The organism is Pseudomonas sp. S2_F07, assembly GCF_054668325.1.
The window spans coordinates 3,664,627-3,777,555 of sequence record NZ_CP162758.1; the positions used below are offsets into that span (position 1 = coordinate 3,664,627).

The following is a 112,929-nucleotide window of genomic DNA, read 5'->3' on the forward strand; positions in this document are numbered from 1 at the left end:
TCGACGCAAACCATGGTCACGCCGATCACCAGATACTGAATCAGCAGCGGAGCATGGGGGTCGATGAACTGCGGCAGCACCGCCAGCATGAACACCAGCGCCTTCGGGTTGCTGATGTTCACCAGAAACCCACGGAACACCAGGGCCATCGGCTTGCCGATCTGGCGCAGCGCCGCGTCATCGCTCATATCGCTGGGCAGCGCACGCCATTGCTTGATCGCGAGGTAAACCAGATACGCCACGCCAAACCACTTGATGGCGTAGAAGGCCGTGGCCGAAGCCGTGAGAATGGCGCCGACACCGGCACCGACGATGGCGATCTGCAAAGCCAGGCCCAGTTGCAGGCCCAGGGCGTTCCAGTAGCCGCGCCAGAAACCGTATTGCAGGCCGCTGGACATCGACGCAATGGCGCCGGCACCGGGAGACAGGCTGATGACCCAGCAGGCGGCAAAAAACGCCAGCCATGTTTGAAGCTCCATTGCACACCTCGACTCAGATTCGTGACAGACGTCTAAGCTAATGCGGCTTTGGGCCAATGACTACCGATTTTTTGTAGGACATGGCGACTGCCGACTTGCTCGCGATCGCGGTGTATCAGGCAGCAGAAGCCTTACTTCTCAAACCCGCTGGAAGGAAACACATCCGTCCCGCGCCAGCGCCGTACCGAACGTTGGAAGAACAAACTGTTGGGCACCTGCACCATCGCGCTGCCGGTGCCGAGCTCTTCGGCCTCGACCAGCGTGGTGTAAAGAAGATTGATCGCCACCACCCGGCCTTTGACGCCGGGCTTGTCGGTGGTGTCCACCAACTCGACCACGTCACCGATGCGAAACGGGCCGACGGTGAAGATCAGGATCGCGCACAGCAGGTTCGACAACACGCTCCACATGGCGAAAAACGCCACCGCCGCGACCGCGACGAAACCAGACAACGCGGTCCAGAGCACCGTAGCCGAGACACCGAGTCGCTCCAGGACGAAAATCAGCGCACTACCCATGATCAGCCAGCGTAGACCACCGCGCAGCGGCATCAGCAACTGCGGCGGAAACGGATAGCGCTCACCGAGACGGGTCAGGCATTTGGCGACGAAACGCTGGGCGATGTAGCCGGCCAGAAGGATCAGCAGGATTTGCACCCCAAGCCAGATCGGCTCGGCCCACACCGCCGGTAGCGGCATCTTGAAGGCGTCCATCAGGACAGTGCCTCCAGCTCCGCCTGCATGCTTTCCAGCAATTCCAGGGCTTCCATCCACGCTTCTTCCAGCTCTGCCTCACGCACCTTCAGCCTGGCCTGTTCGGCCAGCAGGTCACGCAATTCGTTCTTGCGCGCCGGCTCGTAGATGTCACTGTCGCCGAGGCTGGCATCGATCTTCGCCAGCTTTTCGTGGAGCTTGCCGAGTTCGGCTTCGAGCTTGTCAGCCTCGCGCTTGTGCGGCGCCAGTTGCTGACGCAACGCAGCAGCGGCCTGACGCTGGGCTTTCTTGTCGGTCTTGTCCGGGTTGACCGGCGTGTTGCTGACCGGGGCGTTGCGCTGGCGATACTCCACCAGCCAGCGGGTGTAGTCCTCCAGGTCGCCGTCGAACTCCTCGACCTTGCCGTCCGCCACCAGATAGAAATTGTCGGTGGTGCTTTTGAGCAAGTGGCGATCGTGAGAAACCACCAATACCGCACCACTGAACTCTTGCAGGGCCATGGTCAGCGCCAGGCGCATTTCCAGGTCCAGATGGTTGGTCGGTTCGTCGAGCAGCAACAGGTTCGGTCGGTCCCAGGCAATCAAGGCCAACGCCAGGCGGGCTTTCTCGCCACCGGAAAAATTCAGTACCGGCTCGTCGATTCGCGCGCCACGGAAGTCGAAACCACCGAGGAAGTCGCGCAGGGTCTGTTCGCGCTCGGTTGGTGCCAGGCGCTGCAGGTGCAGCAACGGGCTGGCCTTGGAGTCCAGAGAATCGAGTTGATGCTGGGCGAAGTAACCGACCACGGTGTTCTCGCCACGGGTCAAGCGGCCGGCCAGAGGCGAAAGCTCACCGGCAAGGTTCTTGATCAGGGTCGACTTACCGGCACCGTTCGGGCCGAGCAGACCGATTCGCGCACCCGGGGTCAGTTGCAGCTTGACCTTCTCCAGCACGGCTTTGTCGCCGTAACCCAAGCGGGCATCGGACAGGTCGATCAGCGGGCTGGAAATCTTCTGCGATTCACGAAAGACAAAGTCGAACGGCGAATCGACATGGGCAGCGGTCAGCTCTTCCATCCGCTCCAGTGCCTTGATCCGGCTCTGGGCCTGACGGGCCTTGGTGGCCTGGGCCTTGAAGCGGGCGATGTAGCTTTCCATGTGCGCACGTTGCACCTGCTGCTTCTCGTACGCCTGCTGTTGCTGGGCCAGGCGTTCGGCACGGGCGCGCTCGAAGGCGCTGTAGCCACCGCGGTACAGGGTGATCTTGCGCTGATCGACGTGGGCTATGTGGTCGACCACGGCATCGAGGAAATCCCGGTCGTGGGAAATCAGCATCAAGGTGCCGGGATAACTCTTGAGCCACTCTTCGAGCCAGATGATGGCGTCGAGGTCGAGGTGGTTGGTCGGTTCGTCGAGCAGCAGCAGGTCCGACGGGCACATCAAGGCCTGCGCCAGGTTCAGGCGCATCCGCCAGCCACCGGAGAAATCCCCGACCTGGCGATCCATCTGCTCGTTGGTGAACCCGAGGCCGGCCAGCAACTTGCGCGCCCGGGCGTCGGCGGTGTAACCGTCGGCGCTGTCGAGCTCCGAGTGCAGGCGGGCCTGTGCGGCACCGTCATGGGCCGCTTCGGCTGCCGCCAGGTCGCGTTGCACCTGGCGCAGGCGCAGGTCGCCATCGAGCACGTAGTCGACCGCCAGGCGCTCGAGGGTGTCGACCTCCTGGCGCATGTGGGCGATACGCCAGTCGGCCGGCAGGAAGCAATCACCCGAGTCCGGGTGCAGTTCGCCCCGAAGCAAGGCGAACAGGCTCGATTTGCCGGCGCCGTTGGCACCGATGAGGCCGGCTTTCTGGCCGGCGTGCAGGGTCAGCTCGGCGTCTTCTAGCAGACGTTGCGGGCCACGCTGTAAAGTCAGGTTCTGAAGTCGAATCATAATGGCGGCGGAGTCTACCAGCTTCGCTCGCAACTGGCGCGAGTAGCACTATGTCCTCTGACCTGTGGAGCTTTTCCCTGAACACTTACGCTCGACCGGGTATTGAGCAGGCATGCCTGCAATTGCAGTCGGCGGGTATCAACGTGTGTCTGTTGCTGTGTGCTGCCTGGTTGGGACAGCGAGGCGTGGCCTGCGATGAGCAGCGCTTGCAACAACTGCGAAGTGTGGCCGCTCCTTGGGACGCCGATGTCGTGCGGCCGTTACGCGCCTTGCGCACCCACTGGAAGGCCGCTGCCACGGCAGACGCCGATTTGCACAACCTGCGTGAACAAGTGAAGGCACTGGAGCTGGAAGCCGAGCGGCATCTGTTGTTGCGGCTCGAGAGAGCAGCGCAGAGTTGGCCGCAAGATGCCGAGACCGATCTATCGGCCTGGCTGGAAGGTGCGGCGGCGGGTGCCGCCCACCTGCACCGCGACGCGCTGCATCAGCTGCGCGTCGCGGTAACCGGCACTTAGGAAGCGCTGGTTGGGGTGGTTGCTGCGATCGATGCGGCAGCCGGCGTTGGCGCTGGCGTGGCTGTCGAGGTGGCTGCTGCTAAAGCAGACGTTGCTGCCGGAGCCGGGTTGGCTGGCTTGGCAACCGGTGCGGTGGCTGGCTTGGCGGCAACCGGCTTTTTCACTGCAGGTTTGGCCGCTGGTTTTGCAGCGGGTTTTGCCGAAGCAGGTTTGGCGGCAACTGGCTTGGCAGCGGCCGGCTTGGCGGCGACTGCTGGTTTCGCTGCAGCTGGTTTTGCGGCTGGTTTGGCAGCCGCTTTTACAGCAGGTTTGGCAGCGGGCTTGGCTGCTGGTTTTGCAGCGACGGGTTTGGCCGCCGGCTTGGCAGCAGGTTTCGCCGCAGCGGTCCGGGCAGCTGGTTTAGCGGCCGGTTTTGCAGCTGCTTTGGCTACTGGTTTTGCAGCCGGTTTAGCTGCTGGTTTTGCAGCGGCGGTTTTAGCTACGGCTGGTTTACCAGCAGCGGTTCTTGCAGCGGCAGGTCGTGCGGCGGCTGGTTTGGCAGCCGTGGTTTTAGCCGCAGGTTTTGCAGCGCTGGCAGCAGCCGGTTTTCTCGCAGCCGGTTTGGCAGCAGGTTTGGCCGCGGCAGTTTTAGCGACTGGCTTGGCAGCTGCAGGTTTTGCAGCAGCAGGCTTGGCCGGTGCTTTTGCAGCAGCCGGTTTGGCAGCGGCTTTCTTCGCTGGTGCCGCAGCAGGCTTGGCCGCACGCAGGGACAACACCTTGCCGACAGCCTCTTGTACACGACCGACGCCCTGGGCCAGTTTCAGGCTTTCCTGAGCATCGCGCTTGAGTTGCAGAATGTAGCCGCGGGTTTCCGATTGACGATCCTTGAGGGCATCGAGCAGTTCCTCAAGATCGGCCACTGCGCCCTTGGCCTTGGCTTGCGCCTTGGCTTTTCCGGCTGCCGCAGCGTCCTGCAATTTAGTACGGGACTTGTGCAGTTTTTCTTGCGCTTTTCCGCGCTGCTTTTCCAGTTTGGCGAGCAACTTTTCAGCATCAGCCAAGGCTTCGGAACAAGCGGTTTCCAGATGCTCGAGCAGGCTGCTCGAGAGTTGTTGGAGCAAGTGCAACGGAGTGTTTACTGGCTTCTTGGTGGCCGACATGGTTTACCTCCTGGCTGAAGTGAGTGCGGCTCATACTAGACCTCTGCAGCAACCGCCGCTAGGGCATGTTGACACTATCGAAAGCGCTGTGTTGCAAAGGTTTGAAAAACTTCTGCCTCGGCGCAAAAGCAGTTCACCGTTGCGCATATTCTCGCTGGCATAATCGCCCGCAATTCAGGTCGGAGAGAGCTCATGTCGCGCTACCTTTTTTTATCGCTGTGTGTGTTTTTTTCGGTGGCCCAGGCCGCCGAAAAAACGCAGGGAAATGAAGCCCACGATCTCGCTTACAGCCTGGGCGCAAGCCTTGGCGAACGCTTGCGCCAGGAGGCTCCCGACCTGCAGCTCCAGGCACTGGTCGAAGGATTGCAGCAGGCCTATCAGGGCAAGCCGCTAGCGCTGAAGGACGAGCAGATCCAGCAGATACTGAACGAGCATGAAGCCCGGATCGCCATGCAGTCAGACGAGCCGCAAAGCGAAATGGCACTGGAAAAAGAACAGCGATTTCTCGCCACGGAAAAAGCCAGACCCGGCGTGCGCGAACTGGCCGATGGCGTGTTGCTGACCGAGTTGACGCCAGGCACTGGCGCCAAGCCCGGACCGAACGGCAAGGTGCAGGTGCTGTACATCGGTCGCTTGCCCGACGGTACGGTGTTCGATCAGAGCAGTCAGCCACAATGGTTCAGTCTCGACAGCGTGATCGCCGGATGGCGTAGCGCGCTGCAGAACATGCCGGTTGGGGCGAAATGGCGACTGGTGATTCCATCGGCTCAAGCCTATGGCGCCGACGGTGCCGGCGACGTGATTGCTCCGTTCACTCCACTGGTGTTCGAAGTTGAATTGCGCGGAGCCACCAGCTGACAACGCAAACAGAAAACGGCGTGCCTTGGCACGCCGTTTCGGGATCTTGCAGAGAAGTGTTTCAGGCCTGAACCGAATCAGTTTCCTTGTGGGCGGTATGCAGCACCTCGATCAGGCAGTCTTCCAGTTCAAAGCGCTCATGCAACAGTCCGCCGAGTGTCTTGAACTCTTCGGCAACACACTTTCCTGCATCACACAGGTCATTGAAGGCGAGCAGCTTTTCGGTGATGACGTCGATACGCGGATAGATCGTCTCGGCGAGCTCCAGGCCACGCTGGTCGTTGAAGGCCTTGGCCTCCCCCGTCAGCTGCTCGTAGATCTCGAAATGCCCGGCCGATACATAATCGACAAGCACGCCGCAGAATTCCTGCAAGGGCTTGCGGTTCTCACCCAGCGCCTCAGGCTTTGCGCCGAGAGCGTCATAGGCCCCGATCAGTTCGTGTCGTTCCTGCAACCAGCGATCAATCAGCAGGTGCACTCCGCCCCAGCGTTCCTGAGCATTCTGACAACTTTCGAGCATGGTGATCTCTCTTCCCTTGTGGGTCAGCTGCTCTATGCCCGCTCGCCTCTTGTAACATCGGTGGGCGGTCAGGCAGAGCGTCATCGAGCAACATAATTCCAATGACACGTGCGGGCCAGATTATGCCCGCGCGACACTGGCTTCAAGGTACGCAGGCGATAAAGTTCATACAAGTGTTTAATCGCCCGCAAAGGCCCGGTGCGACGACTCGCCGCTGAGTGGTCGCTGATAGCCGCTCCAGACCAGTCGCAGCGACTGGTAAATGGCCAGAATCATCATCGCGACGAAGAACAGCAGGCTCCACTCAGTGAGACTCAGATCGAACAGCGTCCAGGAAATTTCCACACAATCGGCAGCGCCCTTGAACATTTGCTGTACGACCGATAGCCACGGCGAGTTGGACAACAGGTCCGCCAGATGCGTCGAGCACGCTGCGACCTGTTCCGCCGGCAGGGTTTGCAGCAGGACTTGTCGCCATGCCGTGACAGTGCCGGCCAGGCTGCAACAAAGACTGAGCAACCAATACAGAACGTTTCCGATGCGACCGGGGCCATGGACCGAAGCCATCAGGCAGACGCCGGTAAGGAGCGCCAGGCAAAACCGCTGCACAAGACACAAGCCACAAGGTCGCAGGCCGACTGCATATTCCAGGTAGTAGGAAACGCCCATCGCCAGGGCACCCGCAATGAAAGCCATGAAAAACAAGGAGCGTGAGCAGGCCAAAGACATGGCTTTTCCGTAAAAGTAGTGACAGACCATTACGGTAGAGGAAAGCGCGACAGCCTTTCAAGGCAAGTGCCCACAGAGACTTCAGCACAGGAGTAGGGAAATCCCGACGCAGGCGAGAGGATAAAATGTAGCCCGCTGTAGGACTTTTCCTGCGACGAAATTTGGCGACTGAATTTCAACTGATCATCGTACTGCGGCGAGGGCGATTGCTCCCTCGCCACAGGTCATCGCTCAGGCGCCGGAGCCCGGCGCCAACGAATGGCTCAAGCGCGGACCGGCGCTGGCAGAGGGGCCGCGAGCAAGCGCTCATCCAACAACCCCAGGCCTTCCTGAAACAGCTGGTTGCTGCGCTCGGCATCGCCCATTTGCGCCAGCAAGCGTGCCAGCTCGGCACAGGCTTCCGGATTGCGTTGTACACGCAGGCTGCTTTCCAGATAGTCCCGGGCCTTGCCCCACAAACTGTTTTGCAGGCATAGACGCCCAAGAGTCAGCAGCAGGCCCGGATCAGCCGGATGGTCCTTGAGCCAGCCTTCGGCGGCCTGCAACTGGCGGACCGGATCATTGCCGCGAACCAGTCCGTAGAGTCGTGCCAGATGACTGTCGTAGCTGCGCTTGAGCGCAGTGCGCAGCACTTCTTCGGCCTCGACCTGAGCCCCCAGTTGCCGCAGCTGTTCGGCATACGCGAGCACCAATTGCGGCTCCTGACGCTGTGCCGAAGTCAGTTGCTGCCAGGCACGTTCCAGCGATTGCTTCCCCACCGTTCCGTCTGCTTCCCGTTGCGCCGCCAGGGACAGGTTCGCCCCCCAGGCCCGACGCTCCAGCTCGGCGAGTTCGGCAGCCGGCAGGATTTTGTCCTTGCGCAGTTCCGGCAACAGGCGAATCACTGCCGACCAGTCACCACGCTGCGCAAGCAGGCGCTGCAACTGACGCAGGGTCTGTGCGTTATGAGGATGGCGTTCACGCATGGCTTGCAGGGTGGCGAGGGCGCCTTCGGTATCACCGCGGTCGGTCTGCAACTGGGCGTGGCTCAAGGCAATCGCCAACTCGGCCTGAGGCTGACGCTCCAGGGCGCGCTCCAGCAAGTTGTCGCTTTCTTCGTAATTACCCAGTTCGTTCGCGGCACGGGCAGCGCCGAGGTAGTAAAGCAGCGGCTGGCGCTCGGCTTCGGCAGCCCGATACAAGTGCCGTTGCGCGTTGGCCCAGCGTCCCTCGGCCAGGTCCAGCTGACCGTGTTCGATCGCCACCTGCACCCGACGGCTGCGGTTGCGCCGCGACCACGGATTGACCACGCCACTGGAAGCCATCACCAGTTCGACCAGCGACTTGATGCCCCAGATCACCAGCCAGAGCACAGCCACCAGCGCCAAGGTAGCCCACAGGCTCGACTCGTAACGGAAGGTCTTGTAGGCAATCAGCACATAGCCGGAGTGTTCGGCAATCGCCAACCCGAGCGCAGCGGTAGCAGCGATCACGAAGAACACGATCACATAGAGGCGTCTCATGGCGTGGCCTCCGGCGCGGCGTTCGCGGCAGGCCTGGCCAGTGGCTTGACCGAATCTTCAGCGTTGACGTTGCGCCGCTCCAGATACCCCTGCACCGCGCTCAGGGTGCCGGTCATGTCCGGAGTGACGACGGTGACAGGTTGCTTGCTCAACTCGGCGACCTGCTCAAGCATGACTTTGCTTTGCGCGTTGTCCGGGTTGAAGTTGCCCTTGAGGATGTCCCGCGCCTCGTCCAGCACCTGGGAGTAAACCGCCGCCTGGCCATTGAGTGCGGCCCACTGCGCCTGCTCCAGCGCCAGGCTCAGGGCCAGGCGTACCTGACTCAGGCTCTGGCCGGCCAACAATGGGCGAACGTTTTTGTCAGCATTGAAATCGATGCGGATGTAGCGCGAAATCTGATCCCACCATTGCGCCCAGCGACTGGCACCGTCGCCATCGGCAGTCAGGCCCAGCAACGAATCACCTCGGTCCTTGTACTCCGGTGCCAGCTCGGTGAGGCTGGCCACTTGATCACGCAGCGCGCCAAGACGCAGGAACAGCCCGGTGCGATCCGGTTGTTCGGTGCTGCGCAAGGCGATCAGGGTCTTGGCCACCTGCTCGCGAGCGGCAAAGGAGCCCGGGTCGTTTTGCTCGCGCAGTATCTCGTCGGCACCCTGGACCAGTGCCTGGGCACTGCTGATGTCCTGCAACGCGGACAGTCGCAGGCTGGCCAGACGTAGCAGGTGCTCGGCCTCGGCCAGACGCCAGTCCTTGCGGCTGGCGCCGAGAACGGTTTCCAGCCGTTGGTTCAACCGCTGCTGATCACCTTGCAGCTGAATCACCAGGCGACTGCGTGCTTCCAGCTCATCGGCGGGAGGCAATTGCGCCAGGCGTGCGCTCAGGCGCTCCTCATTGAGCTTGAGGCTTTGCGCCTGGTCATTCAGCGCCTGCACCTGGCTCAGTTGCTGCTGATTATTGGCCTGCAGGTGACGCACCTGCCAGACACCCCAACCGCCCACGGCTACACCGGCTGCGCCCAACAGCAGCGCGATGATTGCCAGACCATTGCCTCGACGCTGCTCGGCAGCAGGTGGCGGCGGCGACACTTCATCAACAGGAGCATCAACAGGTGCATCAAGCACCGGTCGCGAGTCATCTTTAGGCAAGGCTGTTTCGCTCACGTATCCATCCTTTGCATCAGAAAACGGGTACGGGATGCTCCCGCAACGCCGTCAGCAAGGCCGCGGCACTGGCGCCGCGACAATCCACAACTGTTTTGGCCCCGGCGGCACGCGCCATCTCGGCAACCCTGGGGCTCGGTACAAACAACGGCAACCGCGCCAACTGCGGCCAGGCATCGCCGGCCAATTGGTGCAGGTGCTCAAAACCTTGTCCACTGCTGACCACCAACCCGTTCAGGCGTTCCGCCTGGATCCGTTGCGGCAGCAGTGTCGGCGGATAAATCGGCAACCCCCGGCGGTACAACTCCAGATACTCGACACTAGCACCAAGCTCACGCAAACGCTCAGCCAGCAACTCGCGCCCGCCCTCCCCGCGCAGGATCAGCACTCGCGCATCGGGTTGTGCGATAGCCTCGCGCAGACGGGAAAGTTCGAGCAAGGCTTCACTGTCATCGCCTTCTGCCGGGAAGCTCACGTCCAGCCCGTGATCCTCGAGGATCCGCGCAGTCGCCGCGCCGACGCTGAACCACTTCACACCGGGCGGTGTTGGCCAATACCGCTCGAGCAGTTCGACGCCGATCCGGGCTGCCGGCTTGCTGACCACGATGACGGCGCAGAACTGATCCAGCGCCTGAATCACCTGGCGCATTGTGTCAGTGGTCGCAATGGGCATGATGTCCAAAAGCGGCAGGCTGTTACTGAATATCCCCTGCTCGGCCAAAAGGCTGCTCAGCGCCGCCGCTTCTTCGGCGGGACGCGTCAGCAGCAAGCGCCAGCCGATCACTCGTGACCAGCCTCGCCATAGACCGCCTTGAGGATGGCGCCGGCACCCTGGCTGAGCAGGTCTTCGGCGACTCGCACACCCAGCGCCTCGGCATCGTCGCGAGGAGCCCGGGCCTGTGCGCTGAGCAGCAGGCCACCGGCCGGATCGCCCACCAGCCCGCGCAACCAGACTTGCTCGCCCTCCAGCACGGCGTAGCAGGCGATCGGCACCTGGCAGCCACCATTGAGGTGCTTGTTGAGGGCTCGTTCAGCGGTCACGCGAGTGGCGGTATCCTGGTGATGCAGGGGTGTCAGCAACGCATGGATTTCACTGTCGCCGCTGCGGCATTCGATACCCACCGCGCCCTGGCCACCGGCCGGAAGGCTGTCGTCGACGCTGATGGCCGAGCTGATGCGATCTTCGAATCCCAGGCGGATCAGGCCGGCGGCGGCGAGGATGATGGCGTCGTATTCGCCGGCATCGAGCTTGGCCAGGCGAGTGTTGACGTTGCCGCGCAGGAAACGGATTTCCAGGTCCGGGCGGCGGGTCAGCAATTGAGCCTGGCGACGCAAGCTGGAGGTGCCGACGATGCTGCCCCGGGGCAACTCATCCAGGCGGGTGTAGGTGTTGGAAACGAAGGCATCGCGCGGGTCTTCCCGCTCGCAGATGCAGAACAGGCCGAGGCCTTCGGGGAAGTCCATCGGCACGTCCTTCATCGAGTGCACGGCGATGTCGGCTTCATTTTCCAGCAGCGCGGTTTCGAGCTCCTTGACGAACAGGCCTTTGCCGCCGATTTTCGACAGCGGTGAGTCAAGCAGCTTGTCACCACGGCTGACCATGGGGACGAGGGTCACCAGCAGGCCCGGATGAGCCGCTTCAAGACGGGCTTTGACGTATTCGGCCTGCCAAAGGGCGAGAGCGCTTTTGCGGGTGGCGATGCGGATCTGGCGAGAGGACATGGATCAATCCGTACTGAATAGATACGGCGGATAATAACAGCTCAGCCAAATCCACTTTGACTTGTATCAGATACTACTCGGCCTCCCTGGCCCCGGATGTCCGGCAATCGGGTGTAAAATTGGCCTGCGAACAGCTGTTTAAAGCTGTTGCATCATTTTGCGTACCCCAGCCACATGACGACGGCTGACGATCAGCGCATCACCGTTGAGGCCTTTCAGGAATAGCTGAAAATGTCCCAAGGGTGTGCGTTGCAATCGCTCGATACGCTCACGGGCGACCAGTGCATTGCGATGGATACGCACGAAACGGTCACCGAATTCATCTTCGAGGGCCTTGAGCGGCTCATCGAGCAGCACTTCGCCGCTTTCGTGGCGCAAGGTCACGTATTTGTGGTCGGCAATGAAATACACCACCTGATCCAGCGGAATCAGCTCGATCCCCTTACGGGTTCGGGCGCTGATATGGCTGCGCGGGCCGTTGCCGCTTTCGGCGGCAGGGCGGGTCAGGGCGGCGAGCTGGGCACGATTGGGGCGCTCGGCTCTCTTTAATGCGTCATGTAATTGTTCAGTTCTCACAGGTTTCACCAGATAGCCTACGGCGCTGGCCTGTAAGGCTTCCACGGCAAATTCATCGGGCCCGGCGCAGAACACCACGGCGGGCGGAGTTTCGCGTTCGCATAACCGAGCAGCCACTTGCAGGCCATCCAGGCCGGGCATGCGGATATCGAGCAGCACGATATCCGGCTTGTGGCTGTCGATCAGTGCCAACGCCTCTTCGCCATTCGTGGCACTAGGCTCCAGGACACTGTATCCCTCGAGTTCGCCAACCATGCGGCTCAGGCGCTCTCGGGCCAAGGGTTCGTCATCAACGATCAGGACATTCATATTGCGCTGGATTCCTGCGTGAGTCTCGCACAAGGATAGCGTAGACAGGTGAAGTGACATCCGTCACCGCGATCCACGCTAAGACTAGCGCGAGCGCCAAAAAGTGCCGTTGGTCCGGCGGCTAAATTTTCATCTGCCGGGCGATTGGCGGCCCAGGCCCGCGTTGGCGATGCATCGCCACAGGGTTTGCTGATACGCAATATGAACACCCCACTCTTCTTATAGCCAGCGGCTGCACCGAGAAGTGCGCTGATCCTACTGTCCAACTGTAGACGGTTGCCGGGACGATATTGCTCAATTGGAAAATATCGTTCTGCAAAAATGCGCGGATATTGCCCGGGCCCGGGCTCTCGCCCCCAAAAAAACGTATCGACCAGTGTCAGCGACAGGATTGGCAACCCTGTTATTATCCGCGCCAGCGTTCCACGCCTTCTTACTTCAAGCCGATACGAGCGAATTCATGAGCACTGACAAGACCAATCAGTCCTGGGGCGGCCGCTTCAGTGAACCCGTCGACGCCTTCGTCGCCCGCTTCACCGCCTCCGTCACCTTCGACCAGCGCCTGTATCGCCACGACATCATGGGCTCGATCGCCCACGCCACCATGCTGGCCAAGGTCGGCGTGCTGACCGATGCCGAGCGCGACAGCATCATCGATGGCCTGAACACCATCCAGGGTGAAATCGAGGCCGGTCAGTTCGACTGGCGCATCGACCTCGAAGACGTTCACATGAACATCGAGGCACGCCTGACCGACCGCATCGGCGTGACCGGTAAAAAGTTGCACACCGGCCGCAGCCGTAACGATCAGGTCGCCACCGACATCCGTCTGTGGCTGCGTGACGAGATCGACCTGATCCTGGCCGAAATCACCCGCCTGCAAAAAGGCCTGCTGGAGCAGGCCGAGCGCGAAGCCGCCAGCATCATGCCGGGGTTCACCCACCTGCAGACCGCACAGCCGGTGACGTTCGGGCACCACATGCTGGCCTGGTTCGAAATGCTCAGCCGCGACTATGAACGCCTGGTCGACTGCCGCAAACGCACCAACCGCATGCCATTGGGCAGCGCGGCGCTGGCCGGCACCACCTATCCGATCGATCGTGAATACACCGCCCAACTCCTGGGTTTCGACGCGGTTGGCGGCAATTCGCTGGACAACGTCTCCGATCGTGATTTCGCCATCGAATTCTGCTCGGCGGCCAGTATCGCGATGATGCACCTGTCGCGCTTCTCCGAAGAGCTGGTGCTGTGGACCAGCGCGCAGTTCCAGTTTATCGATCTGCCCGACCGTTTCTGCACCGGCAGCTCGATCATGCCGCAAAAGAAAAACCCGGACGTACCGGAGCTCGTGCGTGGCAAGACCGGTCGCGTGTTCGGCGCACTGATGGGCCTGCTGACCCTGATGAAAGGCCAGCCCCTGGCCTACAACAAGGACAACCAGGAAGACAAGGAACCGCTGTTCGACGCCGCTGACACCCTGCGCGACTCGCTGCGGGCCTTTGCCGACATGGTGCCGGCGATCAAGCCCAAGCACGCGATGATGCGCGAAGCAGCCCTGCGCGGTTTCTCCACCGCCACCGACCTGGCCGACTACCTGGTGCGTCGCGGCCTGCCATTCCGTGATTGCCACGAAATCGTTGGCCATGCCGTGAAGTACGGCGTGGACAGCGGCAAGGACCTGGCGGAAATGAGCCTGGAAGAACTACGCAAGTTCAGCGACCAGATCGATCAGGACGTGTTCGCCGTGCTGACCCTGGAAGGCTCGGTCAATGCCCGCAACCACATCGGCGGCACCGCGCCGGCGCAGGTGAAGGCTGCCGTGGCTCGTGGTCAGGCGCTGCTCGCCAGCCGCTAAATCGCCAAAAACTTCGCGAGCAGGCTCGCTCCCACACTGGATAGTGTTCGCACATCCAATCCTGTGGGAGCGAGCCGGCTCCGGGCGGCGTTCCGACGATGCCTGACTTCAAAACCCCACAGAATTACTTCTTGGCAGCGATCATCGCCATGAACGCCGGCATCGCCGCCTCTCTGTCCGCCGCAATTCGCTGAACGTTGGGGTTCTGTCCCAGACGTTCCAGCAACGCCCTGGCCGCCGGCATTTCTGCCAGCAGATCAATCCCGAACACCTTCTGCCCGACCGCACTGGCCAATGACACGCTGTACTGGAAGTACAGATCGGCAATGCTCAAGCTTTCTCCAGCCACATAAGGGGCGAATTTGCCGTGCCTGGCCAGGGAGGCAAACCCCAGTAGCAACTCAGCCTTGCTCTTTTCCTTGATCGCCTCCGACACCGTCATGCCAAAAAATGCTTCCGGGAAGCAGGCACGCGCCGGCAGTTCGATGTACAGCTCGATTTCCTTGGCTAACGCCAGCACCTGCGCGCGCTCGAACGGCTCATTCGGCAGCAGTGGCTTGCCCTTTTGGGCTTGTTCGATGTACTCGAGAATCACGCTGGTTTCGTTGATGTAGCCCTGCTCGACACCCAGCACCGGGACCTTGCCCCGCGGGCTGATCGCCAATGACTCCGGGGTCTGGGTCGGGACGAACATGACCTCCTCGAATGGCAGGCCTTTTTCCAGCAACGCCAGTTTGACCATGTTGTAGTAGTTGCTGACACAAAATCCATAAAGTTTAAACATCACATAGCCTCCAGGCCGTGCGGGGTGGGCAGTGCCTGTTTATAGAACGCTGCCGGGATTCTTGCCAGCAGCATCACGCCGCTGAATGCGGGTAAACTGGCCGCCTTTCCCTTAGGAGCCTGCCATGAGCGAGCCAACCGATATCGACAACGACGAAGAAGAGTTCGCCGAAAGCACCCTGATCCAGGCCATCGAAAACCAGATCGAAAGCGACAACCCGCCGGCTGCCAAGGCGACGTTCAACAAGCTGACACTGGTGGGTTACGAACGCGAAGAAATTCTCAACCTGATGGCTCACGTTTTGGCGGTAGAAATCGACGCGATCCTCGAAGAAGACCGCGCGTTCAACACCGAATGGTACGAAGCTGCCCTGCGCGCCTTGCCTGAGTTGCCGCCGGAAAAGCAGTAAGCATCGAAATCGATTCTTGTGGCGAGGGAGCTTGCTTCCGCTGGGTCGCGAAGCGGCCCCAAAAGCTTTGCGACTGCTTCGCAGCCGAGCGGGACGGTGCGGCGATCCGACAAGCTCCCTCGCCACAGGAAAGCAAGCTACACACATTTTGTTGCCAATCCTGCCTGCCGTCTCCCGACACCTGACTACACTGGAAACACCCCGCTGCCCCACCATCCGCCGGGGGAAGGCTACCCGAGGCAAAAAACCCTGTCGCGAGCACTGGACATGCCGCGCAAGTGGGATCACCTTAGGGGCGCTGTCGTCCAATTCCTAGAAAGTCTGGAGTCCTTATGTCGCTTACCCCTGAGTTGGTTGCCGAACTGGAAGTCCTCGCACTCTTCAACCTGGACAGTTCCCAGGAAGGTCTGAAAATTCATCAGACCGCTGCCCCGAAACACATTGCCGCCGCCAAACGCCTCTTTGAAAAAGAACTGACCGACCAACCTGACGGCGGTTACCTGACCAGCCTGGGTCGTGACGCCGCGCAAAATGTGCAATCCGTGCTGACCATTCTTAACGCCGAAGTAACAGCCTGAATTCTGCCGCATCGCCCACGGAGACCCCGACCCAGGGATTTCCGCGGGCACATTCCCCTGATGCCTGCCCCCAATCGTTAGAAATCTGACGCCAGAAAAACAAAATCAGCTTAAAAGTCCTCGCCCCAAGGCGCTAAACTGCCCCACATCCGAAGAGCCCCACGTCCGAGCCCTGCGAGCCGGTTTGAGCTGACATGACGCGCACCCACGAAATCCGCCCTGATCTGGACGAGGGAATCGATCGCAAGGTTCTCAGCCAGCTGCGCGCACGCTTTCTGAAACTCAACGAAGGACGCATGGCTCGCGCCATGGAAGGGTTGTCGACCCGCCAGCAAGGGGTTCTGACCTTGCTGCCGCTGTTTTTCCACGTTAACCATCCGCTGTTGCCCGGCTATGTTTCGGGCGGTACGCCGGCCGGGATGTCGAATTTCGAACCGGATGCCAATGTCCTCGCTGAAGCCCAGCGCCTGACCCGCTCGTTTTCCTATAAGCCGCGCCACGGCAGCAACCAGCCAAGACCAATTCATGGTCTGTTCCTGATGGGCAGCCTCGGCACCCTGGCGCAGGCTGACCAGAGCGACATGGATGTGTGGGTCTGCCATGGGCCGGACCTGAGCGAAAACGAACTCGTCGAGCTGCGCAAGAAATGCCAGTTGCTGGAAGCCTGGGCCGCCAGCCAGGGCGCCGAAGCGCATTTTTTCTTGATCGATCCGAGCCGTTTCGTCCGCGGTGAGCGTGATACCCAACTGAGCTCGGAGGATTGCGGCACTACCCAGCACTACCTGTTGCTGGACGAGTTTTACCGCACCGCGATCTGGCTCGCCGGGCGCACACCGATCTGGTGGCTGGTGCCGGTCTACGAAGAGTCGAGCTACGACCGCTACACCCATGCCTTGATCTCCAAACGCTTCATCCGTGCCGATGAAACCCTCGACCTCGGCAACCTGGCCTACATCCCTCCCGGCGAATTTATCGGTGCCGGGCTCTGGCAGCTGTTCAAGGGCATCGAGTCGCCCTACAAGTCGGTTCTCAAGCTGCTGCTGACTGAGGTTTATGCCAGTGAACACCCCGGGGTCCATTGCCTGAGCCTGCGCTTCAAGCAGGCGGTGTTCGCCAACCGGCTCGACCTCGACGAGCTGGATCCATACGTCGTGGTGTACCGGCGCATCGAGGAATACCTGATTGCCCGCAACGAACCGGAACGCCTGGAACTGGTGCGTCGCGCGTTGTACCTGAAGGTCAATCGCAAACTCACCGGCAACAGCCGCACCCAGAGCTGGCAGCGCTCTTTGCTCGAGCGCCTGGCCCATGAATGGCACTGGGACCAGCGGCAACTGACCCTGCTCGACAGCCGCAGCCAGTGGAAAGTCCGCCAGGTCGGCTCCGAACGGCGGGCACTGGTCAACGAGCTGAACTACAGCTACCGCTTCCTCACCCAGTTTGCCCGTCACGAACAAACGGTCAGCCGTATCAACAAACGCGACCTGAGCGTCCTCGGCCGTCGCCTGTATGCCGCTTTCGAGCGCAAGGCCGGCAAAGTCGAATTCATCAACCCTGGCATCGCCCCGGATCTGGCTGAAGACACCCTGACGCTGGTGCACGCACCGAACAAGAAAGAACCGGGGCAAAGCCAGTGGGGCTTGTACAACGGCAGCCTGACGGCACTGGAGTGGGAACATTTCGCGCCGATCAAACGCAGCCGTCACCTGCTCGAACTGCTGACCTGGTGCCACCGCAATGGCGTGATCGACAGCAGCACCCGCCTGGCCTTGCACCCCGGCACCAGCAACTTGAGTGAATTCGAACTGTTCAATCTGCTTGGCAGCCTGCAACAGACCATCGCCCTGCCCTTGCCCACCGTCGCCGAGGAACCTCTGTTGCGCGCAAGCGTACCGAGTGAAGTGCTGATCCTGGTGAATGTCGGCATCGATCCGCTCAAGCACCATCGCGACCTGAACATCCTCATGACCACCGAACGCACCGACTCCCTGAGCTACGCCGGTGTCCGGGAAAATCTGGTGCTGACCCTGGACCAGGTCACGCTCAATAGCTGGAACGAAGTCCTGGTCGGTCGCTACGACGGTCCCCACGCCCTGCTCGACTGCATCCGCGACTACCTCAACAACCTGCCAACCGGATCACAACAGCCGAAGCTGAGGGTGCGCTGCTTCTGCCATAACCGCGCGCAGTTCATTGCCCAACGGGTCGAGGAAATCCTCGATACCGCGCAGAACCTGCTGCTGAGCCGGCTCAATCATCGCTACCTGATCCAGGTCCAGCAGCACTACCACGTGCTGGAGTTGGTGCCGGGCCAGGTCCAGCACATAGCACTGGCCACTCTGCCGGCACTGATCGATTACCTGGGCAAGGAAATGACGAGCTACAGTCCGTTGCACCTCGATCCGAAGGCACTGGAAGACCACGACCTCGCGCTGTTCCTGCCAACGGGCCAGCCGGACTGCATTCAAGTGTTCTACCGGGTCAATGAAGATCAGGCTGATCTGTACGTGCTCGATGAGTTCAACGCCCTGTGGCAGCAACGCCTGCCCTGGCACGATGAGCAAAGCCTGCTGGTGCCGCTGCAGCGTTTCCTGCAATCGATCCAGTACCGTCGCGATGCCCTGTTGCCGATGGACGCGGCCCACCCCTTGAACCTCGACACCCTGTATTGCCAGCTGCTGCCGTCAGGCCCTGGCCGGGCGCGCCGCATCGAAGCCCGGCCGGCACCGCAGACGCCGGTGAACAAGCCGTTCTACGACGTGCAGGCGATCGTCGGCAAAGCCGCACCGGGTCAGGTGCAGGTGACGTTGTATTGCAATCAACGGGAGTTTTCCGAGCTGGAACATGGCGACCAGTTGTTCCGCGTGGTCGCCCGGGAAATCGTCGGGCAGCGCCGGGAAACCGAACGCTACCGCTGCTACATCACCGATCTCGACCTGTCAGGCCTGCTGGGCGAAGGGCAGAGTTCCACCCATCTGTACCTGCGCTACAAGGCAGACCTGGAGCACGCGTTGAACGAGGCGCTTGATCAGGCCTGAGGGGGTCTCACTCCGGGAACGCGCCGCCATTGGCCGGCTGCGATTCGACTTCCAGCAACGTCAGCTTCAGGGTCTTGCCGCCCGGAGCCGGCCAATCGATGTGCTGGCCAACCTTCAGGCCCAGCAACGCGCTGCCCACGGGCGCCAGGATCGAGACCTTGCCTTCGTCGGCATTTGCATCCTTGGGGTACACCAGGGTCAGGTGGTAGTCCTTGCCACTGCCTTCTTCGCGGCAATGCACTCGGGAATTCATGGTCACGACATCCGCCGGCACTTCATCGTGGCCGACCAGGGTATCGGCGCGATCCAGTTCGGTTTGCAGCGCAATAACGCCCGGCAGCGTGTCGTCCAGGCTGTCGATCAGACGCTCCAGACGCTGTACGTCCAGACGGGTAAGGGTGATGGAAGGTGCGGTCATGATCTGGGCAGACTCCTTTCTTCTGCACGAAAAAAGCAAAACCCCGCCAGAAAAAGGCGGGGTTTTCATCAGCCTCGATGGGTTGAGGCGTTTCTGGACACTATCACAGCTCAAAAAATATACAAGCCGCCACACGGCGGCGTAGGAGCTGCCGCAGGCTGCGATCTCTTGATCTTGTTCTTCGGCAATCTTCAGAGCTGCCAAAAGATCGCAGCCTTCGGCAGCTCCTACAGAGCGCCAGCCTTGCGATTCGAAGCCTGCACGCAAATCACCCGCCGACGTTCGTCATCGGCCGAACGCCATTCGCGGATGTCTTCGACGTGACGGAAGCAGCCCAGGCAGACTTTCTGCTCGTCCAGCCGGCACACACCGCTGCAGGGCGATGGCACCGCCGGACTGACGTTACTGTAGAGCGGCTTGGGAGCACGAACAGGCGCAGGCTGGGTCACGATCTCACAGGCCTTCGAAATCGAGCTCGACACCGGCCTGCTGCTGGACGATACGCTCAAGCATTTCACCCAACTGCTCTTCGCTCTTGTCGCACATCCAGCGCTCGCTTTCTTCGTCGTAGTCGAAGTGAAAACCACCGGAAACCGCCGCCAGCCACAGCTGACGCAGCGGCTCCTGGCGACTGAAGATCAACTGGCTGCCGTTCTCGAACTTGACGGTCAGCACACCGGCCGAGCTTTCGAGGTCGATATCCAGGTCGCTCTCGTCAAAGATGTCCTCCAGGGTTTGCTGGGTGGCATCGACAAGGTCATGGAAACGCGCTTCGGACAAACTCATTACGGCAACCTCAAAAAGTGTCTGATCAGGCTCAAGCGCCGCAAGATACGACCGAGCCCCGTCGATTGCAAAGGATAACGACCAGTTGCCCTACCCGTGGGTTCGATGTGCTTGCGGCCAAGCCCCGCCGGACGGGCGGTCCGTTGCATAGGCAAGCTGCCGGGTGGCCGGTATACTCCGGCGCAATTAATGCATTTTCAAGGATTTCGCCATGAAGCGCCTGATCTCTTCCCTTGCTGCGCTCCTCGCGGTTGCCTGCCTTGTGTCGGCCTGCGGTCAAAAAGGCCCGCTGTACCTGCCCGATGAAGACCAGGACCCTGTCGAGCAAGCCAAGTCGTCGCAGCAGCAGCAGCCTGCCTCCAAAGCACACAAGCACGACGTCTACCAATAATAAGGGAACCTCATGGACGCTTTTAACTACCGTGACGGTGAACTGTTCGCGGAAGGTGTTGCCCTGTCTGCCATCGCCGAACGCTTTGGTACACCGACCTACGTTTACTCGCGCGCGCACATCGAAGCCCAATACCTGGCTTACGCCGATGCACTGGCCGGCATGCCGCACCTGGTGTGCTTTGCTGTAAAGGCCAACTCCAACCTGGGCGTACTGAATGTCCTGGCGCGCCTGGGCGCCGGTTTCGACATCGTCTCCCGTGGCGAACTGGAACGTGTACTGGCCGCTGGCGGCAGCGCCGACAAGATCGTGTTCTCCGGCGTCGGCAAGACCCGTGACGACATGCGTCGCGCCCTGGAAGTCGGCGTGCACTGCTTCAACGTCGAATCCACCGACGAGCTGGAACGCCTGCAAGTGGTCGCCGCCGAACTGGGCGTTCGCGCGCCGGTTTCGCTGCGCGTGAACCCGGACGTCGATGCCGGTACCCACCCGTACATCTCCACCGGACTCAAAGAGAACAAGTTCGGCATCGCCATCGCCGACGCCGAAGATGTGTACGTGCGTGCCGCGCAGCTGCCGAACCTGGAAGTGGTCGGCGTCGATTGCCACATCGGCTCGCAACTGACCACCCTGCCACCGTTCATCGACGCTCTCGACCGCCTGCTGGGCCTGGTCGACCGCCTTGGCGATTGCGGCATCTACCTGCGCCACATCGATCTCGGTGGCGGCCTGGGCGTGCGATACAAGGACGAGGAGCCGCCACTGGCTGCCGACTACATCAAGGCCGTGCGCGAGCGCCTCGACGGCCGTGACCTGGCACTGGTGTTCGAACCGGGCCGCTTCATCGTCGCCAACGCCGGTGTATTGCTGACCCAGGTCGAATACCTCAAGCACACCGAGCACAAAGACTTCGCCATCGTCGACGCGGCCATGAACGACCTGATCCGCCCGGCGCTGTACCAAGCCTGGATGGACGTCACTGCCGTGCGCCCGCGCACCTCCGCTGCCCGCGCCTACGACATCGTCGGCCCGATCTGCGAGACCGGCGACTTCCTGGCCAAGGACCGTCAGCTGGCGCTGGAAGAAGGTGACCTGCTGGCCGTGCATTCGGCCGGTGCCTACGGGTTTGTCATGAGCTCCAACTACAACACCCGCGGCCGTACCGCAGAAGTGTTGGTGGACGGTGATCAGGCATTTGAAGTGCGTCGCCGTGAAACGGTAGCCGAGTTGTTTGCTGGCGAAAGCCTGCTGCCGGAGTAAAACCATGCTGCTGCGTTTTACCAAGATGCACGGCCTGGGCAATGATTTCATGGTCCTCGACCTGGTCAGCCAGCACGCGCACATCCTGCCCAAGCATGCCAAGCAATGGGGCGACCGGCACACCGGCATCGGTTTCGACCAATTGCTGATCGTCGAGGCGCCGAGCAACCCGGACGTGGATTTCCGCTATCGGATCTTCAACTCCGACGGTTCCGAAGTGGAACAATGCGGCAACGGTGCGCGCTGTTTCGCCCGCTTCGTGCTCGACAAGCGCCTGACCGCAAAGCGGCTGATTCGCGTCGAGACCAAAAGCGGCGTCATCGAGCTCGACGTGCGTAACGATGGCCAGATCAGCGTCAACATGGGCGCCCCGCGCCTGGTGCCGGCGGATATTCCGTTCCAGGCACCGGAGCAGGCCACGAGTTATCAGGTCGACGTCGACGGCACCCCGGTCGATCTGGCTGCCGTGTCCATGGGCAACCCCCATGCCGTGCTGCGGGTCAGCGATATCAACAACGCGCCGGTGCATGAACTGGGGCCGAAAATCGAACATCACCCGCGCTTCCCGGCACGGGTCAATGTCGGTTTTCTCCAGGTCATCGACCGGAGCCGCGCGCAGTTGCGAGTCTGGGAGCGTGGAGCCGGGGAAACCCAGGCTTGCGGAACCGGCGCCTGCGCCGCCGCAGTGGCCGCGATCAGCCAGGGGTGGATGGATTCGCCGCTATTGATCGACCTGCCTGGCGGGCGCTTGTCCATAGAGTGGGCAGGCCCTGGCCAACCGGTGATGATGACCGGCCCGGCAGTGCGCGTATATGAAGGACAAGTGCGTCTTTGAGTGAGCGAAACCTATGACCGACAAGCCTCAGGTACCCGCGCGACAAGCTGACGAATCACCGTCCGAAAGCCTGGAGGCGGCGGCTATTGCCGCGTACCTGGAGGCTCATCCGGACTTCTTCGTCGAGCACGAAGAGCTGCTCCCGTCCCTGCGTATTCCCCATCGTCGCGGTGATACCGTGTCGCTGGTGGAGCGTCAGATGACCATCCTGCGCGACCGCAACATTGAACTGCGTCATCGCCTGTCGCATTTGATGGACGTGGCCCGGGACAACGACCGATTGTTCGAAAAGACCCGTCGCCTGATCCTGGCGCTGATGGACGCAGCCAGCCTGGAAGATGTAGTGATGTGCGTCGAAGACAGCCTGCGCCAGGAATTCCAGGTGCCCTTCGTCAGCCTCATCCTGCTCGGCGACAACGCCATGCCGGTGGGCCGCTGGGTCACTCACGCGGAAGCCCAGGTGGCCATCGGCGGTTTGCTCTCGGAAGACAAAAGTGTCAGTGGCAGCCTGCGCGAGCATGAGCTGGACTTCCTGTTCGGCGAAGAACAGCGCAAGCAGATCGGCTCCACCGCGGTCGTTGCCATCAGCCATCAAGGCATCCACGGCATCCTGGCCATCGCCAGCCGTGATCCGCAACACTACAAAAGCTCGGTGGGCACCTTGTTCCTGAGCTACATCGCTGAAGTCATGGGTCGCGTGCTGCCACGGGTCAACAACTCCCTGCGCTCGGTACGCTGAACATGGAACGACAACTGGACGCTTACTGCGAACACCTGCGCAGTGAGCGGCAGGTGTCGCCACACACGCTGTCGGCCTACCGCCGCGACCTCGATAAAGTGCTGGGCTGGTGCATCAAACAGAACATCGGCAGCTGGACGGCGCTGGACATCCAGCGCCTGCGCAGCCTGGTTGCCCGCCTGCATGCCCAAGGCCAATCGTCCCGTAGCCTGGCGCGATTGCTGTCAGCCGTTCGCGGGCTCTATCACTACCTGAACCGTGAAGGCCTGTGCGACCACGATCCAGCCAATGGCCTCGCACCGCCCAAAGGCGAACGCCGCCTGCCGAAAACCCTCGATACCGACCGCGCCCTGCAACTGCTGGAAGGTGGTGTGGAGGACGACTTTCTCGCACGCCGGGACCAGGCGATTCTGGAACTGTTCTACTCCTCGGGGCTGCGCCTGTCGGAGCTGACCGGACTCAATCTCGATCAGCTCGACCTGGCCGACGGCATGGTCCAGGTGCTCGGCAAGGGCAGCAAGACCCGACTGTTGCCGGTGGGTAAAAAGGCTCGCGAAGCACTGGAACAATGGTTGCCGCTGCGGGCGATGGCCAACCCGGCAGACGATGCGGTGTTTGTCAGCCAGCAAGGCCGCCGCCTCGGCCCCCGGGCGATCCAGGTGCGGGTCAAGGCTGCCGGCGAGCGCGAACTGGGGCAGAACCTGCACCCGCACATGTTGCGGCACTCCTTCGCCAGCCATTTGCTGGAATCCTCCCAGGACCTGCGCGCAGTACAGGAACTGCTCGGCCACTCGGACATCAAGACTACGCAGATCTACACCCACCTGGACTTCCAGCACCTGGCCACGGTCTACGACAACGCCCACCCAAGGGCCAAACGCATTAAGGGCGACGATTCATGAGCATTCAGTTGATCACCTTCGACCTCGACGACACCTTGTGGGACACCGCCCCCGTCATCGTCAGCGCCGAAGCCGTTTTGCGTGAATGGCTGACCGAGTACGCACCCAACCTTGGGGCGGTGCCGGTGGAGCATCTGTGGACCATTCGTGAGCGCGTGTTGAGCAACGAGCCTGGCCTCAAGCACCGCATCAGCGCATTGCGTCGGCGGGTGCTGTTCCATGCACTCGAAGAGTCTGGCTACACCCATGCAGAAGCCTCGGATCTGGCGGACAAGAGCTTTGAAGTGTTCCTGCATGCCCGGCATCAGATCGAAGTGTTTCCAGAGGTCGAACCGACCCTGGAAATTCTCGCCAACCATTACGCTCTCGGCGTGATCACCAATGGCAACGCCGATGTGCGTCGGCTGGGCCTGGCGGATTACTTCAAGTTTGCGTTGTGCGCCGAAGACATCGGCATCGCCAAACCCGATGCGCGACTGTTTCAGGAGGCCTTGCAGCGTGGTGGCGCGACCGCTGAAACGGCGGTGCACATTGGCGATCATCCGGGCGATGACATTGCCGGTGCGCAGCAGGCGGGAATGCGGGCAATCTGGTTCAACCCGGCGGGCAAGGTCTGGGAAGCCGAACGGTTGCCGGATGCGGAGATTCGCAGCCTGACCGATTTGCCGGCGCTGTTGGCGCGGTGGAACAAGGCCTCAGCCTGACACAGAACCAATGTGGGATCGCCGCACCGCCGCTCCCACAGGGATCACCACAGGTTTCATATTTTTGTTTCAGGCATGAAAAAGCCCGCAGCGACGGCGGGCTTTTTCAGCAAGCGGGTAGCAGGCTCAGATAGGCCGGCTGCCGTACTTGTTGTCCGGTTTCTTGGGCGGATCGGCGACCACATTGGCCTCCACTTCCTGCACCTTGCCACCCTTGGCCAAAAACTCCTCCATGGCCCGCGCGAGAGCATCGCGTTCCTTGTTCTTGGCTTCGACGCTTGGCAATTCATCGACCGATACCGCTGCCTTGGCCTTGCCTTTGGCAGCCGGAACCGGCGCATCACCGCCGTCGTCTTCAGCGACGTCTTCCGCCGCTGCTTCCAGACCTTCTTCGGTTTCGTCGTCGTCGCCTACTTCGAGGTCGTCGTTTTCCAGATCATCGTCGCTCATGTTCTACCTCATGACTTGCGAAAAGCAGATTAGTTATAGCCCAGCTTTGCCCTCTGTCGAAGGCAGCAGGAAAAAATTCAACAGCCGCTGCTGACCAGCGGCTATGCCTCTTCACCGTGTACGGTGGCGAGGACTTTACGGGCACCGCCATGATCACGGTGCTCGCCCAGATAAACGCCTTGCCAGGTCCCCAACGCCAGCTGGCCTGCCGAAATCGGCAAACTGAGCTGACAGCCAAGCACGCTGGCCTTGAAGTGCGCCGGGAGGTCGTCCAGGCCTTCGTCGTTATGCTCATAGCCGTCTGTTCCTTGTGGGATCAGACGATTGAAAAATCGTTCGAAGTCGCGACGTACCGCCGGATCGGCGTTCTCGTTGATGGTCAACGACGCCGAGGTATGCTGCAGCAACAAATGCAACAGACCGACCCGACACGCCTTGAGTTCAGGCAGGCCGGCGAGTAACTCGTCCGTTACCAGATGAAAGCCCCGGGGCCTCGCCCGCAAGGTAATCAGAGTCTGTTGCCACATACAGTTCTCCGCACGTTCGGGGCGCATTCTAGCGCGCTCTGGGAAAAAACAAAGGCCCTAATATTCCTTCAATCCTGTAAGCCTTTGGCTGCACAAAAACACCCGACGTAAACATCGTAAAACCTGTAGGAAAAAACCTTTCAGCCCAGCCTTCAACAACAAATTCCAGACAAAAAAATGCCCGGCAAGCCGGGCAGTTTTTTTAGCGCTTGCTTACAAGTTGTAGCCGCGTTCGTTGTGAAGCGCCAGATCGATGCCGACCGCCTCTTCTTCTTCGTTGATACGCAAGCCCATGACCGCATCCAGCACCTTGAGGATGATGTATGTAGCGATCGCGGTGTAGATCACCGTGAAGCCCACGCCTTTGCACTGAATCCACACTTGCGCGGCGATGTCGGTCACGGTGCCGAAGCCACCCAGGGACGGAGCAGCGAACACACCGGTCAGGATTGCGCCGAGGATACCGCCGATACCGTGCACACCGAAGGCGTCCAGGGAGTCGTCATAGCCGAGCTTGCGCTTGAGGGTGGTGGCGCAGAAGAAGCACACCACGCCAGCCGCCAGACCGATTACCAGCGCGCCCATCGGGCCGACAGTGCCGGCAGCCGGGGTGATTGCCACCAGACCGGCAACCACGCCCGAAGCGATGCCCAGTGCGCTAGGCTTGCCGTGGGTGAGCCACTCGGCAAACATCCAGCCCAGTGCGGCAGCGGCGGTAGCAATCTGAGTTACCAGCATCGCCATGCCGGCGGTGCCATTGGCCGCAGCGGCGGAACCGGCGTTGAAACCGAACCAGCCAACCCACAGCATGGCCGCGCCCATCAGGGTGTAACCGAGGTTGTGCGGAGCCATCGGCGTGGTCGGGAAGCCCTTGCGCTTGCCCAGCACCAGGCAGGCAACCAGACCAGCCACACCGGCGTTGATGTGCACCACTGTGCCACCGGCGAAATCGAGCACGCCCCAGTCCCACATCAGGCCGCCGTTGCCGGACCAGACCATGTGTGCGATCGGCGCATACACCAGGGTGAACCAGATGCCCATGAACACCAGCATCGCGGAGAACTTCATCCGCTCGGCGAACGCACCGACGATCAGCGCCGGGGTGATGATCGCGAAGGTCATCTGGAAGGTGACGAATACCGCCTCAGGGAACAGCGCCGCAGGGCCGGTCAGGCTGGCTGGCGTGATGCCGGCGAGGAATGCCTTGCCCATGCCGCCGAAGAACGAGTTGAAGTTGACGACGCCTTGCTCCATGCCCGTGGTGTCGAACGCGATGCTGTAGCCATAAATGACCCACAGGACGCTGATCAGACCGGTAATGGCGAAGCACTGCATCATCACGGAAAGAATGTTTTTCGACCGAACCATGCCGCCGTAGAACAGCGCGAGGCCGGGAATGGTCATAAACAGCACCAAGGCCGTCGAGGTCATCATCCAGGCGGTGTCGCCGGAGTTGAGGACTGGGGCCGCCACTTCGTCTGCCGCCAGAGCAAGGCTGGGCATTACGATGGACAACAGGGCTCCTAGCCCTGCGAATTTACGCAGAGTCATATTGTTTTCTCCTGGGGCGTTGGGTTTGTGGCGGCTTAGATTGCGTCGGTATCGGTTTCGCCGGTACGGATGCGAATCGCCTGTTCCAGATTGACCACGAAGATCTTGCCGTCACCGATCTTGCCGGTGTTGGCAGCCTTGGTGATGGCCTCGATTACCCGGTCCAGATCCTTGTCGTCGATGGCGACGTCGATCTTCACCTTGGGCAGGAAATCGACCACGTATTCCGCGCCGCGATACAGCTCGGTGTGACCCTTCTGCCGACCAAAGCCTTTGACTTCAGTGACGGTAATGCCCTGCACGCCGATCTCGGACAGCGACTCGCGTACGTCGTCCAGCTTGAACGGCTTGATGATGGCAGTGACTAGCTTCATGAAAACTCTCTCCCGAATTGGTGGACTTGCCCCAGGAAAACAAACCCGACTCAAGTCTAAGCGCAGTGCCTGGCTTTGTAACGCATCGTCGGCCCTGACCTGCCCGTCCGACGCTCCTCACGAAACACTCCCCCGCTTCGCTTGGCGCACTGCGTTCGTCACAGTGACTGCATCAGTGCATGGGTCACCAGCATCTAAGCAGAAACCTTGCCATCTCCACAAAACCCATAGTTTTCAATCTTTTGCCGGCAGATGTCCGCCATATCGCAACAACACTCGCCGGGTTACGCACAACAACGGTGCGGCACCGTCCGTCCCAATGCGCGAAAAGTGTGCATCCCTTGCCCGCGCAAATGACTATAGACACTGCGTGATACACTGCCCGTCATTGTTTCCAGGACATTGCCCATGCTCGCGCCAAAAGACTTCCTCGACGCCCTCACCGGCACCGCCTCCCGCCTCTTCAGCGGCGATACGCCTCTGCCGAAAACTGAAATCGAAAGCCAGTTCAAAATGCTGCTGCAGAGCGGCTTCAGCAAACTGGATCTGGTGAGCCGGGAAGAATTCGATAGCCAGATGGTCGTGCTGGCACGCACGCGGGCTCGGCTGGAGAGCCTTGAGGCGAAGGTGGCGGAGCTGGAAGCGAAGCTGAATCCGCCGACTGAATAAATTCTGATGTGAAATGCAGTCCCCCTGTGGGAGCGAGCCTGCTCGCGATTGAAGGTCGGCACGACCTTGCACTTCACCTGTAGGAGCTGCCGCAGGCTGTGATCTTTTGATCGCAAGCCCCGCAACAATCCCGGCAACGTCCTACAAACATCACACCGCCGTCCGATTGCGCCGCAGATCTCCGGTTCCTAAGCTCACCCTCAGCTGAATGTTCAGCACTGGGTTTGGCGACCCGGAAGCTAAAGGAGCATGACGACCATCGACGCAAGTCATGGCGGTTGTGCGTGGGAGATCTCCGGGTCTGCCGGGTTCCTTTTGCTCCGGTTCGCCAACCCGCGTACAACTGCCACCCAATTGTTTGGCGACAATTGCCGGCAGCCCTTAAGCAAAAGGAGCTGTATCAATGAATCGAGATGATGCTTACCTGATTCCGCAAGTCTTCACCCGCCACAAACTCCACCTCCACGCCCTCCTGATACAAAACCAACCCTGGTTCAGCGCCCGCGACCTAGGGCGACTGCTACGCATCTACCTCAACGACCGCCAAGTCCGAAAACTCGACCCCGACCAATACCAAACAGCCAAAACCCTCATCCACGGACATATCGAAAACACCCTGCTGGTCAGCGAATCCGGCGTCTACGCATTACTGGTCTACCACTACTGCCCCGAGTACCGAGCTCTGCGTGAATGGCTCACCCACGAAGTTGTTCCCGCCCTGCGAGATGCCCAATACCCCACCACAACCGAACGCCCGCAACTGAGCCTGCTCAACTGGCCGGAAATGTCGTTGAGCCTGCTGCACTGGAACAACCAGCCGTGGATTCGGTTGCAGGATGTGCCGCAGATGATGACAGAGCAGGAGCAGGCAAGACGCCCGGTAAAACCGTGGTGGAAGCGGGCTTCACTCGTCTTGCAGTCGCTTTGAATATTTAACGTTCAACCACGCTCGATCTGGGCCGAGCGCAACTCGTAGGTCGATTGCAGATTCAGCCAGAACTCGGGCGTGGTGTTCAGGTTGATGGATAGCTTTTGCGCCAGACCAACACTGACACCGCTCCGCTGATTCACAACATCGCTTATTTCCGCCTCCGGGTCGTTCAACGAGCGAGCCAGAGCATCGGTTGTAACGCCCAGTGGCTTCAAAAACTCCTCACTGAGAATTTCGCCAGGATGAATCGGGCGCATCCCATTCCTGTTCATTCACGCCTCCTAAGGCTGCATTCAGCGAGATCATAAGCAGCAACCTTCATCCGGCAAGACCATCCACGCTCTTTCACCGACGTCCTTCATCTTTCTCGGCAGGGTCCTACAAAAAGCGGCGCTCCGGCCTGATTTATCAGTCCTCACCCTTTTCTTTACGCTTTTCGCCTTGTTACTCGATAGACGCCAGCAATGAGAAGAAAAGGAAAAGGCACCGAACTTCGAAACCAGACTTACAAATCAGATGCACGAAAGCTCGCATATAAAATGTTCGTCAAGGACTGTAAATCTCGGGCCAGGAAACTCAACACCGAGGCGGTTAGGTTCGACCCAATAACTCCAGCTGCGATTACTGCCTGCCTCCCGTGGTTGGAAGCTGCACTCTTCCCATGGGAAAGCGTGTCGAACTGGAAGTGCAAAGATGCCAAGGGACTGGATTTGGCCATCTGGTACGAACAGAAACTATGTGGTCTGTGTTATGCCACTCCGCGTAAAAGCGCTATTTGCATAAAGATCATTCTTTTGCAGGGTCACCCAGACAGGTCTCATCCTCTTCGTGGCTTGATCGCTCCGATGGCACTGCTGGCTACAGATACCTATGCACGAATGCTGGGGTGCAAAGAAATAGAGATTCAGGATCCTGGCCCAAATGTCGTCCCCTACTACCAGAACCTCGGATTCAGCTTCGACCAGAACAATCGACTTGTCATTTACCTGGACGATTAATAGTATCGATCTCACTCCAAGGCACAGGAGGTGTCCATGATTCAAAGAAAGCGAAAAGCCAAGCTTTTACTCATTATTCAATATCATGCTGAAGCACTTCGGCTAGGCGGCAAGATTTCAGCCAATCAACAACGATTTCTTGATGTCGCTGCGGCTCACGGCAAAGACCTTGAACCTCCGGGCTTACTTGCCGGTAAAAGAGTCTGAAACTGTTTACCAAAGAACCGCTTGAATGGCGGTTTTTTGCTGCCCGCCCGTCCGGCGATAGCTCGCAACATCCTGCGAAAATTCACCTTCCCTGACACCACGCGAAATGCTCATCTCCTGACTACCCTTGAAAAACCGCAGGAAGCGGCTCCCCGTAATTTCAAGGAACGACCATGTCCCTCTCCATCGTCCACAGCCGCGCCCAGGTGGGCGTGGAAGCGCCTGCCGTTACCGTAGAAGTTCATCTGGCCAACGGCTTGCCGTCGTTGACGATGGTCGGTCTACCTGAAGCCGCAGTGAAGGAAAGCAAAGACCGGGTGCGCAGTGCGATCATCAATTCGGGGCTGCAGTTTCCTGCGCGTCGGATCACGCTGAATCTGGCGCCCGCTGATTTGCCCAAGGATGGCGGGCGATTCGATCTGGCGATTGCCCTGGGGATTCTCTCGGCCAGCGTGCAGGTGCCGACGCTGACGCTGGATGACGTGGAGTGCCTGGGGGAGCTGGCGCTTTCCGGTGCAGTGCGGCCGGTCCGTGGAGTGCTGCCGGCGGCATTGGCGGCGCGCAAGGCCGGGCGCTGGTTGATGGTGCCGCAGGCGAATGCCGAAGAGGCCTGCCTGGCGTCAGGGTTGAAGGTCATCGCAGTGGACCATCTGCTGCAGGCAGTGGCACATTTCAATGGGCACACGCCCATCGAGCCTTACGCCTCCAATGGTTTGCTCTACGCCAGCAAACCCTATCCCGACTTGAATGAAGTCCAGGGGCAAATGGCAGCCAAACGCGCACTGCTGATTGCGGCAGCGGGTGCGCACAACCTGCTATTCAGCGGGCCACCGGGTACAGGCAAGACGCTATTGGCGAGCCGATTGCCAGGGCTGCTGCCACCCTTGGCCGAGAGCGAAGCACTGGAGGTCGCAGCGATTCAATCCGTCGCCAGTTGTGTACCACTGAGCCACTGGCCACAGCGCCCCTTCCGACAGCCACACCACTCCGCCTCAGGACCGGCACTGGTGGGCGGTGGCTCAAAACCGCAACCGGGAGAAATCACCCTCGCTCACCATGGCGTGCTGTTCCTCGATGAACTCCCGGAATTTGATCGCAAGGTATTGGAGGTGTTGAGAGAGCCACTCGAATCCGGCCACATCGTGATTTCCCGCGCCAAGGACCGCGTACGCTTCCCGGCTCGCTTTCAACTGGTCGCCGCGATGAATCCCTGCCCCTGTGGATATCTTGGCGAACCGAGTGGCCGTTGTTCCTGTACGCCGGACATGGTTCAGCGCTATCGCAACAAACTGTCGGGGCCACTGCTGGATCGTATTGATCTGCACCTGACGGTTGCTCGCGAAGCCACGGCATTGAATCCTGCGTTAAAACCCGGCGACGACACTGCCACCGCCGCCGGGTTGGTTGCCGATGCACGCGAACGGCAACAAAAGCGCCAAGGCTGTGCCAATGCCTTTCTCGACTTGCCGGGCCTGCGCAGACACTGCAAGTTATCCACAACAGACGAAACCTGGCTGGAGACGGCGTGTGAACGACTGACCTTGTCACTGCGAGCGGCCCATCGACTGCTCAAAGTAGCGCGCACTCTTGCGGACCTTGAACAAGTCGATGAAATCAGACGCGAGCACTTGGCCGAAGCACTGCAATATCGGCCAACAAGCCAGTAGCTCAAATTTGTAAGCGTTTTTTCGGCCAATAAGCGGCTTTTCGCAAAGACGGCGAAAATCAACCCTTGGTAAGGTCAACCAACGGCGTCTGCCGCACCTCAGTATCCCGCCCACCTTGAATCTCGCTGACCTGCTTCAACGCCTTATCCACAGCGATCTTATCCGCCAGCAAGCCGTAGCTGATGCGGAACTGCTTCTGCTCCTTCGGCCCAATGATTGGCACCAGGTTCAGAGGCCGCTGATACCGGCGGTTGTAGGAAAAACTCGTGCCTGGCTCCAGTCCCGTGACATAGCCCTGCCCTTGGGTATCGGTGTTTTTCCACAGGGAGAACACGGGCAGTGTTTGAGTGTTGAAACCAACCGAGACGCCCAGGCTGCCGGCCTTGTTATGCAGGACGGTCAATGTATCGCCCTTGGCATCGGCGTAGGGCACTACGTTGTAAACCGTTTCGTCGTAGTCCTTGGTCGGTCCGCGATAGGTTTGCCAGTCCGGCAAATCGCTTTTGGCTTTATCGTTGAACGGCGACACCTGTTTCACCGGCGCAGCGAAGCGGGCGCCCTGCTCCAGGAATGGGGTGCTGAAGTTACTGTGATACAGCGCCTGGTATTCCTTCGGATAGTCGCCGTTGTTGGTCAGGGTGTCGTTGAGGGCGAACGCTACGCTGCCGGGCTCGGTGACGAGTTCGGTCGCGACCGAGAAGTCGACTTTCTTGAAAGCCTGCTCTTTCAGCTCGCCGCGCAGGCTGATGGCGTACGGCGGTTTTTCATCAATGTGCAAGGTGACTTTGTTGGCCGGGATATTGGCAGCGCGACCGTGCAGGGTCAGCAGTTCGCCGTTGTCGATGCCGGGGTGGCCGACCCACTCGTAACCGCAGCGGGTGACCAGCTCATTGAAGCCTTCCAGCCAGCCCAGGCCACCACGGCCGTTGAGCTCGATGAAGGACGGATTGACCACTTCCTTGACTGGTGAATCCCAACCCATGCGCACGTTACCGACCGAGGCCTGCAGGACGTTCATGCCACGAGTTGGAACTACCGAAAGTTTCATCGTGCCGTTATCGATGTCGACGATGCTGACGCCTTCCTGCCGACCGCCGTGCAAGGTGCGCAGGGTCACGCTGAAAGGTTTGTCGGTTTTTATGCCGAGTTGCTGGCTGGTGACTTGCCAGTTCTGGGCGGCTTTGTCGGTGTCGAGCAGAACGTAATCCCAGGCTAGTGCTTGGGAGGCAGCGGACAGTGCGCTAAGGGCAACGACGAGTTTGAGTGGGGTCATGGCAATCGCCTTTGTTGGAGTTGTGCCATTTTTATAAACTTGATGAAACGTTTCAGCAAGAACATAAGTCGAGAAAATGCCAAGAAAGACAATTGATACGTAGATGGGGGGGCAAACGGAATTGAGTCGATGCCATCGGTTCAGCCAAGGCGTTCGACATCCGGTAACTCCATGGCCCGGACCTCGCCTTGCAGGAAATCGCTGAGGCGACGCAAACGCTCGCCGCCGGGGCGGGTTTTCGGCCAGACCAGGTAATAATTCTCACCACTGGCGACGGCGGTCGGCCAAGGCAAACTCAAGCGTCCCTGGGCTACATCTTCCGCCACCATCAGCAGATCGCCCATGGACACGCCATAGCCCCGCGCGGCGGCGATCATGCCCAGCTCCAGGGTATCGAACACCTGTCCGCCCTTGAGCGACACCTGATCGGCCAGCCCCATGCGCTCCAGCCAGTTGCGCCAGTCGCGGCGGTCCGGGGTCGGATGCAGCAGCTCAGTACTGGCCAGACGCGCAACGTCCCACGGTTGATCCTTCAGAAGATTCGGCGCGCCCACAGGAATCAACTCCTCGGGGAACAGGAAAGTCGCTTCCCAGTCCGGTGGAAAATGCCCGTTGCTGAGGATGACGGCGCAGTCGAAAGGTTCATGGTTGAAATCCACCGAATCGACGTCCATCCACGCACTGGTCAATTGCACTTCGTTGCCCGGCTGCAGATGACGGAAGCGACTGAGGCGCGCCAGCAACCAGCGCATGGTCAAGGTCGAGGGAGCTTTCATGCGCAGGATGTCGTCTTCGGCGCGCAAGGTATTGCAAGCCCGCTCAAGCGCGGTGAAGCCTTCGCGAATACCCGGCAACAACAAACGGGCCGACTCGGTCAGTTGCAGGTTGCGGCCACTGCGGTGAAACAAGCGGCAGGCAAAATGCTCTTCGAGCGTACGAATATGCCGGCTGACCGCACTTTGGGTAATCGACAGTTCTTCGGCCGCACGGGTAAACGAGCTGTGTCGCGCCGCCGCTTCGAATGCGCGCAGGGCATACAAGGGAGGAAGACGACGGGACATTGGGAAAGCTCCTACTGCGGGGTTCGCCCACCCTAGCAGAAACTCTCCAGCATGAGTTTGAATCATGCCATCCATCCTTTTTATCCCTTTGTGCAAACCCCGCAAAGCGCCGAGAATCGGTTCTTTCCTGTTCCCTTTGATAATCGAGCGTGATGACCATGCAGCATCCAGCACGTACTGAACTCTGGGCCATCCTGCGGCTGGCGGGGCCGCTGATTGCCTCACAGTTGGCACACATGCTGATGGTCCTCACCGACACCCTGATGATGGCGCGCCTGAGTCCCGAGGCATTGGCCGGTGGTGGGCTCGGTGCGGCAACCTATTCGTTCGTGTCGATTTTCTGCATCGGCGTGATTGCAGCAGTCGGCACTCTGGTGGCGATCCGTCAGGGTGCTGGCGATATTGTCGGGGCTACCCGGCTGACCCAGGCCGGGCTGTGGCTGGCGTGGTTGATGGCGCTGGTTGCCGGTTTGCTGCTGTGGAACCTCAAACCGGTCTTGCTGCTGTTCGGGCAGACCGAAACCAACGTCAACGCGGCCGGTCAATTTTTGATCTTCCTGCCGTTCGCCCTGCCCGGCTATCTGAGCTTCATGGCCCTGCGCGGGTTCACCAGCGCCATCGGCCGCGCAACACCGGTAATGGTGATCAGCGTGGGCGGGACGGTTGCCAACTTTTTGCTCAACTATGCGTTGATCACCGGCATGTTCGGCCTGCCGAAACCGGGGCTGATGGGTATCGGGCTCGTGACTGCGATTGTCGCCAATCTCATGGCGCTGGCGCTGGCCTGGCACATTCGTCGGCATCCGGCCTACAACGCCTATCCGCTACGCCAGGGTCTGTCGCGGCTGAACCGCCCGTACCTGAAGGAACTGTGGCGCCTGGGCCTACCGATTGGCGGCACCTACGCGGTGGAAGTCGGGCTGTTTGCCTTCGCCGCGCTGTGCATGGGCACCATGGGCAGCACGCAGTTGGGGGCGCATCAGATTGCCCTGCAAATCGTCTCGGTGGCGTTCATGGTCCCGGCGGGGATTTCTTATGCGATCACCATGCGCATCGGCCAGCACTACGGTGCCGGACAATTGCTGGATGCACGGCTGGCCGGGCGGGTCGGCATTGCGTTCGGGGCGGCGGCGATGCTGTGTTTCGCCATGGTCTTCTGGCTACTGCCAAATCAGTTGGTCGGCCTGTTTCTCGACCACAACGACCCGGCGTTTCGCGATGTCATCAACCTTGCCGTGAGCCTGCTGGCGGTGGCGGCATGGTTCGAGCTGTTCGACGGCGTGCAAACCATTGCCATGGGCTGCATTCGTGGGCTCAAGGATGCCAAGACCACCTTCCTCGTCGGCCTGGGCTGCTATTGGCTGATTGGCGCACCGGCGGCGTGGTGGATGGCGTTCCACCTGGACTGGGGGCCAACGGGCGTCTGGTGGGGCCTTGCGCTGGGGCTGGCGTGTGCGGCGGTGAGCCTGACGCTGGGGTTTGAGTGGAAGATGAAGCGGATGATTCGGCGCGAGTCGACGTCACAGAATGGCTTCACAGTCGCTCAGCCAGATTGAGATCCCCCTGTGGGAAATCCTCTGTGGGAGCGAGCTTGCTCGCGATGAGGCCAGGTCAGTCAACATCCATTTCGACTGATACACCGCCATCGCGAGCAAGCTCGCTCCCACAGGTTTTGGACCAACTGAAAGGTCGCGGTCAGCTCACGACTTCCAGCATCGGCTGCTGACTGGAGCCAAACGTCAGGTACTCCACCAACTCGGCCAGCGGCAATGGTTTGCTGATCAAATACCCCTGCACCTGATCGCATTCAAACCCGCGCAGCAGATCCAGTTGCTCCGGCGTTTCCACGCCTTCTGCGACCACCTCGAGGTTGAGGTTGTGCGCCAGGTTGATCATCGCGTGGACCAGTTTGCGGTTTTCCTCACGCTGCTCCATACCGCCGACAAAGCTCTTGTCGATCTTCAGCAAAGTGATCGGCAGGCTGTTGAGGTGCACAAACGACGAGAACCCGGTACCGAAGTCGTCGAGGGAGAAGCGCACGCCGAGGCGCCCTAGGGCGTCCATGGTCTGCTTGACCAGATCGCTGCGGCGCATCACGGCGGTCTCGGTCAGCTCGAACTCCAGCCACTGCGCCTCGACACCGCGCTCGGCAATCAGGCGACTCAGGGTCGACAGCAACTGGCTGTCCTGGAACTGCCGGAACGACAGGTTGATTGCCATGTGCAACGGCGGCATTCCAAGTTCAAGCAACGCCTGCATGTCGCGCAGGGCCCGGGAAATCACCCAGTAGCCCAGCGGCACAATCAGACCACTTTGCTCGGCCAGCGGCACGAATTCGCTCGGTGGCAGCAAGCCGCGCTCGGCATGCCGCCAGCGCACCAAAGCTTCGAGGCCGACGATTTGCCCGTCTTCGAGGTTCAGCCGTGGCTGGTAATGCAGCTCCAGCTCATCGCGACGCAGCGCCCGGCGCAGCTCGGTTTCCAGGTCGGCGATGCTGCGGGCATTGCGGTTGATACGCTCGTTGAAAATGTGAAAGGTGCAGCCCTGGGTGCTTTTGGCCTGCTGCATTGCGATGTGCGCATGCCACATCAGCGGATCCGCGCCGGTCTGGGCCCGGGCGTAGGCGATGCCCAGGCTGGAGCCGATCAGCAGGCTTTCACCATCGACCCAATAAGGCTCGGCCAGCGCTTCGCTGATGCGCTCGGCCATCCACTCCGCACGCTGGGGAGCGCGACGGGTGTCGATCAGCAGAGCGAATTCATCACTGCCCAGGCGCGCCAGTTGATCGCCGACCTCAAGCTGGCTCTTGAGCCGCGCCACCACTTGCAGGATCAGGCGGTCACCGGCCTGATGGCCGAGGGCGTCGTTGGCATAACGAAAGTTGTCGAGGTCGAGATGACCGAGGGCCAGGCCACGACCGTCGTTTTCCGCCAGGCGTGCCGTCAACAGGGTCTGGAAGCCCTGACGGTTGGCGATGCCGGTCAGCGGATCTTGCTCGGCCAGGCGTTGCAGCGTGTTTTCCAGGACGCCGCGTTCGCGCACATGACGCAGGCAACGGCGCAACATGCCGGGATCGAGCAGGTCGCGCACCAGCCAGTCACTCACGCCGTCGGGCGGGGTCAGCGGCTCATGGTCGAGCAACAACACCGTCGGCAGGCTGCAACGGCCCGGCGCCGGTTGAAGTTGCGGGATGGTCAATAACACCGCGCTGTGGTTGTCATCGAACAGGCTGCTGACCGACTCCCAACTCGGCGCGCTGATGAGCACGGCCGAGCTCCCCATAGGAGCCAGACACTCGCGCAACAACGCTGCCCACGCTGGCTCTTCGGCCAGTAGCAGCAAACGCAAGGGTTCGACAGGCGTAGACAAGCTAGCTCCCTAGACTCTGCAAAGATGTAGGCGACGGGCATTATGCCGTTCCGATGACCAATGACAATGACATCAGTGAGCAAAACGAACCCTTTGTATCCGCAATTACGAACATTAGCCGCAAATTCGTTGCGCATCCTGCGTGAAAGTAACAAAACCGGCAATTACAGATAGCGCGCTACGTCACAAGTCGGACAGAGCAGCACAATTCGCTGAGCCTGTTAAAATGCCGGCCCATTTCGTGACTGACTCCTGAATTTACCTATGTCCCGACTCAATCCCCGGCAGCAAGAAGCCGTGAACTACGTCGGCGGCCCTCTATTGGTGCTCGCCGGCGCAGGCTCCGGCAAGACCAGCGTGATCACGCGCAAAATCGCGCACCTGATCCAGAACTGCGGCATTCGCGCCCAGTACATCGTCGCCATGACCTTTACCAACAAGGCCGCCCGCGAAATGAAGGAACGGGTCGGCACCCTGCTGCGTGCCGGTGAAGGGCGCGGGCTGACGGTCTGCACGTTCCACAACCTGGGCCTGAACATCATCCGCAAGGAACACGTGCGGCTGGGCTACAAACCGGGTTTCTCGATCTTCGACGAGACCGACGTCAAGGCCCTGATGACCGACATCATGCAGAAGGAATACTCGGGCGACGACGGCGTCGACGAGATCAAGAACATGATCGGCGCCTGGAAAAACGACCTGATCCTGCCGGCCCAGGCCCTGGAAAACGCGCGCAACCCCAAGGAACAGACCGCCGCCATCGTCTACACCCACTACCAGCGCACGCTCAAGGCGTTCAACGCGGTGGACTTCGACGACCTGATCCTGCTACCGGTGAAGCTGTTCGAAGAGCACGCCGACATCCTGGAAAAGTGGCAGAACAAGGTGCGCTACCTGCTGGTCGACGAATACCAGGACACCAACGCCAGCCAATACCTGCTGGTGAAAATGCTCATCGGCAAACGCAACCAGTTCACCGTGGTAGGCGACGACGACCAGTCGATCTACGCCTGGCGCGGTGCTCGCCCGGAAAACCTGATGCTGCTCAAGGACGACTACCCGTCCTTGAAAGTGGTGATGCTGGAGCAGAACTACCGCTCCACCAGCCGCATCCTGCGTTGCGCCAACGTACTGATCTCGAACAATCCCCACGAGTTCGAAAAGCAGCTGTGGAGTGAAATGGGTCACGGCGACGAGATCCGCGTGATCCGTTGCCGCAACGAAGACGCCGAGGCCGAGCGCGTGGCCATGGAAATCCTCAGCCTGCACTTGCGCACCGACCGCCCGTACAGCGATTTCGCGATCCTGTATCGCGGCAACTACCAGGCCAAGTTGATCGAGCTGAAGTTGCAGCATCACCAGGTGCCGTATCGCCTCTCCGGCGGCAACAGCTTCTTCGGACGTCAGGAAGTGAAAGATCTGATGGCTTACTTCCGTCTGATCGTGAACCCGGACGACGACAACGCGTTCCTGCGGGTGATCAACGTGCCGCGCCGCGAGATCGGCTCGACCACGCTGGAGAAGCTGGGCAACTACGCCACCGAGCGCAAGATCTCGATGTACGCCGCCACCGACGAGATGGGTTTGGGCGAGCATCTGGACAGCCGCTTCACCGATCGCCTGTCGCGCTTCAAGCGTTTCATGGACCGGGTGCGCGAGCAGTGCGCCGGCGAAGACCCGATCTCGGCCCTGCGCAGCATGGTCATGGACATCGACTACGAGAACTGGCTGCGCACCAACAGCTCCAGCGACAAGGCCGCCGACTACCGCATGGGTAACGTCTGGTTCCTGATCGAGGCGCTGAAGAACACCCTGGAAAAAGACGAAGAAGGCGAAATGACCGTCGAGGACGCCATCGGCAAACTCGTCCTGCGCGACATGCTCGAGCGTCAGCAGGAAGAGGAAGATGGCGCCGAAGGCGTGCAGATGATGACCTTGCACGCCTCCAAGGGCCTGGAATTCCCCTACGTGTTCATCATGGGCATGGAAGAGGAAATCCTCCCGCACCGTTCCAGCATCGAAGCCGACACCATCGAAGAAGAACGTCGCCTGGCCTACGTGGGCATTACCCGCGCGCGCCAGACCCTGGCCTTCACCTTCGCCGCCAAGCGCAAGCAGTACGGCGAGATCATCGACTGCGCACCAAGCCGCTTCCTCGATGAACTGCCGCCGGACGATCTGGCCTGGGAAGGCAACGACGACACACCGACCGAAGTCAAAGCCGTGCGTGGCAACAATGCATTGGCGGATATACGCGCGATGTTAAAGCGCTAGAATTGACCACTTTTTAATTGAACATCGGCATAGCCAGGCGCTGTGAAAACGTAGCGAGCGAAGGTAAGACAAGGCAAAAACAGGCGAGGAAGCGGAGTTTACTGGCTGTAAATGAGCATTCCGAGCCTGTTTTTAACGCAGGATTACCGAGCGCAGTAGTTTTCACAGTGTCTGGAGCCAACTGAGGACAGCTTCATGGAAGCATTGCACAAGAAAATTCGCGAAGAAGGCATCGTGCTTTCCGATCAGGTCCTGAAAGTCGACGCCTTTCTGAACCACCAGATCGACCCGGCCCTGATGAAGCTGATCGGCGACGAATTCGCCACGCTGTTCAAGGATTCGGGCATCACCAAGATTGTCACCATCGAAGCCTCGGGCATCGCCCCGGCGATCATGACCGGTCTGAACCTGGGTGTGCCGGTGATTTTCGCCCGCAAGCACCAGTCCCTGACCCTGACCGAAAACCTGCTGTCGGCGACCGTGTACTCGTTCACCAAACAGACCGAAAGCACCGTGGCCATTTCCCCGCGCCACCTGACCAGTAGCGACCGCGTGCTGATCATCGATGACTTCCTGGCCAACGGTAAGGCGTCCCAGGCACTGATTTCGATCATCAAGCAGGCTGGCGCCACCGTGGCGGGCCTGGGCATCGTGATCGAGAAGTCGTTCCAGGGCGGCCGTGCGGAACTGGACTCGCAGGGTTATCGCGTAGAGTCCCTGGCCCGAGTGAAGTCGCTGGCCGACGGTGTTGTGACCTTTATCGAATAAAGCCACCACAACGCACATCCCCCTGTGGGAGCGAGCTTGCTCGCGATTGCATAGTGTCAGTCGACATCTTCGTTGACTGATACACCGCTATCGCGAGCAAGCTCGCTCCCACTGATGTTTTCGGTGACCAGTTACTGCCCAGTCGCCTTGAGGCCTGTGAGCAGCAGGCGCTGATACAAATCCTCCTTCATCCCCTCCGGACTGGCCAGTTGCATGCGTTGCAGATGCTCCTGGAACAACGCAGGCTCCGGCGCGTCCAGCGCTGCCTTGCCCAACTCCAGCACCTCACTCAGCTTGAACTTGCTCTTGAGCCAGTTCAGCGCCCGCAACAGATCCTGCTCGACCTCGGTGAAATCACAGCCCAGCGGATACTCCGGAAACAGCTGCGGATGCCGCGCCTGAATCGCCAACAAACGCTGCGGATTGTTATCGGTGAAGCGCGGATCGAGACAGAAGTCCTTGGGCAGTTTGCCGACTTTCTGCGCCTGCTCGATCAATCCCGGCTGAAAACGCGAGTCGCTGATATTGAGCAAGGCCTCGATCACTGCCGCATCGGTCTTGCCACGAAGATCGGCGATGCCGTATTCGGTGACCACGATGTCCCGCAAGTGCCGGGGAATCGTGCAGTGACCATACTCCCAGACGATGTTCGAGCTGACGTCGCCGCCGGACTCACGCCAGCTGCGCAGTAGCAACACCGAGCGCGCACCTGCCAGCGCATGCCCCTGCACCACGAAGTTGTACTGCCCGCCTACGCCACTGAGCACACGTCCGTCTTCGAGCTGATCCGCCACCGCGGCACCGAGCAAGGTCACGGTGAACGCGGTGTTGATGAACCGCGCATCCAGGCGCTGCAAGCGCTTGAGTTCTTCCTGGCCGTAGAGCTCGTTGATGTAGCTGATGCGGGTCATGTTGAATTCGAGCCGCTTGCTTTGCGGCAATTCGCGCAAGCGCTCGTAGTAGCTACGCGGACCGAGAAAGAAACCACCGTGCACCGAGATGCCATCGGTTTGTGCAGCCTCGTCGAGGGTGCCGGCATTCGCCTGCTGCTGGGTCGCCACATCCGGATAGACCTTGCGTTGCACGATCCCGGCATCGGCCAGCACCAGCAAGCCGTTGACGAACATTTCGCTACAGCCATACAGGCCTTTGGCGAAGGGGTCGATGCCGCCTTCGCGCTCGATCAGTTGCGCCCAGTGGCTGAGGTTTACGTCTGCCAGTAAAGCCCTGTATCCGTCGTTGTCGGCTTGCCGCGCCAGCAGCGCCGCTGTCAGCGCATCGCCCATGGAGCCGATGCCGATCTGCAAGGTACCGCCATCACGCACCAGGGTGCTGGCGTGCAGACCGATGAAATGGTCCTGACACCCCACCGGCATGTTCGGCGTGGAAAACAGCGTGGTGTTGTCCTTCTCATCGATCAGCAGGTCAAAGGTGTCGATGCCGACTTCCGCATCGCCGGGCATGTAAGGCAGGTCGTTGTGCACCTGGCCGACCATCAGGATGGTTTCTCCGGCGGCGCGGCGCCTGGCGATCATCGGCAACAGGTCGAGGGTGATGTCCGGGTTGCAGCTCAGGCTCAAACGGTCAGGATGCTCGGCGTGGCTGGCCACCAGCTGCGCCACCAGATTCAACCCGGCGGCATTGATGTCCCGCGCCGCATGGCTGTAATTGCTGCTGACGTAATCCTGTTGCGCCGCGGCACTGTTGAGCAGGCTGCCGGGCTGCATGAAGAACTGCTGGATGTGGATGTTGTCCGGCAGACTATCGCGGCGCAGGTCGGCGAGAAATTCCAGCTCCGGATAGTCGCCGAAGACCCGTTCGACAAAGGGTTCGAGAAAGCGCTTTTGCAAACCATCGCCCAAGGGCGGGCGCCCCAGGCACAACGCGGTGTAGATCGTCAGCCGTCGTTCGGGCGACTGTGCGATCCGCCGATACAGCGCGTTGACGAAGTGATTAGGTTTGCCCAACCCCAGAGGCAGGCCCATGTGGATATGCGCCGGCAACCGTGTCAAGACGTCATCGACTGCCTGTTCGATAGAGCACAACTGAACCATCGGATCCTCCCTCACGTTCCATGACTTGGGCCTGGACCGAGCTTGCCGGGTCTTTGCTGCAATGAACAGCCATCCGGGTTAAATCACAGGCACAAAAAAGCCGCTCGAAAGCGGCTTTTCCAGCAGCAAGACTCAGGCTTATTTCAAGCCGGACATCTTCTGGATGGCGCCTTTGAGCTCGGCGTCGGAGCAATCGGCGCAGGTACCTTTAGGCGGCATCGAGTTGATACCGGTAATGGCTTTGGCCAGGATGCCGTCAAGGCCGCCCTGGTGATCGGCACGCTCTTTCCAGGCAGCGGCATCACCGATTTTCGGTGCGCCCAGCAGGCCTGAACCGTGGCAAGCGTTGCAATGTTTTGCAATCACTTCATCCGGAGTTTTCGCACCACCACCGCCGCCAGCGGAAGCGGCCACTTCCATGCCCTTGCACTCTTTACCCTGAACACAAACCTGGCCGACTGGCTCAAGGCGTTTGGCGATATCGTCATTGGTCGCAGCTTGAGCGCTGACACTGACAGCCCATAGGGCCAATACGGTTGCTGGTGCAGCCAGCATTTTCATAATTAGGTTCACGCGTTCACCCTCAATGGTGGCTAGTCACGCCTACGGCCACGGTTCGCAGGCGGGCGCAAGTATAGCGGTAAGCCCGTCGCACTGAAACAACCCCAAAGTCGAAGGGGTCTTAGGCCGCGACGGAAAAACAGCCCGGGCGCCTCTGCGATGCTGGCAGGACGCCTCTTTTCTTAGAAATTCGCCGGTGTGGCTGCGCTGATTAGTCGCGCCGGCACATCGAACGGATTACGAAAACGGTGTGGCTTGGTACTTTCAAAGTAGTAGCTATCGCCGGCTTCAAGGACAAAAGTTTCGAGACCGACCACCAGTTCCAGTTTTCCTTCGACCAGGATGCCGGTTTCCTCGCCCTCATGGGTGAGCATCTCGTCACCGGTGTCGGCGCCTGGCGGATAGATTTCATTGAGGAATGCGATGGCCCGGCTCGGGTGCGCCCGACCGACCAGCTTCATGGTCACCGCGCCATCGGAAATATCGATCAGCTCGTTGGCCTTGTAGACAATCTGGGTCGGTTTTTCCTGCAGGATTTCTTCGGAAAAGAACTCGACCATGGACATGGGAATCCCGCCCAGCACTTTGCGCAGCGAACTGATCGAGGGACTGACGCTGTTCTTCTCGATCATCGAAATCGTGCTGTTGGTGACCCCCGCCCGTTTGGCGAGCTCACGCTGGGAAAGGCCTTTGAGCCTACGGATGGATTGCAGTCGTTCACCGACGTCCAAAGCTTGCGCCTCCAGGATTCAGATTGTTGGAATAGTGAGCGTTATCATGGCGACAGCGTTCAGTATTTACAACACCTTGACCTGAATCCTGCTCAGCGAGGCGACTTCCGGTCTGGAGCCCTGCGCACTAAGCCCCGGAATAGAGCAGTGGCACCCGGCGCAGGTTGCAAAAGATCTGGTAAGGAATCGTGCCGGCAGCCATGGCCACATCACTGGCGAGGATGTTTTTGCCCCACAACTCGACGGTCGAACCGAGGCCGGCCTGCGGGACATCGGTCAGGTCGATGCAGAGCATGTCCATCGATACCCGGCCGATCAACTGGCTGCGCTGCCCGGCAACCAGCACTGGCGTGCCGGTCGGTGCCAAACGCGGGTAGCCATCGGCGTAACCCATGGCCACGACACCAATGCGCATCGGTTTAGGGGTGATGAATTTGGCGCCGTAACCGACGGGCTCGCCAGCCGGCAACTCGCGCACACTGATCACTTTCGATTCCAGGGTCATGACCGGTTGCAGCCGCGATGCTGCTTCGTTGGCCTCTTCGAAGGGCGTCGCGCCATAAAGCATGATGCCTGGGCGCACCCAATCGCTCGGAATCTGCGGCCAACCGAGCACCGCCGGCGAGTTGCGCAGGCTGACCTCGGCGGACAAGCCCTTGCGCGCGGCTTCAAATACCGCCACCTGATCGGCACTGGCTTGCTCGTGCAGTTCATCGGCACGCGCAAAGTGGCTCATCAGCACCACTTTCGCGACCTTGCCGCTGGCCAACAGTCGCTGGTAGGCCGCCTGATAATCCGCCGGGTGCAGCCCCACGCGGTGCATGCCCGAATCGAGCTTCAGCCACACGGTGATCGGTTTGCTCAACGCCGCTTTCTCGATGGCTTCGAGTTGCCACAACGAATGCACCACGCACCAGAAATCATGCTCGACAATCAGCGCCAGCTCATCGGCTTCGAAAAAACCTTCCAGCAGCAGGATCGGCGCGCGAATGCCCGCCGCCCGCAGCTCCAACGCCTCTTCGATGCAGGCTACTGCAAACCCGTCCGCCTCGGCTTCCAGCGCCTGGGCGCAACGCACCGCGCCATGGCCATAGGCATCGGCCTTGATCACAGCGAGGGCCTTGGCCCCCGTGAGTTCACGGGCGATTCGGTAGTTGTTGCGCAAGGCTTGAAGGTCGATCAGGGCACGGGCAGGACGCATGGCGGCAGACTTCTGGTCGGGTTTTCGGGAAGAAAAACCGGCGCTGGCTGGTAGCGTGAACCGCCAACAGCACCGGGAGAGGGATCTTTCTGACAAGCTTTATGGCAGAGCGGCTACAACCGACAGCTCGACCAGGATTTCCGGTTCGCACAATTTCGATTCAACGGTGGCACGGGCCGGGGCGACGCCTTTTGGCAGCCACTGATCCCATACCGCGTTCATGCCTTCGAAATGCGCGTCGATGTCTTTCAGGTAAATCGTCACCGACAGCAGATGATGCTTGTCGGTACCGGCCAGGTCGAGCAAACGCTCGATGTTGGCCAGTGTTTCGCGGGTCTGCTGTTCAATCCCGGCATTCATGTCATCGCCGACCTGTCCGGCCAGGTAAACCGTACCGTTATGGGTGACGATCTGACTCATGCGCTCATTGGTGAGCTGGCGCTGGACTGACATGCTTTGCAGACTCCTGGGTTTTTTTGCCATAACGGGAAATATCGAGGCCTTCGGCGCTGATCTGCGGCTTTTTCTTCGCCATCAGGTCTGCCAGCAAGCGACCGGAGCCACAGGCCATGGTCCAGCCGAGCGTGCCGTGACCGGTGTTCAGGAACAGGTTCTTGAATGGTGTGGCACCGACGATCGGGGTACCGTCCGGGGTGGTCGGACGCAGGCCGGTCCAGAAACTGGCCTGGGCCAGATCGCCGCCCTGAGGATAAAGGTCGTTGACGATCATCTCCAGGGTTTCCCGGCGACGCGGGTTCAGCGACAGGTCAAAACCGGCGATTTCAGCCATGCCGCCAACGCGGATGCGGTTGTCGAAACGGGTGATCGCGACTTTGTAGGTCTCGTCGAGAATGGTCGAAGTCGGGGCCATCGCCGGGTTGGTGATCGGCACGGTCAGAGAGTAGCCCTTGAGCGGGTACACCGGCGCCTTGATCCCCAGTGGCTTGAGCAGTTGCGGCGAGTAGCTGCCGAGGGCCAGCACGTAGCGGTCGGCGGTTTCCAGCTTGCCGTCGATCCATACACCGTTGATGCGATCACCGGCGAAGTCGAGGCGCTGGATGTCCTGGCCGAAACGGAACTGCACACCGAGGCTCGCGGCCATCTCGGCGAGCTTGGTGGTGAACATCTGGCAGTCGCCAGTCTGGTCGTTCGGCAGGCGCAGGGCACCGGCGAGGATGTCGGTGACACTGGCCAGCGCTGGCTCAACGCGGGCAATGCCGTCGCGGTCGAGCAGTTCGAACGGCACGCCGGACTCTTTCAGCACGGCGATGTCTTTCGCGGCGCCGTCGAGTTGAGCCTGGGTGCGGAACAGTTGGGTGGTGCCCAAGCTGCGGCCTTCGTAGGCGATGCCGGTTTCGGCCCGCAGTTCATCGAGGCAGTCGCGGCTGTACTCGGACAGACGGACCATGCGCTCCTTGTTCACCGCATAACGGCTGGCGGTGCAGTTGCGCAGCATCTGTGCCATCCACAGGTACTGGTCGATGTCGGCAGTGGCCTTGATCGCCAGGGGGGCGTGGCGCTGCAACAGCCACTTGATGGCCTTGAGCGGCACACCCGGCGCGGCCCACGGCGAGGCATAACCCGGCGAAACCTGCCCGGCGTTGGCGAAACTGGTCTCCATGGCAGCAGCTGGCTGCCGGTCCACAACCACCACTTCAAACCCGGCACGGGCCAGATAATAAGCACTGGTGGTACCGATGACGCCGCTACCCAAGACCATGACGCGCATTTTCATATCCCTCATCGCGGCTAACCGCTGACGTTTGTTATTCAGAGCTTTAGATGCGCGCAGTGTAAAAAAGATTTGCCAGTGCTTTTCACTATATAAGCGCCTATATTTGGCGACAATTCTCGGCAAAAACCCTTTTCACGGAGGCGCATCCCCTATGCGTACCAACACTCAGACCAAACGTGAGCTGGACAAGATCGACCGCAACATCCTGCGGATCCTGCAAGCGGACGGGCGGATTTCCTTTACGGAGCTTGGAGAAAAGGTCGGGCTCTCGACCACGCCCTGTACTGAGCGGGTCCGGCGTCTGGAGCGCGAAGGGATCATCATGGGCTACAACGCCAGGCTCAATCCGCAGCACCTGAAGGGTAGTCTGCTGGTGTTCGTCGAAATCAGCCTGGACTACAAATCCGGCGATACTTTTGAAGAGTTCCGACGCGCGGTGCTGAAATTGCCCCATGTGCTGGAGTGTCATCTGGTGTCAGGGGATTTCGACTACCTGGTGAAAGCGCGGATTTCCGAGATGGCCTCGTACCGCAAGTTGCTGGGCGACATCCTGCTCAAACTTCCTCATGTACGGGAATCCAAGAGCTATATCGTGATGGAAGAGGTGAAGGAGAGCCTGACTTTGCCGATTCCGGATTGAAGATCAAAATATCGCAGCCTGCGGCAGCTCCTACAGGTGTACACACGCTTTTTGTAGGAGCTGCCGCAGGCTGCGATCTCTTAAACCAACACCTGCCGAGTGCTGGCCATGTACTCGAACACCTGCTTCTCCACCCGCGGATGAATCAGCTCCACCGGCCCGCGTCCATTTGGACACGGCAAGGTCTTGGTGGTGCCGAACAACCGGCAGATCAGCGGCCGCTCGTCATACACCGTGCAACCATTCGGCCCCAGATGCACACAGTTGAGCTCTTCCATGGCGGCATCCTGCTCGGCGCGGGACTTGCGCGGCAGGCGCGACATTTCTTCCGGCGAGGTGGTCACCGGCCCGCAGCAGTCATGGCAGCCGGGAACGCACTCGAACGAGGGAATCTGCTGTCGCAATGTGCGGATTGTCTGGCTGTTGCAGCTCATTGAAGCGGTGACCAATAGCGGAATAGAGCGCGATTCTGACGCAAAAGCACCGATCCAGACAGCACCAGCCGACCAATGTTGCCCGCCCGGGAAGGTCCGGCTTATGCTCCGTCAGGTTTTCCAAACGCAAGAACCAGGAACACGCACATGAATGCCCGTGCTCAACAGCCTGCCCTGAACCACACCGCGTCCTACTACGCCGCCAGCAGCCTGCCGCAGCCCGAACTTGCGGCGCTCAAAGGCGAAGTGCTGGCCGATGTCTGTGTGGTTGGCGGCGGGTTTTCGGGGTTGAACACGGCGCTTGAGCTGGCCGAACGCGGCCTCAGCGTGGTGCTGCTTGAGGCCCACAAAATAGGCTGGGGTGCCAGTGGACGCAATGGCGGGCAGCTGATTCGTGGCGTCGGCCACGGCCTCGATCAGTTCACCAGCGTCATCGGTGCCGAAGGCGTTCGTCAAATGAAACTCATGGGCCTGGAAGCCGTGGAAATCGTCCGGCAACGGGTCGAGCGCTTCCAGATCCCCTGCGACCTGACCTGGGGTTACTGCGACCTCGCCAACAAGCCCCGTGACCTTGAAGGCTTCGCCGAGGATGTCGAAGAACTGCGCAGCCTCGGCTATCGCTACGAAACCCGTTTGCTGCAAGCCAACGAGATGCACACCGTGATCGGCTCCACGCGTTACGTCGGCGGCCTGATCGACATGGGCTCGGGGCACCTGCATCCACTGAACCTGGCCTTGGGCGAAGCCGCAGCGGCACAACGACTGGGGGTCCGGCTGTTCGAGCACTCGGCCGTGACCCGCATCGACTATGGCCCAGAGGTCAAGGTCCATACCACCGAGGGCTCGGTGCGCGCCAAAACCCTGGTACTGGGTTGCAATGCCTACCTCAATAACCTCAACCCGGAACTCAGTGGCAAAGTCCTGCCCGCCGGCAGCTACATCATCGCCACCGAACCACTGAGCGAAGAACAGGCCCACGCCCTGCTGCCGCAGAACATGGCGGTCTGTGACCAGCGAGTGGCGTTGGACTACTACCGGCTCTCGGCGGACCGGCGCCTGCTGTTTGGCGGCGCCTGCCATTACTCGGGCCGCGATCCGAAAGACATCGCCGCGTACATGCGTCCGAAAATGCTGGAAGTCTTTCCGCAACTGTCTGGTGTGAAGATCGACTATCAATGGGGCGGCATGATCGGCATCGGCGCCAATCGCCTGCCGCAGATCGGACGACTCAAGGACCAGCCGAACGTGTATTACGCCCAGGCCTATTCCGGTCATGGCGTGAATGCCACGCATCTGGCCGGCAAGCTGCTGGCCGAAGCCATCAGCGGGCAGCACAGTGGGGGTTTTGATTTGTTCGCCAGGGTGCCGCACATCACTTTCCCCGGCGGCAAGCATTTGCGCTCACCGTTGCTGGCGTTGGGGATGTTGTGGCATCGGCTTAAAGAGTTGGTCTGAAAGATTCCCTGCGTCTTTGCCGACGCTATCGCGAGCAAGCTCGCTCCCACAGTGTTTGACGGCATTCACAAGATTTGCGTTCACCACCGCTCCTTGTGGGAGCGAGCTTGCTCGCGATGAGGCCCTGAAGAACACTGCAAAACTCAGATCCGCCAGAAAGGCTTCAGCCCCTCCTCCCGCGCCTGCTCCCGTGTCAGCCCGATATCCTTGAGCTGGTCAGCCGTCAGGGCCAGCAAGGCCTTGCGCGTGTGCAGGCGACGCCAGAACCGGTCCCAGCGACTCAGGTCGGACGACGCATTGCCCATGCCCGCCTCCCGCGTGCCGTTGTTCTGCCCGGTCGCCAGTTCCTGACTGTGTAACGTCAGCCGCACATCGCTCAAACCGTTCATCTTGGATGCTCCTGTTTACTTGGGTAGCCAGAGGTTCCATGATGCGTGTGCGCGCAAAAGCATTACAGATTCAAAGCAACTGTATTAACCCAATACAGTTCTGCCGATTCCGCCACTGAATCCCGATTTTTTGCCCGATCTGTACTGGTTAACCGAGTCACCCCTATCGAGGCTGCACCATGACCCTTTACGTCAACCTCGCCGAATTGCTCGGCACACGTATCGAACAGGGCTTCTATCGCCCCGGTGACCGGCTGCCTTCGGTACGGGCGCTGAGCGTCGAGCACGGCGTCAGCCTGAGCACAGTGCAACAGGCCTATCGGGTGCTGGAAGACAGCGGGCTGGCCATGCCACGGCCGAAATCCGGGTACTTCGTCCCGGCCAGCCGCGAACTGCCGGACTTGCCGGCAGTCGGCCGCCCGGCCCAACGGCCGGTGGACATTTCCCAATGGGATCAAGTGCTGGAGCTGATTCGCGCCGTACCGCGCAAAGACGTGGTGCAACTGGGCCGCGGCATGCCGGATATCAACAGTCCGACCATGAAACCGCTGCTGCGTGACTTGGCGCGAATCAGCCGGCGGCAGGACATGCCCGGCCTGTATTACGACAACATCCACGGCAACTTCGAACTGCGCGAACAGATCGCTCGCCTGATGCTCGATTCCGGCTGCCAGCTGAGCGCCAGCGAACTGGTGGTCACCACCGGCTGCCACGAAGCGCTGTCCACCAGCATTCGCGCGATCTGCGAACCCGGCGACATTGTCGCAGTGGACTCGCCGAGCTTTCACGGCGCGATGCAGACCCTCAAGGGCCTGGGCATGAAAGCCCTGGAAATCCCCACCGACCCGCTGACCGGCATCAGCCTCGAAGCGCTGGAACTGGCCCTGGAACAGTGGCCGATCAAGGTCATACAGTTGACCCCCAACTGCAACAACCCGTTGGGCTACATCATGCCCGAGTCGCGCAAACGCGCGCTGTTGACGCTTGCGCAGCGCTATGACGTGGCGATCATCGAGGACGATGTGTATGGTGAACTGGCCTACACCTACCCGCGTCCGCGCACGATCAAGTCCTTCGACGAGGACGGTCGCGTCCTGTTGTGCAGCTCGTTTTCCAAGACCCTGGCGCCGGGCCTGCGTATCGGCTGGGTCGCGCCCGGCCGCTATCTGGAGCGGGTGCTGCACATGAAGTACATCAGCACCGGATCCACCGCGCCACAACCGCAGATCGCCATCGCCGAATTTCTCAAGGGCGGCCACTTCGAACCGCATTTGCGGCGGATGCGCACGCAATACCAACGCAATCGCGACGCGATGATTGATTGGGTGACCCGCTACTTTCCGGCCGGCACCCGCGCCAGTCGCCCACAAGGCAGCTTCATGTTGTGGGTCGAACTGCCGGAAGCTTTCGACACCCTGAAACTGAATCGGGCATTGCACGACCAGGGCGTACAGATTGCCGTGGGCAGCATTTTTTCCGCCTCGGGCAAGTACCGCAATTGCCTGCGCATGAACTACGCTGCCAAGCCAACACCGCAGATCGAAGACGCGGTGCGCAAGGTCGGTGCGACAGCGATCAAACTGTTGGCGGAAACCGATCAGCTCAGCGACTGACTTTTCTTCGGGAATCAGCGTCCATATGCCTATCTGCGCCGCCAAACGGAACGATCCTACGTGAGAGTCAGACAGCCCCTGCTTGCTCTTCTGCTACTCGCCGCGTTCCTGAGCGGTTGCGCCAACCTCGACGTACAGCGCGTACCGAGTCAGGCGTTGCCGGCCTCAGACTCCGCATTCGGTCGCTCGGTCCAGGCGCAAGCCGCTCCCTACAAGGGCCAATCGGGCTTTCGCCTGTTATCGGACAGCACCGAGGCCTTCACCGCCCGCGCCGAACTGATCCGTAACGCCCAAAGCAGCCTCGACTTGCAGTACTACATCGTGCACGACGGCATCAGCACGCGCATGTTGATCGAGGAGTTGCTCAAGGCCGCCGACCGGGGCGTGCGGGTGCGGGTACTGCTCGACGATACTGCCAGCGATGGCCTGGACCGGGTCATCGCGACTCTCGCCGCACACCCGAACATCCAGATCCGTGTGTTCAACCCGCTGAATCTGGGCCGCAGTACAGGGGTGACGCGCACCGTGGGCCGGCTGTTCAACCTGTCGCAACAGCATCGACGCATGCACAATAAGCTGTGGCTGGCGGACAACTGCATGGCCATTGTCGGCGGCCGCAATCTCGGGGACGAGTATTTCGATGCCAAGCCCAACATGAATTTCACCGACATCGACATGCTCGGTGTCGGCCCGGTCGCCGAGCAACTCGGGCACAGTTTCGACCAGTACTGGAACAGCGCCCTGAGCAAACCGATCGACGAATTCCTGTCGAGCAAACCCACACCCCAAGACCTGGAAAACACCCGCACCCGACTGGAAGAGTCCCTGGCGGAAACGCGCAAACAGAATCACACGCTTTACAAACACCTGATGACCTTCACCACCCACCCACGACTGGACATCTGGCGCAGTGAACTGATCTGGGCCTGGAACCAGGCATTGTGGGATGCGCCGAGCAAGGTGCTGGCCAAGGGCGAGCCCGATCCGCAGTTGCTGCTGACCACGCAACTGGCACCTGAACTCAACAGCGTCAGCAAAGAGCTGATCATGATCTCGGCCTACTTTGTGCCCGGCCAGCCGGGACTGGTGTACCTGACCGGGCGTGCCGATGCCGGCGTTTCCGTGAGTTTGCTGACCAACTCACTGGAAGCCACGGACGTTCCCGCCGTACACGGTGGCTACTCGCCCTATCGCAGGGCGCTGCTGGAGCACGGCGTGAAGCTGTACGAGTTGCGTAGCCAGCCCGGCGAGGGAGGCGGCAGCGGTAGCGGGCCACATCTGTTTTCCAGCAGCGCCTATCACAGCTCTGACTCCAGCCTGCACAGCAAGGCGATGATCTTCGACCAGCAGAAATCCTTTATCGGCTCGTTCAATTTCGATCCGCGCTCGGTGCTCTGGAACACCGAAGTCGGCGTGCTGGTGGACAGCCCGGAATTGGCCGCACGGGTCCGCGAACTGGCGCTGCAGGGTATGGCACCGGCCCTGAGTTATCAGGTGGAACTGGAAAACGATCAGATCGTCTGGACCACCGAAGACGACGGAAAAATGCACACACTGAGCAAGGAGCCAGGGAGTTGGTGGCGGCGCTTCAATGCCTGGCTGAGCAATACGGTTGGGCTGGAGAAGATGCTGTAAGACTCGACCGCCATAGCTCTCCGGTGCTCATCAGGCTGGCTGAGCGGTACCAAACGCCCCTTGCCGCGACACCACAATCAACACGCCCAAGGCCCCTACCGCCATCAGCAACGGCAACGCATGGCCGCTGATCCACTGGCTGCCAGCACCCGCCAGCAGCGGCCCGATCAGACAACCGACCCCCCATAGCTGGGCAATGTGCGCGTTAGCCCGCACCAGCGCATCATCGCGATAACGCTCGCCGATCAGGATCAACGACAAGGTGAACAACCCGCCAGCGCTGGCGCCGAACAGCACCCACAACGGCCAGATCAGCAGCGTGTCGATCAGCAGCGGGATGGCCAGGCTCGATATCAGCAGGACCACCGCACAGCCGGTGAACAACGCCCGTCGCGACAAGCGATCGGCCAACGCACCAATCGGCAATTGCAGTACCGCATCGCCGACCACCACCGTACTGACCATCGCCAGGGCGATCTCCGTGGTGAAGCCCTGGCGCAAGCAATAAACCGGCAACAGCGTCAGGATCATCGCCTCGAACGCGGCAAACAGCGACACCGCCCAGGCAATCGCCGGCAGGCCACGACAGAACTCAAGCAAATCACGCAGGGTCACGCTACTGGCTTCACTGCTCGGCGCGCCACTGCGGCCCAGCAACAGGAACGGTGCAGCCATCAGCAAACCGACACCCACCCAAAAGCCATAGTCATGCTCGGTACCGAGCAAGCCCAGCAACACCGGCCCCGCCAACTGACTCAATGCATAGCTGCTGCCATACAGCGCCACCAGCCGCCCGCGCCATTGCTCGACCACCAGTTGATTGATCCAGCTTTCACCGATGATGAATACGAGTGTCAGGATCACCCCGATCATCAGCCGCAGCACCAACCAGACCGGATAGCTCGGCAACAGCGCCAGCAAACCGATCGAAACCGCCCCGGCCCACAGGCACAGGCGCATCAGGTTGGCCGTGCCGAATCGTGCCGCCAGATGGCTGGAGATTTTCGCCCCCAACAGAACGCCGATGGCCGGCATCGCCGCCATCACGCCAATGGCAAACGAGCCGTAGCCCCAGCTTTCCAGGCGAAACGACACCAGCGGCATGCTGACCCCCAGGGCCAGGCCGACACTCAGGACAGATGCCAAAACGGCGAAATAAGTCGCCCAACGCATGCTCCACGCTCCTGTGGATAATTATTTTTCAGGCCATACAAACAAATGTGGGAGCGGGCTTGCTCGCGAAAAGGCCATCACATCCAACATCAATGTTGGCTGATACACCACATTCGCGAGCAAGCCCGCTCCCACAAGGGGTTTGCGTCGATTGGGAAGCCTGATTCTCAACAGGCTTCCTTCACAGGCTTACAACTTGATCCAGGTCGCCTTCAGCTCGGTGTACTTGTCGAACGCGTGCAGCGATTTGTCGCGACCGTTGCCGGACTGTTTGAATCCACCGAACGGTGCCGTCATGTCGCCGCCATCGTACTGGTTGACCCACACGCTACCGGCGCGCAGCGCACGGGCGGTGAGGTGAGCCTTGGAAATATCGGCAGTCCACACCGCCGCGGCCAGTCCGTAAGGCGTGTCGTTGGCGATGGCGATGGCTTCTTCAGCGCTATCGAACGTGATGACCGACAACACTGGCCCGAAGATTTCTTCCTGAGCGATTTTCATCGCGTTGCTCACACCGTCGAAAATCGTCGGCTCAACATACGTGCCGCCGGTTTCCTGGAGGATGCGCTTGCCACCGGCTACCAGTTTGGCGCCGTCGGTGTGACCCGACTCGATGTAAGACAGCACAGTGTTCATCTGCTGGGTATCCACCAGCGCACCGACGTTGGTCGCCGGGTCCAGCGGGTTGCCCGGCTTCCAGGTTTTCAGTGCTTCGATCACCAGCGGCAGAAATTTGTCCTTGATCGAACGCTCCACCAGCAGGCGCGAACCGGCGGTGCAAACCTCGCCCTGGTTGAAGGCGATGGCACCGGCTGCGGCTTCGGCAGCGTCTTGCAGGTTCGGCGCATCGGCGAACACGATGTTCGGGCTCTTGCCGCCGGCTTCGAGCCAGACGCGTTTCATGTTCGATTCGCCCGAGTAGATCAGCAGTTGCTTGGCGATCTTGGTCGAACCGGTGAACACCAGGGTGTCGACGTCGTTGTGCAGGGCCAGGGCCTTGCCGACGGTGTGGCCATAGCCCGGCAGCACGTTGAGCACGCCTTTCGGGATGCCGGCTTCGACAGCCAGCTCGGCGATGCGAATCGCCGTCAGCGGCGACTTTTCGGACGGTTTGAGAATTACCGAGTTACCGGTGGACAGCGCAGGACCGAGTTTCCAGCACGCCATCATCAGCGGGAAGTTCCACGGCACGATGGCGCCAACAACACCCACCGGTTCACGGGTCACAAGACCCAGTTGATCGTGCGGAGTGGCTGCCACTTCGTCGTAGATCTTGTCGATGGCTTCGCCGCTCCAGCTCAGGGCTTGCGCCGCGCCAGGAACGTCGATGTACAGGGAATCGCTGATCGGCTTGCCCATGTCCAGGGTTTCAAGCAGGGCCAGCTCTTCGGCGTGCTGTTTCAGCAGGCCGGCGAAACGGATCATGGTGGATTTGCGCTTGGTCGGCGCCAGGCGCGACCAGACACCGGAATTGAAGGTGGCGCGAGCGTTTTCCACGGCGCGCTGGGCATCGGCGGCGTCACAGCTGGCAATCTTGCCCAGCAGACGGCCATCGACCGGGCTGATGCACTCGAAAGTCTCGCCAGAGACGGCGTCGGTGTATTCGCCATTGATATAGGCGCGGCCTTCGATTTTCAGGTCGCGGGCACGTTGTTCCCAGTCGGCACGGGTCAGGGTGGTCATGCGAGTGTCCTCCTCTTATTGATACGACACCCGCGTTCTTCGCGGGCGCTGTCAGGAATTCTGCCCGGCCAGCCTGCTTTTCGGCCCAAGGCATCCACCACCCTAAACCAGCCGCATATGAAGTTTCAATATATTTGACAAAACGCTGGCAAACGGCCTTGCGATGTTCATTTTAATAAACATAGACTTTGAGCCTTTCTACGTAATCACGGGAGATAACAACAATGAATATCCAGAACGTCGTCGACTTCAGCCAGGCCACCACCGCCGCCGAACGCTACCGCCCGGACGCAGCCAAAGTGCTCAAGGGCGACCCGGAACAAGCCGTTTACAACCACTACAACAGCCCTTGTGGCCAGCTGAACGCTGGCGTGTGGGAAGGTGCAGTCGGGCAGTGGACAGTGAACTTCACCGAGCACGAGTACTGCGAGATCCAGCAAGGGGTTTCGGTGTTGCGTGACAAAGACGGCAATGCCAAGACCCTGCGCGCAGGCGACCGCTTCGTGATCCCCGCCGGATTCAAAGGCACCTGGGAAGTGCTGGAGCCATGCCGCAAGATCTACGTGGCGTTTGAACAGAAGGCTTAGCACTAAAGTGCTGTGACTTGATCAGATTGAAGCGCTACCCGCTTTTTCAAGCACAACAAAAAAGGCCCGTATCTCGCGATACGGGCCTTTTTCGTAAGAGGGAAAAATCAATTACTTGATTTTGCCTTCTTTGTAGATCACGTGCTTGCGAACAACCGGATCATATTTCTTGATCTCGATTTTGTCCGGGGTAGTACGCTTGTTCTTGTCGGTAGTGTAGAAGTGACCAGTACCGGCGCTCGAAATCAAACGAATCAATTCACGCATGATTAGCTCCCTTAAACCTTGCCATCGCGGCGAAGTTCGGCCAGCACGACAGTGATGCCACGCTTGTCGATGATACGCATGCCTTTGGCAGATACGCGCAGACGCACAAAACGTTTCTCTTCTTCAACCCAGAAGCGGTGATGCTGCAGGTTCGGCAGGAAACGACGACGGGTTTTGTTGTTTGCGTGGGAAATGTTATTCCCAGTTACCGGACCCTTACCGGTAACTTGACATACTCTAGACATGCCTCAGCCCTCTAAAACCACATGCCCAACCCGGCATGGGTTGGCCGCTTAATCTCTCAGTCATTTGGCGCCAGGCGCCGCGTTTCTTTAGAGGTCTTACCGGCTACACCTACAGTGAAGGAACCGGGCCCCTAGAAAAGAGCGCTGCTTTATACCAGAAAGACTGGAGAGCAACAACATTCAGTATGCGTTGAATTCACAAAAACCCTGTTTTTCGGGCTCCGAGCGCCTTGGACAAAGGCTATCATCGATGGCGACCGCTCGTCGCAGAGAATCGGCCAACCGGCCAAATCAGGATTTTGCTCGCCCGCCTCACAGCAAATTCAGGCGCTATAGTCCCCTCAAAATGAAAAAGGGGATAGTCATTTGCAAAAGAGCCCACTAGGGTAAGCCTTTTCCAGACTGCACTTGCAGATGGGCCTTCGATCTGTAAAGGAAGCCGACCATGCGCCTCGCTGCCCTACCGCTATTGCTCGCCCCGCTTCTGCTGAGCCCACAGGCCTTTGCCGCCGCCCTGAGCGTCTGCACCGAGGCCAGCCCTGAAGGCTTCGACGTGGTGCAGTACAACTCGCTGACCACCACCAACGCCTCGGCCGATGTGCTGATGAATCGCCTGGTGGACTTTGACACGACTAGTGGCAAAGTGGTCGCCAGCCTCGCCGATAGCTGGGAAGTCAGCCCCGACGGCCTGACGTACGTCTTCAAGTTGCACCCGCAGGTGAAATTCCATCGCACCGAGTATTTCACCCCGACTCGCGACCTGAGCGCCGAAGATGTGATTTTCAGCTTCGACCGCATGCTCGACCCGGCCAATGCCTGGCACAAAGTCGCCCAGAGCGGATTCCCTCATGCGCAATCGATGCAGTTGCCTGCATTGATCAAGAAGATCGACGCCCTTGATCCGCAGACCGTACGCGTCACCCTCGACCACCCGGATTCGACCTTCCTGGCGACCCTGAGCATGGGCTTCGCTTCGATCTATTCGGCCGAATACGCCGACAAACTGATGAAGGCAGGCACACCCGAGAAGCTCAACAGCCAGCCGATCGGCACAGGTCCGTTCGTTTTCACCCGCTTCCAGAAGGACGCTTCGGTTCGCTACAAAGCCAACCCCGAATACTTCGGTGGCAAACCCTCTGTAGATCCGCTGATCTTCGCCATCACCCCGGACGCCAACGTGCGCCTGCAGAAATTGCGCCGCAACGAATGCCAGATCGCCCTGTCGCCCAAGCCTCTGGACGTACAGGAAGCGCTGAAGGAGCCGACGCTGAAAGTCGAAAAGACTGACGCGTTCATGACCGCATTCGTCGGCATCAACAGTCAGCATCCGCCACTGGACAAACCTGAAGTCCGCCAGGCCATCAACCTTGCCTTCGACAAGGCCAACTATGTCAAAGCCGTGTTCGAAGACACCGCCGAGGCGGCCAACGGTCCGTATCCGCCCAACACCTGGAGCTACGCGAAAGGCCTGCCGGGTTACCCTCACGACATCGCCAAGGCCAAAGCCTTGATGGCCAAGGCCGGACTCAAGGACGGCTTCCAGACCACCATCTGGACTCGCCCTTCCGGCAGCCTGCTTAACCCCAACCCAAGCCTGGGCGCTCAACTGCTTCAGTCTGATCTCGCGGAAATCGGCATCCAGGCCGAAATCCGTGTGATCGAATGGGGCGAACTGATCCGCCGTGCCAAGGCCGGTGAGCACGACTTGCTGTTCATGGGTTGGGCCGGTGACAACGGTGACCCGGACAACTTCCTCACACCGCAGTTTTCCTGCGCCGCGGTCAAGTCCGGCACCAACTTCGCCCGCTACTGCAATCAGGACCTGGACAAGCTGATCAGCGCCGGCAAGACCACCGGCGAGCAAGGTGTGCGCAGCAAACTCTACGAACAGGCCCAGGCGCAGATCCAGCAGCAGGCGCTGTGGTTGCCCCTGGCCCATCCGACTGCGTTCGCGCTGACGCGCAAGGATGTCGAGGGGTATTCGGTCAGCCCGTTCGGCCGACAGGACTATTCCAAGGTCAACATCAAATAACCCGCCACACACAAAACCCTGTGGGAGCGGGCTTGCTCGCGAAGAGGGAGTGTCAGTCGCCATCAATGCCGACTGATACACCGCTTTCGTCGGAACGCCACCCGGAGCAAGCCCGCTCCCACATGGGTTTCGCTAACTTCACAACCCCTACATCCACCCATACTCCGCCATCGACAACGGATCGCCGTCGCCGATGATGAAATGGTCAAGCACCCGCACGTCAATCAACTCCAGCGCCTTTTGCAGGCGCTTGGTCAGCACCCGGTCGGACTGACTGGGGTCGGTGTTGCCCGAAGGATGGTTGTGGCAGAGGATCAATGCTGCTGCGTTGTGGGCCAAGGCCCGCTTGACGACCTGACGAGGGTGAACGCTGGTGTTGTCGATAGAACCGCGGAACAGCACCTCAAACGTGAGCACCTGATGCACTGGAATCCAGAAACAGGCAACCGAATACTTCATGAGGCTCATGGCGCAGCATCGATTTGAGGTACTCACGTACTGCCTGCGGATTTTCCAGCACCGATCTATGACGCAAACGTTCGGCCAGATGGCGCCGGCCCATTTCCAGTACTGCCTGTAACTGCGCGAATTTTGCCGGCCCCAGCCCCAAGTGCTTACTGAACGTTTTGAGATCGGCTTCCAACAACGAACGCAGACCGCCAAATTGACTCAGTAGATGTCTCGCCAGGTCCACCGCACTTTTTCCGGCCACGCCGGTTCGTAGAAAGATAGCCAGCAACTCGGCATCGGAAAGACTCTCCGAACCCTGCTCAAGCAACTTCTCCCGCGGCCGTTCCGCCGCCGGCCAATCGCGAATACTCATAGCACCTCCCTGTCTGTGGGCACCGCTGTTCCGTAGCGGTCGCTGTGATATCGTAGCCCATCTTTTTTGCGGGCGAATTCATCCTGGGGAGGGGGTTTCGCCACGTATGTCACCAACGAATTGAAAGGCAGGCCTATGCAGCGGCTGTATCGGAAACGCATTGTTCTGGGCGTAGGCGGCGGTATCGCTGCCTACAAGAGCGCCGACCTGGTTCGCCGCCTGATCGATCAGGGCGCCGAAGTGCGCGTGGTCATGACCCGTGGCGGCGCAGAGTTCATCACCCCGCTGACCATGCAGGCCCTGTCCGGGCACCCGGTCCACCTGGACCTGCTGGACCCGGCGGCCGAAGCGGCCATGGGCCACATCGAACTGGCCAAATGGGCCGACCTGGTGCTGATCGCCCCCGCCACGGCAGACCTGATCGCCCGCCTGGCCCAAGGCATTGCCGACGATCTGCTGACCACGCTGGTGCTGGCCACCGACGCCGTGGTCGCCGTTGCACCGGCAATGAACCAGGCGATGTGGCGCGATCCGGCGACCCAGGCCAACCTGCAAACCCTCGAAAGCCGCGACATCAAGGCTTTCGGCCCGGCCTCCGGCAGCCAGGCCTGCGGCGACGTCGGCCTGGGGCGCATGCTCGAAGCCCTTGAACTGGCCCAGTGCGCCGCCGACTGCTTCCAGCGTCAGGCACTGACCGGCAAACACGTGCTGATTACCGCCGGCCCGACCCAGGAAAACATCGACCCGGTGCGCTACATCACCAACCACAGCTCCGGAAAAATGGGCTTTGCCCTGGCCGAAGCCGCTGTGGAGGCCGGTGCCCGCGTAACACTGATCACTGGCCCCGTGAACCTGCCGACTCCGGATCGTGTCACCCGCATCGACGTGGTCAGCGCCCGCGACATGCTGGCAGCGTGTGAAGCGGCGATCCCTTGCGACCTGTTCATCGCCTCGGCAGCGGTCGCGGATTACCGTCCGGAGGTTGTTGCCCCGCAGAAACTCAAGAAAGATCCTACGAACGGCGACGGCTTGTTGCTACAGATGGTGCGTAACCCGGACATCCTGGCCACCATCGCCACCCGCCCCGACCGCCCGTTCAGCGTCGGTTTCGCCGCCGAGACCGAACACCTGCTCGATTACGCTGCACGCAAGTTGAAAGACAAGAACCTCGATCTGATCGTCGCCAACGACGTCGCCAACCCAAGCATTGGCTTCAACAGCGAAGAAAACGCCTGCAGCGTCATCGACCGCGAGCTTCACGCCACACTTTTCGCCCAGACCAGCAAGAGCAAGATTGCTCGCCAGCTGGTCACCTTTATCGCCGAACGTCTGAACCAGGTTTAATTTACATGCACGCTTTGCAAGCCAAGATCCTCGACCCCCGCATCGGTACCGAATTCCCGCTGCCGCAATACGCCACACCGGGCTCCGCCGGCCTCGACCTGCGCGCCATGCTGGAACAGGACACCGTGATCAAGCCGGGTGAAACCGTGCTGATTCCCACCGGCCTGTCGGTTTATATCGGTGACCCGAACCTGGCGGCGCTGATTCTGCCGCGCTCGGGGATGGGCCATAAGCACGGCATCGTACTGGGCAACCTGGTCGGCCTGATCGACTCCGACTACCAGGGCCCATTGATGGTCTCTTGCTGGAACCGTGGCCAGACCGAATTCACCATGCCGGTCGGCGAGCGCCTGGCGCAACTGGTGCTGGTGCCGGTGGTGCAGGCTCACTTCGAGATGGTTGAAGAGTTCGTTGAAACCGAGCGCGGCACTGGCGGTTTCGGCCATACCGGTACCCGCTGATCCGGACGCGCTCTTCTGTGGTGGGGGATCTGGCTCCCTCGCCACAAAATTCAAATTGCCATCTGCAAGGTTTAGCTCCGAAAATCAAGGCATTGCCCGGTCAACCCCCTGCCGTCGGGGCGTCATGGCCCTTTCATACCACGAACTCTCTGTGGAAAACGCCGTCATACCCTTCAGTTTGAACCTGCCGCCGAATGAATTGGCGGCCTGTCCAGCCACTTTCGAGATGGAGCATTTCCACAGATGAACACCCCGGCCAAAGTCGCACCCAAGTTCCCTGACAGCATCTTCCGCGCCTACGACATCCGCGGCACAGTCCCGGAATTCCTGAACGCCGAAACCGCTTACTGGATCGGCCGCGCCGTCGGCTCCCAAAGCCTGGCCCAGGGCGAGCCAAACGTGTCCGTCGGTCGCGATGGCCGTCTGTCCGGCCCGGAGCTGGTCGCACAACTGATCAAAGGCATCGCCGACAGCGGCTGCCACGTCAGTGATGTCGGCCTGGTCCCGACTCCGGCGCTCTACTACGCCGCCAACGTACTGGCCGGAAAATCCGGCGTGATGCTCACCGGCAGCCACAATCCGTCGAACTACAACGGCTTCAAGATCGTCATCGCTGGCGACACCCTGGCCAACGAACAGATCCAGGCCCTGCACGACCGCCTCAAGACCAACAACCTGAGCAGCGGCCAGGGCAGCATCACCCAGGTCGAGATCCTCGACCGCTACACCACCGAAATCGTCCAGGACATCAAGCTGGCCCGGCGCCTGAAAGTGGTCGTCGACTGCGGTAACGGCGCGGCCGGCGTGATCGCCCCGCAACTGATCGAAGCGCTGAACTGCGAAGTCATCCCGCTGTTCTGCGAAGTGGACGGCAACTTCCCGAACCACCATCCGGACCCGGGCAAGCCTGAAAACCTCGTGGACCTGATCGCCAAGGTCAAGGAAACCAACGCTGACATCGGCCTGGCCTTCGACGGCGATGGCGACCGCGTCGGCGTGGTGACCAACACCGGCAGCATCGTCTACCCGGACCGCCTGCTGATGCTGTTCGCCCGCGACGTCGTTGCGCGCAATCCGGGCGCCGAAATCATCTTCGACGTGAAATGCACCCGTCGCCTGATTCCGCTGATCAAGGAATACGGCGGCCGGTCGTTAATGTGGAAGACCGGTCACTCGTTGATCAAAAAGAAAATGAAACAATCCGGCGCCCTGCTGGCTGGCGAAATGAGCGGGCACATCTTCTTCAAGGAGCGCTGGTTCGGTTTCGACGACGGCATCTACAGCGCCGCGCGGCTGCTGGAGATCCTCAGCAAGGAAAAATCATCGGCCGAAGAGCTGTTCGCGACCTTCCCGAACGATATTTCTACGCCGGAAATCAATATCCATGTGACCGAAGAGAGCAAATTCAGCATCATTGATGCATTGCACGATGCGCAGTGGGGCGAAGGCGCTGACCTGACCACCATTGACGGCGTGCGAGTCGACTATGCCAAAGGCTGGGGCCTGGTACGCGCCTCCAACACCACTCCGGTGCTGGTGCTGCGTTTCGAGGCCGATGACGAGGCTGAATTGCAGCGCATCAAGGACGTATTCAAAGTCCAGCTGAAGCGTGTTGCACCTGATCTCCAACTACCGTTCTGATTCACCCGGAGCCCTGAATGACCCTCGAACGCGAAGCCGCCGCCAACACCGCCAAGGTCCTGTCCGAAGCGTTGCCTTACATCCGCCGTTATGTCGGCAAGACACTGGTGATCAAATACGGCGGCAACGCGATGGAAAGCGAGGAGCTGAAAACCGGCTTCGCCCGCGACATCGTGCTGATGAAGGCCGTGGGCATCAACCCGGTGGTGGTTCACGGTGGCGGCCCGCAAATCGGTGACCTGCTCAAGCGCCTGTCGATCGAGAGCCATTTCGTCGACGGCATGCGCGTCACCGACGCCGCGACCATGGACGTGGTGGAAATGGTCCTCGGCGGCCAGGTCAACAAAGACATCGTCAACCTGATCAACCGTCATGGCGGCAGCGCCATCGGCCTGACCGGTAAAGACGCCGAGCTGATTCGCGCGAAGAAGCTCACCGTTACCCGTCAGACCCCGGAAATGACCACCCCGGAGATCATCGACATCGGCCACGTGGGCGAAGTGGTCGGCATCAACACCGATCTGCTGAACCTGCTGGTCAAGGGCGATTTCATCCCGGTGATCGCGCCCATCGGCGTCGGTGCCAACGGCGAGTCGTACAACATCAACGCTGACCTGGTGGCCGGTAAAGTCGCCGAAGCGCTGAAAGCCGAGAAGCTGATGCTGCTGACCAACATCGCCGGCCTGATGGACAAGTCGGGCACGGTCCTGACCGGCCTGACAACCCAGCAAGTCGACGACCTGATCGCCGACGGCACTATCTACGGCGGCATGCTGCCGAAGATCCGTTGCGCACTGGAAGCGGTCCAGGGCGGTGTGGGCAGCTCGCTGATCATCGACGGTCGCGTGCCGAACGCGATCCTGCTGGAAATCTTCACCGATACCGGCGTTGGCACCTTGATCAGCAATCGCAAGCGTCCTTAAGCGATAGCGCATACAAAAAAGACCCCGCTCGGCCTGGCTGAGCGGGGTCTTTTTTTGCCTGCGATCCCTGCGGGATTTTGTACATCCCAGTAGGAGCTGCCGAAGGCTGCGATCTTTTGACTTTGGCTATTTTAAAACAAGATCAAAGGATCGCAGCCTTCGGCAGCTCCTACAGGTCGCCGTGTCAGACGCCGAACTGGGCGCGGTACGCTTCCACGGCTGGCAAGTGCTGCTTGAGTTGCGGGTCGTCCGCCAGGAATTCCAGCACCTGGTTCAGCGAGACGATGCTGATGACCGGGATGCCGAAGTCACGCTCGACTTCCTGGATCGCCGACAACTCGCCATTACCACGCTCCTGACGGTTCAGGGCGATCAGCACGCCAGCGGCCTTGGCGCCGTCCTGGGAGGCAATGATCTGCATCACTTCACGGATCGCGGTGCCAGCGGTGATCACGTCGTCGATGATCAGAACATCGCCGGTCAGCGGCGCGCCAACCAGGCTGCCGCCTTCGCCGTGGGCCTTGGCTTCCTTGCGGTTGAAGCACCATGGCAGGTCACGGTTGTGATGCTCGGCCAGGGCCACGGCGGTGGTCGCCGCCAACGGGATGCCCTTGTAGGCCGGGCCAAACAGCACGTCGAAGGGAATGCCGCTCTCGGCAATGGCAGCAGCGTAGAAACGTCCCAACTGCGCCAGGGCCGAACCCGAGTTGAACAGGCCCGCATTGAAGAAGTAAGGACTGGTGCGCCCGGACTTCAGGGTGAACTCACCGAAGCGCAAAACGCCGCGATCGATGGCAAAACGGATGAAATCGCGCTGATACGCTTGCATGAAAAACCCCAAATACCACGGATTTAGCTAATTAGCTTGACGCCGTGTATCATACACGCACGCGATTTTTGGGGCCATTTATGCGGATCATCAGTGTGAACGTCAATGGTATTCAGGCTGCAGTCGAGCGTGGTTTGCTCAGTTGGCTGCAGGCACAGAATGCCGACGTCATCTGCCTGCAGGACACCCGCGCCTCCGCCTTTGAACTGGACGATCCAGCCTTCCAACTGGATGGATACTTCCTTTATGCCTGCGATGCCGAAGTTCCCGCCCAAGGTGGCGTGGCTTTGTATTCGCGGCTGCAACCGAAGGCTGTCATCAGCGGTCTCGGTTTCGAGACGGCCGACCGCTACGGGCGCTACCTGCAAGCCGATTTCGACAAGGTCAGCATCGCGACCTTGCTGCTCCCTTCGGGGCAGAACGGCGATGAAGACTTGAACCAGAAGTTCAAGCTAATGGACGACTTCGCCCGTTATCTGGATAAACAGCGACGCAAACGCCGCGAGTACATTTATTGTGGCTCGCTGTACGTGGCGCAACAGAAGCTGGATATCAAGAACTGGCGTGACAGCCAGCAATCTCCGGGCTTCCTGGCACCTGAACGTGCCTGGATGGACGAGATTGTCGGCAACATGGGTTATGTCGACGCCCTGCGTGAAGTCAGCCGTGAAGGCGACCAGTACAGCTGGTGGCCGGACAACGAACAGGCGGAGATGCTCAACCTCGGTTGGCGCTTCGACTACCAGCTGCTGACGCCGGGCCTGCGCCGCTTTGTACGCAGCGCACGCCTGCCACGCCAGCCGCGGTTCTCACAACACGCGCCGCTGATCGTGGACTACGACTGGACGCTGACGATCTAAGTGATTTTTCACTGAGCAGTCTGATAGACGGTCGAAAAAATGCCCGTATCGCAAGATACGGGCATTTTTATGCGCTCTATTCAGAGGCTCCCAGCGACCTGAACCTCAAACCGCGGCGAAAAACGGCAGTGCAAGGTACAACTTGATCACGATGACATTAATGATGTCGATGAAGAAAGCGCCCACCATTGGCACCACCAGGAACGCTATCTGAGAAGGCCCATAGCGCTGTGTCACCGCTTGCATATTGGCGATGGCCGTTGGCGTGGCACCCAGTCCAAAACCGCAATGCCCTGCCGCCAATACAGCCGCGTCGTAGTTACTGCCCATCATCCTGAATGTCACAACAATCGCAAACAGAGCCATGACCAACGTTTGCGCAGCCAGGATGATAAAGATCGGCAACGCCAGTGCAGCCAGATCCCACAACTTGAGCGACATCAGAGCGATTGCCAAAAACAGCGACAAGCTGACATTCCCCAGCACGGAAACTTCTCGCTCAAACACCTGATACACGCCAAGCGCCGAAAGCCCGTTGCGTAAAAGCACGCCCACGAACAACACGCAAACAAACGTCGGCAACTCAAATGCGGTTCCCTGAAGCCACCCATTCAGGAGTGAGCCCGCCAGCAGGCTGACAGCAATCAAAGCCAGTGTCTCGACTAGCGAAAACGACGTGATCGAGCGTTCTTTGTTCGGTTGTTCAAAGCCCTTGGGCAGCCGTGGCTTTTCCTGCTCGCAGCCGGGTGTCTGGACACGACTGATGAGCAGGCGGGCAACAGGCCCACCAATCAAGCCGCCCAGCACCAGGCCAAACGTTGCTGAGGCCATGGCCAGTTCAGAGGCAGAGGCCAGACCGAACTTCTCGCTGAACGTCGCCCCCCATGCAGCACCTGTACCGTGGCCGCCTGCCAAGGTGATCGAGCCTGTCAGCAAGCCCATCAAGGGGTCGAGTCCCAACGCCGTGGCAAGCCCGATGCCCATCGCATTCTGGATCACCAGAAGTCCGACAACCGCCAGCAGAAAGATCCCCACGACGCGCCCGCCCTTCTTCAGGCTGGCGAAGTCTGCACTCAAACCGATGGTGGCAAAAAACGCCAGCATCAAGGGCGTTTGGAGCGAAGTATCAAAGCGAACTTCAATATCGAGGGTTCTCAAGGCGAGAAGAGCCAAGGCAACCACCAGGCCGCCGGCTACAGGTTCAGGGATATTATAAGTGCGTAAAAAACCGACACGAGAGACAAGCGCGCGCCCCAGCAAAAGCACTAAAGAGGCAGCGACAAGTGTTCCGTAAAAATCAAGATGAAGCATTCTGGGTATTCTTGTTTATATATTCAGTGGCGAACTTTTTACCTGGGCACGCCTTTTGAACAGGTTGAGGATCTCAACACTGATTGGTATTGGATTCAGAAGCCGTCAATGGTCCGAATATATCGAAATATTTCTTGATGAATATTACTTGGAGCAACCTTATCAACCGCCAAGTCCCATTGCCAAGCCTGCAAGCCGTACTGAGGCTTACAGTTTGTGACTAAACGTGTAAGAAATATTACTTACACTAGTGGACGTCGATTGAATAGCGATCGAACAATTTCGCAACATTAGAGATTAATCTGATTGCAAAAAAACAAATGCCCCAACATGTCGGGGCATTTGTATTGAACTGCGCTTAAAGCAGCATCAGCGTCCTGGGCTTACTTGATCAACCGCCATGTGAACGGGTAGCGATAAGGCTGCCCCTCATTGGCCTTCACCCCGGCAATGATCGTCAGCACCAGCGCACCGATCGCGATCAGGCCAAACAGGAAGAACCCGATAATCACCAGCATCAGCAGGAAGCAGATAGCCGAGGCGATCGCCACGGTTAACTGAAAGTTCAGAGCTTCCTTGCCCTGAGCGTCGATGAACGGGTCCATCTCGCGCTTCATCTGCCAGAGAATCAGCGGGCCTATGATCGTGCCGAACGGAATCCAGATCCCCAGCAAGGCGGACAAGTGGCAAAACATGGCCCACTGACGCACCTCTTGGCTCGGCGTAGGCAGCGGCAGTTGCTCGTCACTCATGGTGTCCTCCTTGTCTGGGGCATTCCAGTCAGTCGGCCAGTGCGGCCTTTTGCAATTCGAAGATCTCGTTCATGCCTTTCTTCGCCAACTCAAGCATCGCGTTCAGCTCTTCAGGCTGGAACGGCGCGCCTTCGGCAGTGCCCTGGACTTCGATGAAACCGCCAGCACTGGTCATCACCACGTTCAGGTCGGTCTCGGCGGCCGAGTCTTCCAGATAATCGAGGTCAAGCACAGGCTCACCCTTGTACATGCCCACGGAAACCGCAGCGATCATCTGCTTGATCGGGTCACCGCCCTTCAGGCCGCCACGCTTCTTGATCACTTTCAAGGCATCGATCAGCGCAACCATGGAACCGGTGATCGACGCGGTGCGGGTGCCGCCATCAGCCTGGATCACGTCACAGTCGACGTACAGGGTGACGTCACCGAGCTTGGACATGTCCAGCGCAGCGCGCAGGGAGCGGCCGATCAGACGCTGGATTTCCAGGGTGCGGCCGCCTTGCTTGCCACGGCTGGCTTCACGCTGGTTACGCTCGCCGGTAGCGCGCGGCAGCATGCCGTACTCGGCGGTCAGCCAGCCCTGGCCCTGGCCCTTCAGGAAACGCGGTACGCCCGGTTCAACGCTGACGGTACAAATGACCTTGGTATCGCCGAACTCGACCAGCACAGAACCCTCGGCGTGTTTGGTGTAGTTGCGGGTGATGCGGATCGAGCGGAGCTGATCGGCAGCGCGACCACTTGGACGTATCATAGGGAGTACCTGTACTGGGGACGGAAAACTGCGGAGCATTATAGAGCCGACGGCCGCCACTGGGCACTTCTAAAAAATTCCGCCGACGACCGAGGGCTCTGCACCGCGCGTCGGTGCAGGCCTGCCGCTCTTTGTCACACTGTGTGTTTGGGCGCATCCGCGCCACTGCGCTACAATCCTGCGCCTTTGCTGCCAGTCGGCTTTAATTCATTGATATCGGATTCCCGGAACCTCGGTTCTGTGCCGATCTGCCTGCGAGGTACCTCCATGGTGCACAGCATGACCGCCTTCGCCCGCGTCGAGAAAGCCGGCGTTCAGGGCACCCTGAGCTGGGAACTGCGCTCGGTCAACAGCCGCTACCTGGAACCCCACCTGCGCCTGCCGGAATCCTTTCGCGACCTCGAGGGCGCTGTTCGTGAAGCCCTGCGCCAGGGAGTATCGCGGGGCAAGCTCGAATGCACCCTGCGCTTCACCGAAGAAAATACCGGCAAGTCGCTGCAAATCGATCAGGAGCGCGCCGCGCAACTGGTCGCCGCCGCCGAGACCATCGCCAGCCTGATCAAGAACCCGGCAGCGCTGAACCCGCTGGAAGTCCTGGCCTGGCCCGGCGTCCTGGTAGGCGACGCCACCGACCCGCAAGCCTTGAACGCCGAAGCGTTGGCGCTGTTCAACCAGGGCCTCAAGGAACTGAAAGCCGGCCGCGAACGCGAAGGCGCGGAGCTGGCGCGGCTGATCAACGAGCGCCTGAGCTCCATCGAGGAAGACGTGGTGACCTTGCGCGAACTGGTCCCGCAAATGCTCGCCACCCAGCGCCAGAAAGTCCTCGACCGCTTCGCCGACATGAAGGCCGAGATGGATCCGCAGCGCCTGGAGCAGGAAATGGTCATGCTCGCGCAAAAAAGCGACGTCGCCGAAGAACTGGATCGCCTGAGCACTCACATCATCGAAGTTCGCCGGGTGCTCAAATCCGGCGGTGCCGCCGGTCGGCGCCTGGACTTCCTGATGCAGGAACTCAACCGCGAAGCCAATACACTGGGCTCCAAAGCCTTCGACCCGCGCAGCACCCAGGCTGCGGTCAACCTCAAGGTGTTGATCGAGCAGATGCGCGAACAAGTGCAGAACATTGAGTAAGGCTACCCCCGACATGACACACAGCACCGGCACCCTGTACATCATTTCCGCCCCTTCGGGTGCGGGCAAGAGCAGCCTGGTCAAGGCCCTGACCGATGCAAATCCGGAGATCCGCGTCTCGGTCTCCCACACTACCCGCGCCATGCGCCCCGGTGAAGTGAATGGCGTGAACTATCACTTCGTCGACCGCAGCGAGTTCGTGAAGATGATCGAACACGGGGATTTCCTCGAGCGTGCTGAAGTGTTCGGCAATCTCTACGGCACTTCGCAAAGCCACCTGCAGCAGACCCTGGACGAAGGCCACGACCTGATTCTGGAAATCGACTGGCAAGGTGCCGAGCAAGTGCGCAAGCTGATGCCTCAGGCCCGTTCGATCTTCATTCTGCCGCCGTCATTGCAGGCCCTGCACCAGCGCCTGACCAATCGCGGCCAGGACAGTGACGAAGTCATTGACGGCCGGATGCGCGAAGCCGTCAGCGAAATGAGCCATTACGTCGACTACGATTACCTGATCATCAACGACGATTTCGCCCACGCACTGCACGACCTGAAGGCGATTTTCCGCGCCAATCAGCTGATTCAGAAGCGTCAGCAGCAGCGTCACGGCAAATTGCTGGCCGAATTGCTCGGTTAATCAGCTCTTCCCAAAACCGCTGCAAGGGCTTTACATTGGCACTTGCAGCGCGTTGAAGGGCTTGGTCAAAAAATCAGCGCTTCCCTAAACGCTGGTGATTTTTTAAACTGTCGAGTCCGCTCGCCCATCCGGGCAGCGCGCATATTGCATTTGCTACGAGGAAGACCATGGCCCGCGTAACCGTTGAAGACTGCCTAGAACACGTGGATAACCGCTTTGAGCTGGTCATGCTCTCTACCAAGCGTGCCCGTCAACTGGCCACCGGCGGCAAAGAGCCGAAAGTAGCATGGGAAAACGACAAGCCTACCGTCGTCGCCCTGCGTGAAATCGCTGAAGGCCTGATCGACTACGCAGCTATCGCCGAAGCCGAAATCGTTGAAGATGAACCGCTTTTTGCTGCATTCGAGGACGAGTCCAACGAGGCCGTCTAAGCCTATGCCTGGTCGACGTAGCACGGCGCGGGATAAAAGCTTACGGCAGGAGACATCATGCCGAGCATAGACGCCCTCGCCGATCGCTTATCGGCCTACCTCGGCAAGGACCAGGTCAACCTGGTCCGCCGAGCGTATTTCTACGCCGAGCAAGCCCACGACGGCCAACGCCGCCGTAGCGGCGAGGCGTACGTCACGCACCCACTCGCGGTTGCGAATATTCTTGCCGACATGCACATGGACCATCAGAGCCTGATGGCCGCGATGCTGCATGACGTGATCGAAGACACCGGTATTGCCAAGGAAGCGCTGCAAGCGCAGTTCGGTGAAACCGTGGCCGAACTGGTCGACGGGGTCAGCAAACTGACCCAGATGAACTTCGAGACCAAGGCCGAAGCCCAAGCCGAAAACTTCCAGAAAATGGCCATGGCCATGGCCCGCGACATTCGCGTGATCCTGGTCAAGCTGGCCGACCGCCTGCACAACATGCGCACGCTGGAAGTGCTGTCCGGCGAAAAACGCCGGCGCATCGCCAAGGAAACCCTGGAAATCTATGCACCCATCGCCAACCGGCTGGGCATGCACGCCATCCGCATAGAGTTCGAAGACCTTGGCTTCAAGGCCATGCACCCGATGCGTTCCGCGCGGATCTACCAGGCGGTCAAACGCGCCCGGGGCAACCGCAAGGAAATCGTCAACAAGATCGAAGAATCCTTAAGCCACTGCCTGGCCATCGATGGCATCCAGGGCGAGGTCAGCGGTCGCCAGAAACACCTCTACGGCATCTACAAGAAAATGCGCGGCAAGCGTCGGGCCTTCAACGAGATCATGGACGTCTACGCGTTCCGGATCATCGTCGACAAGGTCGATACCTGCTACCGCGTGCTGGGTGCTGTACATAACTTATATAAACCACTGCCAGGGCGTTTCAAGGATTACATCGCGATCCCCAAGGCCAACGGCTATCAGTCGCTGCACACCACGCTGTTCGGCATGCACGGTGTTCCGATCGAGATCCAGATCCGCACCCGTGAAATGGAAGAGATGGCCAACAACGGCATCGCCGCCCATTGGCTGTACAAATCCAGCGGCGACGAGCAGCCCAAAGGCACCCATGCCCGCGCCCGCCAGTGGGTCAAGGGCGTGCTGGAGATGCAGCAACGCGCCGGCAACTCGCTGGAATTCATCGAAAGCGTGAAGATCGACCTGTTCCCGGACGAGGTCTACGTGTTCACGCCCAAAGGCCGGATCATGGAACTGCCCAAGGGCTCCACGGCGGTCGACTTCGCTTACGCGGTTCACACCGACGTGGGCAACAGCTGCATTGCCTGCCGTATCAATCGTCGTCTCGCGCCGCTGTCCGAACCGCTGCAAAGCGGCTCCACGGTCGAGATCGTCAGCGCTCCCGGCGCGCGGCCGAACCCGGCCTGGCTCAACTTCGTGGTCACCGGCAAGGCGCGCACGCACATACGCCATGCCCTGAAACTGCAGCGCCGCTCCGAATCCATCAGCCTGGGCGAGCGCCTGCTGAACAAGGTCCTCAACGGCTTCGACAGCTCGCTGGAGAAAATCCCGGCCGAGCGCGTCAAGGCCATGCTCGTCGAGTACCGCCTGGAGCTGATCGAAGATTTGCTCGAAGACATCGGCCTGGGCAATCGCATGGCCTATGTGGTGGCCCGCCGGTTGCTGGGCGAAGGCGAGCAGCTACCCAGCCCTGAAGGCCCGCTGGCGATTCGCGGCACCGAAGGCCTGGTGCTCAGCTACGCCAAGTGTTGCACGCCGATCCCGGGCGACCCGATCGTCGGCCACCTGTCCGCCGGCAAAGGCATGGTCGTGCACCTGGACAACTGCCGCAACATCAGCGAAATCCGCCACAACCCGGAAAAATGCATCCAGCTCTCGTGGGCCAAGGATGTCACCGGCGAATTCAACGTCGAACTGCGCGTCGAGCTGGAACACCAGCGCGGCCTGATCGCCCTGTTGGCCAGCAGCGTCAACGCCGCCGACGGCAACATCGAGAAAATCAGCATGGACGAACGCGATGGTCGCATCAGCGTGGTCCAGTTGGTGGTCAGCGTACACGACCGTGTGCACCTGGCCCGCGTGATCAAGAAACTGCGCGCCCTGACCGGGGTGATTCGCATCACCCGCATGCGTGCATAGCTCGCAAACGTAGCCACCTCATTACAAGGAGTCATCAATGACCAAGACTGTTATCACCAGCGACAAGGCCCCGGCCGCCATCGGTACTTACTCCCAGGCGATCAAGGCTGGCAACACCGTTTACATGTCGGGTCAGATTCCCCTGGACCCAAAAACCATGGAACTGGTCGAAGGCTTCGAAGCCCAGACCGTCCAGGTGTTCGAGAACCTCAAGGCCGTGGCTGAAGCTGCTGGCGGTTCGTTCAAGGACATCGTCAAGCTGAACATCTTCCTCACCGACCTGAGCCACTTCGCCAAGGTCAACGAGATCATGGGCAAGTACTTCGACCAGCCTTACCCTGCCCGCGCCGCCATCGGCGTAGCAGCCCTGCCAAAGGGTTCGCAGGTTGAAATGGATGCCATCCTGGTCATCGAGTAAAGCGTACGGCGCAGCCACGGGCTGCGCCGACTGCTCTGCTGTAAAAGAATGCTTGAAAGGATTCCACCCATGCGCAACGCGCTTGCTCTCTCGCTGCTCGCCCTGTTCCTGGGCGGATGTGCCAGCAACCCTGCCGACCGCGACATCAGCGGCACCTGGATCAACCAGGTGGCGATCGATGCTGCCGCCAAAGGCGTCCCCCTGCGTGAAGCGCTCCAGGCCTATGGCCCGAACCTGGAATGGGACATCAACACCAAGGCCGGTCAGGCCCGCTACACCAACGGTTTTGAAAATGTCGACGGCAAGCTGCTGGGTGAACAGTCCGGCGCCTGGAAAGTCGACTTTTATGGCAGCTCGGCCAGTGAGCTGAAGCGTGACGGCAAGCAACTGAGCCAGTCCGCAAGCGACAACGAGCCCGAGCAAGTCTTCGACCGCGTACAGATCCAGGTACCGGATGGCGCACCCATGGGCGCCAGCTTCGAACGTGCGCTGTATTCCGCCTACATGGGCGGCGGCTGGACAATCGTGAACGGCCCGGGCGAAGGCAACACGGTTCAATTCCAGGCCGACGGCCAGGTGACCGGCCTGCCAGGCAGCGACCGCTATGCGTTGTGCCTGGCCGGCGATTGCGCATCCATGAGTGGCGGCAATGACAACATGTGGCTGCAACTCAATGGCCAGGGCAACGCCTGGATCTTTGCACGCAAGGGCAAGGAGCTGGAGATTTTCCAGACCGTGAACACGGCGCAGGCGGACGAGATGCCCTCGTTCACCCCGGGTGAGCGCAAGTGGCTGCTGGAAAAGCAATAAATCCCTGAAAAGATCGCAGCCTTCGGCAGCTCCTACAAAGGTTATATGTACACCTGTAAGAGCTGCCGCAGGCTGCGATCTTTTGCTATCAGCAGCGCCCCTCAAGAATCGCCGCATACCCCTCGCGGAAACTCGGGTACTTCGGCGTCCAGCCCAACGCTTTTGCCCGTGCATTACTGCAGCGTTTGCTGCCGGTGCGACGCACGCTGTCGTCATCGGCCCACTCGGTCACACCCAGATACTCACGCAACCAGCCCACCACATCCGCCAGCGCTGCCGGCGCGTCATCGACGCCGATGTAGACATCATCCAGCGCTACGCCACGCCGATCCGCCTCAAGCAGGCATGCCATCAATCCCGCGGCGTCGTCGGCATGAATCCGATTGGCATACAACGGCGGATCGGTTACCACGCGATACCCCCGACGAACCTGTGTCAGCAGCCACTCACGGCCCGGACCATAAATGCCGGTCAGACGCACGATGCTCGCCGGAATGCCGCTTTTGAGGGCAAGTTGCTCGGCTTCGAGCATCACACGCCCGGAATAGCCCGCCGCCACGGCCGGTGAGGCCTCGTCGACCCATTCGCCGTTCTGCTGACCGTAGACACTGCTGCTGGACACGAACAACAGGCGGTTGGGCACCTGCCCGTAGTCGTCCAGCCACTCCAGCACATGCTCCAGGCCCTGGACATACGCAGCGCGGTAACCGGCTTCGTCGTGATCGGTGGCCGCCGCGCAATACACCAGGTAATCCACGGCGCCGATTGGCCAAGTGTCCGGGCAGTCTTTGTTGAACAGGTCACCGGCCACGCCGATGACGCCCTTGGGCAGGCGTGAAACGTCGCGTCGCAGGCCATGGACCTCCCACCCCGCCGCCAGCAATTGTGTAGCCAGGCGGCTGCCGACATCACCGCAGCCGGCGATCAAAACAGTAGGCGCAGACATCAGAAAACTCCCATCGCAAAGCCACAGACTAGCGCCGGCAATAGACAGGCGGCTAGCAATGCAGGAAAAAAAGAGACGCTATTACTTTTGTTAACAAGAATTAATTGCAATAATGCCTTCCCACTTTTGTTCTCGGCCTTCGAGGCCTGGAAGAACATCACCCGTTTTTTCTCTCAGGTCCGGCCAGCATGACACGCAATCAATTCTCCGCTTCGCCAACCAAACGACCTCGCGCCCGGAGCGCAGTGGCCGCCCTGCTCCTCAGCCTGATGCTCGCGCCAGTCGCCGCTTTCGCCGATGCCCAGGCGCCAGCCACACCTGCCACCACCGCGCCGGCTCCGGCCGATCACGCCGCCCCGGCCGTAGCTCCGGTTGCGACCGATCCGGCCCTGGCCGCACCGGCAGAAACACTGGGTGAAGACGTCCCTGAAGTCCTCGAAGCCGACAACACCCTGGGCATGGCCCACGACCTGTCGCCATGGGGCATGTACAAGAATGCCGACATCATCGTGAAAATCGTGATGATCGGCCTGGCCATCGCCTCGATCATCACCTGGACTATCTGGATCGCCAAGGGGCTTGAGCTGATGGGTGCCAAGCGTCGTCTGCGCGGTGAAATCGCCCAACTGAAAAAATCCGCCTCCCTCAAGGAAGCCAGCGCTACCGCGGCGAAGGAAGGCACCCTGGCCAACCTGCTGGTACATGATGCTCTCGAAGAGATGCGCCTGTCGGTCAACAGCCGTGAGAAAGAAGGCATCAAGGAACGCGTCAGCTTCCGTCTTGAGCGCCTGGTCGCGGCCTGCGGTCGCAACATGAGCAGCGGCACCGGCGTGCTGGCCACCATCGGTTCCACCGCCCCGTTTGTCGGCCTGTTCGGCACCGTATGGGGCATCATGAACAGCTTCATCGGCATCGCCAAGACCCAGACCACCAACCTTGCCGTCGTCGCCCCCGGCATCGCCGAAGCCCTGCTGGCTACCGCGCTGGGCCTGGTTGCAGCGATCCCGGCGGTCGTGATCTACAACGTCTTTGCCCGCTCCATCGCCGGTTACAAGGCTCAGGTGTCCGACGCGTCGGCACAGGTCCTGCTGCTGGTCAGCCGCGACCTCGACCACCAGCCTGAGCGCAGCTCGCAACCGCACATGGTGAAAGTGGGGTAATCGGCCATGGGCCTGCATTTGAAAGAAGGGGCAGACGACGATCTGTCCGAAAACCACGAAATCAACGTAACGCCGTTCATCGACGTGATGTTGGTGCTGTTGATCATCTTCATGGTGGCGGCCCCGCTGGCCACCGTGGACATCAAGGTCGACCTGCCTGCGTCCACCGCCAAACCGGCGCCGCGGCCAGAGAAACCGGTGTTCCTCAGCGTCAAGGCTGACCAGCGCCTGTTCCTCGGTGAAGACGAAGTGAAGGCCGAAGCACTCGGTGCCACCCTCGACGCCAGGACCCAGGGCAAGAAAGACACGACAATCTTCTTCCAGGCCGACAAAGGCGTGGATTACGGCGACCTGATGAGCGTGATGGACAACCTGCGCTCTGCCGGTTACCTGAAGGTAGGTCTGGTCGGACTCGAGACGGCAGCCAAGAAATGATCACGACGCGCCATAAGCTGACGCGTTACAGCGGTAGCCTGGCCGTGGTGCTGGGTGTTCACGCGCTGGCCATCGCGCTGGCGCTGAACTGGTCCGCCCGCCCGCCCATTGAATTGCCCCCCCAGGCAATGATGGTCGAACTGGCGCCGGTTCCTGCCCCGCCACCGCCTGCTCCGCCGAAGGTCGTCACTCCGCCGCAGCCACCGGCTCCGGTTGAAGAATTGCCGATACCCAAGCTCGCTGAAGCGCCGAAAGCTGAAATTGCCGTGCCCAAGCCGGTCAAACCCAAGCCGAAGCCGCAACCGCCCAAGCCGGTAGAGAAGAAACCCGAGCCGCCGAAGGAAAAACCGGCCGAAGAAAAACCGGCCGAAACCCAGCAGACCCAGGCACCGACGGAGAAATCAGCCCAGCCTGCGCCGGGTCCGTCGCCTGCTCAAATGGCGGCCAAGGCCAGCTGGCAAGGCACGCTGTTGGCACACCTGCAGAAGTACAAGAAGTACCCTGCAAGTGCCCAGGCGCGGGGCAAGGAAGGCATGAACCGTCTGCGTTTCGTCGTGGATGCCGAAGGCAATGTGTTGTCGTTCGAGCTGGTAGGCGCCTCGGGCACTGCCGATCTGGACCGGGCCACCCTGGAAATGATCCGCCGCGCTCAACCGCTGCCCAAGCCACCGCCCGACATGTTGACCAATGGCTCCATCGAAATCGTTGCACCCTTTGTGTATTCGCTGGAAAAACGCCGGCGGTAGAAAGCAGCAGATCAAAAGATCGCAGCCTGCGGCAGCTCCTACAGGGATCACATTAACCCGTGTAGGAGCTGCCGCAGGCTGCGATCTTTTTTTGCCTTTCGCATTGCCCGGTGTCACTCGACGCACTCAGTCTGATAACGTGCGTCTATCGATTGCAGCCGGTATGCTTGGCCCGCAACTACATGGACGCTTGCTATGACCCTCACAGAATTACGCTACATCGTTACCCTCGCCCAAGAGCAGCACTTCGGCCACGCGGCCGAGCGTTGCCACGTCAGCCAGCCGACCCTGTCGGTAGGCGTGAAAAAGCTTGAAGACGAACTCGGTGTGCTGATTTTCGAGCGCAGCAAAAGCGCCGTGCGCCTGACGCCGGTCGGCGAAGGCATCGTGGCCCAGGCCCAAAAGGTATTGGAACAGGCCCAAGGCATCCGCGAACTGGCCCAGGCCGGCAAGAACCAGCTGACCGCCCCACTCAAGGTCGGCGCGATCTACACCGTCGGTCCGTACCTGTTTCCGCACCTGATTCCACAACTGCACCGGGTCGCCCCGCAGATGCCGTTGTACATTGAAGAAAACTTCACCCACGTGCTGCGCGACAAACTGCGCAACGGCGAGCTCGACGCGATCATCATCGCCCTGCCGTTCAATGAAGCCGACGTGCTGACCCTGCAGCTCTACGACGAGCCGTTCTACGTGCTGATGCCGGCGCAGCACCCGTGGACACAAAAGGAATCCATCGACGCCAGCCTGCTCAACGACAAGAGCCTGCTGCTGCTCGGCGAAGGCCACTGCTTCCGCGACCAGGTGCTGGAAGCCTGCCCGACCCTGACCAAAGGCAACGACGGCGCCAAGCACACCACGGTGGAATCCAGCTCCCTGGAAACCATTCGCCACATGGTCGCCTCGGGTCTCGGGATTTCGATCCTGCCGTTGTCGGCAGTCGACAGTCATCACTACGCCCCCGGCGTGATCGAGGTGCGTCCGTTGTCGGCACCCGTACCGTTCCGCACCGTGGCCATTGCCTGGCGCGCCAGCTTCCCGCGCCCGAAAGCGATTGAAATCCTCGCTGACTCCATTCGCCTGTGCTCGGTGGCCAAGCCAGCGGCGCAAGTCGCCGCGGGCTAAGCAACGGTCATGAGCGAGTTGTCGCAAGTGTCGGTGACGGCACTCAAGGGTGTCGGTGAAGCCATGGCCGAGAAACTGGCCAAGGTCGGCCTGGAAAACCTCCAGGACGTGTTGTTTCACCTGCCGTTACGCTATCAGGATCGCACCCGTGTCGTGCCGATCGGCGCACTGCGGCCCGGGCAAGATGCGGTCATCGAAGGCACCGTCAGCGGTGCCGATGTGGTCATGGGCCGGCGACGCAGCCTGGTGGTCCGGTTGCAGGATGGCACCGGGGGCTTGAGCCTGCGTTTCTATCATTTCAGTAACGCGCAAAAAGAAGGCCTGAAACGCGGCACGCGGATTCGCTGCTACGGCGAGGCGCGGCCCGGCGCTTCGGGGCTGGAGATCTACCACCCGGAATACCGCGCCATCACCGGCGACGAACCGCCGCCGGTGGATGAAACCCTGACCCCGGTCTACCCGCTCACCGAAGGCCTGACCCAACAGCGCTTGCGCCAGTTGTGCATGCAGACCCTCACCCTGCTCGGCCCCAGCAGCCTGCCCGACTGGCTACCGAACGAACTGGCCCGGGATTACCAACTGGCGCCGCTGGCCGATGCGATCCGCTACCTGCACAACCCGCCCGCCGATGCCGACGTCGATGAACTGGCACTCGGTCACCACTGGGCGCAGCACCGTCTGGCTTTCGAAGAACTGCTGACCCATCAACTGTCGCAACAGCGCCTGCGTGAAAGCATGCGCTCCCTGCGTGCGCCAGCGATGCCCAAAGCCACCAGGCTGCCGGCCAAATACCTGGCCAACCTCGGCTTCAGTCCGACCGGTGCCCAACAGCGGGTCGGCAATGAAATCGCCTATGACCTCAGCCAGCACGAACCGATGCTGCGGCTGATCCAGGGCGACGTCGGCGCCGGTAAAACCGTGGTCGCCGCCCTTGCCGCGCTGCAAGCGCTGGAGGCCGGTTATCAGGTCGCGCTGATGGCACCCACCGAAATTCTCGCCGAGCAGCACTTCATCACCTTCAAGCGCTGGCTTGAGCCGCTGGGCATTGAAGTCGCCTGGCTGGCCGGCAAGCTCAAGGGCAAGAACCGCGCAGCCGCGCTGGAGCAAATCGCCAGCGGCACGCCGATGGTGGTCGGCACCCACGCGCTGTTCCAGGACGAAGTGCAATTCAAGAACCTGGCGCTGGTGATCATCGACGAACAGCACCGTTTCGGCGTGCAGCAGCGTCTGGCCTTGCGGCAGAAAGGCGTCGGCGGACGCATGTGCCCGCACCAGTTGATCATGACTGCCACGCCGATTCCGCGCACGCTGGCCATGAGCGCCTACGCCGACCTCGACACCTCGATCCTCGACGAATTGCCGCCCGGCCGAACCCCGGTCAACACCGTGCTGATCACCGACACCCGGCGGGTCGAAGTCATCGAGCGGGTGCGTAGCGCTTGCGCCGAAGGGCGTCAGGCCTATTGGGTGTGCACGCTGATCGAAGAGTCGGAAGAGCTGACCTGCCAGGCAGCGGAAACTACCTTCGAGGACCTCACTGCCGCTCTCGGCGAGTTGAAAGTCGGGCTGATCCACGGCCGCATGAAGCCTGCGGAAAAAGCTGCGGTGATGGCCGAATTCAAGGCCGGCAACCTGCAACTGCTGGTCGCGACCACGGTGATCGAAGTCGGCGTCGACGTGCCCAACGCCAGCCTGATGATCATCGAAAACCCCGAGCGCCTGGGCCTGGCGCAATTGCACCAGTTGCGCGGCCGAGTCGGCCGGGGCAGCGCCGTCAGCCATTGCGTGCTGCTCTACCATCCGCCACTGTCGCAGATCGGCCGCCAGCGCCTGGGCATCATGCGTGAAACCAACGATGGTTTCGTCATCGCCGAAAGGGATCTGGAACTGCGCGGCCCCGGCGAAATGCTCGGCACCCGGCAAACCGGCCTGCTTCAATTCAAGGTCGCTGACCTGATGCGCGATGCCGATTTGCTGCCCGCCGTGCGGGATGCCGCCCAGGCATTGCTCGAACGCTGGCCGACCCACGTCAGCCCGCTACTCGACCGATGGCTGCGTCATGGCCAACAATACGGCCAAGTGTGACAACCGTCACGGTTTCTGAGGCGTGGCCCCAAGCAAGCTGGTTATACTCCCGCCATTGTTTAAGTACGGATACAGACCATGACCGAAGTTGCCTTCGCACCCGACACCCCGCACGCTCCGTCGGTTATTCGGCTGATGCTGGGCAAGTTGGGCATTACCTACGAAGAAGTGCTGGATCGTCACGGCCTCAATGCCGCGCGCAAAGTGCAGGCCGTTCTGCTGGAAGACAGCGTTGGTGTATTGATGGTGCTGTTCCCGCAGAGCCAATTGCTGGACCTCAATCGCCTGACCGAACTCACCGGTCGCCGCCTCGCCGCCGTACCCATCGAACGCCTGAAAAAAATGCTCGGCAAGCACAACCTCAGCTTGCTGCCAGGCCTGCCGGCGCTGACCAGTTCACCGTGCCTGTACGACGAAAGCCTGCTGCGCGAGCCGAAGTTGCTGATCAACTCCGGTGAGCCGGGCGTGCTGCTGGAAATCACCAGCGAAGACTTCAAGGCGACCATGCTGATCAAGGCCAGCGCCGCCAACTTCGGCGAAAACCTGACCAGCATCCGCCCCAACCTTGACCGCCCCGATGACGACCGCGAGGAAATCACCCAGGCCGTCCAGGCGTTCACCGCACGGCGCATCCAGCAGCGTCTGGAAGCGACCATCGAGATTCCGCCGCTGGCCGAAACCGCGCAAAAAATCATCAAGCTGCGCGTCGACCCCAACGCCACCATCGACGACATCACCGGCGTGGTCGAAACCGACCCGGCGCTGGCCGCACAAGTCGTGAGCTGGGCGGCATCGCCGTACTACGCCTCGCCGGGCAAGATCCGCTCGGTGGAAGACGCCATCGTGCGGGTGCTGGGCTTCGACCTGGTGATCAACCTGGCGCTGGGCCTGGCCCTGGGCAAAACCCTGAGCCTGCCCAAGGACCACCCGCAACACTCCACGCCCTACTGGCAGCAATCGATCTACACCGCCGCCGTCATCGAAGGCCTGACCCGCGCCATGCCCCGCGCCCAGCGTCCGGAAGCCGGCCTGACCTACCTGGCCGGCCTGCTGCACAACTTCGGCTACCTGCTGCTGGCCCACGTGTTCCCGCCGCACTTCTCGCTGATCTGCCGCCACCTGGAGGTCAACCCGCACCTGTGCCACAGCTTCGTGGAACAGCACCTGCTGGGCATCAGCCGTGAACAGATCGGCTCATGGCTGATGCGCTACTGGGACATGCCCGAAGAACTGGCCACCGCCCTGCGCTTCCAGCACGACCCGCATTACGACGGCGAATTCGCTGAGTACCCGAACCTGGTGTGCCTGTCGGTGCGCCTGCTGCGCAGCCGTGGCATCGGCTCCGGCCCCGACGAAGACATCCCCGACGCCCTGCTCGAACGCCTTGGCCTGAGCCGCGAAAAAGCCAACGACGTGGTCAGCAAAGTCCTCGAGGCCGAAGTGCTGCTGCGCGAACTGGCTTCGCAGTTCACCCAAGGCTGAAAAGCAATCGCGAGCAGCCTCGCTCCCACATGGATCACCTGAATCCTGTGGGAGCGGGCTTGCCCGCGATGAATATCACTCGGTCTACCTGAAAGACCTCAAGCCTTGGGCTTGGCCTTCTTCGGCTTCAAATACTTGGTCAGCCCCTGGAACCAGATCACCAGCGCCGGGTTGCCCTTGATCTGAATCGACTTGTCCTGAATCCCCGTCATGAACGCCAGCTGCTTGTTCTTCGCCTGCATCGTGGCAAAGCCGTACGCGGCGTCTTTAAAGGCAATCGCAAACGCAGGCTCGGCATGCACACCCGATTGGCTGGTGATGCGCTGGTCTTTCACGCGGAAATGCCGCGCCACTTTCCCGTCCAGGGTCTGCAGCTGAAACACCAGGTCCTTGTCACCCAACTGCTGCTGAAACGCCGGATTGGTCCGGCTGGCCTTACCCATCAACAAACCCAGCATCCACAGCAGAAAACGAAATTTCATGCGCACAGCCTCAAGAGAAAAATGAACGGCTGGGGCAGTTTAACGGCTTAACAACAGAACACCACCTTTCAGATGCGTTAGAAGAAGATAAGCCATATTTCTCGCATGATGACCGCTAAGTCACGCTTTCATACTGTCTCACTGATCGTTCCACACTCATGCGTAGGAATGCCTTCCCTGGCACTCCTACAACGGCAGAAACACATTCCTGTAGGAGCTGCCGAAGGCTGCGATCTTTTGATCTTGCACCCCGCAGACTTCTCGGACATTTCCTTCAAAACGCCGGGCCATGCGCGAACTAGGCGATTTTGGTCGGCACCGATAACCTCTTTAAGTCACCGCAAAATCGGTGACTCGGACGTGCAAGTCCGGAATCGGCACACAATCGGTAATGGCTATTCCCAGAGCGTTTTTTTATGCTCGCGGATCATTATGGCAGCTGTGTGTGGGAGATCTTCCGATCTGCCGGTTTACCGATTCCGGTCTTGCACACCTATACACAGCTGCCACCTCTTTCGAAGTGCAAGCGAAATGGTGTTAGCCCTCAAATCGGTACGATTCCAATGATTAAGCCAACACCGAATCCCCCAGTAAACGAAGCCCCTCCCTCCTACGAAGCCCTTAATACCAAAGAGCTCAATCAAGCGGTAGAACGCGCCCCCGATCACCATGCAACCCAAACCGAACAGAAACAACCAAAACGCAACGGCCAACTCTTCAGCGTCTGTCCTGACATCAATACCGAAGCACTGCTGGCCAACGCCTCGGAAGATCTGCTGTCCATCAGCGCCATCGCCGCTGACCTGGCCGATGATGTAGACGGCTCGCGCCGCTCAGTAGCCCTGGCGATCAGTCGCGTGGCTGAGGGGGCGCATTTGCTGGTAGAGCAAGCGCTGGATCATCTGGAAGAACCGGAAATGACGGCGATTCTCACGAAGAAATTAAGCCGAACCTGCTAACTCGCCAAGCAGGAAAACGCCCCCGATCGGAGCCGTCACCATCGGGGTTTTAAGGCAAGTCGCTGCTGCCGCCCTTAAAAGCCAACTCCCACTCACTTCTCCCTTTCCCAAATCTGCGTAGGAAGCTTCCTGCTCTCCCTGTGTTGTCTTGAATTACCTCTCTGGTCACGTACTTTGCGCTAGCCCGACTCGTTCCCGAGCCGGAGTCACTCATTGTTAACGATGGCGCGTTTCCCAAGGGTTGGGACGCCAGTGGAAAGGGACATCAAGACATGGCTACCGGGTTTTACATTGGGCTAGGCGACAAAACTACCTGCGGCGGTACCGTTCTGGAGGGGGACCACACTTTCAGTTTCGGTCTCATCCATGCTCGTGAGGGTGATCTGGTCAGTTGCGGAAAAGACAAGAAGAGTTACCGGATCATCGGCGGCGTTTCTCACGTCCTAAGCGAGGGTCGACGTGTTGCTGGCACGCTGGATAGTTTCAGCGGCTGCCCCTGTGAAGCCCAACTGATTCCCTCGAATTTCGAGGGCAGTTATGTCAATGAACCTCCTGCACCGAAAGCAGCCAGGGCAACCGCTCAATCGGCCTCGGCCATACCATCGTCGACAACCACCAGAAGTCCGATTGCACCGCGCCCATCTGGTTTTACGTCAATGACAAACGCCCCATCTCCACCACAGCTCACTGGCCGCGATGCGCCGGAGCCGGGCTTCTACATCGTGCCCAAAAGCACCACCCGCGAACAGCTTGAGGCCTCGTTGTTCACCCTGCGCGACCCGGCGGTGATGGGCAAATTCAAACTGCTCAATCCCAACTTGAGCGACGTCAAAGCCGGCTCGATGATCGTGCTGAGCGACCCCAGCAACTACCAGTGCACCCGTGAAGAAGCCCTGCTCATGGACGTGGCGGCCAAGACCAATCGGGTGCTTGAAACGCTCAGCCCGGAAGAAGCGGATTTCATGGTGCAGCACCGGGATGTCATCCAGAACTTCTTGACCTATGGCTCCGGCGCTATTGGAGTCGGCGCGAGCATTTTCAAGAATAATCTGGATAACGTCGGCAATGCTTTGAGGGATATTGAAGCGTTGCAACAAAATACGCTTCAAAGAGACGGGCACCTGCGCTCGCCAGCGTTCTTTGCAGAGCGCCAGCGTCTGCTCGCACAACTGAACAGCCATATGACGGCACTGACCCGCAAGGGAATTGGATTCCCAAACCACATCAATTTGAAAAAAATGTTGGGCATCTCCAGCCAAAGCCTGGTCCACCACTGGACCAATGCCAGTCCTGCGGGGCAAATACCGGGCTATGCCACCCATCTTGAAGGTGTGGCAAAGGCTTCAAAATACGTTCAGTACGGTGGTTGGCTGGTTACTGCCGTCGGCGGAGGAGCATCTGCCAGGAAGGTTCAAGATGTTTGCGCTGCAGGAAGTACCGAGGCATGTGAACGAATCCGGCTAACAGAGTCTGGGAGTTTTACCGGTGGAGTGGCTGGAGGCATGGCTGCAGGCAGGATGTTAACCGCTTCAGCAATCGGCGGACTTTGCGTGGCAATGGGAGTTCCAACAGGCGGATTTTCAATGCTTGCGTGCAGTATCGTTGCGGTGGGTGCAGGCACCTATGCGGGTGGAAAATTGGGAGAAATTGGTGGTGAGGAGATCGCCGAAGTCGTTTACGAGAATACGAAATGACTACCGCGGAAATGGTTGCTGGCAGCTTGTGTGGCATTCCGATCGCCACTCTGATGATCGGCAATGTCGTCGCATTGTACTTTGGCTATACGAAGAGAGAGTTGTTGCTAGAGCATTTCAAGAACAGCTCTTCATCCATTACTAACACCGTACGTATACATACAGGCCCTTGGGGCAAGCTGCAGCTTGTGGGTAGCGCTTGTATGGTTCTTACTTTTCCCAGTTTTTACATCAAACATGGAATCCTCAGCATTGAGGACTTTGAATTTTTCCCCCACCCACTGAGACGGAAGCTAGTCGCGTTGCAATGGAGTGTTATCGGGTCATTCGCAGTTTTGGCATTACTAATAACGTTATTGAAATCAGGAGTGCTCAAATAGCCTGATCACGGCGCGATGACATAGCGGGACAGATGCAGCCTTTGCCACACCTTGAAGGTGTGGCAAAGGCTGCTAAATACTTCAAATACGGCGGCTCGCTAAAGATTGCCGTCGGTGGAGGGGCATCGAGAGACCATGAAATGACTACCGCTAAAATGATCATCGGCAGCTTGGGCGGCGTGGTTATTATTTGTCAATTCATCTGCATTGGAACAGCTTTGTATCTGAGTTATACCAAGGGTGACTTGATGTCGTCACACTTCAAAAACAGCTCGTCTCTACTGACTTTCGGAATATATAAGCGCACAACTATCTATGGCAGGTTACCGCTGGTAGGAAACATTTCTAGCATTCTTACATTCCCGGGGTTTTTCCTTAAACGAGGTCTAGCCAATTCTGAGGACATAGACAGCTTCCCCCTCCCACTTAAGCGACACCTTGTAATGCTGCAATGGAGTTTTATTGGGCTTGTAGGTGCGATGGTACTGCTTGTCGCAATAGGGCAGTCAGGGATCCTCAATTAACCCTCCACAAAAAAATGGGCACCCAACCCTGGTTGGCGTGCCCATTTTTTATTCCACTCCCCGCTGCGCGGGAGGTGAAAACGGATTACGGATTAACGCTGTCTTTCAACGATTTGCCTGGCTTGAACGCAACGGTGTTGCTGGCCTTGATTTTGACGGGTTCACCGGTTTGCGGGTTTTTGCCGGTGCGGGCACCGCGATGGCGTTGCAGGAAGGTGCCGAAACCCACCAGCGTCACGCTGTCTTTGCGGTGCAGGGCACCGGTGATTTCTTCAAGAACGGCGTTGAGAACGCGGTTGGCTTGTTCTTTGGTGAGGTCTGCTTTTTCAGCAATGGCTGCGGCGAGGTCTGGTTTACGCATGTGAGTGAAGCCCCTTTGACGGTTTGTTGTTGTTATGTCCGTGCTGCTCTCGCGGAGCAGCGCCAAAAGCGCCGCAGGTGCTCTACTCTGCGGCAGACGGGAGTGAGGATGGCACGCAGTGAGGCCCCGCGCCAGTATCGGCGCGGCCATTGTTGGGGCAAAAGGGGGGTGATTCCGACAGAACGACCGCTATTTATGCCAACAGGGCCGGAAGCTCTTTGTTCAGGGCCAGTTTTTCCATCACGGCGGCACCGGTGAGGGCGTAACCGAGCAGCTTGCCCGCGGCATCGCGACACAAAACCTTGATGTCGGCGCCCTGCCCTTCGACTGTCCAGATGCCCTCTGCGCCCCGTGGCGGCGGGGACACCACCAGCGGGCAGACCGGAGTTTTGACGGTGATCGGCATCGGGCCATAGGTGACGGCGGTCGGGTTGCCGGCCAGGGTTTGCGCCAGCGCCCTCGCACAGCTCATCAGGGGCATCACGTACAGCAGGTTCAGCCCGTCGACCTCGGCGCAGTCGCCCAAGGCGTAGATGTTGGCATGAGAGGTCTTCAAGTGCCGATCGACCATGATGCCGCGGTTGACCTGCAAACCGGCCGCAGCCGCCAGGTCGACGCGCGGGCGCAGGCCAATGGCCGAGACCACCACGTCGCACGGGATCACCTGGCCATCGGACAGCTGCGCTTCCAGGCCGTCAGCCACGCGTTGCAGGCGATTGAGCACGGGGCCGAGGTGGAAACGCGCGCCGAGACTTTCGAGGCCAGCCTGCACCGCAGCGGCCGCCGCCGGGTGCAGCAGGGTCGGCATGACTTGTTCGCACGGCGCAACCAGCTGTACTTCGTAGCCGCCCAGGGTCAGGTCGTTGGCGAATTCGCAGCCGATCAGGCCGGCGCCGAGCAGCAGCACGCGGCGCTTGCCGGCCGCCGCCGCACGGAAGCGTGCGTAGTCTTCCAGGTCGTTGATCGGGAATACGCAATCCGCCGCATCACCCTCAATGGGCACGCGCACGGTTTCGGCGCCCCAGGCCAGGATCAGGTCGCGGTAGATCACCGCTTCTTCACCGATCCACAGGCGTTTGTGGCCCGGGTCGATACCGCTGATGCGCGTGTGGGTGCGTATTTCGGCCTTGAGCTGCTCGGCCATGGCGCCGGGTTCGGCCATGCTCAGGCCGTCGGCATCCTTGTTTTTGCCGAAGCCGGTGGAGAGCATCGGCTTGGAGTAGGAGCGCCCGTCATCGGCGGTAATCAGCAGCAGCGGGGTTTCGCTATCGAGTTTGCGAAACTCGCGGGCCACGTTGTAGCCCGCCAGGCCGGTGCCAATGATTACGACAGGTGCGTTCATTCCTTACTCCTCAATTATTCAGGCAGCGATTTCGATCATTTCAAAATCCATTTTGCCCACACCGCAGTCCGGGCACAGCCAGTCTGCCGGGACGTCTTCCCAACGGGTGCCCGGCGCAATGCCGTCATCCGGCCAACCGTCGGCTTCGTTGTAGATCAGGCCGCAGACGATACATTGCCACTTTTTCATCAGGTACTTCCTCAAGGTTCAGGCGTTTTGCCGGCCGGACGGTCGATGGTTGCAGCACTGCCGTCCAACTCAGCGCGTTTTGTACTGATCGGAGCCGCCGGATGCAAGCCTGTTCGGCGCAACGGCAGGCCAATTCAATCGATATCGGCAGCTGACATGTTAAGCTCGCCGCCTCATTTGCTGCCAATAATGACTCATTGTGCATCACACAGAATCCCCCTCTCCAGCTCCTCTCTGGCTCTCGCGCAGCGAACTGGCGCCACTCCCCGATGCCTCCACTCTCGACTGGCTGTTCGACGAAGGCTCACTGACTCGACGCCTGATTCATCTGTCGAATGATGCGTTCAGCGTCTCGCCGATGTTCGAAGGCTGGCAACCCCTGCGTGCCGACGAGTGCACAGCGCTGGACCTGGCCGATGGCAGTGAGGGTTGGGTGCGCGAGGTGTATTTGCGCGGTCATGGCCAGGCGTGGGTGTTTGCGCGCAGCGTAGCCTCACGCAGTGCATTGCAAGGCGACGGCTTGCACATGGACGAACTGGGCAGCCGCTCGCTGGGCGAATTGCTGTTTTGCGATCAGGCTTTTCAGCGCCGGGCCATCGAGGTTTGCCATTATCCGCAATCGTGGTTGCCCGCCGAGGTGCAATCCCCTGGGCTGTGGGGCCGCCGCTCGCGCTTCGACCGCGGCGCCTTGAGCGTTTTGGTGGCCGAAATTTTCCTGCCTTCCCTGTGGGACGCCGCCTGCGCCCGATCGGAGAACCGTTGATGTACCAAAGCCTGCTCAAGTCCTTGAACCGCTTGAATCCTCGGGCCTGGGATTTCATTCAGCTGACCCGCATGGACAAGCCGATCGGCATTTACCTGCTGCTCTGGCCAACGCTGTGGGCGCTGTGGATTGCCGGCAAGGGGTCGCCGTCCCTGGCCAACATTGTGATTTTCGTCCTCGGCGTGGTGCTGACCCGCGCCGGTGGCTGTGTGATCAACGACTGGGCGGACCGCAAGGTCGATGGCCATGTGAAGCGTACCGAGCAGCGGCCGCTGGTGAGCGGCAAGATCAGCTCCAAAGAGGCGCTGGTGTTCTTCGCATTGCTGATGGGCGCGAGCTTCCTGCTGGTGCTGTGCACCAATGCCGCGACCATCTGGCTGTCGTTGGGCGGCCTGGCGCTGGCGTTCAGTTACCCGTTCATGAAGCGCTACACCTATTACCCGCAAGTGGTGCTGGGCGCCGCATTTTCGTGGGGGATGCCGATGGCGTTCACCGCAGAAACCGGTGAATTGCCGGCCGTCGCGTGGTTGCTATGGATCGCCAACCTGATGTGGACCGTGGGTTACGACACGTATTACGCGATGACCGACCGCGATGACGACCTGAAGATCGGCGTGAAATCCACGGCAATCCTGTTCGGCGACGCGGACCGGGCGATCATCCTGACCCTGCAAGGGCTGGCGTTGGGCTGCCTGATGCTGGCGGGGTCGAAGTTCGACCTTGGCGGCTGGTTCCACCTCGGATTACTGGTGGCGGCGGGCTGCTTTGCGTGGGAGTTCTGGTACACCCAAGGCAAGGACCGGATGCGTTGCTTCAAGGCGTTTTTGCACAATCACTGGGCAGGTTTGGCGATTTTCGTCGGGATTGTGCTGGACTACGCGCTGCGTTGACCTTTGAAAAGATCGCAGCCTGCGGCAGCTCCTACCGAAGGCTGCGATCTTTTTGCGTTGTTACATATGCTCGCGAACGACATGCCAGACGTCTTTTTTCTTGTCACCCGTCATGTCTCCAGGTTTTTTGTCGTCCTCGTAGTAGTACAGCGGCTTGCCGTCATAAGCCCATTGCATCTTGCCATCGTCACGCTTGACGACTGTCCATTTACCTTCGGCCTTGGCACCCGCCGGCGCCATCATTGGCGGCCAGTATTTGGCGCAGTCGCCGTTGCACATCGACTTGCCGTCCGCGTCCTTGTCGAAGGTGTACAGGGTCATCCCTTTGTGGTCAGTCATCATGCCGTCTTTCATCATGCCCGGTTCGGCGGCGAAGGCCATCGAAGGCAATGCCAGGGCAGCGGCCAGCAGCAGGGCCTTGAGGGATTGCGAGTGTAGATTCATTTGAAGCCTTCCTTTGTGGTTGTCAGGATTCGGACTTAAAGCTTAGCCCAGGATCCAGCCAATCGCCGACCGACTAAAATACTGTCACACGACTGCAATAATTCCGTTATCTAATGCGGCGCAAGACAGTTAAATGACAAGAGGAATAAGGGCATGGTTGGCAGGAGCATTCTGATCGTCGACGACGAAGCGCCTATTCGCGAAATGATCGCCGTTGCATTGGAAATGGCCGGCTATGACTGCCTGGAGGCTGAAAACTCCCAGCAGGCCCACGCCATTATCGTCGACCGCAAACCGGACCTGATCCTGCTCGACTGGATGCTGCCCGGCACGTCCGGCATCGAACTGGCCCGTCGCCTCAAGCGTGATGAACTGACCGGGGACATCCCGATCATCATGCTCACCGCCAAGGGTGAAGAGGACAACAAGATCCAGGGCCTGGAAGTCGGCGCCGACGACTACATCACCAAGCCGTTTTCCCCCCGTGAGCTGGTAGCGCGCCTGAAGGCCGTGCTGCGCCGTGCCGGCCCGACTGATGGCGAGGCGCCAATCGAAGTCGGCGGTCTGCTGCTGGACCCGATCAGCCACCGCGTGACCATCGACGGCCGTCCTGCCGAGATGGGACCGACTGAATACCGCCTGCTGCAATTCTTCATGACCCACCAGGAGCGCGCCTACACGCGTGGCCAGTTGCTGGATCAGGTCTGGGGCGGCAACGTCTACGTCGAAGAGCGTACGGTCGACGTGCACATTCGACGCCTGCGCAAAGCCCTCGGCGATGCTTACGAAAATCTGGTACAAACCGTGCGCGGCACTGGCTACCGGTTCTCAACCAAGGCCTGATGATCGCAGCGGTTCCACTTTCAAGGACGTATTTTTTTCGTGAACCAAAACTGGCATGGCACCCTGATTCGCCACATGCTGCTGCTGGTCACCGCCTGCCTGGTGATCGGCCTGATCACCGGCTATTACGGCTGGAGCCTCGCTGCAGGCCTGGGTCTTTACCTGGCCTGGACCCTCAAGCAATTGCTGCGTCTGCACGAGTGGCTGCGCCTGCACAAACCCGATGAAGCGCCACCCGACGGCTACGGCCTGTGGGGCGAGGTGTTCGACAGCATCTACCACCTGCAACGCCGCGACCAACGGGTACGCGGACGCCTGCAAGCGGTGATCGACCGGGTTCAGGAATCCACCGCCGCGCTCAAGGATGCGGTGATCATGCTCGATACCGACGGCAACCTGGAATGGTGGAACCGCGCCGCCGAAACCCTGCTGGGCCTCAAGACGCCACAGGACAGTGGCCAACCGGTGACCAACCTGGTGCGCCATCCGCGCTTCAAGGAATACTTCGAGCAAGACAGTTATGCCGAGCCACTGGAAATCCCCTCGCCGACCAACGACCGCGTGCGCATTCAGCTGTACATCACCCGCTACGGCAATAACGAACACTTGATGCTGGTGCGCGATGTCACGCGCATCCATCAGCTTGAGCAAATGCGCAAAGACTTCATCGCCAACGTTTCCCATGAACTGCGCACACCGTTGACGGTGATCTGCGGTTACCTGGAAACCTTGCTCGACAACGTCGACGAGGTGAACCCGCGCTGGGGCCGCGCCTTGCAGCAGATGCAGCAACAAGGCGGACGCATGCAGACCTTGCTCAACGACCTGTTGTTGCTGGCCAAGCTGGAAGCCACCGATTATCCGTCGGACAACCAGCCGGTGCCGATCGACGGCTTGCTGCAATCGATCAAGAGCGATGCGCAGCAGTTGTCCGGCCAGAAAAACCAGAAAATCATCCTGGAAGCCGACCCGACGATTCTGCTCAAGGGCAGCGAAGCGGAGTTGCGCAGCGCGTTTTCCAACCTGGTGTTCAACGCGGTGAAATACACCCCGGCCGAAGGCAATATCCGCATTCGCTGGTGGGGCGATGACCAGGGGGCGCACCTGAGCGTGCAGGATTCCGGGATCGGCATCGATGCCAAACACCTGCCGCGCCTGACCGAACGCTTCTATCGCGTCGACTCCAGCCGCAACTCCAACACCGGGGGCACCGGCCTGGGACTGGCGATCGTCAAACACGTCTTGTTACGACATCGGGCACGGATGGAAATCAGCAGCGTACCGGGCCACGGCAGTACCTTTACCTGCCACTTTGCCCCGGCTCAAGTCACCAAATCACGGGTTATCAGCACCACTGACTGATACCGGCCAGCACGCGCCACTAGGCAACTGGCCGGTCAGCCGCTACATTGGCTGACTTGTGCCTGCCTTTCAGGCGCGGTTTTTTACTTCCCTCTCGAATATACGGAACCCGCAAAACTCCATCATGGACCCTTCCCCTGGCTTGACCCTCGCTACCATTTTCGCCGACTTCGGCATGATTCTTTTTGCTCTGATCCTGGTTTTGCTCAACGGATTTTTCGTTGCGGCGGAATTTGCCATGGTCAAATTGCGCTCGACCCGGGTCGAGGCCATCGCTGACAAAAACGGCTGGCGCGGGCACATCCTGCGCACCGTGCACAGTCAACTCGATGCTTACCTGTCGGCTTGCCAATTGGGTATCACCCTCGCCTCCCTGGGCCTGGGTTGGGTCGGTGAACCCGCGTTTGCCCACATTCTTGAGCCGGTGTTGAGCGCAGTCGGCGTCGAGTCGGCCGAAGTGGTCAAAGGCATCTCGTTCTTCACCGCCTTCTTCATCATTTCGTACCTGCACATCGTGGTCGGCGAACTGGCCCCCAAATCCTGGGCCATCCGCAAACCCGAGTTGCTGTCGCTGTGGACCGCCGTGCCGCTGTACCTGTTCTATTGGGCCATGTACCCGGCCATCTACCTGCTCAACGCCAGCGCCAACACCATCCTGCGCATTGCGGGGCAAGGTGAGCCCGGCCCGCATCACGAGCATCACTACAGCCGTGAAGAACTGAAACTGATCCTGCACTCCAGCCGTGGCCAGGACCCGAGCGACCAAGGCATGCGCGTCCTGGCCTCGGCGGTGGAAATGGGTGAACTGGAAGTGGTCGACTGGGCCAATTCCCGCGAAGACCTGGTGACCCTGGAGTTCAACGCGCCGCTCAAGCAGATCCTGGCGATGTTCCGTCGCCACAAGTTCAGCCGTTACCCAGTGTACGACAGCGAGCGCCAGGAGTTCGTCGGCCTGCTGCACATCAAGGATCTGCTGCTGGAACTGGCGGCACTGGACCACATTCCCGAGTCGTTCAACCTGGCCGAACTGACCCGCCCACTGGAGCGGGTGTCGCGGCACATGCCGCTGTCGCAGTTGCTGGAACAGTTCCGCAAGGGCGGCTCGCACTTCGCCGTGGTCGAAGAGGCCGACGGCAACATCATCGGCTACCTGACCATGGAAGACGTGCTGGAAGTGCTGGTGGGCGACATCCAGGACGAACACCGCAAGGCCGAACGCGGGATCCTCGCGTATCAGCCGGGCAAGCTGTTGGTGCGGGGCGATACGCCGCTGTTCAAGGTTGAGCGACTGCTGGGTATCGACCTCGACCACGTCGAAGCCGAAACCCTTGCCGGACTGGTCTACGAGAGCCTCAAGCGCGTACCCGAAGAGGAAGAAGTGCTGGAAGTCGAAGGCCTGCGGATCATCATCAAGAAGATGAAAGGGCCGAAGATCGTTCTGGCCAAGGTGTTGATGCTGGATTGATGCGATTCGTTAAACCGCATTGATCCCAAGGCTTTACTGCTTGCCCAACGCAAAGTTGGGCAGTGCGCCTACCGGCTGGTTGAACTGATACGGAATCGAGACCAGCCCCAGCCCGGTATTGCGCTGCACCACGAAGTGCAAATGCGGCCCGGTGCTGTTGCCGGTGTTGCCGGACAACGCCAGCGCACTCCCTACCGTTACCCGCTGACCTTCCCGAACGCAGACCGAGCCTTTCTTCAGGTGCAGATAAACGCCCATGGTCCCGTCATCGTGCAGCACCCGCACGAAATTGCCGGATGCGTCGGTGCCGCGCCCACTCTGTCTGTTCTCGGTTTTCACTACCACACCGCCTCGCGCGGCAATGATCGGCGTGCCCTCAGGCATCGCGATATCCATGGCGTATCGGCTCTTGGGCCCGAAGTGGCTGTAGGGGCCATTGGCGCCCTGGCTTATCCGGAACGGTCCGCCACGCCAGGGCAACGGGTACCGATAGCCAACCATGGGCCCTGAGGGGTCGCCCAGGGAGTAGTTGAACTTCGGGACGTACGCGATGGGCTTCCCACCTTTAGTCGCCGTGAGCTGCGCCAGGCGAACGCTGCTGCGTAGCGGGATCACCCGCCGAATCGTCCCGCCCGGCACACCGCTGGCGTTCTTCACCCCTGCAAAGCTCAATTCGACTTCGACCGGCGCATACAGGTCATTGCGCACGTACACGCTGTGCACGCCATTCTTCTTCATGATGATAAGGCGCACCTGGCGCTCAAGGTGCTCGACCATGCCATCGCGAAAAACGAACACATGGGCGCCTTTGCTAGGGCGGTCGCTGTAGGAAACCACACCATAGGCATCTTTGGATTTGTAGATGGTCATGGCCATGGCCGAGTTGGCGACCATGAACAGGCCACATATAAGCAGCAGGCGCGAGAACATGAGCAAGGATTCTGTCGAGTGAGATCTGGGATTGAGCCTAGCAGCTGCAATGGACCCGGGTAGTCGGCAGATGTTTCAAAATGGGCCGTTCAGAAGACTTTCGGCAAGGCCAATGGACCCTTCGAACTCGCAGACGACGCTGGATCAAGCACCAGGAATGAAGTGCTTCTGCGCCGTACCCCGCGCAATCAGGCGCGAGATGTAATCGAGCTTCTGCGCATCCTGGTCGACAAAGCGGAAGGTCAGTTGCAGCCAGTCACTGTCGGGCTTCGGTTCATGGGCCACGACGGCGTGCAGATAGCCGTTGAGGCGGGCGATTTCGGCATTGTCGCCCTGCTCCAGGTCCAGCACGGCGCTGTCGAGGATCTGCGGCAGGATCTCGGAGCGCTTCACCACCAGCAGCGCTTCCTTGAGGCTCAGGGCCTTGATCACGCATTGCTGGATACCGTTGGGCAACCGCAGTTGACCCTGGCCACGGCCACTGGCGGGTGCCGAAGAGGCTGCTGGCGCCTTGATCGGCGGGCTGTTGAGCAAGCCTTTGGACGGTGCGGGTGCGGCCGTTGGCGTGGCGACGGGGGCCTTGCCACCGGTCAGGGCAGCGAGGGAGTCGTTAGCGAAGGCAGGGCTGGTTTTGGTCGCGGCGACGTTGATCAAGGCGTCGAGTTTGCCGACCTTGTGCAGCGCCTGCTTGACCTTGGTGATCAGTTGCTCGTTGGTGAACGGTTTGCTGACGTAGCCGGATACCCCGGCCTGAATCGCCTGGACAACGTTCTCTTTGTCGCCACGGCTGGTCACCATCACGAAAGGCATGGCTCTGAGGTTGTCTTGCTCGCGGCACCAGGTCAGCAGTTCCAGGCCGGACATTTCCGGCATTTCCCAGTCGCACAGGACTAGGTCGAAGGCTTCCTTGGCCAGCATGGCCTGGGCCTTTCTGCCGTTGATCGCATCTTCGATCCGCATGCCCGGGAAATAATTGCGCAGGCACTTTTTCACCAGGTCACGAATGAACGACGCGTCGTCCACGACCAACACACTGACCTTACTCATCCAAAACCCCTTTAAAAAATCCCGGCCAGCATACCGCCTTGCTGATGGCACATTGCCAAAAAACCTTCAGTCACGCCGGACTTTTCGTTCGCGGGTGCTGCCTTTCGAATTCGTAAGCCGCAAACAAAAACGCCCGGCCAAAAGGCCGGGCGCTTTACTTGGGCAACCTTACTTATCGTCAGTTTTGCCCGGAACATTAGCTGTTTCGCCGCTGGTTCCTTCGACTTCTTCCTTCATGCGCTTGAGACCCAGGTGCCGCACGTCGGTGCCGCGTACCAGGTAGATCACCAGCTCGGAGATATTGCGCGCGTGGTCGCCGATACGTTCCAGCGAACGCAGCACCCAGATAATGCTCAGAACCCGCGAAATGGAACGCGGATCTTCCATCATGTAAGTGGCCAGCTCACGCAAGGCGGTCTTGTATTCGCGGTCGATGATCTTGTCGTACTGCGCCACCGACAACGCCAGCTCGGCGTCGAAACGGGCAAAGGCGTCCAGTGCGTCGCGCACCATGTTGCGCACCTGGTCACCGATGTGGCGCACTTCCACGTATCCGCGCGGCGCTTCGCCTTCTTCGCACAGCTGGATCGCGCGACGGGCGATCTTGGTCGCTTCGTCACCGATGCGCTCCAGGTCGATCACCGACTTGGAAATGCTGATGATCAGGCGCAGGTCGGAAGCCGCCGGCTGGCGACGGGCCAGAATGCGCAGGCATTCCTCGTCGATGTTGCGTTCCATCTGGTTGATCTGGTCATCGATCTCGCGCACTTGCTGGGCCAGGCCGGAGTCGGCCTCGATCAGCGCGGTCACCGCGTCGTTGACCTGCTTCTCGACCAGCCCGCCCATGGCCAGGAGGTGGCTGCGCACTTCCTCCAGTTCGGCGTTGAACTGCTGGGAGATGTGGTGTGTAAGGCCTTCCTTAGAAATCATGTTGTCTGCTCCGCAAAAGCTGTGAGCTGCAAGCTACAAGCTGCAAGCTGATGTGTTGTACCCGAACCGCCCTGACTTGCCGCTTGAAGTTCGCGGCTCGTGGCTGCCGCTAGCCGTAGCGACCGGTGATGTAGTCTTCGGTCTGCTTCTTCGCCGGATTGGTGAACAGGGTATCGGTGTCGCCAAACTCGACCAGCTTGCCCATGTACATGAACGCGGTGTAGTCGGACACCCGCGCCGCCTGTTGCATGTTGTGGGTCACGATGACGATGGTGAACTTGGATTTCAGTTCGTAGATCAGCTCTTCGACTTTCAGCGTGGAGATCGGGTCGAGTGCCGAGCACGGTTCGTCGAGCAGCAGCACTTCCGGCTCAACGGCGATGGTGCGAGCGATCACCAGACGCTGCTGCTGACCACCGGACAGGCCCAGTGCCGACTCGTGCAGACGGTCCTTGACCTCGTCCCACAGCGCCGCGCCTTTCAACGCCCACTCAACGGCTTCGTCGAGCACGCGCTTCTTGTTGATGCCCTGGATGCGCAGGCCGTAGACCACGTTTTCGTAGATGGTTTTCGGGAACGGGTTGGGCTTCTGGAACACCATGCCGACGCGACGACGCAGCTCGGCCACGTCCTCGCCCTTGCGGTAGATGTTGTTGCCGTACAGGTTGATCTCGCCTTCAACGCGGCAGCCGTCAACCAGGTCGTTCATCCGGTTGAAGGTACGCAGCAGCGTGGACTTGCCACAGCCGGACGGACCGATGAAAGCGGTCACGCGCTGTTTCGGGATGTTCATGCTGACGTCGTACAGCGCTTGTTTTTCGCCGTAGAACAGGCTCAGGCCCGGTACTTCGATAGCTACGGTTTCCTGCTCGAGGTTCAGGCTCTGTTTGTCGCGACCCAGGGCCGACATGTTGATGCCGTGGGTATGTGCTTCGTGCTGCATGGGAGGCTCCCTGTGCTAACAAATTCGGTTCGGAACGCTGCTTATTGCAGTTCCCATCAATATTCCGGTGGACGCGGTCCAGTGTGGGAGCGGGCTTGCTCGCGAAGAGGCCGGCACATTCAACATCAATGTTGCCTGACCCACCGCTTTCGCGAGCAAGCCCGCTCCCACATTGGAAATCAGCTATCCAGCGCCTTGTACTTCTCGCGCAGGTGGTTACGGATGTACACCGCCGACAGGTTCAATGTCGCGATCACCAGCACCAGCAGCAGCGCCGTGGCGTACACCAGCGGTCGCGCGGCTTCGACGTTCGGGCTCTGGAAGCCGACGTCATAGATGTGGAAGCCCAAGTGCATGATCTTCTGGTCCAGGTGCAGGTACGGGTAGTTACCGTCCACCGGCAGCGACGGCGCCAGTTTGACCACACCCACCAGCATCAGCGGCGCCACTTCACCCGCGGCGCGGGCCACCGCGAGGATCATGCCGGTCATCATCGCCGGGCTGGCCATCGGCAGCACGATCTTCCACAGGGTTTCAGCCTTGGTTGCGCCGAGGGCCAACGAGCCTTCACGCACGGTGCGAGGAATCCGCGCCAGACCTTCTTCGGTGGCCACGATCACCACCGGCACCGCCAGCAGTGCCAAGGTCAGCGAAGCCCAGAGCAGACCCGGTGTACCGAAGGTCGGTGCCGGCAGTGCTTCCGGGAAGAACAGACGGTCGAGCGAGCCGCCCAGCACGTAGACGAAGAAGCCCAGGCCGAACACGCCGTAAACGATGGCCGGAACGCCCGCCAGGTTGTTCACTGCGATGCGGATAATCCGGGTCAGTGCGTTCTGCTTGGCGTATTCACGCAGGTACACCGCCGCAAGTACGCCGAACGGGGTCACGATCATTGCCATGATCAGGGTCATCATCACGGTGCCGAAGATGGCCGGGAAGATCCCGCCTTCGGTGTTCGCTTCACGCGGGTCGTCGCTCAGGAACTCCCAGACCTTGCTGAAGTAGAAACCGATCTTGGTGGTCGTGCTCATGGCGTTCGGCTGGTAGGCGTGAACCACTTTGCCGATGCCGATTTCGATTTCCTTACCGTTCGCATCGCGGGCGGTCAGGCTGTCGCGGTTGAACTGCGCATGCAGATCGCTCAGGCGCGCTTCAACATCCTGATAGCGGGCATTGAGTTCGGCGCGCTCGGATTCCATGTCCGCTTGTGCGGTGGCGTCGAGTTTGCCATCCAGCTCAAGCTTGCGACCGTGCAGGCGGATGCGTTCGAGACCGGCGTTGATCGCGCCGATGTCGGTTTTTTCCAGGCTCTTGAGTTGTGCAGCCAGCTTGTTGACCCGGTCAACACGGGCCTGCAACTCAGGCCATGCGGCTTCGCCTTCAGCGACAACCTTGCCATCCTGTTTGACGTTGACCAGGTAACCGTAGAAGTTGCCCCACTCGCGACGCTCGATGGCCATCAGCTCCGGCGGCGTCGTCTGCCTGGTCAGCCACTCGCCGACGATCCAGGTGAAGTCGTTGCCGTTCAGGTCACGGTTGCCGACCTTGATCAGCTCGCGGGTCATGAACTCCGGGCCTTCGTCAGGCACCGGCAGGCCGGCGCTCTTCAGGCGGGCACGTGGCACTTCTTCCTTCTGTACGATTTCGCCGATCACCAAGTGATTGGCCTGGCCCGGTACGTCGTAACTGGCATGCACCAGGTCAGCCGGCCAGAAGTGACCAAGGCCACGCACGGCAATCACTGCCAGCAGGCCAATGGTCATGATGACCGCGATGGACACCGCGCCACCGCTGATCCAGACGCCGGGGGCGCCGCTCTTGAACCATCCTTTCAGGGAGTTCTGTTTCACAGACTTCTACCTTTGCTTAAAGCGACGAGTATTTCTTGCGCAGACGCTGACGAATCAGTTCCGCGAGGGTGTTCATGACGAAGGTGAACAACAGCAGCACCAGCGCCGAGAGGAACAGCACGCGGTAGTGGCTGCCGCCGACTTCCGATTCGGGCATTTCCACCGCGACGTTGGCCGCCAGGGTGCGCAGGCCTTCGAACAGGTTCATTTCCATGACCGGGGTGTTACCGGTGGCCATCAACACGATCATGGTTTCGCCGACCGCACGGCCCATGCCGATCATCAGCGCCGAGAAGATACCCGGGCTCGCGGTGAGGATCACCACGCGGGTCATGGTCTGCCACGGCGTGGCACCGAGGGCCAGGGAGCCCAAGGTCAGGCCGCGAGGCACGCTGAACACGGCGTCTTCGGCGATGGAGTAGATGTTCGGGATGACCGCGAAGCCCATGGCCAGGCCGACCACCAGGGCGTTGCGCTGGTCGTAGGTGATGCCCAGGTCGTGGGAGATCCACATGCGCATGTCGCCGCCGAAGAACCAGTTTTCCATGAACGGGCTCATGTACAACGACAGCCAACCCACAAACAGGATCACCGGAATCAGCAGCGCACTTTCCCAGCCATCCGGGACTTTCAGGCGAATCGACTCAGGCAGGCGGCTGAAGGTGAATCCGGCGACCAGGATGCCGATCGGCAGCAACATCAGCAGGCTGAAGATGCCCGGCAAATGCCCTTCCACATATGGCGCGAGGAACAGACCGGCGAAGAAACCAAGAATCACCGTCGGCATCGCTTCCATCAACTCGATCACCGGCTTGACCTTGCGGCGCATGCCCGGAGCCATGAAGTACGCGGTGTAGATCGCCGCGGCAACGGCCAGTGGAGCGGCCAGCAGCATGGCGTAGAACGCGGCTTTCAGGGTACCGAAGGTCAGCGGCGACAGGCTCAGCTTGGGTTCGAAGTCGGTGTTGGCGGCGGTCGATTGCCAGACGTATTTAGGCTCGTCGTAGTTCTCGTACCAGACCTTGCTCCACAGTGCGCTCCACGAGACTTCCGGGTGCGGGTTGTCGAGCAGCAGCGGATGCAACTTGCCGCCGGCTTCCACGATCAAGCGGTTGGCACGCGGCGACAGACCGAAGATGCCCTGGCCTTCAGCGACCGACTCCACCAGCAAGGTACGGTGGGCGGTACTGTGGAACACGCCGAGCTTGCCGGAAGCGTCGAGGGCAACGAAGCCCTTGCGGCGCTCTTCGGCAGTGATTTCAACGATAGGCGTGGTGCCCATCTGGAAGGTGCGGATCTGCTTCAGGCGTTGCTCGCCATCGGGGTCGCGCGCCATGAACCACTGGGCCAGACCACCTTTGGAGTCACCGATGATCAGCGAGATACCGCCCACCAGCTGGGTGCTGGCGGTGACTTCGGTTTCGCCGTTTTCCGCCAGTTTGTAGCGACCGTTGAGACTTTTGTCGCGAAGGCTGAACACGTCGGCCTGGGCACGCCCGTTGATCACGTACAGCCACTGCTGACGCGGGTCGACGAAAATATTCTTCACCGGCTCGGTCATTTGCGGCAGTTCGATGCGCTTCTGCTCGTTGGTGACTTCGCCGGTCATCATGTTCTCTTCGCTGGTCAGCGACAGAACATTGAGTTGCGAACCGGTGGAACCCACCAGCATCAGGGTCGAATCGTTGGCGTTGAGGCTGACGTGCTCCAGCGCACCGCCGGCTTCGTTCACCGCGATTGGCGCTTCGCCATACGGGTACTCGATGGCCGGGGTGATGGTCTTCTTGCCGTCCGGGTAGCTGACTTTATAGGTGTGACGGAACACCAGGGCCTGACCGTTGGACAGACCCACAGCCACCAGCGGGTGACCTGGCTGGTCTTCACCGATGGAGGTCACGGTGGTGCCGGCCGGGATCGACAGATCGACGCGCTTCAATTCAGCGCCACTGTCGATGTCGAAGAACAATGCCTGGCCCTTGTCGGAAACCCGCATCGCAACTTGGTTCTGCTCTTCCAGGGAGATCATCAGCGGCTTGCCTGCGTCTTGCATCCAGGCGGGTGTGATGGCGTCCTTGGCGGTCAGGCTGGCACCCTGGAACAGGGGCGCGACGACGTAGGCAAGGAAGAAGAAGATCAAGGTGATCGCGCCCAGTACAGCGAGGCCGCCAACGAGGACGTACCAGCGGGTCAGGCGATCTTTGAGCGCGCGAATGCGGCGCTTGCGTTGCAACTCAGGCGTATTGAAATCAATTCGCTTGGGGGGATTAGTAGTCATGTTGGAATTGGCCAGATCATTCATTCGCACACCCTAGCGATCCTGTATGACAGAAAGATGACAGTGCAGTGACGCAACAAATCCGCCGCTAGCGGTAACCAGCAGCGAATAGAGAATTAGAGGTGCATGGGGGCGGCTCCTGCCGCCCCCATGTGAGTCCGAGGGGTTCACCCTGGACTCAATTTGTTACTTTTTTGCGACTTCAGCGCCGCCTTCCGCCAGACCCAGGTCAGCCAGAGCTTTGGCAGCTACTTTGGCCGGCAGTGGGATGTAACCGTCTTTCACTACGACTTCCTGACCCTGTTTAGACAGAACCAGTTTCACGAACTCGGCTTCCAGCGGGGCCAGTGGCTTGTTCGGGGCTTTGTTGACGTACACGTACAGGAAGCGGGACAGCGGGTACTTGCCGTTCAGGGCGTTTTCTTCAGTGTCTTCGATGAAGTCCTGGCTGCCTTTCTTGGCCAGGGCCACAGTCTTCACGCTAGCGGTCTTGTAGCCGATGCCCGAGTAACCGATGCCGTTCAGCGAGGAGCTGATCGACTGCACGACCGAAGCCGAACCTGGCTGCTCGTTCACGTTAGGCTTGTAGTCGCCTTTGCACAGGGCTTCTTCCTTGAAGTAGCCGTAGGTGCCGGATACCGAGTTACGACCGAACAGTTGAACCGGCTTGTTGGCCAGGTCGCCGGTCACGCCCAGGTCGCCCCAGGTTTTCACGTCGGCTTTAGCGCCGCACAGACGAGTGGACGAGAAGATCGCGTCGACCTGTTCCATGGTCAGGTGCTGGATCGGGTTGTCCTTGTGCACGAATACAGCCAGCGCGTCCACGGCAACCGGGATAGCGGTTGGCTTGTAGCCGTACTTCTGCTCGAAGGCAGCCAGTTCGGTGTCCTTCATCTTGCGGCTCATCGGGCCCAGGTTGGAGGTGCCTTCAGTCAGCGCAGGTGGCGCAGTGGCGGAGCCAGCGGCCTGAATCTGGATGTTTACGTTCGGGTATTCTTTCTTGTAGTTCTCAGCCCAGAGGGTCATGAGGTTGGCCAGGGTATCGGAACCAACGCTGGACAGGTTGCCCGACACACCAGTGGTCTTGGTGTAGCTCGGGATAGCAGGGTCAACAGCGGCAACCGCGTTGGCAGTCGCAACGCCAGCAGCGACAAAAGTCATTGCCGCCATCAAACGCTTCAGTTTCATGCCTTACTCCTAGCAGATAGGGTGTGTTATTCGGGGCCAAGTATCAGCAGGCCGTGTGAACACTCTATGGCTGAAATATGACAATTGGATGAAAGGCCAGCACTCCGCTTGGAAGGCTGGCCTTTCAGTTGTAACTGTAGATGTGAGGAGTGCTGTGATCGTTCGCTATCAGCGGCCCTTCTTCCAGAGATATGCACCTACCAGAATCCCCACCCCGCATAGCACCGCCACATAATAGGCAGGCCCCATCGCACTCTCCTTGAGCAACAGGCTGACGATCATCGGTGTCAGACCACCGAAAATCGCGTAGGCGACGTTGTACGAGAACGACAGGCCGCTGAAACGCACCACCGGCGGGAACGCCTTGACCATCACATAGGGCACCGCGCCGATGGTGCCGACCAGCAGACCGGTCAGGGCATACATCGGGAACAGCCAGTCGGGATGATCGGCCAGGCTGTGGTAGAAGGTCCAGGAACTGGCCAGCAGCGCGGTACAGCCGATCACGAAAACTCGTCCCGCACCGAAGCGATCGGCCAGTGCGCCGGCAATGATGCAACCAAAGCTCAGGAACACGATCGCCACGCTGTTCGCCTGCAGGGACGTGGTTGGCGAGAAGTGATAGACCGTCTGCAACACAGTCGGGGTCATCAGGATCAACACCACGATGGCGGCCGACAGCAGCCAGGTCAGCAACATCGAAATGGCAATGGCGCCTCGATGGTCACGCAGCACCGCCCGCAGCGGCACTTCTTCGGCCAGGGCCTTGCGCTGTTGCAACTCGGCGAACACCGGGGTTTCGTGCAACCAGCGACGCAGGTACACCGAGAACAGGCCGAACACGCCACCCAGCAAGAACGGAATCCGCCAGGCGTAATCCGCTACTTCCACCGGGGTGTAAAGGCTGTTGATCGCCGTGGCGACCAGCGAGCCGAGCAGGATGCCCGCCGTCAGGCCGCTGGTCAGGGTGCCGCAGGCGTAGCCGACATGCCGCTGCGGAACGTGCTCGGAAACGAAGACCCACGCCCCCGGCACTTCACCGCCAATGGCCGCGCCCTGGATCACCCGCATCAACAGCAACAGGATCGGCGCCCACATGCCGATCTGCGCATAAGTCGGCAGCAAACCCATGATCAAGGTGGGCACCGCCATCATGAAAATGCTCAGGGTGAACATTTTCTTGCGGCCCAGCAGGTCGCCGAAGTGCGCCATCACGATGCCGCCCAGCGGCCGCGCCAGATAACCGGCGGCGAAGATGCCGAAGGTCTGCATCAGGCGTAGCCATTCAGGCATGTCCGCCGGGAAGAACAGCTTGCCCACCACCGTGGCGAAGAACACGAAGATGATGAAATCGTAGAACTCCAGCGCGCCGCCCAGGGCCGACAGCGATAGAGTCTTGTAGTCGTTGCGGGTCAGCGGACGTGCGGGTTGGTCTGGCTGCGCGATGCTCGAGGGCGCTGTGGTCATGGCAAGGGCTTCTCTTATAGTCGGATCTGCAACCTCAACAACGCTGGCTGAGGTTTGGGCAGGTCCGGCACGATAGCAAATTGTTCGAAAAAGCACATAGAGGTGCGTTTTTGACAGTCAAAATGAGAACCGGACGGTCGTCGCGGAGTCTACCGACCGATATACTCAAAGCCTGCTCCGGTTTTTGAGGGGTTGCTGTGCGAAAGCGCCTGTCAGGTTCATAGGCGATTTCGCAGAGTTTCCCTTTAGGCGCCTGATGGAAAACGTGACGAACGTAGTATGTTCGGTGCTGAATCGTTTTTCCCGAAGACGGCTACCACCAGCAATACCAACGAAGAGTCACGGGTCAGAGGCCCCCCGGCATGATAGAACTCGAACAAGAAGATCCGATCCCGCAAGGCGACCTGGCCCTGCAAATCACCGCGCTTCCTCGCGAAACCAACGGCTTTGGCGATATTTTCGGCGGCTGGCTGGTGGCGCAGATGGATTTGGCAGGCACCGCGATGGCCAGCAAGGTCGCTGGCGGGCGCGTTGCCACCGTTGCAATCGACCGCATGGCGTTTCTGGTACCGGTGGCGGTGGGCGCTCAGCTCTCCTTTTATACCCAGGCCCTGGAAATCGGCCGCAGCTCGATCAAGATGATGGTCGAGGTCTGGAGCGACGATCCACTGTCCAGCGAGTGGCGTAAAGTAACCGAAGCGGTGTTTGTGTTCGTGGCCATCGATGGCAGCGGTCGCACCCGCTCGGTTCCGCCCCGGGCTCGCTGAAAGAGCTTTTAAACCTGGTAGCCGTTTTGCGGTCGATAGTCGTCCACGTTACTGATCGAGAGCTGTCCCATGAGCACGCCCAATGTTGAAGCCGTAAAACTGGATGAACTGAACTGCTGGCGCATCCGCCACGGTCAGGCCGAATTACTGGTGGCCCAGCAAGGCGCGCACATCCTCAGCTATCAATTGGCCGGCCAGCCGCCGCTGATCTGGCTCAACGACGAGGCCGTGTTCAAGACCGGCAAGAGCATCCGCGCCGGCGTGCCGGTGTGCTGGCCATGGTTCGGCAACTTTGCGCGCAACCCGCAAAGCGTTCAGGCGATGCGCACCAGCAATGAAGCGCCGTCGGCTCACGGCTTCGTGCGAGCGATGGATTGGGAACTGGGCGGCATCGAAGCCGAGGGCGAAAGCCTGAAGGTCGAATTCCTCCTGCCCTACCCTGAAGGCGGCTTTCCCGGCTGGCCGCACCAGGTGGATTTGACGCTGAGCATTCGCCTCGACGAGCAATTGCACATCCACCTGACCAGCCACAACCGGGGCGCTGAAACCGTCAGCATCAGCCAGGCGCTGCACAGTTACTTTGCCGTCAGCGATGTGCGCGAAGTGCATGTCGAAGGCGTGGATGGCTTGAGCTACATCGAAACCCTGGAAGACTGGAAAACCAAGCAACAGTCCGGCGATCTGCGATTTAGCGGCGAAACTGACCGCATCTATCTTAATGTCCCGCCACTGCTGAGCATCGTCGACCCGGCCTGGGAGCGACGCATCGAACTGACCAGCATGGGCTCGCGCACCGCGGTGATCTGGAACCCGTGGATCGACCGCGCCGCCGCGTTCAGCGACATGGCCGACGATGGCTGGCAGCGCATGCTGTGCATCGAGACGGCGAATGTGATGGGTGATGTGGTGAACCTGAAACCAGGTGCTAGCCATACGCTGGGCGTGAGTATCGGCAGCAACTCTCTCTAAGCAACACCACAAAACCAATGTGGGAGCGAGCTTGCTCGCGATAAGGCCATAACATTCAACATTTAAGTTGCCTGTTACACCGCCATCGCGAGCAAGCTCGCTCCCACAGTTTTTTGTGCCAAGCCATCTGGCGGGGCGTTACAAATCCGACTCTTTCACCACCCGTACCTTCTGCGCATCCAGCGCATATGCCGCATCGGCCAGGTCATTGCTGACCTTCTCGACTTTCAGCGTGCCGGTGACCCACAGCGGCGTGTAGATATCATTCAGCTTCAGGCCCTTTGGATAGCGCACCAGCACCAATTGATTGGGAGGCGGAGGCGGTACGTGGATGCAGGCGCCCGGGTATGGCACGAGGAAAAACAACGTGCTGTTGCCCTTGGCGTCGGACTCAAGCGGCACGGGGTAACCGCCAATGCGGATGTTCTTGTCGTTCATCGACGCAACGGTCTTGGTCGAGTACATCACCGCAGGCAAGCCTTTGGCCTGCTTCATTCCACCCTTGTCGGTGAAAGTGCCATTGGCCTCAGGGGAGTTGTGGTCGATTTCAGGCATGGCCTCGAGGGCCTTCTGGTCCGACTTGGGCATCAATTCGAGCCAGTCGGTTTCCGGCAGTTCGCCGGCATGGGCAAGGCCCGAACCCAGTAAAACAAGAGTCAACAAAAGACGGCGCATGAAGGTGCTCGGCAAAGGGAAGAACAGGAAACGCCGAGCATTCTAGCCCTCCCGGCCGGTTTGGCGGAGAGGGCTTTGTCGCCTGGATCAGTTCTTTTTGATCAACCCGTAGATCACCAGCAACACAACGGCGCCCACCAGCGCACCGATGAAACCTGCACCTTGACCAGCCTGATAGATGCCCAGGGCTTGGCCGCCGTAAGTGGCCGCCAGCGAACCTCCGATACCGAGCAGGATCGTCATGATCCAGCCCATGCTGTCATCGCCAGGTTTCAGGAACCGAGCCAGCAGGCCGACAATCAAGCCGATAAAGATGGTTCCGATAATTCCCATGGCATTCTCCTCTCAATGAAGTAGCTATTGGAAAGCCTAGTCAGACTTTCGCAACCTGCCATGAGAGAACGGCGCACCCCGAAGGTTCCACCGTTGCACATAAAAAACTATTCGGCGATCAGTGCTTGCACCTTGAGAATCTGGGCCGCCAGCGTCTCGCGGTCTGCACAACGAAGGTTGGCATGACCGACCTTGCGGCCGACCTTGAACGCCTTGCCATAGTGATGCAGATGGCAATCGGCGATGGTCAGGACCTTCTCGGACTCTGGCACTTTGCCAATGAAGTTGAGCATCGCGCTCTCGCCAACCTTGGCAGTCGAACCCAACGGCAGGCCGGCAACGGCCCGCAGGTGGTTTTCGAACTGGCTGCACTCGGCGCCTTCGGTAGTCCAGTGCCCTGAGTTGTGTACCCGCGGGGCGATTTCGTTGGCCTTGAGGCCACCGTCGACTTCAAAGAACTCGAACGCCATCACGCCGACGTAATCCAGCTGCTTGAGCACACGGCTGGAGTAGTCTTCGGCCAGGGCTTGCAGCGGGTGATCGGTGCTGGCCACGGACAACTTGAGAATGCCGCTTTCGTGGGTGTTGTGTACCAGCGGATAGAAGCGGGTTTCACCGTCGCGGGCACGCACGGCGATCAGCGAGACTTCACCGGTGAACGGCACGAAGCCTTCCAGCAGGCAGGCCACGCTGCCCAGTTCGGCAAAGGTGCCAACCACATCTTCTGGCGTGCGCAGGACTTTCTGACCCTTGCCGTCGTAACCCAGGGTACGGGTCTTCAGCACCGCTGGCAGACCGATGGAAGCCACGGCGGCGTCCAGATCAGCCTGGGACTGAATGTCGGCGAACGCCGGGGTAGGAATCCTCAGGTCCTTGAACATGCTCTTCTCGAACCAGCGATCGCGGGCGATGCGCAGTGCTTCGGCACTCGGGTAGACCGGGACGAATTGTGACAGGAAAGCCACGGTCTCGGCCGGAACACTTTCGAACTCGAAGGTCACCAGATCGACTTCATCGGCCAGTTGACGCAGGTGATCCTGATCGCCGTAATCGGCTCGCAGGTGTTCGCCCAACGCGGCTGCGCAAGCATCCGGCGCCGGGTCCAGGAAAGCGAAGTTCATGCCCAGCGGAGTGCCCGCCAGCGCCAACATGCGACCCAACTGGCCGCCACCGATTACACCGATCTTCATCGTCAACAACCTCAGGCGATGCGTGGGTCTGGATTGTCCAGGACGCTGTCTGTCTGCTCAGCACGGAAGGTTTTCAGCACCGCGTGGAACTGCGGGTGCTTGGCGCCAAGGATACTCGCCGACAGCAGTGCTGCGTTGATCGCGCCCGCCTTGCCGATGGCCAGGGTGGCGACCGGAATGCCCGCTGGCATCTGCACAATAGAGAGCAGCGAATCAACGCCCGACAGCATAGCGGACTGAACCGGTACGCCAAGCACCGGCAGGTGAGTCTTGGCTGCACACATGCCAGGCAAGTGGGCCGCGCCACCGGCACCGGCGATGATCACCTCGATGCCACGCGCCTCGGCTTCTTCAGCGTACTGGAACAGCAGGTCCGGGGTACGGTGGGCAGAAACCACTTTCACCTCGTAAGGGATGCCGAGCTTTTCCAGCATATCGGCGGTGTGGCTAAGGGTGGACCAATCGGACTTGGAGCCCATGATCACGCCAACCAGTGCACTCATCGTCGTGCCTCTTCTCTCTGGGCGCCCGCAGGCGCGTCAAAAAACAACAAGCCACGCAGGATGCGTGGCTTGATTGTACGAATTATGGCCGGTCGTAACCGGCCGAAGGCCGCGCAGTATACCTCAATGAGGCAGATAAACAGCCCCTGTTGCGACCATCTGTCACGCGCTCGAAAAATAGGTATTTCTTGACCATCAAGTCAGTCATTTGACTGCCTGAATGTCGTGAATTTCTTAACTTAGTAGCTCAATACAATTCGCAATTCAATGGGCCGATCTGGTGATCATAAGTTCATTGAAGCTCTCAACAGAAACAATTAAACCCACTTAAAAATTGCGAACACCGCCAGACAACGCAAATATAAAACGGTAAAAAATCATAATTGAACAGGGAGTACAAATATGAAAAAGCCTATTACCATAATAGTTGTCCTTCACAAGGATCTTCAGGAATATCAAAAAAATGATTTATACACCGATTACTTTTCCTGGCTGAAAACAGAGCTTGAATCCATCTCGGAACGCAAGGTCAGATTTTTGATGTACGCTCATCATGAAGTTCCGGAGTTGTCAGGATACAACTACAGAAACGAAGATGGTTCAGCTGCGCTGCGAGGGTGGTGCAACCTGATACGGGACTGGTATACAAAGATATTAAAATATGAAGAACATGAACCGGACCTGACGAAAGTCCTCTTGTTGACCCGAAACAATATCAACACAAAGGCAGGGGGTCTCCTCGAATCGACAAGCGGATACGGCCAAGTCAAAGGTCATTGCGCAATTGCGGCGATCACGTCCAAACAAGTCCCAGCACATGAAATAGGCCACATGTTGGGCGCGACACATGAAGACAGTGAAGTCATCTATGACGGCTGGTGGCACGACACGATCATGCTCTCGGACGAATTCTCAGGCGTACGTGGAAACGCTTATCGATACAGTGAAAAAAACAGGGAAAACATTCGCAAACACCTTAGCACTTTTGCGTAAGTTCGTTTCGGTATCGCGCGACCTGAAATCCGCGCATGGCGTGTTTGTGCCATTAACACGCTTACGCTGAATGAACAGTTGCTGCAACTCATGGCCACAGAACTGGCCATGAGTTCCTGGCTCTCAAACAGTAGCACCCGCTACGCCGCTCTCGAGCTTGCGCCACAACAACCGGACATTCGCTTTGCGCACCAGCGCACAGCGGTACAAACGGATCTCCAGCGGCACATGCCATTGCGGACCGCCACACACTACCAGTTCGCCACGCGTCAGCTCGGCACGCACGCTCAACTGCGGAACCCAGGCGATGCCCAGTCCCTCCAGAGCCATGCTTTTCAGGCTGTCGGCCATGGCGGTTTCGTAGATGGTGGTGAAGCGCAGCGCCCGTTGACGCAACAGCATGTTCACCGAACGGCCGAGAAACGCACCGGCGCTGTACGCCAGCAACGGCACGCTGCCTTCGCCTTCCAGGTCGAACAGTGGCTTACCGTCGGCGTCGGCGGCGCAGACCGGCAGCATCTCGGTGTGCCCAAGGTGCAGCGAGGGGAAGATTTCCGGGTCCATCTGCATGGCGGCGTCCGGGTCGTAGAACGCCAGCATCAGGTCGCAGCCGCCTTCACGCAATGCATGCACCGCGTCACCGACGTTGGTCGCCACCAGCCGCGTGGCGATATTCAGACCTTCGTTGCGCAACTGCGCGATCCAGCGCGGAAAGAAACCGAGCGCCAGGGAGTGCGCGGCAGCGACCTGCATCACTTCGCCCTGTCCGCCTTCCAGGTGATGCAGATGGCGCAGCACTTCGCCCAGCTGTTCGACTACGGTGCGCGCGGTGACCAGAAACAATTGCCCTGCCGCCGTCAGCTCCACCGGCGTGCGCGAACGGTTGACCAGGGTCAGCCCCAACGCGGCTTCAAGGCTGCGGATTCGCCGACTGAACGCCGGCTGCGTCACAAAACGCCGCTCGGCGGCCTGGGAGAAACTGCGGGTGGCGGCCAGGGCACTGAAGTCCTCCAGCCATTTGCTTTCCAGATTCATCACGCCCTCCCGGACATGCACCAATTTAGGTCACACGCTCGCCGTCAGGACGGCGTCACACGGGTATTATGCCGAATATGCATAGCCTAGTGTTTAACAGCATTGGCCCAAAATTCTCCACAGGCCTAGCATTCACAACGTTCCGGTACAGACCGGGTCCATATTGAGATGATTTCTATCATGTCCTCCGCTGCATCATTCCGCACAGAAAATGACCTGCTTGGCGCCCTCGAAGTACCGGCTCAAGCGTATTACGGTATCCAGACCCTGCGAGCGGTGAATAATTTCCGCCTTTCGGGCGTTCCGATTTCGCACTACCCGAAACTGGTTGTCGGCCTGGCGATGGTTAAACAGGCCGCCGCTGACGCCAACCGTGAATTGGGTCACCTGAGCGAAGCCAAGCACGCTGCCATCAGCGAAGCCTGTGCACGTTTGATCCGCGGCGACTTCCACGAAGAATTCGTGGTGGACATGATCCAAGGCGGCGCTGGCACTTCGACCAACATGAATGCCAACGAAGTCATCGCCAACATCGCGCTGGAGGCCATGGGTCACCAGAAAGGCGAGTACCAGTACCTGCACCCGAACGATGACGTGAACATGGCGCAGTCGACCAACGACGCCTACCCGACGGCGATCCGTCTGGGCCTGTTGCTCGGTCACGACGCCCTGCTCGCCAGCCTCGACAGCCTGATTCAAGCGTTCGCGGCCAAGGGTGAAGAATTCAACCACGTCCTGAAGATGGGTCGTACCCAGCTGCAAGACGCCGTTCCGATGACCCTGGGTCAGGAGTTCCGTGCGTTTGCCACCACCCTGGGTGAAGACCTGGCACGCCTGAAGACCCTGGCTCCGGAAGTGCTGACCGAAGTGAACCTGGGTGGCACCGCGATCGGCACCGGCATCAACGCCGACCCGCGTTACCAGCACCTGGCCGTTCAGCGTCTGGCAGTGATCAGCGGTCAACCGCTGGTACCGGCCGCCGACCTGATCGAAGCCACCTCCGACATGGGCGCCTTCGTGCTGTTCTCCGGCATGCTCAAGCGTACCGCGGTCAAGCTGTCGAAGATCTGCAACGACCTGCGCCTGCTGTCCAGCGGCCCACGCACCGGCATCAACGAGATCAACCTGCCGGCGCGTCAACCAGGCAGTTCGATCATGCCAGGCAAGGTCAACCCGGTTATTCCGGAAGCGGTCAACCAGGTGGCGTTCCAGATCATCGGTAACGACCTGGCCCTGACCATCGCGGCCGAAGGCGGCCAGCTGCAACTGAACGTGATGGAGCCGCTGATCGCCTTCAAGATCTTCGACTCGATCCGCCTGCTGCAACGCGCCATGGACATGCTGCGCGAACACTGCATCGTCGGCATCACCGCCAACGAAGCACGCTGCCGTGAACTGGTCGAGCACTCGATCGGCCTGGTCACCGCGCTGAACCCGTACATCGGCTACAAGAATGCCACCCGCATCGCCGGCCTCGCCCTTGAAAGCGG

At 60.1% G+C, this 112,929-nt stretch carries 112 protein-coding genes and 2 pseudogenes (2 of these 114 cut by a window edge); 55 read left to right on the top strand and 59 right to left on the bottom strand.

What is annotated here, in order from left to right:
- From rhtB to AB4O40_RS16625, 3 genes are all read right to left on the bottom strand, one after another.
- A protein-coding gene (gene rhtB / locus AB4O40_RS16615; protein WP_056726374.1) for a homoserine/homoserine lactone efflux protein crosses the window boundary here: on the bottom strand, positions 1-479 show its 5' portion. Its footprint begins 154 nt before the window's first position; the window shows 479 of its 633 coding nt (coding positions 1-479); its start codon is at positions 477-479; the stop codon falls past the left edge of the window.
- 131 nt (positions 480-610) lie between these two features.
- Positions 611-1,192 carry a mechanosensitive ion channel family protein gene (locus AB4O40_RS16620; protein WP_056726373.1) on the bottom strand — a complete coding sequence of 194 codons (582 nt, stop codon included), beginning with the start codon at positions 1,190-1,192 and terminating at the stop codon, positions 611-613.
- Complete coding sequence (locus AB4O40_RS16625) at positions 1,192-3,102, bottom strand: ATP-binding cassette domain-containing protein (RefSeq protein ID WP_056726372.1); 1,911 nt, start codon at positions 3,100-3,102, stop codon at positions 1,192-1,194. The genes AB4O40_RS16620 and AB4O40_RS16625 overlap by 1 nt, the downstream gene beginning before the upstream one ends.
- 50 nt (positions 3,103-3,152) lie before the next feature.
- On the opposite strand from AB4O40_RS16625, the gene AB4O40_RS16630 reads away from it, so the two are divergent.
- Entirely contained in the window at positions 3,153-3,617 is a 465-nt protein-coding gene (locus AB4O40_RS16630; protein WP_223541295.1) for a TIGR02444 family protein, read from the top strand.
- Here AB4O40_RS16630 and AB4O40_RS16635 read toward each other — a convergent pair.
- The gene (locus AB4O40_RS16635; protein ID WP_460053826.1) at positions 3,614-4,756 is read right to left on the bottom strand and encodes an AlgP family protein; all 1,143 of its coding nucleotides are present in this window, start codon (positions 4,754-4,756) and stop codon (positions 3,614-3,616) included. The two genes, AB4O40_RS16630 and AB4O40_RS16635, sit on opposite strands and share 4 nt — an antisense overlap.
- Positions 4,757-4,948: 192 nt before the next feature.
- Between AB4O40_RS16635 and AB4O40_RS16640 the strand changes: the two genes are divergently transcribed.
- Complete coding sequence (locus AB4O40_RS16640; RefSeq protein WP_056726368.1) at positions 4,949-5,614, top strand: FKBP-type peptidyl-prolyl cis-trans isomerase; 666 nt, start codon at positions 4,949-4,951, stop codon at positions 5,612-5,614.
- A gap of 61 nt (positions 5,615-5,675) precedes the next feature.
- Here the strand turns inward: AB4O40_RS16640 and rsd are convergent, their stop codons facing one another.
- From rsd to AB4O40_RS16675, 7 genes are all read right to left on the bottom strand, one after another.
- Positions 5,676-6,134, bottom strand: coding sequence for a sigma D regulator (gene rsd, locus AB4O40_RS16645; protein WP_223455405.1), 459 nt, complete (start codon positions 6,132-6,134; stop codon positions 5,676-5,678).
- Between the two features lie 177 nt (positions 6,135-6,311).
- Positions 6,312-6,863, bottom strand: a complete 552-nt coding sequence (locus tag AB4O40_RS16650; protein WP_056726366.1) for a disulfide bond formation protein B — start codon at positions 6,861-6,863, stop codon at positions 6,312-6,314.
- A gap of 263 nt (positions 6,864-7,126) precedes the next feature.
- A complete protein-coding gene (locus AB4O40_RS16655) occupies positions 7,127-8,365 on the bottom strand; it encodes a heme biosynthesis protein HemY (RefSeq protein ID WP_056726365.1) in 1,239 nt (412 codons plus the stop codon).
- Positions 8,362-9,525, bottom strand: coding sequence for a uroporphyrinogen-III C-methyltransferase (locus tag AB4O40_RS16660; protein WP_056726364.1), 1,164 nt, complete (start codon positions 9,523-9,525; stop codon positions 8,362-8,364). The genes AB4O40_RS16655 and AB4O40_RS16660 overlap by 4 nt, the downstream gene beginning before the upstream one ends.
- A 16-nt stretch (positions 9,526-9,541) precedes the next feature.
- Positions 9,542-10,309, bottom strand: coding sequence for a uroporphyrinogen-III synthase (locus tag AB4O40_RS16665; RefSeq protein ID WP_223541292.1), 768 nt, complete (start codon positions 10,307-10,309; stop codon positions 9,542-9,544).
- Positions 10,306-11,247, bottom strand: coding sequence for a hydroxymethylbilane synthase (gene hemC / locus AB4O40_RS16670; protein ID WP_056726362.1), 942 nt, complete (start codon positions 11,245-11,247; stop codon positions 10,306-10,308). The genes AB4O40_RS16665 and hemC overlap by 4 nt, the downstream gene beginning before the upstream one ends.
- 138 nt (positions 11,248-11,385) lie before the next feature.
- The gene (locus AB4O40_RS16675; protein WP_008048635.1) at positions 11,386-12,132 is read right to left on the bottom strand and encodes a LytR/AlgR family response regulator transcription factor; all 747 of its coding nucleotides are present in this window, start codon (positions 12,130-12,132) and stop codon (positions 11,386-11,388) included.
- A 460-nt stretch (positions 12,133-12,592) separates the two neighbouring features.
- On the opposite strand from AB4O40_RS16675, the gene argH reads away from it, so the two are divergent.
- The gene (gene argH, locus AB4O40_RS16680; RefSeq protein ID WP_008001478.1) at positions 12,593-13,987 is read left to right on the top strand and encodes an argininosuccinate lyase; all 1,395 of its coding nucleotides are present in this window, start codon (positions 12,593-12,595) and stop codon (positions 13,985-13,987) included.
- A 124-nt stretch (positions 13,988-14,111) separates the two neighbouring features.
- Here the strand turns inward: argH and AB4O40_RS16685 are convergent, their stop codons facing one another.
- Positions 14,112-14,771, bottom strand: coding sequence for a glutathione S-transferase family protein (locus tag AB4O40_RS16685; protein WP_056726361.1), 660 nt, complete (start codon positions 14,769-14,771; stop codon positions 14,112-14,114).
- Between the two features lie 124 nt (positions 14,772-14,895).
- Between AB4O40_RS16685 and AB4O40_RS16690 the strand changes: the two genes are divergently transcribed.
- From AB4O40_RS16690 to AB4O40_RS16700, 3 genes are all read left to right on the top strand, one after another.
- Positions 14,896-15,180: a hypothetical protein gene (locus AB4O40_RS16690; protein WP_046039010.1), complete on the top strand. Its 285-nt coding sequence runs from the start codon at positions 14,896-14,898 to the stop codon at positions 15,178-15,180.
- A gap of 332 nt (positions 15,181-15,512) precedes the next feature.
- Positions 15,513-15,758, top strand: a complete 246-nt coding sequence (locus AB4O40_RS16695) for a TIGR02647 family protein (protein ID WP_007980796.1) — start codon at positions 15,513-15,515, stop codon at positions 15,756-15,758.
- 194 nt (positions 15,759-15,952) lie between these two features.
- Entirely contained in the window at positions 15,953-18,796 is a 2,844-nt protein-coding gene (locus AB4O40_RS16700; protein WP_460154724.1) for a class I adenylate cyclase, read from the top strand.
- Between the two features lie 7 nt (positions 18,797-18,803).
- On the opposite strand, the gene rnk is transcribed toward AB4O40_RS16700, so the two are convergent.
- From rnk to cyaY, 3 genes are all read right to left on the bottom strand, one after another.
- Positions 18,804-19,214, bottom strand: a complete 411-nt coding sequence (gene rnk, locus AB4O40_RS16705) for a nucleoside diphosphate kinase regulator (protein ID WP_008050852.1) — start codon at positions 19,212-19,214, stop codon at positions 18,804-18,806.
- A gap of 227 nt (positions 19,215-19,441) precedes the next feature.
- Positions 19,442-19,663 (bottom strand): DUF1289 domain-containing protein, encoded by a 222-nt coding sequence (locus AB4O40_RS16710; protein WP_056726673.1) that lies wholly within the window; start codon positions 19,661-19,663, stop codon positions 19,442-19,444.
- A 4-nt stretch (positions 19,664-19,667) separates the two neighbouring features.
- The gene (gene cyaY / locus AB4O40_RS16715; protein WP_008050853.1) at positions 19,668-20,000 is read right to left on the bottom strand and encodes an iron donor protein CyaY; all 333 of its coding nucleotides are present in this window, start codon (positions 19,998-20,000) and stop codon (positions 19,668-19,670) included.
- Positions 20,001-20,211: 211 nt separating this feature from the next.
- On the opposite strand from cyaY, the gene lptM reads away from it, so the two are divergent.
- From lptM to AB4O40_RS16745, 6 genes are read left to right on the top strand one after another with little or no spacing between them, the layout of a single operon-like run.
- Positions 20,212-20,391 carry an LPS translocon maturation chaperone LptM gene (lptM, locus tag AB4O40_RS16720; protein WP_460053821.1) on the top strand — a complete coding sequence of 60 codons (180 nt, stop codon included), beginning with the start codon at positions 20,212-20,214 and terminating at the stop codon, positions 20,389-20,391.
- Positions 20,392-20,403: 12 nt separating this feature from the next.
- The gene (gene lysA, locus AB4O40_RS16725; RefSeq protein WP_414913530.1) at positions 20,404-21,651 is read left to right on the top strand and encodes a diaminopimelate decarboxylase; all 1,248 of its coding nucleotides are present in this window, start codon (positions 20,404-20,406) and stop codon (positions 21,649-21,651) included.
- Between the two features lie 4 nt (positions 21,652-21,655).
- Positions 21,656-22,486 carry a diaminopimelate epimerase gene (gene dapF, locus AB4O40_RS16730; RefSeq protein ID WP_056726357.1) on the top strand — a complete coding sequence of 277 codons (831 nt, stop codon included), beginning with the start codon at positions 21,656-21,658 and terminating at the stop codon, positions 22,484-22,486.
- Between the two features lie 13 nt (positions 22,487-22,499).
- On the top strand, positions 22,500-23,225 hold the full coding sequence (locus tag AB4O40_RS16735; protein ID WP_056726356.1) for a DUF484 family protein: 726 nt from the start codon (positions 22,500-22,502) through the stop codon (positions 23,223-23,225).
- Positions 23,226-23,227: 2 nt separating this feature from the next.
- A complete protein-coding gene (gene xerC, locus AB4O40_RS16740) occupies positions 23,228-24,127 on the top strand; it encodes a tyrosine recombinase XerC (RefSeq protein WP_056726355.1) in 900 nt (299 codons plus the stop codon).
- Positions 24,124-24,831, top strand: a complete 708-nt coding sequence (locus tag AB4O40_RS16745) for an HAD family hydrolase (protein WP_056726354.1) — start codon at positions 24,124-24,126, stop codon at positions 24,829-24,831. The genes xerC and AB4O40_RS16745 overlap by 4 nt, the downstream gene beginning before the upstream one ends.
- A gap of 126 nt (positions 24,832-24,957) precedes the next feature.
- Here the strand turns inward: AB4O40_RS16745 and sutA are convergent, their stop codons facing one another.
- From sutA to glnK, 4 genes are all read right to left on the bottom strand, one after another.
- On the bottom strand, positions 24,958-25,281 hold the full coding sequence (gene sutA / locus AB4O40_RS16750; RefSeq protein ID WP_046038997.1) for a transcriptional regulator SutA: 324 nt from the start codon (positions 25,279-25,281) through the stop codon (positions 24,958-24,960).
- 101 nt (positions 25,282-25,382) lie between these two features.
- On the bottom strand, positions 25,383-25,808 hold the full coding sequence (locus tag AB4O40_RS16755; RefSeq protein WP_056726352.1) for a secondary thiamine-phosphate synthase enzyme YjbQ: 426 nt from the start codon (positions 25,806-25,808) through the stop codon (positions 25,383-25,385).
- A 213-nt stretch (positions 25,809-26,021) separates the two neighbouring features.
- Positions 26,022-27,359 carry an ammonium transporter gene (locus AB4O40_RS16760; RefSeq protein ID WP_056726351.1) on the bottom strand — a complete coding sequence of 446 codons (1,338 nt, stop codon included), beginning with the start codon at positions 27,357-27,359 and terminating at the stop codon, positions 26,022-26,024.
- 35 nt (positions 27,360-27,394) lie between these two features.
- Positions 27,395-27,733, bottom strand: coding sequence for a P-II family nitrogen regulator (glnK, locus tag AB4O40_RS16765; RefSeq protein ID WP_002555808.1), 339 nt, complete (start codon positions 27,731-27,733; stop codon positions 27,395-27,397).
- Positions 27,734-28,141: 408 nt separating this feature from the next.
- On the opposite strand from glnK, the gene AB4O40_RS16770 reads away from it, so the two are divergent.
- On the top strand, positions 28,142-28,402 hold the full coding sequence (locus tag AB4O40_RS16770) for an accessory factor UbiK family protein (protein WP_460053818.1): 261 nt from the start codon (positions 28,142-28,144) through the stop codon (positions 28,400-28,402).
- Positions 28,403-28,805: 403 nt separating this feature from the next.
- A complete protein-coding gene (locus AB4O40_RS16775; RefSeq protein ID WP_056726350.1) occupies positions 28,806-29,330 on the top strand; it encodes a BRO-N domain-containing protein in 525 nt (174 codons plus the stop codon).
- Between the two features lie 11 nt (positions 29,331-29,341).
- Here the strand turns inward: AB4O40_RS16775 and AB4O40_RS16780 are convergent, their stop codons facing one another.
- Positions 29,342-29,605: a HigA family addiction module antitoxin gene (locus AB4O40_RS16780; protein ID WP_056726349.1), complete on the bottom strand. Its 264-nt coding sequence runs from the start codon at positions 29,603-29,605 to the stop codon at positions 29,342-29,344.
- Between the two features lie 192 nt (positions 29,606-29,797).
- Here AB4O40_RS16780 and AB4O40_RS16785 point away from each other — a divergent pair, with 192 nt between their 5' ends.
- The 3 genes from AB4O40_RS16785 (at position 29,798) to AB4O40_RS16795 (ending at position 32,205) form a co-directional block, all read left to right on the top strand.
- Positions 29,798-30,331: a hypothetical protein gene (locus tag AB4O40_RS16785; RefSeq protein ID WP_056726348.1), complete on the top strand. Its 534-nt coding sequence runs from the start codon at positions 29,798-29,800 to the stop codon at positions 30,329-30,331.
- Positions 30,332-30,367: 36 nt separating this feature from the next.
- Positions 30,368-30,538, top strand: a complete 171-nt coding sequence (locus tag AB4O40_RS16790; RefSeq protein ID WP_177336484.1) for a hypothetical protein — start codon at positions 30,368-30,370, stop codon at positions 30,536-30,538.
- A 173-nt stretch (positions 30,539-30,711) separates the two neighbouring features.
- Complete coding sequence (locus AB4O40_RS16795; protein ID WP_056726347.1) at positions 30,712-32,205, top strand: YifB family Mg chelatase-like AAA ATPase; 1,494 nt, start codon at positions 30,712-30,714, stop codon at positions 32,203-32,205.
- Between the two features lie 58 nt (positions 32,206-32,263).
- On the opposite strand, the gene AB4O40_RS16800 is transcribed toward AB4O40_RS16795, so the two are convergent.
- On the bottom strand, positions 32,264-33,478 hold the full coding sequence (locus AB4O40_RS16800; RefSeq protein WP_460053816.1) for an aldose 1-epimerase family protein: 1,215 nt from the start codon (positions 33,476-33,478) through the stop codon (positions 32,264-32,266).
- 140 nt (positions 33,479-33,618) lie between these two features.
- Positions 33,619-34,539, bottom strand: a complete 921-nt coding sequence (locus tag AB4O40_RS16805) for a LysR substrate-binding domain-containing protein (protein ID WP_056726345.1) — start codon at positions 34,537-34,539, stop codon at positions 33,619-33,621.
- Between the two features lie 158 nt (positions 34,540-34,697).
- Between AB4O40_RS16805 and AB4O40_RS16810 the strand changes: the two genes are divergently transcribed.
- Entirely contained in the window at positions 34,698-36,095 is a 1,398-nt protein-coding gene (locus tag AB4O40_RS16810) for a NorM family multidrug efflux MATE transporter (RefSeq protein ID WP_056726672.1), read from the top strand.
- A 139-nt stretch (positions 36,096-36,234) separates the two neighbouring features.
- Here the strand turns inward: AB4O40_RS16810 and AB4O40_RS16815 are convergent, their stop codons facing one another.
- The gene (locus tag AB4O40_RS16815) at positions 36,235-37,908 is read right to left on the bottom strand and encodes a putative bifunctional diguanylate cyclase/phosphodiesterase (RefSeq protein ID WP_056726344.1); all 1,674 of its coding nucleotides are present in this window, start codon (positions 37,906-37,908) and stop codon (positions 36,235-36,237) included.
- 264 nt (positions 37,909-38,172) lie between these two features.
- Here AB4O40_RS16815 and rep point away from each other — a divergent pair, with 264 nt between their 5' ends.
- On the top strand, positions 38,173-40,182 hold the full coding sequence (gene rep, locus AB4O40_RS16820) for a DNA helicase Rep (protein WP_056726343.1): 2,010 nt from the start codon (positions 38,173-38,175) through the stop codon (positions 40,180-40,182).
- Between the two features lie 195 nt (positions 40,183-40,377).
- The gene (locus AB4O40_RS16825) at positions 40,378-40,950 is read left to right on the top strand and encodes a xanthine phosphoribosyltransferase (RefSeq protein ID WP_046038985.1); all 573 of its coding nucleotides are present in this window, start codon (positions 40,378-40,380) and stop codon (positions 40,948-40,950) included.
- Positions 40,951-41,081: 131 nt separating this feature from the next.
- Here AB4O40_RS16825 and AB4O40_RS16830 read toward each other — a convergent pair whose 3' ends face one another.
- From AB4O40_RS16830 to dadA, 6 genes are all read right to left on the bottom strand, one after another.
- Positions 41,082-43,004 (bottom strand): acetyl-CoA hydrolase/transferase C-terminal domain-containing protein, encoded by a 1,923-nt coding sequence (locus AB4O40_RS16830; RefSeq protein ID WP_223541290.1) that lies wholly within the window; start codon positions 43,002-43,004, stop codon positions 41,082-41,084.
- Between the two features lie 138 nt (positions 43,005-43,142).
- Positions 43,143-43,565: a c-type cytochrome gene (locus AB4O40_RS16835; protein ID WP_033047925.1), complete on the bottom strand. Its 423-nt coding sequence runs from the start codon at positions 43,563-43,565 to the stop codon at positions 43,143-43,145.
- 182 nt (positions 43,566-43,747) lie between these two features.
- Positions 43,748-44,296, bottom strand: coding sequence for a cupin domain-containing protein (locus tag AB4O40_RS16840; protein ID WP_008023455.1), 549 nt, complete (start codon positions 44,294-44,296; stop codon positions 43,748-43,750).
- Positions 44,297-44,423: 127 nt separating this feature from the next.
- Positions 44,424-45,497, bottom strand: coding sequence for an alanine racemase (alr, locus tag AB4O40_RS16845; protein WP_056726341.1), 1,074 nt, complete (start codon positions 45,495-45,497; stop codon positions 44,424-44,426).
- Positions 45,498-45,596: 99 nt separating this feature from the next.
- On the bottom strand, positions 45,597-45,950 hold the full coding sequence (locus AB4O40_RS16850) for a RidA family protein (protein ID WP_056726340.1): 354 nt from the start codon (positions 45,948-45,950) through the stop codon (positions 45,597-45,599).
- Positions 45,922-47,226 (bottom strand): D-amino acid dehydrogenase, encoded by a 1,305-nt coding sequence (gene dadA, locus AB4O40_RS16855; protein WP_223541288.1) that lies wholly within the window; start codon positions 47,224-47,226, stop codon positions 45,922-45,924. Before dadA ends, AB4O40_RS16850 begins: the two co-directional genes overlap by 29 nt.
- Before the next feature lie 157 nt (positions 47,227-47,383).
- Here dadA and AB4O40_RS16860 point away from each other — a divergent pair, with 157 nt between their 5' ends.
- Positions 47,384-47,872, top strand: a complete 489-nt coding sequence (locus AB4O40_RS16860) for an Lrp/AsnC ligand binding domain-containing protein (RefSeq protein ID WP_007975155.1) — start codon at positions 47,384-47,386, stop codon at positions 47,870-47,872.
- Between the two features lie 80 nt (positions 47,873-47,952).
- Here AB4O40_RS16860 and AB4O40_RS16865 read toward each other — a convergent pair whose 3' ends face one another.
- Positions 47,953-48,306: a YkgJ family cysteine cluster protein gene (locus tag AB4O40_RS16865; protein WP_056726864.1), complete on the bottom strand. Its 354-nt coding sequence runs from the start codon at positions 48,304-48,306 to the stop codon at positions 47,953-47,955.
- Positions 48,307-48,453: 147 nt separating this feature from the next.
- Between AB4O40_RS16865 and AB4O40_RS16870 the strand changes: the two genes are divergently transcribed.
- The gene (locus AB4O40_RS16870; protein WP_223541287.1) at positions 48,454-49,761 is read left to right on the top strand and encodes an NAD(P)/FAD-dependent oxidoreductase; all 1,308 of its coding nucleotides are present in this window, start codon (positions 48,454-48,456) and stop codon (positions 49,759-49,761) included.
- 143 nt (positions 49,762-49,904) lie between these two features.
- On the opposite strand, the gene AB4O40_RS16875 is transcribed toward AB4O40_RS16870, so the two are convergent.
- Positions 49,905-50,150, bottom strand: a complete 246-nt coding sequence (locus AB4O40_RS16875; RefSeq protein WP_056726862.1) for a DUF1127 domain-containing protein — start codon at positions 50,148-50,150, stop codon at positions 49,905-49,907.
- Positions 50,151-50,329: 179 nt separating this feature from the next.
- Here AB4O40_RS16875 and AB4O40_RS16880 point away from each other — a divergent pair, with 179 nt between their 5' ends.
- Together AB4O40_RS16880 and AB4O40_RS16885 are read left to right on the top strand one after the other, a co-directional pair.
- Entirely contained in the window at positions 50,330-51,763 is a 1,434-nt protein-coding gene (locus AB4O40_RS16880) for an aminotransferase-like domain-containing protein (protein WP_056726861.1), read from the top strand.
- A 60-nt stretch (positions 51,764-51,823) separates the two neighbouring features.
- Positions 51,824-53,398, top strand: coding sequence for a phospholipase D family protein (locus tag AB4O40_RS16885; RefSeq protein WP_056726860.1), 1,575 nt, complete (start codon positions 51,824-51,826; stop codon positions 53,396-53,398).
- Positions 53,399-53,428: 30 nt separating this feature from the next.
- Here the strand turns inward: AB4O40_RS16885 and AB4O40_RS16890 are convergent, their stop codons facing one another.
- Both AB4O40_RS16890 and AB4O40_RS16895 read right to left on the bottom strand, forming a co-directional pair.
- A complete protein-coding gene (locus AB4O40_RS16890) occupies positions 53,429-54,571 on the bottom strand; it encodes an MFS transporter (protein WP_056726859.1) in 1,143 nt (380 codons plus the stop codon).
- Positions 54,572-54,760: 189 nt separating this feature from the next.
- Positions 54,761-56,254, bottom strand: coding sequence for an aldehyde dehydrogenase (locus AB4O40_RS16895; RefSeq protein ID WP_056726858.1), 1,494 nt, complete (start codon positions 56,252-56,254; stop codon positions 54,761-54,763).
- 224 nt (positions 56,255-56,478) lie between these two features.
- Between AB4O40_RS16895 and AB4O40_RS16900 the strand changes: the two genes are divergently transcribed.
- Positions 56,479-56,841 carry a cupin domain-containing protein gene (locus tag AB4O40_RS16900; protein WP_056726857.1) on the top strand — a complete coding sequence of 121 codons (363 nt, stop codon included), beginning with the start codon at positions 56,479-56,481 and terminating at the stop codon, positions 56,839-56,841.
- 111 nt (positions 56,842-56,952) lie between these two features.
- Here the strand turns inward: AB4O40_RS16900 and rpmG are convergent, their stop codons facing one another.
- A complete protein-coding gene (gene rpmG, locus AB4O40_RS16905; RefSeq protein WP_003177274.1) occupies positions 56,953-57,108 on the bottom strand; it encodes a 50S ribosomal protein L33 in 156 nt (51 codons plus the stop codon).
- A gap of 11 nt (positions 57,109-57,119) precedes the next feature.
- Entirely contained in the window at positions 57,120-57,353 is a 234-nt protein-coding gene (gene rpmB, locus AB4O40_RS16910) for a 50S ribosomal protein L28 (RefSeq protein ID WP_007975166.1), read from the bottom strand.
- 445 nt (positions 57,354-57,798) lie between these two features.
- Here rpmB and AB4O40_RS16915 point away from each other — a divergent pair, with 445 nt between their 5' ends.
- On the top strand, positions 57,799-59,385 hold the full coding sequence (locus tag AB4O40_RS16915) for an ABC transporter substrate-binding protein (protein ID WP_056726856.1): 1,587 nt from the start codon (positions 57,799-57,801) through the stop codon (positions 59,383-59,385).
- A gap of 147 nt (positions 59,386-59,532) precedes the next feature.
- Here AB4O40_RS16915 and radC read toward each other — a convergent pair.
- Positions 59,533-60,208 (bottom strand): annotated as a pseudogene (radC, locus tag AB4O40_RS16920) (RadC family protein).
- A 135-nt stretch (positions 60,209-60,343) separates the two neighbouring features.
- Here radC and coaBC point away from each other — a divergent pair.
- The 4 genes and pseudogenes from coaBC to argB all read left to right on the top strand — a co-directional run bounded on the left by coaBC (position 60,344) and on the right by argB (position 64,577).
- Positions 60,344-61,552, top strand: coding sequence for a bifunctional phosphopantothenoylcysteine decarboxylase/phosphopantothenate--cysteine ligase CoaBC (coaBC, locus tag AB4O40_RS16925; protein WP_056726854.1), 1,209 nt, complete (start codon positions 60,344-60,346; stop codon positions 61,550-61,552).
- Positions 61,553-61,557: 5 nt separating this feature from the next.
- Positions 61,558-62,013, top strand: a complete 456-nt coding sequence (gene dut, locus AB4O40_RS16930) for a dUTP diphosphatase (RefSeq protein ID WP_007975171.1) — start codon at positions 61,558-61,560, stop codon at positions 62,011-62,013.
- A 264-nt stretch (positions 62,014-62,277) separates the two neighbouring features.
- A pseudogene (locus tag AB4O40_RS16935) lies at positions 62,278-63,654 on the top strand (phosphomannomutase/phosphoglucomutase); the annotation flags it as partial.
- A 17-nt stretch (positions 63,655-63,671) separates the two neighbouring features.
- Positions 63,672-64,577, top strand: coding sequence for an acetylglutamate kinase (gene argB, locus AB4O40_RS16940; protein WP_008047078.1), 906 nt, complete (start codon positions 63,672-63,674; stop codon positions 64,575-64,577).
- Between the two features lie 184 nt (positions 64,578-64,761).
- Here the strand turns inward: argB and pyrE are convergent, their stop codons facing one another.
- Positions 64,762-65,406: an orotate phosphoribosyltransferase gene (gene pyrE / locus AB4O40_RS16945; protein ID WP_011336558.1), complete on the bottom strand. Its 645-nt coding sequence runs from the start codon at positions 65,404-65,406 to the stop codon at positions 64,762-64,764.
- 80 nt (positions 65,407-65,486) lie between these two features.
- On the opposite strand from pyrE, the gene AB4O40_RS16950 reads away from it, so the two are divergent.
- Positions 65,487-66,266 carry an exodeoxyribonuclease III gene (locus AB4O40_RS16950; RefSeq protein WP_003176915.1) on the top strand — a complete coding sequence of 260 codons (780 nt, stop codon included), beginning with the start codon at positions 65,487-65,489 and terminating at the stop codon, positions 66,264-66,266.
- Between the two features lie 105 nt (positions 66,267-66,371).
- Here the strand turns inward: AB4O40_RS16950 and gltS are convergent, their stop codons facing one another.
- The 3 genes from gltS to rph all read right to left on the bottom strand — a co-directional run bounded on the left by gltS (position 66,372) and on the right by rph (position 69,080).
- Positions 66,372-67,577 (bottom strand): sodium/glutamate symporter, encoded by a 1,206-nt coding sequence (gene gltS / locus AB4O40_RS16955; protein ID WP_460053812.1) that lies wholly within the window; start codon positions 67,575-67,577, stop codon positions 66,372-66,374.
- 383 nt (positions 67,578-67,960) lie between these two features.
- The gene (locus tag AB4O40_RS16960) at positions 67,961-68,329 is read right to left on the bottom strand and encodes a DUF4870 domain-containing protein (RefSeq protein WP_056726851.1); all 369 of its coding nucleotides are present in this window, start codon (positions 68,327-68,329) and stop codon (positions 67,961-67,963) included.
- Between the two features lie 28 nt (positions 68,330-68,357).
- A complete protein-coding gene (rph, locus tag AB4O40_RS16965; RefSeq protein ID WP_056726850.1) occupies positions 68,358-69,080 on the bottom strand; it encodes a ribonuclease PH in 723 nt (240 codons plus the stop codon).
- Between the two features lie 267 nt (positions 69,081-69,347).
- Between rph and AB4O40_RS16970 the strand changes: the two genes are divergently transcribed.
- The 6 genes from AB4O40_RS16970 (at position 69,348) to AB4O40_RS16995 (ending at position 74,667) form a co-directional block, all read left to right on the top strand.
- Positions 69,348-70,211, top strand: coding sequence for a YicC/YloC family endoribonuclease (locus AB4O40_RS16970; RefSeq protein WP_056727032.1), 864 nt, complete (start codon positions 69,348-69,350; stop codon positions 70,209-70,211).
- A 13-nt stretch (positions 70,212-70,224) separates the two neighbouring features.
- Positions 70,225-70,845, top strand: a complete 621-nt coding sequence (gene gmk / locus AB4O40_RS16975; RefSeq protein ID WP_046038947.1) for a guanylate kinase — start codon at positions 70,225-70,227, stop codon at positions 70,843-70,845.
- A gap of 167 nt (positions 70,846-71,012) precedes the next feature.
- Entirely contained in the window at positions 71,013-71,276 is a 264-nt protein-coding gene (rpoZ, locus tag AB4O40_RS16980) for a DNA-directed RNA polymerase subunit omega (protein ID WP_007921129.1), read from the top strand.
- A gap of 57 nt (positions 71,277-71,333) precedes the next feature.
- On the top strand, positions 71,334-73,439 hold the full coding sequence (gene spoT / locus AB4O40_RS16985) for a bifunctional GTP diphosphokinase/guanosine-3',5'-bis pyrophosphate 3'-pyrophosphohydrolase (RefSeq protein ID WP_223541286.1): 2,106 nt from the start codon (positions 71,334-71,336) through the stop codon (positions 73,437-73,439).
- Positions 73,440-73,476: 37 nt separating this feature from the next.
- Positions 73,477-73,857 carry a RidA family protein gene (locus tag AB4O40_RS16990; protein WP_003229509.1) on the top strand — a complete coding sequence of 127 codons (381 nt, stop codon included), beginning with the start codon at positions 73,477-73,479 and terminating at the stop codon, positions 73,855-73,857.
- Between the two features lie 69 nt (positions 73,858-73,926).
- Positions 73,927-74,667 (top strand): hypothetical protein, encoded by a 741-nt coding sequence (locus tag AB4O40_RS16995; RefSeq protein ID WP_056726848.1) that lies wholly within the window; start codon positions 73,927-73,929, stop codon positions 74,665-74,667.
- An 88-nt stretch (positions 74,668-74,755) separates the two neighbouring features.
- On the opposite strand, the gene AB4O40_RS17000 is transcribed toward AB4O40_RS16995, so the two are convergent.
- Positions 74,756-75,613, bottom strand: a complete 858-nt coding sequence (locus tag AB4O40_RS17000) for an SDR family oxidoreductase (RefSeq protein WP_056726847.1) — start codon at positions 75,611-75,613, stop codon at positions 74,756-74,758.
- Positions 75,614-75,801: 188 nt separating this feature from the next.
- Between AB4O40_RS17000 and exbB the strand changes: the two genes are divergently transcribed.
- The 6 genes from exbB to AB4O40_RS17030 all read left to right on the top strand — a co-directional run bounded on the left by exbB (position 75,802) and on the right by AB4O40_RS17030 (position 82,646).
- Positions 75,802-76,773, top strand: a complete 972-nt coding sequence (gene exbB, locus AB4O40_RS17005) for a tonB-system energizer ExbB (RefSeq protein WP_460053809.1) — start codon at positions 75,802-75,804, stop codon at positions 76,771-76,773.
- 6 nt (positions 76,774-76,779) lie between these two features.
- Entirely contained in the window at positions 76,780-77,208 is a 429-nt protein-coding gene (exbD, locus tag AB4O40_RS17010) for a TonB system transport protein ExbD (RefSeq protein ID WP_007975187.1), read from the top strand.
- The gene (locus tag AB4O40_RS17015; protein WP_056726845.1) at positions 77,205-77,954 is read left to right on the top strand and encodes an energy transducer TonB family protein; all 750 of its coding nucleotides are present in this window, start codon (positions 77,205-77,207) and stop codon (positions 77,952-77,954) included. Before exbD ends, AB4O40_RS17015 begins: the two co-directional genes overlap by 4 nt.
- A gap of 195 nt (positions 77,955-78,149) precedes the next feature.
- On the top strand, positions 78,150-79,079 hold the full coding sequence (locus tag AB4O40_RS17020) for a hydrogen peroxide-inducible genes activator (protein ID WP_008047093.1): 930 nt from the start codon (positions 78,150-78,152) through the stop codon (positions 79,077-79,079).
- Positions 79,080-79,088: 9 nt separating this feature from the next.
- Entirely contained in the window at positions 79,089-81,164 is a 2,076-nt protein-coding gene (gene recG, locus AB4O40_RS17025) for an ATP-dependent DNA helicase RecG (protein ID WP_056726844.1), read from the top strand.
- 78 nt (positions 81,165-81,242) lie between these two features.
- On the top strand, positions 81,243-82,646 hold the full coding sequence (locus AB4O40_RS17030) for an aminoacyl-tRNA deacylase and HDOD domain-containing protein (RefSeq protein ID WP_056726843.1): 1,404 nt from the start codon (positions 81,243-81,245) through the stop codon (positions 82,644-82,646).
- Between the two features lie 98 nt (positions 82,647-82,744).
- On the opposite strand, the gene AB4O40_RS17035 is transcribed toward AB4O40_RS17030, so the two are convergent.
- Positions 82,745-83,128: a hypothetical protein gene (locus AB4O40_RS17035; RefSeq protein WP_008018281.1), complete on the bottom strand. Its 384-nt coding sequence runs from the start codon at positions 83,126-83,128 to the stop codon at positions 82,745-82,747.
- A gap of 563 nt (positions 83,129-83,691) precedes the next feature.
- Here AB4O40_RS17035 and AB4O40_RS17040 point away from each other — a divergent pair.
- The 3 genes from AB4O40_RS17040 to AB4O40_RS17050 all read left to right on the top strand — a co-directional run bounded on the left by AB4O40_RS17040 (position 83,692) and on the right by AB4O40_RS17050 (position 86,685).
- Complete coding sequence (locus AB4O40_RS17040) at positions 83,692-84,087, top strand: DUF6124 family protein (protein WP_056726842.1); 396 nt, start codon at positions 83,692-83,694, stop codon at positions 84,085-84,087.
- Between the two features lie 272 nt (positions 84,088-84,359).
- Positions 84,360-85,781 carry a PAAR domain-containing protein gene (locus tag AB4O40_RS17045; RefSeq protein WP_056726841.1) on the top strand — a complete coding sequence of 474 codons (1,422 nt, stop codon included), beginning with the start codon at positions 84,360-84,362 and terminating at the stop codon, positions 85,779-85,781.
- A gap of 412 nt (positions 85,782-86,193) precedes the next feature.
- The gene (locus AB4O40_RS17050; RefSeq protein ID WP_223542656.1) at positions 86,194-86,685 is read left to right on the top strand and encodes a hypothetical protein; all 492 of its coding nucleotides are present in this window, start codon (positions 86,194-86,196) and stop codon (positions 86,683-86,685) included.
- A gap of 85 nt (positions 86,686-86,770) precedes the next feature.
- On the opposite strand, the gene AB4O40_RS17055 is transcribed toward AB4O40_RS17050, so the two are convergent.
- The 3 genes from AB4O40_RS17055 to AB4O40_RS17065 form a co-directional block, all read right to left on the bottom strand.
- Positions 86,771-87,046, bottom strand: a complete 276-nt coding sequence (locus AB4O40_RS17055; RefSeq protein WP_003195589.1) for an HU family DNA-binding protein — start codon at positions 87,044-87,046, stop codon at positions 86,771-86,773.
- A gap of 193 nt (positions 87,047-87,239) precedes the next feature.
- Entirely contained in the window at positions 87,240-88,388 is a 1,149-nt protein-coding gene (locus tag AB4O40_RS17060; protein WP_223542657.1) for an NAD(P)/FAD-dependent oxidoreductase, read from the bottom strand.
- 18 nt (positions 88,389-88,406) lie between these two features.
- On the bottom strand, positions 88,407-88,577 hold the full coding sequence (locus AB4O40_RS17065; protein ID WP_007995385.1) for a rubredoxin: 171 nt from the start codon (positions 88,575-88,577) through the stop codon (positions 88,407-88,409).
- Between the two features lie 199 nt (positions 88,578-88,776).
- On the opposite strand from AB4O40_RS17065, the gene AB4O40_RS17070 reads away from it, so the two are divergent.
- Together AB4O40_RS17070 and ubiA are read left to right on the top strand one after the other, a co-directional pair.
- Positions 88,777-89,340, top strand: a complete 564-nt coding sequence (locus tag AB4O40_RS17070; protein ID WP_056726840.1) for a chorismate--pyruvate lyase family protein — start codon at positions 88,777-88,779, stop codon at positions 89,338-89,340.
- Positions 89,340-90,230: a 4-hydroxybenzoate octaprenyltransferase gene (ubiA, locus tag AB4O40_RS17075; protein WP_460053807.1), complete on the top strand. Its 891-nt coding sequence runs from the start codon at positions 89,340-89,342 to the stop codon at positions 90,228-90,230. The genes AB4O40_RS17070 and ubiA overlap by 1 nt, the downstream gene beginning before the upstream one ends.
- Positions 90,231-90,290: 60 nt before the next feature.
- On the opposite strand, the gene AB4O40_RS17080 is transcribed toward ubiA, so the two are convergent.
- Positions 90,291-90,674 carry a COG4315 family predicted lipoprotein gene (locus AB4O40_RS17080; RefSeq protein ID WP_223542658.1) on the bottom strand — a complete coding sequence of 128 codons (384 nt, stop codon included), beginning with the start codon at positions 90,672-90,674 and terminating at the stop codon, positions 90,291-90,293.
- 153 nt (positions 90,675-90,827) lie between these two features.
- On the opposite strand from AB4O40_RS17080, the gene phoB reads away from it, so the two are divergent.
- From phoB to AB4O40_RS17095, 3 genes are all read left to right on the top strand, one after another.
- Entirely contained in the window at positions 90,828-91,517 is a 690-nt protein-coding gene (phoB, locus tag AB4O40_RS17085; RefSeq protein ID WP_003229608.1) for a phosphate regulon transcriptional regulator PhoB, read from the top strand.
- Between the two features lie 75 nt (positions 91,518-91,592).
- Entirely contained in the window at positions 91,593-92,879 is a 1,287-nt protein-coding gene (phoR, locus tag AB4O40_RS17090) for a phosphate regulon sensor histidine kinase PhoR (protein ID WP_236709708.1), read from the top strand.
- Between the two features lie 124 nt (positions 92,880-93,003).
- Complete coding sequence (locus AB4O40_RS17095) at positions 93,004-94,344, top strand: hemolysin family protein (protein WP_007975205.1); 1,341 nt, start codon at positions 93,004-93,006, stop codon at positions 94,342-94,344.
- A gap of 33 nt (positions 94,345-94,377) precedes the next feature.
- Here the strand turns inward: AB4O40_RS17095 and AB4O40_RS17100 are convergent, their stop codons facing one another.
- The 8 genes from AB4O40_RS17100 to AB4O40_RS17135 form a co-directional block, all read right to left on the bottom strand.
- Positions 94,378-95,274, bottom strand: a complete 897-nt coding sequence (locus AB4O40_RS17100; protein ID WP_056726836.1) for a peptidoglycan DD-metalloendopeptidase family protein — start codon at positions 95,272-95,274, stop codon at positions 94,378-94,380.
- 144 nt (positions 95,275-95,418) lie between these two features.
- The gene (locus tag AB4O40_RS17105; protein ID WP_056726835.1) at positions 95,419-96,321 is read right to left on the bottom strand and encodes a response regulator; all 903 of its coding nucleotides are present in this window, start codon (positions 96,319-96,321) and stop codon (positions 95,419-95,421) included.
- A 168-nt stretch (positions 96,322-96,489) separates the two neighbouring features.
- A complete protein-coding gene (gene phoU, locus AB4O40_RS17110; protein ID WP_007992846.1) occupies positions 96,490-97,251 on the bottom strand; it encodes a phosphate signaling complex protein PhoU in 762 nt (253 codons plus the stop codon).
- 109 nt (positions 97,252-97,360) lie between these two features.
- Positions 97,361-98,194, bottom strand: a complete 834-nt coding sequence (gene pstB / locus AB4O40_RS17115) for a phosphate ABC transporter ATP-binding protein PstB (protein ID WP_007971742.1) — start codon at positions 98,192-98,194, stop codon at positions 97,361-97,363.
- 179 nt (positions 98,195-98,373) lie between these two features.
- The gene (pstA, locus tag AB4O40_RS17120) at positions 98,374-100,044 is read right to left on the bottom strand and encodes a phosphate ABC transporter permease PstA (protein ID WP_056726834.1); all 1,671 of its coding nucleotides are present in this window, start codon (positions 100,042-100,044) and stop codon (positions 98,374-98,376) included.
- Positions 100,045-100,060: 16 nt separating this feature from the next.
- Complete coding sequence (locus tag AB4O40_RS17125; protein WP_223542708.1) at positions 100,061-102,094, bottom strand: ABC transporter permease subunit; 2,034 nt, start codon at positions 102,092-102,094, stop codon at positions 100,061-100,063.
- Between the two features lie 411 nt (positions 102,095-102,505).
- Positions 102,506-103,507: a phosphate ABC transporter substrate-binding protein PstS gene (locus AB4O40_RS17130; RefSeq protein WP_056726832.1), complete on the bottom strand. Its 1,002-nt coding sequence runs from the start codon at positions 103,505-103,507 to the stop codon at positions 102,506-102,508.
- 168 nt (positions 103,508-103,675) lie between these two features.
- Entirely contained in the window at positions 103,676-104,974 is a 1,299-nt protein-coding gene (locus AB4O40_RS17135; protein WP_056726831.1) for an MFS transporter, read from the bottom strand.
- A gap of 362 nt (positions 104,975-105,336) precedes the next feature.
- Between AB4O40_RS17135 and AB4O40_RS17140 the strand changes: the two genes are divergently transcribed.
- On the top strand, positions 105,337-105,741 hold the full coding sequence (locus AB4O40_RS17140) for an acyl-CoA thioesterase (protein ID WP_007942704.1): 405 nt from the start codon (positions 105,337-105,339) through the stop codon (positions 105,739-105,741).
- Between the two features lie 69 nt (positions 105,742-105,810).
- Entirely contained in the window at positions 105,811-106,710 is a 900-nt protein-coding gene (locus AB4O40_RS17145; protein ID WP_409078194.1) for a D-hexose-6-phosphate mutarotase, read from the top strand.
- 138 nt (positions 106,711-106,848) lie between these two features.
- Here AB4O40_RS17145 and AB4O40_RS17150 read toward each other — a convergent pair whose 3' ends face one another.
- The 4 genes from AB4O40_RS17150 to purE form a co-directional block, all read right to left on the bottom strand.
- Positions 106,849-107,385, bottom strand: coding sequence for a DUF3299 domain-containing protein (locus tag AB4O40_RS17150; RefSeq protein WP_056727029.1), 537 nt, complete (start codon positions 107,383-107,385; stop codon positions 106,849-106,851).
- Between the two features lie 87 nt (positions 107,386-107,472).
- Positions 107,473-107,718, bottom strand: a complete 246-nt coding sequence (locus tag AB4O40_RS17155) for a GlsB/YeaQ/YmgE family stress response membrane protein (protein ID WP_008030708.1) — start codon at positions 107,716-107,718, stop codon at positions 107,473-107,475.
- Between the two features lie 107 nt (positions 107,719-107,825).
- Positions 107,826-108,908, bottom strand: coding sequence for a 5-(carboxyamino)imidazole ribonucleotide synthase (locus AB4O40_RS17160; protein WP_409078195.1), 1,083 nt, complete (start codon positions 108,906-108,908; stop codon positions 107,826-107,828).
- A gap of 11 nt (positions 108,909-108,919) precedes the next feature.
- Positions 108,920-109,411, bottom strand: a complete 492-nt coding sequence (gene purE / locus AB4O40_RS17165) for a 5-(carboxyamino)imidazole ribonucleotide mutase (RefSeq protein ID WP_046038893.1) — start codon at positions 109,409-109,411, stop codon at positions 108,920-108,922.
- A gap of 402 nt (positions 109,412-109,813) precedes the next feature.
- Here purE and AB4O40_RS17170 point away from each other — a divergent pair, with 402 nt between their 5' ends.
- The gene (locus AB4O40_RS17170) at positions 109,814-110,404 is read left to right on the top strand and encodes a reprolysin-like metallopeptidase (protein WP_056726828.1); all 591 of its coding nucleotides are present in this window, start codon (positions 109,814-109,816) and stop codon (positions 110,402-110,404) included.
- A 123-nt stretch (positions 110,405-110,527) separates the two neighbouring features.
- Here the strand turns inward: AB4O40_RS17170 and AB4O40_RS17175 are convergent, their stop codons facing one another.
- Entirely contained in the window at positions 110,528-111,439 is a 912-nt protein-coding gene (locus tag AB4O40_RS17175; protein WP_056726827.1) for a LysR substrate-binding domain-containing protein, read from the bottom strand.
- Between the two features lie 180 nt (positions 111,440-111,619).
- Between AB4O40_RS17175 and AB4O40_RS17180 the strand changes: the two genes are divergently transcribed.
- Positions 111,620-112,929, top strand: partial view of an aspartate ammonia-lyase gene (locus AB4O40_RS17180; protein WP_046038891.1) — the 5' portion only. 115 nt of this gene lie beyond the right edge of the window; the window shows 1,310 of its 1,425 coding nt (coding positions 1-1,310); the start codon lies at positions 111,620-111,622; its stop codon lies off the right edge, out of view.

Coding starts and splice junctions, on each gene's coding strand:
- AB4O40_RS16800 (WP_460053816.1), bottom strand. CDS start 33,478: ATGACCCCACTCAAACTCGTCGTTGCCCTTAGCGCACTGTCCGCTGCC.
- AB4O40_RS16865 (WP_056726864.1), bottom strand. CDS start 48,306: ATGAGCTGCAACAGCCAGACAATCCGCACATTGCGACAGCAGATTCCC.
- AB4O40_RS17055 (WP_003195589.1), bottom strand. CDS start 87,046: ATGCGTAAACCAGACCTCGCCGCAGCCATTGCTGAAAAAGCAGACCTC.
- AB4O40_RS17140 (WP_007942704.1), top strand. CDS start 105,337: ATGATAGAACTCGAACAAGAAGATCCGATCCCGCAAGGCGACCTGGCC.
- AB4O40_RS17135 (WP_056726831.1), bottom strand. CDS start 104,974: ATGACCACAGCGCCCTCGAGCATCGCGCAGCCAGACCAACCCGCACGT.
- AB4O40_RS17030 (WP_056726843.1), top strand. CDS start 81,243: ATGACCGAAGTTGCCTTCGCACCCGACACCCCGCACGCTCCGTCGGTT.
- rnk (WP_008050852.1), bottom strand. CDS start 19,214: ATGACCGCACCTTCCATCACCCTTACCCGTCTGGACGTACAGCGTCTG.
- AB4O40_RS16890 (WP_056726859.1), bottom strand. CDS start 54,571: ATGCGTTGGGCGACTTATTTCGCCGTTTTGGCATCTGTCCTGAGTGTC.
- AB4O40_RS16635 (WP_460053826.1), bottom strand. CDS start 4,756: ATGTCGGCCACCAAGAAGCCAGTAAACACTCCGTTGCACTTGCTCCAA.
- AB4O40_RS17145 (WP_409078194.1), top strand. CDS start 105,811: ATGAGCACGCCCAATGTTGAAGCCGTAAAACTGGATGAACTGAACTGC.
- AB4O40_RS16880 (WP_056726861.1), top strand. CDS start 50,330: ATGACCCTTTACGTCAACCTCGCCGAATTGCTCGGCACACGTATCGAA.
- xerC (WP_056726355.1), top strand. CDS start 23,228: ATGGAACGACAACTGGACGCTTACTGCGAACACCTGCGCAGTGAGCGG.
- AB4O40_RS16625 (WP_056726372.1), bottom strand. CDS start 3,102: ATGATTCGACTTCAGAACCTGACTTTACAGCGTGGCCCGCAACGTCTG.
- AB4O40_RS17125 (WP_223542708.1), bottom strand. CDS start 102,094: ATGCAAGACGCAGGCAAGCCGCTGATGATCTCCCTGGAAGAGCAGAAC.
- argB (WP_008047078.1), top strand. CDS start 63,672: ATGACCCTCGAACGCGAAGCCGCCGCCAACACCGCCAAGGTCCTGTCC.
- AB4O40_RS17050 (WP_223542656.1), top strand. CDS start 86,194: ATGCAGCCTTTGCCACACCTTGAAGGTGTGGCAAAGGCTGCTAAATAC.
- AB4O40_RS17080 (WP_223542658.1), bottom strand. CDS start 90,674: ATGAATCTACACTCGCAATCCCTCAAGGCCCTGCTGCTGGCCGCTGCC.
- AB4O40_RS16675 (WP_008048635.1), bottom strand. CDS start 12,132: ATGAATGTCCTGATCGTTGATGACGAACCCTTGGCCCGAGAGCGCCTG.
- lysA (WP_414913530.1), top strand. CDS start 20,404: ATGGACGCTTTTAACTACCGTGACGGTGAACTGTTCGCGGAAGGTGTT.
- AB4O40_RS16745 (WP_056726354.1), top strand. CDS start 24,124: ATGAGCATTCAGTTGATCACCTTCGACCTCGACGACACCTTGTGGGAC.
- dut (WP_007975171.1), top strand. CDS start 61,558: ATGCACGCTTTGCAAGCCAAGATCCTCGACCCCCGCATCGGTACCGAA.
- dapF (WP_056726357.1), top strand. CDS start 21,656: ATGCTGCTGCGTTTTACCAAGATGCACGGCCTGGGCAATGATTTCATG.
- phoB (WP_003229608.1), top strand. CDS start 90,828: ATGGTTGGCAGGAGCATTCTGATCGTCGACGACGAAGCGCCTATTCGC.
- argH (WP_008001478.1), top strand. CDS start 12,593: ATGAGCACTGACAAGACCAATCAGTCCTGGGGCGGCCGCTTCAGTGAA.
- purE (WP_046038893.1), bottom strand. CDS start 109,411: ATGAGTGCACTGGTTGGCGTGATCATGGGCTCCAAGTCCGATTGGTCC.
- AB4O40_RS17105 (WP_056726835.1), bottom strand. CDS start 96,321: ATGAGTAAGGTCAGTGTGTTGGTCGTGGACGACGCGTCGTTCATTCGT.
- AB4O40_RS17040 (WP_056726842.1), top strand. CDS start 83,692: ATGATTAAGCCAACACCGAATCCCCCAGTAAACGAAGCCCCTCCCTCC.
- AB4O40_RS17015 (WP_056726845.1), top strand. CDS start 77,205: ATGATCACGACGCGCCATAAGCTGACGCGTTACAGCGGTAGCCTGGCC.
- AB4O40_RS16785 (WP_056726348.1), top strand. CDS start 29,798: ATGAGAAGAAAAGGAAAAGGCACCGAACTTCGAAACCAGACTTACAAA.
- AB4O40_RS16915 (WP_056726856.1), top strand. CDS start 57,799: ATGCGCCTCGCTGCCCTACCGCTATTGCTCGCCCCGCTTCTGCTGAGC.
- AB4O40_RS16795 (WP_056726347.1), top strand. CDS start 30,712: ATGTCCCTCTCCATCGTCCACAGCCGCGCCCAGGTGGGCGTGGAAGCG.
- pstB (WP_007971742.1), bottom strand. CDS start 98,194: ATGCAGCACGAAGCACATACCCACGGCATCAACATGTCGGCCCTGGGT.
- pyrE (WP_011336558.1), bottom strand. CDS start 65,406: ATGCAAGCGTATCAGCGCGATTTCATCCGTTTTGCCATCGATCGCGGC.
- AB4O40_RS17170 (WP_056726828.1), top strand. CDS start 109,814: ATGAAAAAGCCTATTACCATAATAGTTGTCCTTCACAAGGATCTTCAG.
- AB4O40_RS16650 (WP_056726366.1), bottom strand. CDS start 6,863: ATGTCTTTGGCCTGCTCACGCTCCTTGTTTTTCATGGCTTTCATTGCG.
- AB4O40_RS16810 (WP_056726672.1), top strand. CDS start 34,698: ATGCAGCATCCAGCACGTACTGAACTCTGGGCCATCCTGCGGCTGGCG.
- phoR (WP_236709708.1), top strand. CDS start 91,593: ATGCTGCTGCTGGTCACCGCCTGCCTGGTGATCGGCCTGATCACCGGC.
- AB4O40_RS16790 (WP_177336484.1), top strand. CDS start 30,368: ATGATTCAAAGAAAGCGAAAAGCCAAGCTTTTACTCATTATTCAATAT.
- AB4O40_RS17130 (WP_056726832.1), bottom strand. CDS start 103,507: ATGAAACTGAAGCGTTTGATGGCGGCAATGACTTTTGTCGCTGCTGGC.
- AB4O40_RS16875 (WP_056726862.1), bottom strand. CDS start 50,150: ATGAACGGTTTGAGCGATGTGCGGCTGACGTTACACAGTCAGGAACTG.
- coaBC (WP_056726854.1), top strand. CDS start 60,344: ATGCAGCGGCTGTATCGGAAACGCATTGTTCTGGGCGTAGGCGGCGGT.
- AB4O40_RS16690 (WP_046039010.1), top strand. CDS start 14,896: ATGAGCGAGCCAACCGATATCGACAACGACGAAGAAGAGTTCGCCGAA.
- AB4O40_RS17045 (WP_056726841.1), top strand. CDS start 84,360: ATGGCTACCGGGTTTTACATTGGGCTAGGCGACAAAACTACCTGCGGC.
- AB4O40_RS16700 (WP_460154724.1), top strand. CDS start 15,953: ATGACGCGCACCCACGAAATCCGCCCTGATCTGGACGAGGGAATCGAT.
- AB4O40_RS16735 (WP_056726356.1), top strand. CDS start 22,500: ATGACCGACAAGCCTCAGGTACCCGCGCGACAAGCTGACGAATCACCG.
- rph (WP_056726850.1), bottom strand. CDS start 69,080: ATGATACGTCCAAGTGGTCGCGCTGCCGATCAGCTCCGCTCGATCCGC.
- AB4O40_RS17160 (WP_409078195.1), bottom strand. CDS start 108,908: ATGAAGATCGGTGTAATCGGTGGCGGCCAGTTGGGTCGCATGTTGGCG.
- AB4O40_RS16870 (WP_223541287.1), top strand. CDS start 48,454: ATGAATGCCCGTGCTCAACAGCCTGCCCTGAACCACACCGCGTCCTAC.
- AB4O40_RS16850 (WP_056726340.1), bottom strand. CDS start 45,950: ATGTCAGTCCAGCGCCAGCTCACCAATGAGCGCATGAGTCAGATCGTC.
- AB4O40_RS16775 (WP_056726350.1), top strand. CDS start 28,806: ATGAATCGAGATGATGCTTACCTGATTCCGCAAGTCTTCACCCGCCAC.
- AB4O40_RS17095 (WP_007975205.1), top strand. CDS start 93,004: ATGGACCCTTCCCCTGGCTTGACCCTCGCTACCATTTTCGCCGACTTC.
- AB4O40_RS16805 (WP_056726345.1), bottom strand. CDS start 34,539: ATGTCCCGTCGTCTTCCTCCCTTGTATGCCCTGCGCGCATTCGAAGCG.
- AB4O40_RS16780 (WP_056726349.1), bottom strand. CDS start 29,605: ATGAACAGGAATGGGATGCGCCCGATTCATCCTGGCGAAATTCTCAGT.
- rpmB (WP_007975166.1), bottom strand. CDS start 57,353: ATGTCTAGAGTATGTCAAGTTACCGGTAAGGGTCCGGTAACTGGGAAT.
- AB4O40_RS16835 (WP_033047925.1), bottom strand. CDS start 43,565: ATGAAAATGCTGGCTGCACCAGCAACCGTATTGGCCCTATGGGCTGTC.
- rep (WP_056726343.1), top strand. CDS start 38,173: ATGTCCCGACTCAATCCCCGGCAGCAAGAAGCCGTGAACTACGTCGGC.
- rpmG (WP_003177274.1), bottom strand. CDS start 57,108: ATGCGTGAATTGATTCGTTTGATTTCGAGCGCCGGTACTGGTCACTTC.
- dadA (WP_223541288.1), bottom strand. CDS start 47,226: ATGCGCGTCATGGTCTTGGGTAGCGGCGTCATCGGTACCACCAGTGCT.
- phoU (WP_007992846.1), bottom strand. CDS start 97,251: ATGATTTCTAAGGAAGGCCTTACACACCACATCTCCCAGCAGTTCAAC.
- AB4O40_RS17175 (WP_056726827.1), bottom strand. CDS start 111,439: ATGAATCTGGAAAGCAAATGGCTGGAGGACTTCAGTGCCCTGGCCGCC.
- AB4O40_RS17000 (WP_056726847.1), bottom strand. CDS start 75,613: ATGTCTGCGCCTACTGTTTTGATCGCCGGCTGCGGTGATGTCGGCAGC.
- AB4O40_RS16950 (WP_003176915.1), top strand. CDS start 65,487: ATGCGGATCATCAGTGTGAACGTCAATGGTATTCAGGCTGCAGTCGAG.
- AB4O40_RS17100 (WP_056726836.1), bottom strand. CDS start 95,274: ATGTTCTCGCGCCTGCTGCTTATATGTGGCCTGTTCATGGTCGCCAAC.
- AB4O40_RS16630 (WP_223541295.1), top strand. CDS start 3,153: ATGTCCTCTGACCTGTGGAGCTTTTCCCTGAACACTTACGCTCGACCG.
- AB4O40_RS16995 (WP_056726848.1), top strand. CDS start 73,927: ATGCGCAACGCGCTTGCTCTCTCGCTGCTCGCCCTGTTCCTGGGCGGA.
- AB4O40_RS16655 (WP_056726365.1), bottom strand. CDS start 8,365: ATGAGACGCCTCTATGTGATCGTGTTCTTCGTGATCGCTGCTACCGCT.
- exbB (WP_460053809.1), top strand. CDS start 75,802: ATGACACGCAATCAATTCTCCGCTTCGCCAACCAAACGACCTCGCGCC.
- AB4O40_RS17150 (WP_056727029.1), bottom strand. CDS start 107,385: ATGCGCCGTCTTTTGTTGACTCTTGTTTTACTGGGTTCGGGCCTTGCC.
- AB4O40_RS17065 (WP_007995385.1), bottom strand. CDS start 88,577: ATGAAAAAGTGGCAATGTATCGTCTGCGGCCTGATCTACAACGAAGCC.
- cyaY (WP_008050853.1), bottom strand. CDS start 20,000: ATGAGTTTGTCCGAAGCGCGTTTCCATGACCTTGTCGATGCCACCCAG.
- AB4O40_RS16825 (WP_046038985.1), top strand. CDS start 40,378: ATGGAAGCATTGCACAAGAAAATTCGCGAAGAAGGCATCGTGCTTTCC.
- AB4O40_RS16970 (WP_056727032.1), top strand. CDS start 69,348: ATGGTGCACAGCATGACCGCCTTCGCCCGCGTCGAGAAAGCCGGCGTT.
- spoT (WP_223541286.1), top strand. CDS start 71,334: ATGCCGAGCATAGACGCCCTCGCCGATCGCTTATCGGCCTACCTCGGC.
- AB4O40_RS16860 (WP_007975155.1), top strand. CDS start 47,384: ATGCGTACCAACACTCAGACCAAACGTGAGCTGGACAAGATCGACCGC.
- glnK (WP_002555808.1), bottom strand. CDS start 27,733: ATGAAGCTAGTCACTGCCATCATCAAGCCGTTCAAGCTGGACGACGTA.
- rsd (WP_223455405.1), bottom strand. CDS start 6,134: ATGCTCGAAAGTTGTCAGAATGCTCAGGAACGCTGGGGCGGAGTGCAC.
- AB4O40_RS16620 (WP_056726373.1), bottom strand. CDS start 1,192: ATGGACGCCTTCAAGATGCCGCTACCGGCGGTGTGGGCCGAGCCGATC.
- AB4O40_RS16695 (WP_007980796.1), top strand. CDS start 15,513: ATGTCGCTTACCCCTGAGTTGGTTGCCGAACTGGAAGTCCTCGCACTC.
- AB4O40_RS16755 (WP_056726352.1), bottom strand. CDS start 25,808: ATGTGGCAACAGACTCTGATTACCTTGCGGGCGAGGCCCCGGGGCTTT.
- AB4O40_RS16900 (WP_056726857.1), top strand. CDS start 56,479: ATGAATATCCAGAACGTCGTCGACTTCAGCCAGGCCACCACCGCCGCC.
- AB4O40_RS16760 (WP_056726351.1), bottom strand. CDS start 27,359: ATGACTCTGCGTAAATTCGCAGGGCTAGGAGCCCTGTTGTCCATCGTA.
- recG (WP_056726844.1), top strand. CDS start 79,089: ATGAGCGAGTTGTCGCAAGTGTCGGTGACGGCACTCAAGGGTGTCGGT.
- AB4O40_RS16990 (WP_003229509.1), top strand. CDS start 73,477: ATGACCAAGACTGTTATCACCAGCGACAAGGCCCCGGCCGCCATCGGT.
- AB4O40_RS16685 (WP_056726361.1), bottom strand. CDS start 14,771: ATGTTTAAACTTTATGGATTTTGTGTCAGCAACTACTACAACATGGTC.
- AB4O40_RS17155 (WP_008030708.1), bottom strand. CDS start 107,718: ATGGGAATTATCGGAACCATCTTTATCGGCTTGATTGTCGGCCTGCTG.
- alr (WP_056726341.1), bottom strand. CDS start 45,497: ATGCGTCCTGCCCGTGCCCTGATCGACCTTCAAGCCTTGCGCAACAAC.
- AB4O40_RS16830 (WP_223541290.1), bottom strand. CDS start 43,004: ATGGTTCAGTTGTGCTCTATCGAACAGGCAGTCGATGACGTCTTGACA.
- exbD (WP_007975187.1), top strand. CDS start 76,780: ATGGGCCTGCATTTGAAAGAAGGGGCAGACGACGATCTGTCCGAAAAC.
- lptM (WP_460053821.1), top strand. CDS start 20,212: ATGAAGCGCCTGATCTCTTCCCTTGCTGCGCTCCTCGCGGTTGCCTGC.
- AB4O40_RS16895 (WP_056726858.1), bottom strand. CDS start 56,254: ATGACCACCCTGACCCGTGCCGACTGGGAACAACGTGCCCGCGACCTG.
- gmk (WP_046038947.1), top strand. CDS start 70,225: ATGACACACAGCACCGGCACCCTGTACATCATTTCCGCCCCTTCGGGT.
- AB4O40_RS17035 (WP_008018281.1), bottom strand. CDS start 83,128: ATGAAATTTCGTTTTCTGCTGTGGATGCTGGGTTTGTTGATGGGTAAG.
- sutA (WP_046038997.1), bottom strand. CDS start 25,281: ATGAGCGACGATGATCTGGAAAACGACGACCTCGAAGTAGGCGACGAC.
- AB4O40_RS17020 (WP_008047093.1), top strand. CDS start 78,150: ATGACCCTCACAGAATTACGCTACATCGTTACCCTCGCCCAAGAGCAG.
- AB4O40_RS17060 (WP_223542657.1), bottom strand. CDS start 88,388: ATGAACGCACCTGTCGTAATCATTGGCACCGGCCTGGCGGGCTACAAC.
- gltS (WP_460053812.1), bottom strand. CDS start 67,577: ATGCTTCATCTTGATTTTTACGGAACACTTGTCGCTGCCTCTTTAGTG.
- AB4O40_RS16770 (WP_460053818.1), top strand. CDS start 28,142: ATGCTCGCGCCAAAAGACTTCCTCGACGCCCTCACCGGCACCGCCTCC.
- rpoZ (WP_007921129.1), top strand. CDS start 71,013: ATGGCCCGCGTAACCGTTGAAGACTGCCTAGAACACGTGGATAACCGC.
- AB4O40_RS16640 (WP_056726368.1), top strand. CDS start 4,949: ATGTCGCGCTACCTTTTTTTATCGCTGTGTGTGTTTTTTTCGGTGGCC.
- AB4O40_RS16960 (WP_056726851.1), bottom strand. CDS start 68,329: ATGAGTGACGAGCAACTGCCGCTGCCTACGCCGAGCCAAGAGGTGCGT.
- hemC (WP_056726362.1), bottom strand. CDS start 11,247: ATGTCCTCTCGCCAGATCCGCATCGCCACCCGCAAAAGCGCTCTCGCC.
- ubiA (WP_460053807.1), top strand. CDS start 89,340: ATGTACCAAAGCCTGCTCAAGTCCTTGAACCGCTTGAATCCTCGGGCC.